This window comes from Micromonospora sp. U21 (assembly GCF_018070045.1).
GTDB lineage: Bacteria > Actinomycetota > Actinomycetes > Mycobacteriales > Micromonosporaceae > Micromonospora.
Genome location: NZ_JAGPYK010000001.1, coordinates 1 through 113,195, shown reverse-complemented (window position 1 = coordinate 113,195; position 113,195 = coordinate 1). Strand labels below are relative to the sequence as shown.

At 72.2% G+C, this 113,195-nt stretch carries 110 protein-coding genes, 1 tRNA gene and 2 pseudogenes (1 of these 113 running past the window's edge); 53 read left to right on the top strand and 60 right to left on the bottom strand.

Features of this window, described 5'->3' with window-relative positions:
- Positions 1-424: the 3' portion of a thioredoxin domain-containing protein gene (locus KBX63_RS00565; RefSeq protein ID WP_210906715.1), read on the top strand. It extends 293 nt beyond the left edge of the window; only the last 424 of its 717 coding nucleotides appear in the window; its start codon lies off the left edge, out of view; it ends in the stop codon at positions 422-424.
- Positions 421-1,497 carry a hypothetical protein gene (locus tag KBX63_RS00560; RefSeq protein ID WP_210906713.1) on the top strand — a complete coding sequence of 359 codons (1,077 nt, stop codon included), beginning with the start codon at positions 421-423 and terminating at the stop codon, positions 1,495-1,497. Before KBX63_RS00565 ends, KBX63_RS00560 begins: the two co-directional genes overlap by 4 nt.
- 10 nt (positions 1,498-1,507) lie before the next feature.
- Here the strand turns inward: KBX63_RS00560 and KBX63_RS00555 are convergent, their stop codons facing one another.
- The 4 genes from KBX63_RS00555 to KBX63_RS00540 are packed head-to-tail and all read right to left on the bottom strand — an operon-like array spanning position 1,508 to position 4,205.
- On the bottom strand, positions 1,508-2,266 hold the full coding sequence (locus KBX63_RS00555) for an energy-coupling factor ABC transporter ATP-binding protein (RefSeq protein WP_210906711.1): 759 nt from the start codon (positions 2,264-2,266) through the stop codon (positions 1,508-1,510).
- Entirely contained in the window at positions 2,263-3,033 is a 771-nt protein-coding gene (gene cbiQ / locus KBX63_RS00550) for a cobalt ECF transporter T component CbiQ (RefSeq protein WP_074317458.1), read from the bottom strand. Before cbiQ ends, KBX63_RS00555 begins: the two co-directional genes overlap by 4 nt.
- Positions 3,034-3,048: 15 nt before the next feature.
- The gene (locus tag KBX63_RS00545) at positions 3,049-3,492 is read right to left on the bottom strand and encodes a PDGLE domain-containing protein (protein WP_210906709.1); all 444 of its coding nucleotides are present in this window, start codon (positions 3,490-3,492) and stop codon (positions 3,049-3,051) included.
- Entirely contained in the window at positions 3,489-4,205 is a 717-nt protein-coding gene (locus tag KBX63_RS00540; RefSeq protein ID WP_210906707.1) for an energy-coupling factor ABC transporter permease, read from the bottom strand. Before KBX63_RS00540 ends, KBX63_RS00545 begins: the two co-directional genes overlap by 4 nt.
- 197 nt (positions 4,206-4,402) lie before the next feature.
- On the opposite strand from KBX63_RS00540, the gene bcp reads away from it, so the two are divergent.
- The 4 genes from bcp to KBX63_RS00520 all read left to right on the top strand — a co-directional run bounded on the left by bcp (position 4,403) and on the right by KBX63_RS00520 (position 6,515).
- A complete protein-coding gene (bcp, locus tag KBX63_RS00535) occupies positions 4,403-4,879 on the top strand; it encodes a thioredoxin-dependent thiol peroxidase (protein ID WP_210906705.1) in 477 nt (158 codons plus the stop codon).
- A 29-nt stretch (positions 4,880-4,908) separates the two neighbouring features.
- On the top strand, positions 4,909-5,505 hold the full coding sequence (locus KBX63_RS00530) for an HNH endonuclease (protein ID WP_210906703.1): 597 nt from the start codon (positions 4,909-4,911) through the stop codon (positions 5,503-5,505).
- Between the two features lie 303 nt (positions 5,506-5,808).
- A tRNA-Leu gene (locus KBX63_RS00525) sits at positions 5,809-5,891 on the top strand.
- Positions 5,892-5,978: 87 nt separating this feature from the next.
- Entirely contained in the window at positions 5,979-6,515 is a 537-nt protein-coding gene (locus KBX63_RS00520; RefSeq protein ID WP_210906701.1) for a GNAT family N-acetyltransferase, read from the top strand.
- A gap of 4 nt (positions 6,516-6,519) precedes the next feature.
- On the opposite strand, the gene KBX63_RS00515 is transcribed toward KBX63_RS00520, so the two are convergent.
- The 3 genes from KBX63_RS00515 to KBX63_RS36305 all read right to left on the bottom strand — a co-directional run bounded on the left by KBX63_RS00515 (position 6,520) and on the right by KBX63_RS36305 (position 9,343).
- On the bottom strand, positions 6,520-7,524 hold the full coding sequence (locus KBX63_RS00515) for an expansin EXLX1 family cellulose-binding protein (protein ID WP_210906699.1): 1,005 nt from the start codon (positions 7,522-7,524) through the stop codon (positions 6,520-6,522).
- Between the two features lie 162 nt (positions 7,525-7,686).
- Entirely contained in the window at positions 7,687-8,505 is an 819-nt protein-coding gene (locus tag KBX63_RS00510) for an MOSC domain-containing protein (protein WP_210906697.1), read from the bottom strand.
- A 4-nt stretch (positions 8,506-8,509) separates the two neighbouring features.
- Positions 8,510-9,343 (bottom strand): class I SAM-dependent methyltransferase, encoded by an 834-nt coding sequence (locus KBX63_RS36305; RefSeq protein ID WP_210906695.1) that lies wholly within the window; start codon positions 9,341-9,343, stop codon positions 8,510-8,512.
- A 136-nt stretch (positions 9,344-9,479) separates the two neighbouring features.
- Between KBX63_RS36305 and KBX63_RS00500 the strand changes: the two genes are divergently transcribed.
- Positions 9,480-10,565, top strand: coding sequence for an LCP family protein (locus tag KBX63_RS00500; protein WP_210906693.1), 1,086 nt, complete (start codon positions 9,480-9,482; stop codon positions 10,563-10,565).
- Between the two features lie 143 nt (positions 10,566-10,708).
- Here the strand turns inward: KBX63_RS00500 and KBX63_RS00495 are convergent, their stop codons facing one another.
- The 3 genes from KBX63_RS00495 to KBX63_RS00485 all read right to left on the bottom strand — a co-directional run bounded on the left by KBX63_RS00495 (position 10,709) and on the right by KBX63_RS00485 (position 16,024).
- Positions 10,709-12,166, bottom strand: coding sequence for a sugar transferase (locus tag KBX63_RS00495; RefSeq protein WP_247661480.1), 1,458 nt, complete (start codon positions 12,164-12,166; stop codon positions 10,709-10,711).
- A gap of 370 nt (positions 12,167-12,536) precedes the next feature.
- Complete coding sequence (locus KBX63_RS00490) at positions 12,537-13,487, bottom strand: glycosyltransferase (RefSeq protein WP_210906689.1); 951 nt, start codon at positions 13,485-13,487, stop codon at positions 12,537-12,539.
- Between the two features lie 539 nt (positions 13,488-14,026).
- The gene (locus KBX63_RS00485; RefSeq protein WP_210906687.1) at positions 14,027-16,024 is read right to left on the bottom strand and encodes a trypsin-like peptidase domain-containing protein; all 1,998 of its coding nucleotides are present in this window, start codon (positions 16,022-16,024) and stop codon (positions 14,027-14,029) included.
- A 193-nt stretch (positions 16,025-16,217) separates the two neighbouring features.
- Between KBX63_RS00485 and KBX63_RS00480 the strand changes: the two genes are divergently transcribed.
- From KBX63_RS00480 to hutH, 6 genes are read left to right on the top strand one after another with little or no spacing between them, the layout of a single operon-like run.
- Positions 16,218-17,069: a MurR/RpiR family transcriptional regulator gene (locus KBX63_RS00480; RefSeq protein ID WP_210906685.1), complete on the top strand. Its 852-nt coding sequence runs from the start codon at positions 16,218-16,220 to the stop codon at positions 17,067-17,069.
- 17 nt (positions 17,070-17,086) lie between these two features.
- Entirely contained in the window at positions 17,087-18,736 is a 1,650-nt protein-coding gene (hutU, locus tag KBX63_RS00475) for a urocanate hydratase (protein ID WP_247661425.1), read from the top strand.
- 11 nt (positions 18,737-18,747) lie between these two features.
- Positions 18,748-19,968: an allantoate amidohydrolase gene (locus tag KBX63_RS00470; RefSeq protein WP_210906682.1), complete on the top strand. Its 1,221-nt coding sequence runs from the start codon at positions 18,748-18,750 to the stop codon at positions 19,966-19,968.
- Entirely contained in the window at positions 19,959-21,326 is a 1,368-nt protein-coding gene (locus tag KBX63_RS00465) for a formimidoylglutamate deiminase (RefSeq protein WP_210906680.1), read from the top strand. Before KBX63_RS00470 ends, KBX63_RS00465 begins: the two co-directional genes overlap by 10 nt.
- The gene (gene hutI / locus KBX63_RS00460) at positions 21,323-22,507 is read left to right on the top strand and encodes an imidazolonepropionase (RefSeq protein ID WP_210906678.1); all 1,185 of its coding nucleotides are present in this window, start codon (positions 21,323-21,325) and stop codon (positions 22,505-22,507) included. The genes KBX63_RS00465 and hutI overlap by 4 nt, the downstream gene beginning before the upstream one ends.
- Positions 22,504-24,042: a histidine ammonia-lyase gene (gene hutH, locus KBX63_RS00455; protein WP_210906676.1), complete on the top strand. Its 1,539-nt coding sequence runs from the start codon at positions 22,504-22,506 to the stop codon at positions 24,040-24,042. The genes hutI and hutH overlap by 4 nt, the downstream gene beginning before the upstream one ends.
- 78 nt (positions 24,043-24,120) lie before the next feature.
- Here the strand turns inward: hutH and KBX63_RS00450 are convergent, their stop codons facing one another.
- The 15 genes from KBX63_RS00450 to KBX63_RS00380 form a co-directional block, all read right to left on the bottom strand.
- Positions 24,121-25,275, bottom strand: coding sequence for a polysaccharide pyruvyl transferase family protein (locus KBX63_RS00450; RefSeq protein WP_210906674.1), 1,155 nt, complete (start codon positions 25,273-25,275; stop codon positions 24,121-24,123).
- Between the two features lie 4 nt (positions 25,276-25,279).
- Positions 25,280-26,635 (bottom strand): polysaccharide biosynthesis C-terminal domain-containing protein, encoded by a 1,356-nt coding sequence (locus KBX63_RS00445; RefSeq protein WP_210906672.1) that lies wholly within the window; start codon positions 26,633-26,635, stop codon positions 25,280-25,282.
- A 37-nt stretch (positions 26,636-26,672) separates the two neighbouring features.
- On the bottom strand, positions 26,673-27,629 hold the full coding sequence (locus tag KBX63_RS00440) for a hypothetical protein (protein WP_210906670.1): 957 nt from the start codon (positions 27,627-27,629) through the stop codon (positions 26,673-26,675).
- The gene (locus tag KBX63_RS00435; RefSeq protein WP_210906668.1) at positions 27,626-29,035 is read right to left on the bottom strand and encodes a hypothetical protein; all 1,410 of its coding nucleotides are present in this window, start codon (positions 29,033-29,035) and stop codon (positions 27,626-27,628) included. Before KBX63_RS00435 ends, KBX63_RS00440 begins: the two co-directional genes overlap by 4 nt.
- 273 nt (positions 29,036-29,308) lie before the next feature.
- Complete coding sequence (locus tag KBX63_RS00430; RefSeq protein ID WP_210906666.1) at positions 29,309-30,730, bottom strand: glycosyltransferase family 39 protein; 1,422 nt, start codon at positions 30,728-30,730, stop codon at positions 29,309-29,311.
- A gap of 368 nt (positions 30,731-31,098) precedes the next feature.
- Positions 31,099-32,370: an alginate lyase family protein gene (locus tag KBX63_RS00425; RefSeq protein ID WP_210906664.1), complete on the bottom strand. Its 1,272-nt coding sequence runs from the start codon at positions 32,368-32,370 to the stop codon at positions 31,099-31,101.
- A gap of 124 nt (positions 32,371-32,494) precedes the next feature.
- Positions 32,495-33,115: an RdgB/HAM1 family non-canonical purine NTP pyrophosphatase gene (gene rdgB / locus KBX63_RS00420; protein ID WP_210906662.1), complete on the bottom strand. Its 621-nt coding sequence runs from the start codon at positions 33,113-33,115 to the stop codon at positions 32,495-32,497.
- Positions 33,112-33,837, bottom strand: coding sequence for a ribonuclease PH (gene rph / locus KBX63_RS00415; RefSeq protein WP_210906660.1), 726 nt, complete (start codon positions 33,835-33,837; stop codon positions 33,112-33,114). The genes rdgB and rph overlap by 4 nt, the downstream gene beginning before the upstream one ends.
- A 182-nt stretch (positions 33,838-34,019) precedes the next feature.
- Positions 34,020-34,763 (bottom strand): MBL fold metallo-hydrolase, encoded by a 744-nt coding sequence (locus KBX63_RS00410; protein WP_210906658.1) that lies wholly within the window; start codon positions 34,761-34,763, stop codon positions 34,020-34,022.
- Positions 34,764-34,987: 224 nt separating this feature from the next.
- The gene (locus KBX63_RS00405) at positions 34,988-35,953 is read right to left on the bottom strand and encodes a PLP-dependent cysteine synthase family protein (RefSeq protein ID WP_210906656.1); all 966 of its coding nucleotides are present in this window, start codon (positions 35,951-35,953) and stop codon (positions 34,988-34,990) included.
- An 11-nt stretch (positions 35,954-35,964) separates the two neighbouring features.
- Entirely contained in the window at positions 35,965-36,354 is a 390-nt protein-coding gene (locus KBX63_RS00400; protein ID WP_210906654.1) for a MoaD/ThiS family protein, read from the bottom strand.
- A 65-nt stretch (positions 36,355-36,419) separates the two neighbouring features.
- Positions 36,420-36,908, bottom strand: a complete 489-nt coding sequence (locus KBX63_RS00395) for a Mov34/MPN/PAD-1 family protein (protein ID WP_210906652.1) — start codon at positions 36,906-36,908, stop codon at positions 36,420-36,422.
- Between the two features lie 53 nt (positions 36,909-36,961).
- On the bottom strand, positions 36,962-37,456 hold the full coding sequence (locus KBX63_RS00390; RefSeq protein ID WP_172899170.1) for a DUF2017 domain-containing protein: 495 nt from the start codon (positions 37,454-37,456) through the stop codon (positions 36,962-36,964).
- Positions 37,457-37,517: 61 nt separating this feature from the next.
- A complete protein-coding gene (gene clpS, locus KBX63_RS00385; RefSeq protein WP_074319200.1) occupies positions 37,518-37,808 on the bottom strand; it encodes an ATP-dependent Clp protease adapter ClpS in 291 nt (96 codons plus the stop codon).
- A gap of 148 nt (positions 37,809-37,956) precedes the next feature.
- Positions 37,957-39,507, bottom strand: coding sequence for a hypothetical protein (locus KBX63_RS00380; RefSeq protein WP_210906650.1), 1,551 nt, complete (start codon positions 39,505-39,507; stop codon positions 37,957-37,959).
- Positions 39,508-39,704: 197 nt separating this feature from the next.
- Between KBX63_RS00380 and KBX63_RS00375 the strand changes: the two genes are divergently transcribed.
- Genes KBX63_RS00375 through KBX63_RS00360 form a run of 4 tightly spaced genes read left to right on the top strand, consistent with a single transcriptional unit; the run spans position 39,705 to position 45,613 of the window.
- On the top strand, positions 39,705-42,383 hold the full coding sequence (locus KBX63_RS00375) for a LuxR C-terminal-related transcriptional regulator (RefSeq protein WP_210906648.1): 2,679 nt from the start codon (positions 39,705-39,707) through the stop codon (positions 42,381-42,383).
- Between the two features lie 16 nt (positions 42,384-42,399).
- Positions 42,400-43,686, top strand: a complete 1,287-nt coding sequence (locus tag KBX63_RS00370; RefSeq protein WP_210906646.1) for a nicotinate phosphoribosyltransferase — start codon at positions 42,400-42,402, stop codon at positions 43,684-43,686.
- A gap of 51 nt (positions 43,687-43,737) precedes the next feature.
- Positions 43,738-44,319 (top strand): isochorismatase family protein, encoded by a 582-nt coding sequence (locus KBX63_RS00365; protein ID WP_210906644.1) that lies wholly within the window; start codon positions 43,738-43,740, stop codon positions 44,317-44,319.
- Between the two features lie 40 nt (positions 44,320-44,359).
- The gene (locus KBX63_RS00360; protein ID WP_210906642.1) at positions 44,360-45,613 is read left to right on the top strand and encodes an MFS transporter; all 1,254 of its coding nucleotides are present in this window, start codon (positions 44,360-44,362) and stop codon (positions 45,611-45,613) included.
- Between the two features lie 638 nt (positions 45,614-46,251).
- On the opposite strand, the gene ctaD is transcribed toward KBX63_RS00360, so the two are convergent.
- Entirely contained in the window at positions 46,252-48,012 is a 1,761-nt protein-coding gene (gene ctaD, locus KBX63_RS00355) for a cytochrome c oxidase subunit I (RefSeq protein WP_210906640.1), read from the bottom strand.
- A gap of 119 nt (positions 48,013-48,131) precedes the next feature.
- Positions 48,132-49,238 (bottom strand): FAD-dependent monooxygenase, encoded by a 1,107-nt coding sequence (locus KBX63_RS00350; RefSeq protein WP_210906638.1) that lies wholly within the window; start codon positions 49,236-49,238, stop codon positions 48,132-48,134.
- Between the two features lie 304 nt (positions 49,239-49,542).
- Between KBX63_RS00350 and KBX63_RS00345 the strand changes: the two genes are divergently transcribed.
- Positions 49,543-50,697, top strand: coding sequence for a cellulose binding domain-containing protein (locus tag KBX63_RS00345; protein ID WP_210906636.1), 1,155 nt, complete (start codon positions 49,543-49,545; stop codon positions 50,695-50,697).
- Positions 50,698-50,737: 40 nt separating this feature from the next.
- On the opposite strand, the gene KBX63_RS00340 is transcribed toward KBX63_RS00345, so the two are convergent.
- From KBX63_RS00340 to KBX63_RS00330, 3 genes are all read right to left on the bottom strand, one after another.
- A complete protein-coding gene (locus KBX63_RS00340) occupies positions 50,738-51,703 on the bottom strand; it encodes an N-acetylmuramoyl-L-alanine amidase (protein WP_210906634.1) in 966 nt (321 codons plus the stop codon).
- On the bottom strand, positions 51,703-51,855 hold the full coding sequence (locus KBX63_RS00335; protein WP_210906632.1) for a hypothetical protein: 153 nt from the start codon (positions 51,853-51,855) through the stop codon (positions 51,703-51,705). Before KBX63_RS00335 ends, KBX63_RS00340 begins: the two co-directional genes overlap by 1 nt.
- A 126-nt stretch (positions 51,856-51,981) precedes the next feature.
- On the bottom strand, positions 51,982-52,767 hold the full coding sequence (locus tag KBX63_RS00330; RefSeq protein WP_210906630.1) for an aldo/keto reductase: 786 nt from the start codon (positions 52,765-52,767) through the stop codon (positions 51,982-51,984).
- Positions 52,768-52,861: 94 nt separating this feature from the next.
- Here KBX63_RS00330 and KBX63_RS00325 point away from each other — a divergent pair.
- The 8 genes and pseudogenes from KBX63_RS00325 to KBX63_RS00290 all read left to right on the top strand — a co-directional run.
- Positions 52,862-53,167: pseudogene (locus KBX63_RS00325) on the top strand (DNA polymerase ligase N-terminal domain-containing protein); the annotation flags it as partial.
- Positions 53,142-54,581: a recombinase family protein gene (locus tag KBX63_RS00320; RefSeq protein WP_210906628.1), complete on the top strand. Its 1,440-nt coding sequence runs from the start codon at positions 53,142-53,144 to the stop codon at positions 54,579-54,581. The pseudogene KBX63_RS00325 and the gene KBX63_RS00320, both read left to right, overlap by 26 nt.
- Before the next feature lie 54 nt (positions 54,582-54,635).
- The gene (locus tag KBX63_RS00315; protein ID WP_210906626.1) at positions 54,636-54,881 is read left to right on the top strand and encodes a hypothetical protein; all 246 of its coding nucleotides are present in this window, start codon (positions 54,636-54,638) and stop codon (positions 54,879-54,881) included.
- Positions 54,882-54,978: 97 nt separating this feature from the next.
- Positions 54,979-55,386, top strand: a complete 408-nt coding sequence (locus KBX63_RS00310; RefSeq protein ID WP_210906624.1) for a hypothetical protein — start codon at positions 54,979-54,981, stop codon at positions 55,384-55,386.
- Between the two features lie 21 nt (positions 55,387-55,407).
- The gene (locus KBX63_RS00305) at positions 55,408-55,932 is read left to right on the top strand and encodes a hypothetical protein (RefSeq protein ID WP_210906622.1); all 525 of its coding nucleotides are present in this window, start codon (positions 55,408-55,410) and stop codon (positions 55,930-55,932) included.
- A 143-nt stretch (positions 55,933-56,075) separates the two neighbouring features.
- Positions 56,076-56,375, top strand: a complete 300-nt coding sequence (locus tag KBX63_RS00300; protein WP_210906620.1) for a hypothetical protein — start codon at positions 56,076-56,078, stop codon at positions 56,373-56,375.
- Positions 56,297-57,001 carry a DUF433 domain-containing protein gene (locus KBX63_RS36300; RefSeq protein ID WP_374102171.1) on the top strand — a complete coding sequence of 235 codons (705 nt, stop codon included), beginning with the start codon at positions 56,297-56,299 and terminating at the stop codon, positions 56,999-57,001. The genes KBX63_RS00300 and KBX63_RS36300 overlap by 79 nt, the downstream gene beginning before the upstream one ends.
- Positions 56,910-57,443 carry a hypothetical protein gene (locus KBX63_RS00290; protein ID WP_210906616.1) on the top strand — a complete coding sequence of 178 codons (534 nt, stop codon included), beginning with the start codon at positions 56,910-56,912 and terminating at the stop codon, positions 57,441-57,443. The genes KBX63_RS36300 and KBX63_RS00290 overlap by 92 nt, the downstream gene beginning before the upstream one ends.
- Before the next feature lie 38 nt (positions 57,444-57,481).
- On the opposite strand, the gene KBX63_RS00285 is transcribed toward KBX63_RS00290, so the two are convergent.
- The 3 genes from KBX63_RS00285 to KBX63_RS00275 all read right to left on the bottom strand — a co-directional run bounded on the left by KBX63_RS00285 (position 57,482) and on the right by KBX63_RS00275 (position 59,370).
- Positions 57,482-58,060 (bottom strand): hypothetical protein, encoded by a 579-nt coding sequence (locus tag KBX63_RS00285; RefSeq protein ID WP_210906614.1) that lies wholly within the window; start codon positions 58,058-58,060, stop codon positions 57,482-57,484.
- Between the two features lie 74 nt (positions 58,061-58,134).
- Complete coding sequence (locus KBX63_RS00280) at positions 58,135-58,620, bottom strand: helix-turn-helix domain-containing protein (RefSeq protein ID WP_210906612.1); 486 nt, start codon at positions 58,618-58,620, stop codon at positions 58,135-58,137.
- A 186-nt stretch (positions 58,621-58,806) separates the two neighbouring features.
- A complete protein-coding gene (locus KBX63_RS00275) occupies positions 58,807-59,370 on the bottom strand; it encodes a hypothetical protein (RefSeq protein WP_210906610.1) in 564 nt (187 codons plus the stop codon).
- 22 nt (positions 59,371-59,392) lie between these two features.
- On the opposite strand from KBX63_RS00275, the pseudogene KBX63_RS00270 reads away from it, so the two are divergent.
- Both KBX63_RS00270 and KBX63_RS00265 read left to right on the top strand, forming a co-directional pair.
- Positions 59,393-59,884, top strand: a pseudogene (locus KBX63_RS00270) (ATP-dependent DNA ligase); the annotation flags it as partial.
- Positions 59,885-59,898: 14 nt separating this feature from the next.
- Positions 59,899-61,089 (top strand): threonine synthase, encoded by a 1,191-nt coding sequence (locus KBX63_RS00265; protein WP_210906608.1) that lies wholly within the window; start codon positions 59,899-59,901, stop codon positions 61,087-61,089.
- Between the two features lie 52 nt (positions 61,090-61,141).
- On the opposite strand, the gene KBX63_RS00260 is transcribed toward KBX63_RS00265, so the two are convergent.
- The 4 genes from KBX63_RS00260 to KBX63_RS00245 form a co-directional block, all read right to left on the bottom strand.
- A complete protein-coding gene (locus tag KBX63_RS00260) occupies positions 61,142-62,488 on the bottom strand; it encodes a pectate lyase (RefSeq protein WP_210906606.1) in 1,347 nt (448 codons plus the stop codon).
- 312 nt (positions 62,489-62,800) lie between these two features.
- Positions 62,801-64,600, bottom strand: a complete 1,800-nt coding sequence (locus KBX63_RS00255; protein WP_210906604.1) for a glycoside hydrolase family 15 protein — start codon at positions 64,598-64,600, stop codon at positions 62,801-62,803.
- A 48-nt stretch (positions 64,601-64,648) separates the two neighbouring features.
- Entirely contained in the window at positions 64,649-65,041 is a 393-nt protein-coding gene (locus KBX63_RS00250; protein ID WP_074317339.1) for a cupin domain-containing protein, read from the bottom strand.
- Between the two features lie 327 nt (positions 65,042-65,368).
- The gene (locus KBX63_RS00245; protein WP_210906602.1) at positions 65,369-66,262 is read right to left on the bottom strand and encodes a sulfotransferase domain-containing protein; all 894 of its coding nucleotides are present in this window, start codon (positions 66,260-66,262) and stop codon (positions 65,369-65,371) included.
- 91 nt (positions 66,263-66,353) lie between these two features.
- Here KBX63_RS00245 and KBX63_RS00240 point away from each other — a divergent pair, with 91 nt between their 5' ends.
- Positions 66,354-67,454: a hypothetical protein gene (locus tag KBX63_RS00240; protein WP_210906600.1), complete on the top strand. Its 1,101-nt coding sequence runs from the start codon at positions 66,354-66,356 to the stop codon at positions 67,452-67,454.
- A gap of 7 nt (positions 67,455-67,461) precedes the next feature.
- On the opposite strand, the gene KBX63_RS00235 is transcribed toward KBX63_RS00240, so the two are convergent.
- Both KBX63_RS00235 and KBX63_RS00230 read right to left on the bottom strand, forming a co-directional pair.
- Positions 67,462-67,743 carry an adhesin gene (locus tag KBX63_RS00235; RefSeq protein ID WP_210906598.1) on the bottom strand — a complete coding sequence of 94 codons (282 nt, stop codon included), beginning with the start codon at positions 67,741-67,743 and terminating at the stop codon, positions 67,462-67,464.
- A 195-nt stretch (positions 67,744-67,938) separates the two neighbouring features.
- Positions 67,939-69,012, bottom strand: coding sequence for an NAD(P)-binding domain-containing protein (locus KBX63_RS00230; RefSeq protein ID WP_210906596.1), 1,074 nt, complete (start codon positions 69,010-69,012; stop codon positions 67,939-67,941).
- 127 nt (positions 69,013-69,139) lie between these two features.
- Between KBX63_RS00230 and dacB the strand changes: the two genes are divergently transcribed.
- A complete protein-coding gene (gene dacB / locus KBX63_RS00225) occupies positions 69,140-70,720 on the top strand; it encodes a D-alanyl-D-alanine carboxypeptidase/D-alanyl-D-alanine-endopeptidase (RefSeq protein WP_210906594.1) in 1,581 nt (526 codons plus the stop codon).
- Positions 70,721-70,756: 36 nt separating this feature from the next.
- On the opposite strand, the gene KBX63_RS00220 is transcribed toward dacB, so the two are convergent.
- From KBX63_RS00220 to KBX63_RS00205, 4 genes are all read right to left on the bottom strand, one after another.
- Positions 70,757-71,086, bottom strand: coding sequence for a hypothetical protein (locus tag KBX63_RS00220; RefSeq protein WP_210906592.1), 330 nt, complete (start codon positions 71,084-71,086; stop codon positions 70,757-70,759).
- A 114-nt stretch (positions 71,087-71,200) separates the two neighbouring features.
- Positions 71,201-71,638, bottom strand: coding sequence for a nitroreductase family deazaflavin-dependent oxidoreductase (locus KBX63_RS00215; RefSeq protein WP_210906590.1), 438 nt, complete (start codon positions 71,636-71,638; stop codon positions 71,201-71,203).
- Positions 71,639-71,727: 89 nt separating this feature from the next.
- Positions 71,728-72,693 (bottom strand): hypothetical protein, encoded by a 966-nt coding sequence (locus tag KBX63_RS00210; protein WP_210906588.1) that lies wholly within the window; start codon positions 72,691-72,693, stop codon positions 71,728-71,730.
- A gap of 199 nt (positions 72,694-72,892) precedes the next feature.
- The gene (locus KBX63_RS00205; RefSeq protein ID WP_210906586.1) at positions 72,893-73,486 is read right to left on the bottom strand and encodes a pentapeptide repeat-containing protein; all 594 of its coding nucleotides are present in this window, start codon (positions 73,484-73,486) and stop codon (positions 72,893-72,895) included.
- Between the two features lie 93 nt (positions 73,487-73,579).
- Between KBX63_RS00205 and KBX63_RS00200 the strand changes: the two genes are divergently transcribed.
- Both KBX63_RS00200 and KBX63_RS00195 read left to right on the top strand, forming a co-directional pair.
- On the top strand, positions 73,580-74,812 hold the full coding sequence (locus KBX63_RS00200) for a serine hydrolase (protein ID WP_210906584.1): 1,233 nt from the start codon (positions 73,580-73,582) through the stop codon (positions 74,810-74,812).
- A gap of 52 nt (positions 74,813-74,864) precedes the next feature.
- Positions 74,865-75,506 carry an NAD(P)-dependent oxidoreductase gene (locus KBX63_RS00195; RefSeq protein WP_210906582.1) on the top strand — a complete coding sequence of 214 codons (642 nt, stop codon included), beginning with the start codon at positions 74,865-74,867 and terminating at the stop codon, positions 75,504-75,506.
- A gap of 20 nt (positions 75,507-75,526) precedes the next feature.
- Here the strand turns inward: KBX63_RS00195 and KBX63_RS00190 are convergent, their stop codons facing one another.
- Positions 75,527-75,991 (bottom strand): PPOX class F420-dependent oxidoreductase, encoded by a 465-nt coding sequence (locus tag KBX63_RS00190; protein ID WP_210906580.1) that lies wholly within the window; start codon positions 75,989-75,991, stop codon positions 75,527-75,529.
- Between the two features lie 42 nt (positions 75,992-76,033).
- Entirely contained in the window at positions 76,034-76,669 is a 636-nt protein-coding gene (locus KBX63_RS00185) for a DUF6642 family protein (RefSeq protein WP_210906578.1), read from the bottom strand.
- A 305-nt stretch (positions 76,670-76,974) separates the two neighbouring features.
- On the opposite strand from KBX63_RS00185, the gene KBX63_RS00180 reads away from it, so the two are divergent.
- The gene (locus KBX63_RS00180; protein WP_210906576.1) at positions 76,975-77,763 is read left to right on the top strand and encodes a D-Ala-D-Ala carboxypeptidase family metallohydrolase; all 789 of its coding nucleotides are present in this window, start codon (positions 76,975-76,977) and stop codon (positions 77,761-77,763) included.
- Positions 77,764-77,861: 98 nt separating this feature from the next.
- Here the strand turns inward: KBX63_RS00180 and KBX63_RS00175 are convergent, their stop codons facing one another.
- From KBX63_RS00175 to KBX63_RS00160, 4 genes are all read right to left on the bottom strand, one after another.
- A complete protein-coding gene (locus KBX63_RS00175; RefSeq protein ID WP_210906574.1) occupies positions 77,862-78,329 on the bottom strand; it encodes a hypothetical protein in 468 nt (155 codons plus the stop codon).
- An 88-nt stretch (positions 78,330-78,417) separates the two neighbouring features.
- A complete protein-coding gene (locus tag KBX63_RS00170; protein ID WP_210906572.1) occupies positions 78,418-79,842 on the bottom strand; it encodes a DUF234 domain-containing protein in 1,425 nt (474 codons plus the stop codon).
- Between the two features lie 52 nt (positions 79,843-79,894).
- Complete coding sequence (locus KBX63_RS00165) at positions 79,895-80,623, bottom strand: response regulator (RefSeq protein WP_374102174.1); 729 nt, start codon at positions 80,621-80,623, stop codon at positions 79,895-79,897.
- Positions 80,602-81,855 carry a sensor histidine kinase gene (locus KBX63_RS00160; RefSeq protein WP_210906568.1) on the bottom strand — a complete coding sequence of 418 codons (1,254 nt, stop codon included), beginning with the start codon at positions 81,853-81,855 and terminating at the stop codon, positions 80,602-80,604. Before KBX63_RS00160 ends, KBX63_RS00165 begins: the two co-directional genes overlap by 22 nt.
- 132 nt (positions 81,856-81,987) lie before the next feature.
- Here KBX63_RS00160 and KBX63_RS00155 point away from each other — a divergent pair, with 132 nt between their 5' ends.
- The 5 genes from KBX63_RS00155 to KBX63_RS00135 all read left to right on the top strand — a co-directional run bounded on the left by KBX63_RS00155 (position 81,988) and on the right by KBX63_RS00135 (position 86,600).
- The gene (locus KBX63_RS00155) at positions 81,988-82,884 is read left to right on the top strand and encodes an ABC transporter ATP-binding protein (RefSeq protein WP_210906567.1); all 897 of its coding nucleotides are present in this window, start codon (positions 81,988-81,990) and stop codon (positions 82,882-82,884) included.
- On the top strand, positions 82,881-83,678 hold the full coding sequence (locus KBX63_RS00150) for an ABC transporter permease (RefSeq protein ID WP_210906565.1): 798 nt from the start codon (positions 82,881-82,883) through the stop codon (positions 83,676-83,678). The genes KBX63_RS00155 and KBX63_RS00150 overlap by 4 nt, the downstream gene beginning before the upstream one ends.
- 2 nt (positions 83,679-83,680) lie before the next feature.
- Positions 83,681-84,430, top strand: a complete 750-nt coding sequence (locus KBX63_RS00145) for a hypothetical protein (RefSeq protein WP_210906564.1) — start codon at positions 83,681-83,683, stop codon at positions 84,428-84,430.
- A gap of 31 nt (positions 84,431-84,461) precedes the next feature.
- The gene (locus KBX63_RS00140; protein WP_210906563.1) at positions 84,462-85,025 is read left to right on the top strand and encodes a heme-binding protein; all 564 of its coding nucleotides are present in this window, start codon (positions 84,462-84,464) and stop codon (positions 85,023-85,025) included.
- A gap of 96 nt (positions 85,026-85,121) precedes the next feature.
- Positions 85,122-86,600, top strand: a complete 1,479-nt coding sequence (locus KBX63_RS00135) for an amino acid permease (RefSeq protein ID WP_210906561.1) — start codon at positions 85,122-85,124, stop codon at positions 86,598-86,600.
- Here the strand turns inward: KBX63_RS00135 and KBX63_RS00130 are convergent.
- Genes KBX63_RS00130 through KBX63_RS00120 form a run of 3 tightly spaced genes read right to left on the bottom strand, consistent with a single transcriptional unit; the run spans position 86,504 to position 90,847 of the window.
- Entirely contained in the window at positions 86,504-87,574 is a 1,071-nt protein-coding gene (locus KBX63_RS00130) for a hypothetical protein (protein ID WP_210906559.1), read from the bottom strand. The genes KBX63_RS00135 and KBX63_RS00130 overlap by 97 nt on opposite strands.
- Positions 87,575-87,629: 55 nt before the next feature.
- Entirely contained in the window at positions 87,630-90,068 is a 2,439-nt protein-coding gene (locus KBX63_RS00125) for an FtsX-like permease family protein (RefSeq protein ID WP_210906557.1), read from the bottom strand.
- On the bottom strand, positions 90,062-90,847 hold the full coding sequence (locus KBX63_RS00120; protein ID WP_210906555.1) for an ABC transporter ATP-binding protein: 786 nt from the start codon (positions 90,845-90,847) through the stop codon (positions 90,062-90,064). Before KBX63_RS00120 ends, KBX63_RS00125 begins: the two co-directional genes overlap by 7 nt.
- A 169-nt stretch (positions 90,848-91,016) precedes the next feature.
- On the opposite strand from KBX63_RS00120, the gene KBX63_RS00115 reads away from it, so the two are divergent.
- The 3 genes from KBX63_RS00115 to KBX63_RS00105 are packed head-to-tail and all read left to right on the top strand — an operon-like array spanning position 91,017 to position 93,425.
- Positions 91,017-92,174: a sensor histidine kinase gene (locus KBX63_RS00115; protein WP_307871570.1), complete on the top strand. Its 1,158-nt coding sequence runs from the start codon at positions 91,017-91,019 to the stop codon at positions 92,172-92,174.
- Complete coding sequence (locus tag KBX63_RS00110) at positions 92,171-92,854, top strand: response regulator transcription factor (protein ID WP_210906551.1); 684 nt, start codon at positions 92,171-92,173, stop codon at positions 92,852-92,854. The genes KBX63_RS00115 and KBX63_RS00110 overlap by 4 nt, the downstream gene beginning before the upstream one ends.
- Before the next feature lie 31 nt (positions 92,855-92,885).
- Complete coding sequence (locus KBX63_RS00105) at positions 92,886-93,425, top strand: DUF1697 domain-containing protein (RefSeq protein ID WP_210906549.1); 540 nt, start codon at positions 92,886-92,888, stop codon at positions 93,423-93,425.
- A 46-nt stretch (positions 93,426-93,471) separates the two neighbouring features.
- Here the strand turns inward: KBX63_RS00105 and KBX63_RS00100 are convergent, their stop codons facing one another.
- Entirely contained in the window at positions 93,472-93,975 is a 504-nt protein-coding gene (locus KBX63_RS00100) for a hypothetical protein (RefSeq protein ID WP_247661424.1), read from the bottom strand.
- A 264-nt stretch (positions 93,976-94,239) separates the two neighbouring features.
- Here KBX63_RS00100 and KBX63_RS00095 point away from each other — a divergent pair, with 264 nt between their 5' ends.
- On the top strand, positions 94,240-95,091 hold the full coding sequence (locus KBX63_RS00095) for an aldo/keto reductase (RefSeq protein ID WP_210906547.1): 852 nt from the start codon (positions 94,240-94,242) through the stop codon (positions 95,089-95,091).
- An 81-nt stretch (positions 95,092-95,172) separates the two neighbouring features.
- A complete protein-coding gene (locus KBX63_RS00090; RefSeq protein ID WP_210906546.1) occupies positions 95,173-95,868 on the top strand; it encodes a hypothetical protein in 696 nt (231 codons plus the stop codon).
- A 78-nt stretch (positions 95,869-95,946) separates the two neighbouring features.
- Here KBX63_RS00090 and KBX63_RS00085 read toward each other — a convergent pair whose 3' ends face one another.
- Complete coding sequence (locus KBX63_RS00085; protein ID WP_210906544.1) at positions 95,947-96,477, bottom strand: nuclear transport factor 2 family protein; 531 nt, start codon at positions 96,475-96,477, stop codon at positions 95,947-95,949.
- Positions 96,478-96,607: 130 nt separating this feature from the next.
- Here KBX63_RS00085 and KBX63_RS00080 point away from each other — a divergent pair, with 130 nt between their 5' ends.
- Entirely contained in the window at positions 96,608-97,615 is a 1,008-nt protein-coding gene (locus KBX63_RS00080) for a helix-turn-helix transcriptional regulator (RefSeq protein WP_247661456.1), read from the top strand.
- On the opposite strand, the gene KBX63_RS00075 is transcribed toward KBX63_RS00080, so the two are convergent.
- Positions 97,573-98,415, bottom strand: coding sequence for a helix-turn-helix transcriptional regulator (locus KBX63_RS00075; RefSeq protein ID WP_210906540.1), 843 nt, complete (start codon positions 98,413-98,415; stop codon positions 97,573-97,575). The two genes, KBX63_RS00080 and KBX63_RS00075, sit on opposite strands and share 43 nt — an antisense overlap.
- Before the next feature lie 102 nt (positions 98,416-98,517).
- Between KBX63_RS00075 and KBX63_RS00070 the strand changes: the two genes are divergently transcribed.
- Both KBX63_RS00070 and KBX63_RS00065 read left to right on the top strand, forming a co-directional pair.
- Positions 98,518-99,270: an SDR family oxidoreductase gene (locus tag KBX63_RS00070; RefSeq protein ID WP_210906538.1), complete on the top strand. Its 753-nt coding sequence runs from the start codon at positions 98,518-98,520 to the stop codon at positions 99,268-99,270.
- An 80-nt stretch (positions 99,271-99,350) separates the two neighbouring features.
- Positions 99,351-100,337 (top strand): aldo/keto reductase, encoded by a 987-nt coding sequence (locus KBX63_RS00065; RefSeq protein WP_210906536.1) that lies wholly within the window; start codon positions 99,351-99,353, stop codon positions 100,335-100,337.
- 31 nt (positions 100,338-100,368) lie between these two features.
- Here KBX63_RS00065 and KBX63_RS00060 read toward each other — a convergent pair whose 3' ends face one another.
- The 3 genes from KBX63_RS00060 to KBX63_RS00050 form a co-directional block, all read right to left on the bottom strand.
- Positions 100,369-100,884, bottom strand: coding sequence for a GNAT family N-acetyltransferase (locus KBX63_RS00060; protein WP_210906534.1), 516 nt, complete (start codon positions 100,882-100,884; stop codon positions 100,369-100,371).
- A 3-nt stretch (positions 100,885-100,887) separates the two neighbouring features.
- Positions 100,888-101,250, bottom strand: coding sequence for a hypothetical protein (locus KBX63_RS00055; protein WP_210906532.1), 363 nt, complete (start codon positions 101,248-101,250; stop codon positions 100,888-100,890).
- A gap of 74 nt (positions 101,251-101,324) precedes the next feature.
- On the bottom strand, positions 101,325-103,181 hold the full coding sequence (locus KBX63_RS00050; protein WP_210906530.1) for a hypothetical protein: 1,857 nt from the start codon (positions 103,179-103,181) through the stop codon (positions 101,325-101,327).
- 500 nt (positions 103,182-103,681) lie between these two features.
- Here KBX63_RS00050 and KBX63_RS00045 point away from each other — a divergent pair, with 500 nt between their 5' ends.
- Genes KBX63_RS00045 through KBX63_RS00035 form a run of 3 tightly spaced genes read left to right on the top strand, consistent with a single transcriptional unit; the run spans position 103,682 to position 106,129 of the window.
- Positions 103,682-104,236: an NADPH-dependent FMN reductase gene (locus KBX63_RS00045; RefSeq protein WP_210906529.1), complete on the top strand. Its 555-nt coding sequence runs from the start codon at positions 103,682-103,684 to the stop codon at positions 104,234-104,236.
- A gap of 25 nt (positions 104,237-104,261) precedes the next feature.
- A complete protein-coding gene (locus KBX63_RS00040; protein ID WP_210906528.1) occupies positions 104,262-105,275 on the top strand; it encodes an ATP-binding cassette domain-containing protein in 1,014 nt (337 codons plus the stop codon).
- Positions 105,272-106,129 carry an ABC transporter permease gene (locus tag KBX63_RS00035; protein ID WP_210906527.1) on the top strand — a complete coding sequence of 286 codons (858 nt, stop codon included), beginning with the start codon at positions 105,272-105,274 and terminating at the stop codon, positions 106,127-106,129. The genes KBX63_RS00040 and KBX63_RS00035 overlap by 4 nt, the downstream gene beginning before the upstream one ends.
- A 69-nt stretch (positions 106,130-106,198) precedes the next feature.
- Here KBX63_RS00035 and KBX63_RS00030 read toward each other — a convergent pair whose 3' ends face one another.
- Positions 106,199-109,495: an AAA family ATPase gene (locus tag KBX63_RS00030; RefSeq protein ID WP_210906526.1), complete on the bottom strand. Its 3,297-nt coding sequence runs from the start codon at positions 109,493-109,495 to the stop codon at positions 106,199-106,201.
- Between the two features lie 203 nt (positions 109,496-109,698).
- On the opposite strand from KBX63_RS00030, the gene KBX63_RS00025 reads away from it, so the two are divergent.
- Together KBX63_RS00025 and KBX63_RS00020 are read left to right on the top strand one after the other, a co-directional pair.
- Entirely contained in the window at positions 109,699-110,151 is a 453-nt protein-coding gene (locus KBX63_RS00025; RefSeq protein WP_210906525.1) for a helix-turn-helix domain-containing protein, read from the top strand.
- A complete protein-coding gene (locus KBX63_RS00020; RefSeq protein WP_210906524.1) occupies positions 110,144-110,512 on the top strand; it encodes a DUF4180 domain-containing protein in 369 nt (122 codons plus the stop codon). Before KBX63_RS00025 ends, KBX63_RS00020 begins: the two co-directional genes overlap by 8 nt.
- Before the next feature lie 5 nt (positions 110,513-110,517).
- Here KBX63_RS00020 and KBX63_RS00015 read toward each other — a convergent pair whose 3' ends face one another.
- A complete protein-coding gene (locus KBX63_RS00015) occupies positions 110,518-111,141 on the bottom strand; it encodes a hypothetical protein (RefSeq protein ID WP_210906523.1) in 624 nt (207 codons plus the stop codon).
- 199 nt (positions 111,142-111,340) lie between these two features.
- On the opposite strand from KBX63_RS00015, the gene KBX63_RS00010 reads away from it, so the two are divergent.
- Both KBX63_RS00010 and KBX63_RS00005 read left to right on the top strand, forming a co-directional pair.
- Positions 111,341-112,432: a helix-turn-helix domain-containing protein gene (locus tag KBX63_RS00010; RefSeq protein ID WP_210906522.1), complete on the top strand. Its 1,092-nt coding sequence runs from the start codon at positions 111,341-111,343 to the stop codon at positions 112,430-112,432.
- Positions 112,429-113,040, top strand: a complete 612-nt coding sequence (locus KBX63_RS00005) for a hypothetical protein (protein WP_210906521.1) — start codon at positions 112,429-112,431, stop codon at positions 113,038-113,040. The genes KBX63_RS00010 and KBX63_RS00005 overlap by 4 nt, the downstream gene beginning before the upstream one ends.
- The last annotated feature ends 155 nt before the right edge of the window (positions 113,041-113,195 follow it).

Below are 113,195 nucleotides of genomic sequence, written 5' to 3'. Positions count from 1 at the left end.
GACGACCCTGGAGCAGTTGGTGGCCGAGAACAAGGCGAAGGTCGTCTACCACCCGGTGGCGTACCTCAACCGCTTCTCCACCACCGAGTACTCCACCCGCTCCTCGGCCGCCTCCGGCTGCGCCGCGGCCGGCGGCAAGTTCCGCGAGTACGCCAAGGCGCTCTTCGACAGGCAGCCGCCGGAAGGCAGCGCCGGGCTCACCGACGACGAGTTGATCGACATCGGCGCCGGGGTGGGGCTCGACCGGGGTTCGTTCGGTGTCTGCGTCAAGGACCGCACGTACCAGACGTGGACCGAGCACGTCACCGACGAGGCGAGCCGCAGCGACGTCACCGGCACACCGACCATCCTGGTCAACGGTCAGCCGCTCGCCGACCGCAGCCCGCAGGGCCTCACCGCGGCCGTGGCGGCGGCCGGCAAGTGATCCGTACCCTGCTGGCCCGCGCCGGCCTGGTCGCCACCGCCGCCTGCGCGGCCACCCTGCTCACCGCGGCACCCGCCGCCGCGCACGGCGCCGACGCCCCGGACGGCACCGACTACCGCACCCGGACCACCGGCGTCACCCCGGCCCGGCCCGGGCTGGAGGTACGGGTGGTCGAGGCGGGCGCCCGGCTGGAGCTGACCAACCGCACCGGCCGCCCGATCGAGGTGATCGGCTACTCCGGTGAGCCGTACCTGCGGGTCGGCCCGGACGGGGTCTTCGAGAACACCCGCTCCCCCGCCACGTACCTGAACCGCACCATCGCCGGGGACACCGCGCTGCCCGCCGAGGCCGACCCGGCGGCCGCCCCGTCCTGGCGGCGGATCGCCGACGGGACCACGGTGCGCTGGCACGACCAGCGCGCGCTGTGGCGGGAGCCGACGCCGCCGGACGCGGTACGCGCCGCGCCGGACCGCGAGCACCGCGTCCGGGACTGGACGATCCCGCTGCACGACGGCGCCGACCCGGTACAGATCCGCGGCACGCTGGACTGGCTGCCGCCACCCGACGCGTACACCTGGTGGGCGGTGACCATCGTGGGCCTGCTCGCGGTGGGCGCGCTCGGCCTGCTCGCCGCCGCCGCGCCGGCCGGCGCCCGCGCGCTGACCGCGTTGGGCGTGCTGCTGATCGCCGGCGGCGCCGTCGCCGTGCTCTACCCGGTGGGCCGGGAACTGGACGCCGGCGCCCAGGGACTGGGTGGGGTGCTGGTCGGGCTGCTGTCCGGGCAGGTCTGGTCGCTGCTCACCGGCCTCGGCGCGATCGCCGCCGGTTGCTACGCGCTGGCCCGCCGCCCGGCCGCCGACTTCGCGGTGGCGCTGGCCGGGGCCTGCCTGGCGCTCTTCGCCGGGGTGGCGAACGCCGCGGTGTTCGCCCGGTCCGTCGCGCCAGTGCCCTGGCCGGCCGAGGTCGCCCGGGTCATGGTGGCTCTGGTGCTGATCACCGGCGCCGGCGCGACCGCCGCCGGCGTCCTCCGCCTGCACGCCGCCTCCCGAACCCCCACCCCCGCCGGGACCTGACCCGCGCCGGTCAGTGGCGCGGGGCGAAGCCGTACGGGAGTTCCAGGCGGTGGCGGGCGAGGAGCGTGGAGTCGGCCAGCAGGTCCAGGGTGGGGGCATCGGCGACGATCCGGCCACCGTCCAGGATCACCGAGCGCTGACACAGCTCCGCCGCGTACGGCAGGTCGTGCGTGACCATCAGCAGCGTCACCGGCAGCTCCCGCAGAATCTCGGCCAGCTCACGCCGTGCCGCCGGGTCCAGGTTCGACGACGGCTCGTCCAGCACCAGGATCTCCGGGTGCATGGCGAGCACGGTGGCCACCGCCACCCGGCGGCGCTGACCGAAGGAAAGGTGCTGCGGCGCCCGGTCCCGGTGCTCGCTCATCCCCACCGCGGCGAGCGCCTCGTCCACCCGGGCGGCCAACTCCGCCCCGCGCAGGCCCAGGTTGGCCGGCCCGAACGCGACGTCCTCCGCCACGGTGGGCAGGAAGAGCTGGTCGTCGGGGTCCTGAAAGACGATGCCCACCCGGCGACGCACCTCGGACAGGGTGGCCCGGTCCGGCGTCACGGTCAGGCCGCCGACGCTCACGCTGCCCCCGGTCGGGGTGAGGATGCCGTTGAGGTGCAGCACCAGCGTGGTCTTACCGGCGCCATTGGGCCCGAGCAGCGCCACCCGGTCCCCGCGCGGCACCGTCAGGTCCACCCCGTGCAGGGCGACATGCCCGTCCGGGTACGCGTACCGAACGCCACGAACGTCCAGCGAGACAGCGGTCTGCACGACACCGATCATGTCAGCACGACGGCGGTGGCGGCGATGGAGGCCGCCACCACCGGCACGGTCGCCGCGACCAGCCACTGGCCGGCGGTCGCCGCGCCGTCACCCTGCCACACCTCGGGCATCCGCCCCGAGTAGCCCCTGGACAGCATCGCCAGGTAGACCCGCTCGCCGCGTTCGAAGGCCCGCAGGAACAGCGCCCCGATCCCGGCGGCGAAGCCCCGCAGCTGCCACAGGAAACGCGGATCGTCACCCCGGGAGATCCGGGCCACCCGCATCCGTCGCGCCTCGCCGACCAGCACGTCGAGGTAGCGCAGCATGAACGTGGCGATCTGGGTGAGCACCTGCGGGCAGTGCAACCGGTCCAGCCCGACGATCAGATCCCGGGTGGTGGTGGTCGCGGCGAGCAGCAGCGAGGCGAGGACGCCCAGGGTGCCCTTGGCCACGATGTTCCACGCGCCGTGCAGCCCGTCCTCGGACAGCCGCAGGCCCAGCACGTCGACCCGCTCGCCGGCACCGAGGAACGGCAGCGCGACGGCGAACAGCACGAACGGCAGCTCGATCAGCGCCCGGCTGAGCAGCCACCGCGGCCCCACCCGGGCCAGCGCCGCCACCGCCGCCACCAGCAGGGCGTACGCGCCGAAGGCCCAGAACGCGGCGCGCGGGGTGGCCACCACGGCGACCGTGAAGACCACCATCGCCACGATCTTGACCTCGGGCGGAAGCCGGTGCACCGGCGAGTCGGACTCCCGGTACAGCACGTGCCCGTGACCGGCCCCCATCCGCGTACCCCTGACTCAGCCGGCCGCGCCGGCGCGGCGCCGGGCGTCGCCGGACGTCGCCGCGTCAGCGTCGGTCGGCGACCCGCCCTCGACGGGCGTCGCCGTGTCGCTCGGGGTCGACGTGGCGCCACGGCGGCGCAGCAGCCAGAAGCCGCCAGCGCCGACCGCGAAGGTGAGCAGCACGCCGAGCACCCCGGAGAGACCGGTGGAGAGGAAGCCGTTCTCCACGCCCCGCACCCCGTAGTCGGCGAGCGGGCTGTCCCCCAGCTCGTGCTCCCGGGCCTGCTGTGCCGGGCAGCTTCCGCCGACGATGTTGTCATCGGCGTCGACGGTGCACCCCTTCAGCAACGACGAGTCCAGCCCGTCCGGGTGGGACGAGGCGTAGTTGCTCACCACCCCCGCCAGCAGCAGGGCGACCAGCAGGCCACCGGCCAGGAAGGCCCAGGAGCGGTTCTTCATCGGACACCTCCGACGGCAGGAACGGTGGGTACGGTGGCGGGCCGCAGCCCGCGCAGCGCGTAGACGAGATCGGGACGCACCTTCGCCACCGTGACCACGGTGGTGGCGGTGATCAGGCCCTCGCCGATGCCGATCAGCAGGTGGACCCCGGCCATCGTGCCGGCCAGCCCGGCCAGGTTGCCGCCCAGGTCGGTGGTGCCGCCCAGCCAGTACTGCAGGACGAAGCCCTGGGACGCGACCACCACGCTGAGCATCGCGGCGACGAACCCGGTGACCGCCAGGCCGGCGGGCGTGCGGGGCAGCACCCGCAGCAGCACCGCGATCAGCACGTACGCCGCGGCGGTGCCGAGCAGCGCCATGTTGGTGATGTTGAGGCCGAGCATCGCCACGCCCCCGTCGCCGAAGACCAGCGCCTGCACGACCAGCACCACCGACACGCAGAGCGCGCCGACCCACGGGCCGACCAGCATCGCGGCGAGCGCACCACCGAGCAGGTGCCCACTCACCCCCGCCGTGAAGATCGGAAAGTTGAGCATCTGGACGGCGAAGATGAACGCGGCCACCAGGCCGGCCATCGGGGCCAGACGGTCGTCCAGGTCGCGCCGGCCGCGCAGGACGCAGCCGGTGAGTGCGGCGAGGGCGAGCGCCGCGAAGACCGCTGCGACGGGACCATCGATGATCCCGTTCGAGATGTGCATCGCCAGGGTTTCCACGCGACCTCCCACGCGTCAGCGGACCCGTCCGGGCCGGCGGGAGTCAGCCTATTTCCCCATCACTGTTGTTGCCATACCTTGGCAACAACGCATGTTCTTGATCACCATCCCCGGACCGGGTGCCGCCGACCAGCCGCCGCGACCGCTCGGCGCGTCGTCTGCGGCGGCACCGGCCGGCCCGGCGGTATCGTCGGGCCATGACCGCGCCCGACCGCCTCTCCCCCGGTGACCCCGCACCCGAGTTCACCCTCCCCACCGACACCGGTGACCAGCTCGCCCTGGCCGACCTGCGAGGCCGCAAGGTGGTCCTCTACGCCTACCCGGCGGCGATGACCCCCGGCTGCACCAAGCAGGCCTGCGACTTCCGTGACTCGCTCGCCTCCCTCCAGACCGCCGGCTACGAGGTGGTCGGCATCTCCCCGGACAAGCCCGAGAAGCTGGCGAAGTTCCGCGACCGCGACGCGATCACCTTCCCGCTGGTGTCGGACGTGGACAAGGCGGTGCTGACCGCCTACGGCGCGTACGGCGAGAAGCAGATGTACGGAAAGACCGTGACCGGCGTGATCCGCTCGACCTTCGTCATCGACGCCGACGGCAAGATCGAACGGGCGCTCTACAACGTCAAGGCCACCGGACACGTCGCCAAGCTCCGCCGCGACCTCGGCCTGGACTGACTGTCGTACCGGGACGTCACCATGTGTGGGTGGTCCGATACAAGTACACGCCCGAGGCGTTGGCCACGGCGGCCGCCGCCGCTCGCCACATCACCGAAGTGATGCGGCTGCTCGGCATACGCGTCAGCGGCGGCTCCCATGCGCACATCAGTCGGCAACTCAAGAAGTTCGGGATTGACACCTCCCATTTCACTGGCAGCACCCACAACCGCGGCAGTTCGGCGCCGCGCGTCCCCGCGCATCAGGTGCTCATCAAACTGCCCCGGAACGCTCGGCGCACTCCTGGCACCAGGCTGAAGCGGGCGCTCCTGTTCCTTGGGTTACCGGTCGAGTGCGAGGCCTGCGGCGTGGGTACGGTCTGGCAAGGGAAATCACTAGTCCTACATGTTGATCACATCAACGGGGACTTCCTCGACAACCGTCCGCCCAACCTGCGATTGCTGTGCCCTAACTGCCACAGCCAAACGAACACCTATGCGGGCCGGAAACCGCGTGCCGACGCGGTCAACGGCCGAGCAAGCGGCAGCCAACCCGCCACCGACGCTGAGCGACCTCCGACACCACTCGCAGACGACGACATTTACACGCTGCTTCGTCAGGGAGAAAGGCGCGGTTACGGCGGTTGAGGCTGCTCGGCTTATCAAGTGCTCGCGGCGTCATGTCAGTACCCTGGTCGGGCGCTTGAGGGCCACCGGGACTATATAGATCCTCCCTCGCGCGCTCGCACCCGTGCTATGCAGCAGCGTTTCACAGACCTCGTGATCGGCTTCGCTCTTGCCCATCCCGAGTGGGGAGCGCACCGGGTTGCGCAGGGCTTGGCAGACATGACCGCGGGCGAGTGCGCCCTCGGCGGCCACGCCGTGTCGGCAATACTCCGGTCGGCCGGCCTGTGCACCCCGGCGGCCCGACACTCTAGAATCAGCAAGTTGGCGGGAGTGGCGTAACGGCAGCCGCGGTAGGTTTAGGTCCTATTGTCCTATTGGACGTGGGGGTTCGAATCCCCTCTCCCGCACAAATGAGTCGCACGTGAATCCTCGGCGTGCGCGCTGTCGGTCGAATCGATCACACCTCGGGCCGACCGGGTGCGCGAACGGTCAGGATGGGCGCCGTGAGTCTGCGCCTCGTCCTCGATCCCGACCTCACCCCGCAGCTGCGCGCCGAGATCGTCGCCCTCTGGGTGGACGTCAGCAACGCCGGCGGCGCTGTCGGCTTCGTGCCCCCGGTGACCGCGGCCGACGTCCGCGCCACCGCCGGCCCGACGTTCGCCGGCATCGCCGACGGACCGGACCGGCTGCTGGTCGGGTACGACAGCGACCGGCTGGTGGCCGTGCTGATCTTCTGCGACAACCGGTTCCCGCTCAAGGCGCACTGGTGCGTCCTGAAGCGGGTGATGGTCCACCCGGACACCCAGGGCACCGGTTACGGCTCGGCGTTGATGCGCGAGGCCGCCCGGCTGGGCCGGGAGCTGGGCTACGAGGCGCTGCACGTGACGGTGCGGGACGGGCTGGGGTTGGACGGGTTCTACCGCCGGCTGGGGTACCGGGAGATCGGTCGCCTGCCGGGCGCGCTGCGGGTGGCGCCCGGTGACGACCGGGACGAGGTCCTGATGTGGCTCGACCTGACGCCGACCGACTGAGCGGTCAGCTCGCGCACCAGCGGGCCGTGGCCCCGGCCGGCCGGGTGGCCTGCGGGTTGGCCACCGCCGTGGCCGGCGCGCTCGCCTTCGCCACCTCGGCCGGGCGGCGGGCGGGCGTCGGCGTACCCGCTGGTCGGTTGGTGGAAGGCCGGGCCGACGCGGACGGACGCGAGGTGGCGGCGACGGCGCCGCGCCCGTACATGCGGACCGCGCTGGTCTGCACCTGGCCGGGCGCCATCCGGATGCCGGCGACGGTGACCCGGTTCCCGTACACGTCGGTCACCCGGATTGTGTACGGGCCGGCACCGGCGCCGGAGGCGATCAGCCAGTAGTTGTAGTCCTGCCGGGCGGTCGACCGCCACGGGCCGCTGTCACGCTGCCGGACCTCGACGGCGCGCAGTGGGTTGCCGTGGTTGCCGACCCGGACGGCGAACCAGAACTGCGATGCGCCCTCCTTGATCCGGAAGGTGAGCGGTCCGGGTAGTGGCGGGTTGACCACCGCGCGGTAGGTGATCGGGACGAGGCCCTGGACCGGGTCGGCGATCCGGGCGAACGCCTCGCGGGACAGGTCGAGATGCCCGGGCGCGCACTCCGGGCACTGGTCCATGATCAGGACGCGGACGCTGCCGTTCGGGCCGGTCACGTCGAGGAAGCCGCCGCAGGCGGCGCCGGCGGCGTACTCCGTGGGACCGAGCGCGACGTAGAGCCGGTTGGCCGGGGCGGCCAGGTTCGAGCAGTTGCCGCCGGCGCCGTTCGAGTCGTAGAAGGTCGCCTTGCCGCTGTGCGTGGCGGTGCCGGTGGGCGGCGCGGCGAGCGCGGGGGTGGCGGCGCAGGCGGGGGCGGAGCCGGAGCGCAGCGCGAGGGTCAGCCCGAGCACCGCCGCGAGGACGGTGACGCCGGTGGCGACCAGCCAGGGGGTTGGACCGGACGAGGGAGTGGTCCGGTCGTCCGGGGCCCGGTCCAGGTCGAGGTCGATGTCGACGCCACCGGGAGCGCTTCCGTCCGTCACGCCGCGATGCTGCCCGAACCGTCGTCGGCCGGACAAGCCGGCTAAGCCAAAGCTAAGACAGTGTCGACGGACGGTGACCGGTGCGCTCCCGCAACAGACCTGCGGTCACCTCGATCCGGCCCGGCAGCCGGCGCGGTCGGCTCCGGGCGGGCCCGCGACCGGTCACGCCTCGAGGACGACCGGGGCGCCCGCGGCCAGGGGTCCACTGTCGACGGGCACCAGATGCAGCCCGAACAGGAGTTTCTGTTGGATGTTGCGGTATCGGCCGAGCGTGCGCAGCGGCTCCTTCGTGCGTGCCCCGGTCTCCTGGTCGGTCGTGGTCACCACGCAGCGGTCGCACGGCCCGGCGGCACGGAACCGCAGGTCGCCGATGCGCAGCGACCGGCCGACCCAACCGTCCTCCGCCCACGCGGGTGCCCCGTCGACCACCAGGTTGGGCCGGAACCGGGTCATCGGCACCGGCTCCTCTCCGGCCTCGGCGAGCCAGCCGTTGAGCGCGTCGAGGGAGGCGGCGTTCGCCAGCAGCAACGGGTAGGCGTCCGCGAAGCTGACCTGGTCGCCGGTGTCGTGCTCGCGATCCCCGGCGGCGAGGTGTCGGGTCGGCCGGCTCAGCCAGACCAGGCGGACCGGCCGGCCGAGCAGCGCGCCGAGCCAGACGTCGGCCGCCGGCCCGGCGGATAGCGCGGGGACTGGAATCCTCCGACTGCGGAAGGTGCGCACGGCGACCGGGTCCCCGCCGGCCGGCTCGGGCACGTCGAGGTCGGGCTGCCCGTCGGCGCGCAGTGAGAGGCCGCCCGGGTGAACCGTGGCGCGCAGGCCGACCAGCCGGGTGGTCTCCCGCTGGGTGACGCCGACCCCGTCGGCGTCCACCACCATCCAGCGCCGGTCGCCCGCCAGGCCCCACGGCTGCACGAGCGCGTCGTCGTGGTCGAGCCGGTGGCAACCCTTGACGGGGTACGTGTGGATCGAGGTCAGCCGCACCCGCTTACCATGCCACGCCGATGCCGTCGCCGGGGTACCAGTGGTTGGCGGGGCTCTCCCGGTAGGCGAGGAACCGCCGGCCGGTGCGCTCGGCGTGTTCGGCGAGCACGTTGGTGCTGGTGACGTTGTCGGTGAGCAGGATCGCGCCGGGGGCGAGCTTGGGCTCGACCGCGTCGAATTCGCGCTTCTCGTGTTCCCGGCTGTGGTCGCTGTCGTGCAGGAACAGGTTGACCGGGCGGTCCAGAGCGCCGATCGAGGCGATCGAGTCGCCGATCACCAGGTCGACCACCTCCGACCAGGGGGCGGTGCGGGCCAGGTAGCCGGCCTCGGGATTGATGTCCAGCGAGGTGACCCGACCCGGGTGGCCCTCCTGCGCGTTGCGCAGCAGTGCCGCGGCCAGGACGCAGCTGCCCAGTCCCTTGTCGACACCGGTCTCCACCACGTGCGCGGGGCGGGTGGCGCGGACCATCGCGTACCAGCCGATCCGGCGGGCGTAGCGGACCTGCCGGTCGGCCAGCCCCCGCCGGGCGGAGCCCGCGGTGGTTCGCTCGATGTGCTGCCGCAGCGACTGGTCGGACTCGACCTCGTCGAACCAGCCGCGGACCTGCTTGACGGGGCTGTCGCAGACCACGCTGACGAACCAGGCCAGGTGGTGGCGGCTGAGTTTGGTCAGGTCGTAGGTGTAGTTGTGGTGCTCCCGGGAGGTGACCAGCCAGCGGGCCGAGGTGCGCAGCACCTTGGCGTCATGCCGGGCGACGCGGGCCAGCCGCTTCGGGAAGGCGGCCACGGGCGCGAGCGGGGTGCGGGCGATGGCCCGTCGGAGCTTCGTTGCGTCCACCGGAGCTTCTTATCAGGCCGACGCGCGTTACGGCAGAGGAAGTTGCCATTGAGTTTGGTCGACAAAAGCCCGACGGCGGACGGTGCCGGCCGGACGAGGGTACTCGGGCCCGAAGCCGAGTCAGTAGCATCGCGCCATGCCACGTCACAATGAGACCGCGCAACCCGGCGAGTACTACTCGACCGGGACCGCCGGCCAGCCACAGCGGGTGGACGACGGCGAGTCGGTCGGCCCGCAGCCACCCCAACGACGCCGATGGCGGCGGATCCTGCTGATCAGCCTGCTGGTGGTGACGCTGGTTGGGGGCGGAGCGGTGATCGCCGGTGGCCTCTACCTGCGTTCCGTCGAGGGGGACATCGAGCGCGTGGACGCGTTCCAGGGCGTGCCCGAGGAGGGTCGCCCGCAGGCGTCGGTCGAGGGCGCGATGAACATCATGATCCTGGGCAGCGACTCGCGTGACCCGGAGAAGACCTCCGGCTCGCGGACCGACACGATCATCCTCGCGCACCTGCCGAAGGACCGGTCCAGCGCCCAACTGATCTCGATCCCCCGGGACACCTGGGTATCGGTGCCCCGATCCGCGGACGGCAACAACGGCGGCCGGGACGCCAAGATCAATGCCGCGTACTCCTGGGGTGGCGTGCCGCTCATGGTGCAGACGGTGGAGTCGTTCACCAATGTACGGGTCGACCACGTCGCGCTGATCGACTTCGCCGGGTTCAAGGAAATCATCGACGCGTTGGGCGGCATCGAGGTCAACTCGGAGAAGCAGTTCACCTCGATCCACGAGCCGTTCCGCAAGTTCAGCAAGGGAATGCAGCAGATGGACGGCGAGGCGGCGCTCGACTACGCACGCCAGCGCAAGCAGTTCGCCGACGGTGACTTCGCCCGGATCCGGCACCAGCAGCAGGTGATCAAGGCGATCATCGACAAGGCCTCCTCCGGTGGCCTCCTCACCAACCCCGGCAAGCTGAACTCGTTCCTCAAGGCCACCTCGAACTCGGTCTCGGTGGACAAGGAGCTGTCCCTGCTGGAGACGGCCAACCAGATGCGCGGCGTCCGGGGCAGCAACCTGACCTTCGTCACCAGCCCCACCAAGGGCACCGGCCGGATCGGTTCGGAGAGTGTCGTCCTGGCCGACGCGAACCGGGTCAAGTCGTTCTACGACGCGGTGCGCCGGGATGCGGTCCCGGACATCATCGCCGGCGCGAAGAAGCAGTAGGCCCCTCGCCCGCCAGGGCGCTGTCCCTGGTCGCCCTGGCGGGCGACCAGGGGCCGGGGATCGGCCGCGGGAGGCGGCACCACGAACAAGGGACGGGCGGTGGCCAGAAGGCCACCGCCCGTCGGCGTTCCAGGGTTCCGGGATCAGTACGCACCCCGCCGGGCCAGCACGACGCTGGCCGTCTTCCACAGGATGGCGAGGTCGTACACCAGCGACCAGTTGTCCACGTAGTGCAGGTCCAGCCGGACAGCGTCGTCCCAAGTCAGGTCGGAGCGGCCGGAGATCTGCCAGAGGCCGGTGATGCCCGGTCGCACCAGCAGCCGCCGACGGACGTCACCGCGGTAGTCGTCGTCCTCGGTGGGCAGTGGGCGCGGGCCGACCAGCGACATCTGACCGCGCAGCACGTTGATCAGCTGGGGCAGCTCGTCCAGGGAGAGTGCCCGCAGGTGCCGGCCGATCCGGGTGACCCGCGGGTCGTCCTTCATCTTGAAGAGCAGGCCGTCACTCTCGTTCCGATGCTGCAGCGCGGCCAGCCGCTCCTCGGCGTCGATGTACATGGTCCGGAACTTCCAGACCTTGAACGCCCGACCCTCATGGCCGATCCGGGTCTGCCGGAACATCACCGGCCCCGGGCCGCTGGCCTTGATGGCGATCGCGATCCCGAGCAGCACCGGGCTCAGCAGCACCAGCCCGACCAGTGCGGTGACCCGGTCGAGCACGGTCTTGGCCAGCAGCGACAGGCCGGAGATGGTGGGCTCGTCCACGTTGAGCAGGGGAAGGCCCTCGATCGGCCGGACGTGGATACGCGGACCGGTGACGTCGGTGACCTGGGGGACCACCACCAGGTTCAGGCCGGTGCCCTCCAACTGCCAGGCGAGCTTGCGCAGCTCGTACGACTCCAGGCTGGCGGGGCCGCAGACCGCGATGGTGTCCGCGCCGAGCTGCTGGACCAGCGGCACCAGGTCCCAGCCCACGTAGACCGGCACCGGGGCGTTCACCCGCTCACCCGGCCGGGGGTGGTGTGGCAGGTGGATGGCGATCGGGTGCAGCCCGGCTCCGTAGTTGCGGGTCACCACCTCGTGCAGCGCCAGCGCGTCGGAGAGCCGGCCGACCAGCAGCACCTTCTGCGACGCCCGCCCGGTGCGCCGGATCCGGCGCAGCACCACCCGAGCGGCGAAGCGAGCCACCAGGGTGTAGAGCAGCAGGCAGATGATGATGGCGGCGACCGTCGCCCGGGACAGGTCCTTCTTGAAGCCCAGCGCCAGGAACGAGACCGTGGCGGCCATCGCGAGGTTGGCCCGGGCCACCCGCTTGAGCTCCTCGGTGCCCAGCCCGAGCGCACGCTGGTCGTACGCCCCAGCGGCGACGAGCAGGAGCAGCCAACCCAGGGGGACGCCGATGTTCGCCACGAGGGTGAAGGAGCTGACGTTCCCGAGCACCCGCTGGTCCCAGAAGCCGGCGTCGGCCTCATCCAGCAGGGCGACGACCGTCCGGCTGGCGGCCAGGGCGGCGAGGGCATCGAGCAGGACCAGCCAGGCCACGTAGCGCCGGCGCCAGTTGGCCCGTGGTGCGACCGGACGCGCGAACACCGACCGGGCCATGCCGTTGGACGGGGGTGTGATCACCCCCAGGTCAGGGTCGAACCTCGGTGTCTGCTGTGACGTGACAGCCGTGAGGAACTGAGTGTGCGCGGACACGACCTTCCTTTCCCACATCGCCCCCGTCGGGAGATCGCGTCGTGCACCCTATGCGTCAGAAGGCGTCCTGCCTAGTGGCGGTTCGGTCGCACCTGCAGTGCCTGATCAAACCGTCGACTGTTGACGGTTGGCTCGCAGTTCCTGCATCAGCGCCTCATGGACCGGCTTCGGCCCGAGGCACTGGCGCGCCCTGCGGACGTGCTGGAAGAGCGGTGCCTGAATGATTGGCAGCCGATCTGTCATCCGTCGACGGTCACCACTCGAGGTGGCCGTCTCACTTTCCGATGGCCGTGACCAACCACTTGCCGAGCTCGCTGACCGCACGCACCCCAACGACGGTCAGGGCGAGACCCGGAACGCGCGGTCTGCTGTATCTCCTGATCATTCTGTGCCAGGCGGCGAGGCCGGCGAGGCGACGCCGGCTGATGCTGCCGCCGTGCCGGTGGAACACGACCACCGGGTGGTCGAGGCGCTGCAGGTGCACGCCGTTGCTGAGCGCGCGCAGCACCAGCTCGACATCCACCTTGATCGGCATCCGCTCGTCATACCCGCCGAGCTGCACAAGCAGTTGCCGATCGATGGACATGCCCGAGTGCTTGAAGGGCAGCCGCGGTCGGGTCAGCACAGACCAGAGCATCCGGCGCGGGGTCGGGTAGGAGGGAAGCCTGATGACCTTCGCTGACCCTCCGACACGCTCCTCGTAGTCCGTGTAGACCCAGCGCGCGCCGGTACGGGCGAGAAAGCCGTGGATCCGGGCCAGACCGTCCGGGCTCAGCTCGTCGTCCGAATCGAGGACGGTGACGAACCTGCCGCGCGCGACGCGGAGCGCCGCGTTGCGTGCCGCGCTGATTCCGGTGGGCTGCTGCCGGACGACGCGGATCCGCCGGTCGTCCAGCAGGCGCGCCTCGGCCAGACCCTCGCGGACGGGTACGGCGGAACCGTCGTCCACGACGACGATCTCGAAGTCGCCGAAGCTGCCGGCGAGCACGCTCTGGATGGATTTCACCAGCAGCTGCGGCCGGTCACGAACGGCGATGCACACGGAGAACGCGGGGGTCACCGGTTCCACCGCACGCATCGACGGGAGGGTGGGCGCGTCGATGTTCGGCGTCGCCGAGAGGTTCGGCGACATGACGGCCGGCATCATCGGCTCGGTCGGCGCGTCGATGTTCGACAGTCGTGGGCCGTAGCCGGACGGAGCGGGGCTGCCGGCAGGATCGCGCAAGGAAGAAATCGGGAAGGGAGGGTGGCTCGTCACGGACGGAAGCCGTTTCGCAGCCCACCTCGGCCACCAGGGCGACCTGGCTCAACAGCCGCACCAGTCGACGCAGCAGCTTGCTCCCACACGTCCATACCTTCGCCACCCCCATGAAAGTCACCATCTGCAGCGACATTTGTCGGCGACGCGTTCGTAGGACCCTTCCCCTGATCGACAACAATGAAGATCCATCGCGCAACAAGTCGGAGTATAGCGATCGCCGAACCGGCACACCACCATCTGTCAGACCACCACGTTGATGGTCACAAAGCGATACTCCTGTAGAGATTCCGCTGCTCAGGCCGCCGATCGGGAATGGATTGGACACTCCGCCAAGCCAGCGGGCCGCCGGGCCGCCTTCCGGTCGAATCTACTTTGGCCGAACGTTGGATCTTTTCGGCGACATGGTTGTTTTATCAGTGCAGTAACAGCGAAATGACCATTAACGCGGCAAGACGTGGAGTTGTCCGGGCAACATGCCGTCCAGCCGCCCGCCGAGCCGCCGGTCAACCGCGCCGACGACGAACGAGCACGAACGTCAGGACGACGAGGCCGACCAGCAACGCACCGAGTGACCCCGCGAGCAACGGGGTGACCTCCGCCGACCGCTTCTGCGGCGTGCCCTCCAGTCGCTGGCGTTCGGCGGCGTTCTGGCGGTACACCTGGGCGAGGAGGTTGGCCGGCACCGCGCCTGCCACCGCGTCGAGTCGGGTGACCGCTGTCGACGGATCCCCCGCGAAGTACGCGTCGAGCCCGCTGCGGTACAGCCGGTCGGTGTCACTGAGCTCGTTGCGGACCCCAGCGTCGGCGAGCAGGGTCGACAGCGCGGCGGACGGCACGACCACCCGGTTCGCCCGGTCCGGTCGGGCCTGGTCCTGGTCGACCATGCCGACCACCCGGCCACCCGGATCGAGCACGACCCCCCCGTGCGAGACCCGGCCCACGTCACCATTGATCCGGTAGATGGTCGCCGGCCCCCGTCGACCGGCGTCCGTGATGGCCACCGCCTTCGCGCGCGGCACGTAGGTGGCGGTGCGGGTGTCGACGTCGTCGGTGCTGAACCCCACCACCAACAGCGACGAGCCGGTCGCCAGTTCGCCCGGACCGAGTTCCGCCGCGGGAAGCTTGTCCCGGGACAGTTTCACCAGCGCTACGTTGCTCCCGTCGGCAGCCGAGGCCGCCACCACCTGACCCGGGATGGCCGGCCCCTCGGGGGCGTTGCTACGCGCCGTGTTCAGCTGCCCGAACAGCTGGACACCCGGTTCCGTACCCGAATCGACGCCGGTGAACCGGGTCTTCCCCAGGTTGGTCGTGACGTAGCCCTGCACCTGCGCGGCCGTCAGTTTCTTCTCCCGCACGAGCATCCGGGCGACGGCGTCCAGGGCGACCTGGCGGGCGCTCTCCTCGGTCGGCTTGACGCAGGAGGCGCTGGTGAGCACGTGCCCCGTCGAGGTGACCAGGAATCCGCTGCACCGGCGGTTGAAGCTGATCGGCCTCGACCGTAGGGGCTTGTTGGTGGCGCTGTCCCGTAGGTAGCCGGTGAAGACCGCCTCCAGGAATACCAGCGAGGGCGAGGCCACCGCCAGTGCGCGCTCCTGCGGACTGTACGGCGCGAACTGCGTCCACGGCCTGAACACCGGGTTCGATGGCGACGCCGTCGGGAACCCGGCGCCGTCCCCGATGGTGGGCGACGGGGCCCGCGAGGGGTCGTCGCCTCCCGACATCGTCCAGGCCGCGACGCCCCCACCGGCGCCGACGAGCACCAGGACGAGCGCGACCACGAGGACCCACGAACCGGTACGGCGCTTCGACGGCGGCGAGGGCTGAATTCGGCGTACCGGGGCGGCGAACGGATCGGGCGCCAACGTCGGCGCCGTCACGGGGGCCGGCTGCGGCACGGGAACGGGGTCTGGCTCGCGGGCGGCCCCGTCGGCCGGCTCGGCATCCTGGTCGAGACCGGGGTCCGCGGCGACCGGAGGTAGCACGACAGGATCGCCGTACAACGCCCACGGCGCGTGCGGGACACCGGACGTCGGTTGAGGCACCGCGGAAACCGGCACCCCCGAGGTCGGCGCGGGCGGGCCGGAGACCGCGTCCGGCACGCCGGAGACCGGGTGCGGGACGGCAGAGACCGGCGGCGCCGACGACGGGACCGACGAGACGGGCCGCGGCGGGACGGGCCCGGGATTCGTGGGTACGGGTTGGTATTCCTGGCCGAGCGCACGGAACAGCCGCTCCGCGCCCGGACCAGCCTCCGCCGGATAGGCCACCCACGGTTCCGCGGCGGAGAAATCGGCGTACTCGAAGGCGAGGCCGTCCGGCGCCTGGGACAAGCCGGTGGCGGTGCCCGCGAAGGCTTCCCGCCAGCCCGGAGTGTTCACGGCGGCGGCGTCCAGCACAGCGATCGTGACGAATCGGCCCTGCCCGTCGACGGCGGCCCACGCCTTTCCGGCGGGGCAGGTGCCCAGCATGTGGGTGAACCTGTAGGGGCCGACCGACTGCATGCGCACTCCTCTACTCAACCGCCGTGCGGATAGTACAGAGAAGCTGCGACCACAGCCGCCCGACGGTCGTACGATCGACAGCCGCTGGCGCTCCTTTCTGGGCGGTTCGGCAGGCCGGCGCAGCGGCTTTCCCGTCCTGAGGCACCGATCAGGGCGCTTGCCCTATGAAAGTTTTCATGCATAGAGTCACAGCGTGAATGAAGGAGTTGTCGCCGCGCCCACCGAGCGGGTGCTCGACCTGTTCCACGGCGTGCGGCTCACCCCGACCCAGCGTCGGATCGCGCACTGCCTGGTGCAGCACGCCCCCGCCGTGGCGTACCTGTCCGCGGCCGAGGTGGCCGAACTGGCCGGGGTCAGCCAGCCGTCGGTCACCCGGTTCGCCGTCGCGCTCGGCCACGACGGTTACCCGGCGCTGCGCCGTCGGTTGCGCGACCTCACCACCGCGGCGCCCGGCGGACCGGCGGACGCCGGCAACGAACTCCAGCAGGCGGTCCGCGCCGAGATGGGCAACCTGGACCGGCTCGCCGGTCAGCTCGCCGACCGGGACCGGATTGCCGAGACCGGTCGGCTGCTCGCCGCCAGCCGCCCGCTGCCGGTGCTCGGCCTGCGCGCCGCCGCGCCGCTGGCCGCGTACTTCGCCTACTTCGCCGCCAAGGTGCACCCGGACGTGCGGGTGCTCGACGACGGTGGCAGCCTGCTCGCCGACCGCCTGGAGCAGGCCGCCGAGGCTGGCGCCTCGGCGGTCCTGGCCTTCGTGCTGCCCCGCTACCCCCGGGAGACCCTGGACGCGCTGCGCGACGCGCGGTCCGCCGGGTTGACCGTGGTGGCGATCACCGACTCGCCGGTCAGCCCGGCCACCGAGCACGCCGACGTGGTGCTGCCCGCCGCGGTCGGCGCCCAGCTCGTCTTCGACCTGCACACCGCCCCGATGACCCTGGCCATGGTGCTGTTGCAGGCAATCTGCGACGCCGCGCCGGCCGACACCCAGCGCCGGCTGGAGGCGTTCGAAGCCTCCGCGGCCCGCCGACAGTTGTTCCTCGGATGACCCGGAGGAGATCAGAGATGACCCAGCCCATACGTGCCGCACGGGGCAGCGAGCTCACCGCCCGCGGTTGGCCGCAGGAGGCCGCCCTGCGGATGCTCATGAACAACCTCGACCCCGAGGTGGCCGAACGCCCCGACGACCTGGTCGTCTACGGCGGCACCGGCAAGGCGGCGCGGGACTGGCCGTCGTACCACGCGCTGGTCCGCACGCTGACCGACCTGCGCGAGGACGAGACGATGCTGGTGCAGTCCGGCCGACCGGTCGGCGTGCTGCGTACGCACGAGTGGGCGCCCCGGGTGCTGCTGGCCAACTCCAACCTGGTCGGCGACTGGGCGACCTGGCCGGAGTTCCGCCGGCTGGAGCAGCTCGGTCTGACGATGTACGGCCAGATGACGGCCGGCTCGTGGATCTACATTGGCACACAGGGCATCCTCCAGGGCACCTACGAGACGTTCGCCGCGGTCGCCGCGAAGCGGTTCGGGGACACCCTCGCGGGCACGCTGACGCTGACCGCCGGCTGCGGCGGAATGGGCGGTGCGCAGCCGCTCGCCGTCACCATGAACGGCGGTGTCTGCCTGATCGTGGACGTGGACCGGACCCGCCTCGACCGCCGGGTGCACGACCGCTACCTGGACGAGGTGGCCGACTCGCTGGACGACGCGGTGCAGCGGGTGCTCGCCGCGAAGCGGGACCGGCGGGCGCTCTCCGTCGGCGTGGTCGGCAACGCGGCGGTGGTCTTCCCCGAGCTGCTGGTGAGGGGCGTGGAGATCGACATCGTGACCGATCAGACCAGCGCGCACGACCCGCTGTCGTACCTGCCGGTGGGGGTGGAGCTGGCCGACGCCCGGGACTACGCGGCGGCGAAGCCGGCCGAGTTCACCGACCGGGCCCGCGCATCGATGGCCCGGCACGTGGCGGCGATGGTCGGCTTCCTCGACGCGGGCGCGGAGGTCTTCGACTATGGCAACTCGATCCGGGGCGAGGCGCAGCTCGCCGGCTACCAGCGCGCCTTCGACTTTCCCGGCTTCGTGCCGGCGTACATCCGGCCGCTGTTCTCCGAGGGCAAGGGCCCGTTCCGGTGGGCGGCACTCTCCGGCGACCCGAAGGACATCGCCGCCACCGACCGGGCCATCCTGGAGTTGTTCCCGGAGAACGAGTCGCTGGCCCGGTGGATCCGGCTGGCCGGCGAGCGGGTCGCGTTCCAGGGCCTACCGGCCCGGATCTGCTGGCTCGGTTACGGCGAACGGGACAAGGCGGGCGTGCGGTTCAACGAGATGGTCGCCTCCGGAGAACTCTCCGCCCCGCTCGTCATCGGCCGGGACCACCTGGACGCCGGCAGCGTGGCCAGCCCGTACCGGGAGACCGAGGCGATGGCCGACGGTTCTGACGCGATCGCCGACTGGCCGCTGCTCAACGCGCTGGTCAACACGGCCAGCGGCGCCTCCTGGGTGTCCATCCACCACGGTGGCGGGGTGGGCATCGGCCGGTCGATCCACGCCGGGCAGGTCTGCGTGGCCGACGGCACCGCGCTGGCCGGGCAGAAGATCGAACGGGTGCTCACCAACGACCCGGCGATGGGCGTGATCCGGCACGTCGACGCCGGCTACGACATCGCCCGCGAGGTCGCCGACCGCACCGACGTCCGCGTCCCGATGACCGAGCAGTGAGGAAGGGCCCCTTGTTATCGGATTTTGTTGTAGAAGGGTCCCTTCCTAACAGGTTTCGGGAGCTGTGGGACGAGATCGCGCCGGTCGGGCGGGACGCGGGCAGCGGTGGCTACCTGCGCTACGCGTTGACCGAGCCCGAGTTGGAGCTGCGGACCTGGTTCCGGTCCCAGGCTGACCGGCGCGGCCTGCCGGTCACCGAGGACGGCAACGGCAACCTGTTCGCCCACTGGGGCGACCCGGAGACCGGGGACGCGGTGCTGACCGGCAGCCACTTCGACTCGGTGCCGCACGGCGGGGCGTACGACGGGCCGCTCGGCATCGTCAGCGCGTTCCTCGCCGTGGACGAGCTGCGGGCCGCCGGCGTCGCACCGAGCCGGCCGCTGGTGCTGGCCGCGTTCGTCGAGGAGGAGGGTGCCCGCTTCGGCGTACCGTGCCTGGGGTCACGGCTGCTCAGCGGGGCGCTGCCGGCCGAACGCGCGGCCGGGCTGCGCGACGCGGCCGGGGTGAGCTTCGCCGAGGCGCTCGGCGACCAGCCGGCGGGCGCCCGCCCGGACCTGCTGGGCCGGTTCGGCGCCTTCGTGGAGCTGCACGTCGAGCAGGGCCGCGCGCTGGTCGAGGCGGACGAGCCGGTCGCGGTGGCCAGCGCGATCTGGCCGCACGGCCGGTGGCGCTTCGACGTCGTCGGCGAGGGCAACCACGCGGGTACGACCCGGATGGCGGACCGCCGCGACCCGATGCTCACCTACGCGTTCACCGTGCTGGCGGCCAACAAGGAGGCCCGGCTGCGCGGCGCGCACGCCACCGTGGGTCGGGTCGCCGTCGAGCCGAACGCCACGAACGCCATCCCGTCGAAGGTGACCGGTTGGCTGGACGCCCGGGCCGCCGACCCGGAGACCCTCGCCGGGCTTGTCGACGCGGTGCGGGGCAAGCTCGCCGAGCGGGCCCGCCGCGACGGTACGGCGGTGACGGTGACCGAGGAGTCGGTGACCCCGCTGGTCGCCTTCGACGGCGCGCTGGCCGGTCGGCTGGCCACGCTGCTCGGGGCGCCGGTGCTGCCGACGGGCGCGGGGCACGACGCCGGGGTGCTGGCCGCGCACCTGCCCACCGCGATGCTCTTCGTGCGTAACCCGACCGGGGTGTCGCACTCCCCCGCCGAGGCGGCCACCGACGCTGACTGCGCTGCCGGCGTACGGGCGCTGGCCCGGGTCCTGGAGGAGCTGACATGCCGGTGACCCCGACCCGCTGGCTCGCCGAGTACGCCTGGCTGCCCGAGTACGCCGAGCCCACGCCGGACGTGCTGATCGAGACCGACGGGAAGCGGATCACCGGTGTGACGCCGCTGACCGCCGGGAGTCGGCCGCCCGCCGGTGTCGAGGTGTTCGCCGACGCCGTGCCGCTGCCCGGGCTGACCCTGCCCGGCCTGTCCAACGTGCACTCGCACGCGTTCCACCGGGCGCTGCGTGGGCGCACCCACGGCGGCCGGGGCGACTTCTGGAGCTGGCGGGACCGGATGTACGCCGTCGCGGACCGCCTGGACCCGGACACCTACCTCGCCCTCGCCCGGGCCGTTTACGCCGAGATGGCGCTGGCCGGGATCACCTGCGTCGGCGAGTTCCACTACCTGCACCACCGGCCCGACGGCGGCGCGTACGACGACCCGAACGCGATGAGCGTGGCGCTGGTCGAGGCCGCCGCTCACGCCGGGATCCGGCTCACCCTGCTGGACGCCTGCTACCTGACCGCCGGCGTGGACGGTCGGGCCCTGGCCGGACCGCAGCGACGCTTCGGCGACGGCGACGCGGCCCGGTGGGCGCAGCGGGCGTCGGCGTTCCAGCCGACGGACGGGCACGCCCGGGTCGGCGCGGCCGTGCACTCGGTGCGGGCGGTCCCCGCCGACCAGCTCGGCACGGTGGCCGACTGGGCGCGGGACCGGCGGGCGCCGCTGCACGTGCACCTCTCCGAGCAGCCCGCCGAGAACGACGAGTGCCGGGCGGTGCACGGGCGTACGCCGACCGCGCTGCTCGCCGAGCATGGCGTGCTCGGGCCGGACACCACCGCCGTGCACGCCACCCATCCGACCAGCGGTGACCTGGCACTGCTCGGGGAGAGCCGGACCGGGGTGTGCCTCTGCCCGACCACGGAACGAGACCTCGCCGACGGGATCGGTCCGGGCCGGCAGATGGCCGACGCGGGGATCCGGCTGAGCCTGGGCAGCGACAGCCACGCGGTGATCGACCTCTTCGAGGAGGCCCGGGCGGTGGAGCTGGACGAGCGGCTGCGCACCCGGCGTCGCGGTCACTTCACCCCCGCCGAGCTGCTGATCGCCGCCACCTCGGCCGGGCACGCCGCGCTGGGCTGGGCCGACGCCGGCCGGATCGCTCGCGGCGCCCGTGCCGACCTGGTCACGGTACGGCTGGACAGTGCCCGCACCGCTGGGGTTCCGCCGGTGGGCGCGTTCTTCGCGGCCGGCGCGGCGGACGTCGCGCAGGTCGTGGTGGACGGCCGGGTGGTGGTGGCGGAGGGCCGGCACATGACCGTGGACGTGCCGGCCGAGCTGTCGGCCTCGATCGAGGCGGTGACTCGCACGTGAGCAGTCTGCTGGTGGACAACATCGGGGAGCTGGTCACCAACGGCGTCGGCGAGGGCCCGCTGGGCATCCGCCGCGACGCCGCCGTGCTCATCGAGGAGGGCCGGGTGGCCTGGGTCGGGCCGGCGGCATACGCGCCCGCCGCCGACCGGCGGGTCGACGCCGGTGGGGCCGCCGTGCTGCCCGGCTTCGTGGACAGCCACGCACACCTGGTCTTCGCCGGTGACCGGGCCGCCGAGTTCGCCGCCCGGATGGCCGGCCAGCCGTACACCGGGGGCGGCATCCGGACCACGGTCGGCGCGACCCGGGCCGCGTCCGACGACGAGCTGCGCACCACCGTGCGCCGGCTGCGCGGGGAGGCGCTGCGGCAGGGCACGACCACGATGGAGATCAAGAGCGGGTACGGGCTGACCGTCGCCGACGAGGCCCGTTCGCTGCGGATCGCCGCCGAGAACAGCGCCGAGACCACCTTCCTCGGCGCGCACGTGGTTCCGGCCGAGTACGCCGACCGCCCCGACGACTACGTCGGGCTGGTCTGCGGGCCGATGCTGGCCGCCGCCGCACCGCACGCGAAGTGGATCGACGTGTTCTGCGAGCGGGGCGCCTTCGACGTCGACCACGCCCGGGCGATCCTGGCCTGCGGGCAGGCCGCCGGGCTGGGCGTGCGGGTGCATGCCAACCAGCTCGGCCCCGGCCCCGGTGTGCTGCTCGGCGTGGAGCTGGACGCGGCCAGCGTCGACCACTGCACCCACCTCAGCGACGCCGACGTGGCCGCGCTGGCCGGCACCGCCCACACCGACGGGTCGGGGACCCGCACGGTGGCGACCCTGCTGCCCGGCGCCGAGTTCTCTACCCGCTCGCCGTACCCGGATGCCCGCCGCCTGCTCGACGCCGGCATCACCGTCGCGCTCGCCACCGACTGCAACCCCGGCTCGTCGTACACCTCGTCGATGCCGTTCTGTGTGGCGCTGGCGGTCCGCGAGATGCGGATGACCCCGGCGGAGGCGGTCCGGGCCGCGACGCTGGGCGGCGCGCGGGCGCTGCGCCGCGACGACATCGGCGTGCTCACCCCCGGCGCCTGGGCCGACCTGGTCGTGCTCGAAGCGCCGTCGTACCTGCACCTGGCCTACCGGCCCGGTGTTCCACTGATCCACCAGGTCCTGCTCAACGGAGTGCCGCAATGACGACCGTGACCATCCAGCCCACCGGGGTCTCCCCCGCCGACGTGCTCGCGGTGGCCCGCGGCACCGCCAAGGTCGTCCTCGACCCGGCCACCGTCGACGCGATGGCGACCAGCCGGGCCATCGTGGACGGCATCGAGTCGTCCGGCCGCCCCGTCTACGGGGTCTCCACCGGTTTCGGGGCGCTCGCCAACACGTTCGTCGCCCCGGAGCGCCGGGCCGAACTCCAGCACGCGCTGATCCGCTCGCACGCCGCCGGGGTGGGCGCGCCGATGCCGCGCGAGGTGGTCCGGGCGATGATGCTGCTGCGGGTCCGCTCGCTCGCGCTCGGCCACTCCGGGGTCCGCCCGCTGGTCGCCGAGGCGCTGCTCGACCTGCTCAACCATGACATCACCCCGTGGGTGCCGGAGCACGGTTCGCTGGGCGCCTCGGGTGACCTGGCGCCGCTGGCGCACTGCGCGCTGGTGCTGCTCGGCGAGGGCTGGGTGCTCGGTCCGAGCGGCGAGCGGCAGGACGCGGCCGACGTGCTGACCGGCGCCGGGCTCAAGCCGATCGAGCTGGCCGCAAAGGAGGGGCTGGCACTGATCAACGGCACCGACGGCATGCTCGGCATGCTGTTGATGGCCATCCACGACGCCGCGCACCTGTTCACCATGGCCGACGTGACGGCCGCGCTGGGCATCGAGGCGATGCTCGGTTCCGAGCGGCCGTTCCTGCCCGAGCTGCACGCCATCCGTCCGCACCCTGGGCAGGCGGCCTCGGCGGCGAACATCCACCGGCTGCTCCAGGACTCCCGGGTGATGGACTCGCACCGGGACGACCTGGCGCACGCGGTGCAGGACGCGTACTCGATGCGCTGCGCGCCGCAGGTGGCCGGGGCTGCCCGGGACACGCTGGATTTCGCGCGGACGGTGGCCGACCGCGAGCTGGTCTCGGTGGTGGACAACCCGGTGGTGCTGCCGGACGGCCGGGTCGAGTCGACCGGGAACTTCCACGGCGCTCCGCTCGGCTTCGCCGCGGACTTCCTGGCCATCGCCGCCGCCGAGGTGGGGGCGATCGCCGAGCGGCGGGTGGACCGTCTGCTGGACGTCACCCGGTCCCGGGAGCTGCCGGCGTTCCTCTCCCCCGACGCCGGGGTCAACTCCGGGCTGATGATCGCCCAGTACACGGCGGCCGGGATCGTCGCGGAGAACCGCCGGCTGGCCGCGCCCGCCTCGGTGGACTCCCTGCCCACCAGCGGCATGCAGGAGGACCACGTCTCGATGGGCTGGGCGGCGGCCAAGAAGCTGCGCACCGTGCTGGACAACCTGTCCAGCGTGCTCGCGGTCGAGCTGCTGGCCGCGGTGCGCGGCCTTCAGCTGCGCGCTCCGCTGGTGCCGTCGCCGGCCGGCCGGGCCGCGGTCGAGGCGGTACAGGCGTTCGCCGGCGAGCCCGGTCCGGACATCTTCCTCGCTCCGGCGATGGAGGCGGCCCGCCGCACGGTGTCCGACCGCGACCTGCGTACCGCCATCGAACGGGAGATCGGTCCGCTGGCCTGAGCTCCCGGGGGGTGCTGCCGCCGCCGCGGGTCAGGCGGCGGACGGCAGCACCTCGGTCGGCCCGGCCGGCCACAGCGTTCAGCCGGACATGGCCCAGGGGGCTCGGGTGAAGTTCAGCCTGGCCCGGTGGGCGAACTCCGTCAGGTCCAGCCGGGGCCGTTCGCCGGTGGCGAGGAGGTTGGCGAGGACCTTGTGGACCTCCGCCGGCTCCTCCGGCTGCGCCGGAAGCCGCCGGTTAGCCGGCTGGCCGATCTCGTCCAGAAAGTCCGCGCACTTGCGGTGGTACGGCACGAGGGCGAACGGAACGTCCGCGACATAGGAGAAGATGCCGCCGTGCATCCGCATGTGTAGGCCGATGTCGCACGTCCGCATCTCGCTCCAGACCGCCCGGACGCCGTCGTCGGCGGTGACGGTACGCACGTCGCAGCGTCCCCCCAGGGCGGCCCGGAGCCGCTCGCTGGGCCCGACGTCGCCGCGGACCGGGTGGGTGTTGAAGACGAAGATCGTCACGTCGACGGGCTCGGCGTCGACGAACGAGCGGATGCCCGAGATCAGTGCCTGCTCCCGCCGCCGCTGCTCCGGCTCGGGCAGGTCGGTGTCGGACCCGAGCAGCGTCACGCCGAGCCGAGCCCGGCCCGGCACCCTCGGCACCGGCGCGGGCGCGACGTCGCCGAGCGCCTCGGGCAGGAGGCCGGCGAGGTCACCGGCGGGAACGACCAGGCCCGGATAGCCGATGTCGCGGAGCCGGTCCACGGACGCGGTGTCGCGCACCCCGACATAGTCGACATGCCGGAACACCTCCGCGAGCCGCTGCTGAGCAGCCGACGAGACGAACGGCCCGACGGACACCCCGACCGCCGCGATGGGACGCTTGGAAACCCTCGACCAGGCGGCGAAGACCTTCTTCTCACTGAACGGCCCCATGTCGCGGAACACCGAGCCGCCGCCGAAGAGCAGCATGGTCGCGCCGCCGAGCAGGCTGGCCTTGTTGAGCAGCTTCCCGGCCCGGCGTACCGGGTCGAGCGACTCGAAGAGGGCCTGACTCATCCCGGCACGGTCCGCCGGCAGGTCCACCAGCGGTGGCGCGGCGAACGTCGGCGCCTCCGTGCCCCAGTAGCGGGCCAGGGCCCAGTCGACGATGACGCAGAACGCGTTGTCCCCCACGTTCTGCATGCCGTAATACCCCACCACCAGGGGCCGGCGGGCTGCGCCCGACCTTCGGTCCACACTCACCGTGTCATCCCTTCGTCAGACGCCGACGAATCTCGGCCCAGGACGGGAGCGGAGCTTCCGCCACCACATTGCGCTTCACGGACGACCAGAACAGGACGAGGAGGATCGCCTCCGACAGGACCGTGGCCAGGGCCGCGCCGACCACGCCGAACGGCGGGATCGCGAGGGCCAGCGTGCCAAGGAAGACGACCGAGCCCAGGCCCTGGTAGAGAACCTTCTTGCGGAGCAGCCCACCGCTGGTCAGCAGGGACGCGACACTGGCCGAGCCGAAACGGAGCGGGATCGCGAGCGCGAGCAGCGCCATCACCGGGACGGACTCGTGGTACGCGGCGCCGAAGAGCAGCGGGATGGCGTACCGGCCGCCGACGGCGACGATGACACCGATCAGCAGACCGAGCGCGATCATCCCCACCGTGCCGGCGCGGTAGGCGATGAGGACGGCCTCCCGGTCGGAGCGTGACCACCGGTGCAGCTTCGCCAGGAAGTACTGCTGGTAGACCACGCGGGGCAGCAGGTAGATCGCCGTCAGCAACGTCATCGGCACGGCGAAGACCGCAGCGGCCCGGGCACTGAGGAACTCGGCGCTGACGACGACACCCAGGTTCATGCCGAGCAGGTAGAAGAGACTGCCGAGCATGAAGGGCGCGGCACCGCCGAGCAGGTGGCGCAGCCGGGGCGGACGCCCCGGTCGCATGTCGCCTGACGGGTAGCCCTCCAACGGCCCACGTCCGCGAGCGAACGGCGCGATCACCACTGCGCTGAGCACGACCGTCACCGCAGCCACGAGGCCGTACCCGGTCGCTGCGGCCAGCGCCGAGAGACCGGCGACCACGGTGAGCACCGCGACGAGGAGCCGTCCGGCGTGCGGGACGAGTTGCAACACGGACAGCGGGCCGTAGGCACCGCGCAACTGGAGCACCGAGACCGACAACGCCATGCCGGCCTGCGCGAGGATGACCGGCGCCAGGAGGATCCGCAGGCCGCTGAGGGTCTGGTCGCCCCCGTCCAGCAGGGCCCAGGTCACCATCACCGCGATCTGGAGACCGGAACAGGCGAGCACCAGCGCGATCGACGGCCGCACCCAACGCACCGCCCGCGGTCCCTCGCGTCCGAACCGCTGCAACCAGAACTCGGCGATGCCGAAGAGCGCGACGGGGCCGGCGAGGGTCATCAGCGACAGGACGGACATGAAGGCGCCGAACTGGGCCTGGTCCAGGCTGCGGGCAAGCAGCACCTGCGTCACGAACGCGATCAGGGTGAGCCCGACCTGGCTGATCCCGAGCAGACCAAGTTGCCGCAGCCGACGGGCGAGGCCGCGCGAGCGGCCACGAGGCGCGGACCTGGTCTCGAGCAGGGTCATCGGTCGGCGGCCCGCCGCTGTAAGAGGTGGGAGGCTCTCATCGGGCCACCTCGGCCGCGACGGCCGACCGCACCTGCTCCAGCTCCAGCGCGGTGCGCCGGATCCACGCCTCTCGCACCGCGGCGATCCGGTCAGGGATGGTCGGGTCCGGCCGGACGGCCGCCCGTACCCCGTCGGCCAGCGCGGCGGACTCGTTGGCGACCAGCGTGGCGAAACCGCCGAAGAGGTTCGTGGTGGTGTTGGTACGGGACAGCACCAGTGGCCTGCCGGCGCTCAACGCCTCGCACGCGCCACTTGGCTGACAGGCGTCCCGGTCGGTCAGCACGACCACGGCGCGGGCTCCGGCGAGCGCCGCCTCGTAATCGGGGAGGTCCAGGAAGCCCAGGCCGATCAGGTTGGGCAGGGCCGCCGCGCGCTGACGCAGCGGCTCGGGCAGGCGGTGCAGGGGCGCGGTCGTGGCGAAGGTGATCTCGGCTGCCTCCTCGATCGCGTCGAAGAGCACATCCATCGGTTCGTCGGCGGCCGCGGAGGCCACCACGAAGACCCAGTCGCGCGGCGCGGCGGGCGCGATGGGCCGCAGCGGGTCGTGCACAACCAGGGTCCGCAGACCGGGAAACGCCTCACGGGCGAGGACGTCGGCTTCGCGGTTGTGGGTCAGCACGAGCCGCGCACCCCGCAGGATCCGCTCGGTGCCGGGCACCTTGCGCCACCACGACTGGAACTGCCCGTTGTGCGCGTCCACAACGTACGGCACCTTGGCCCGGTGCGGAGCCAGCGCGGACAGGTGCGGCTGGGCCTGCGCGACGACGAAGGACGGCCGCCGGGACCGGATCAGGGCCAGGTCCTCGCGGCTGTGGGCCAGGTAGTCAGAGGGGCGCAACACCTTCGACGTCGCCCGGTGCGGACGCCACACCAACTCGGCGCCGAGCGCCTCGGCGAGCACGTCGGAACGCCGTTGATAACGCTTCCAGGAAATGAACAAGGGGGGATTCATGGATGGTCACCATTTCTGACTGCACCGGATGTCAGAGCCGCGCGTGGATACACCGCGACAACCAGGATGTGCGAGAACAGGAACAGCCACATGAAGTACGAATAGGAGGTCGGCTTCTGGGTCACCGCGAAGACGGCCGCGGTGAAATAGAGCACGACGAGCGCCCACTGCCCCTCGAAGGTGAGCAGTTCACCGGTCGTACGCCACAGGACGGTGCAGATCACCGCCATGCACGCCAGGCCGAGCACGCCCCACACCACGAACACGCGGATCGGATCGCTGTGGGTGTTCCACGGCTCGTAGCCCAGCCCGAAAAGCCAGACGTCCAGCGGCGCGTCCCGCCACGCCTGGGAGAGCTCGACCCAGATCTCGCCCCGGCCGCGCATGAAGTCCTTGGAGTCGGGGTTGAGCGAGCCGATCTGGGTGACCAGGAACCGGGCCCGGGCCCACAGGAACGGACCCCATCGAATCAGCAGGACAACCAGCCCCACGACCAGCAGCAGCACGGCCGGGGCGGTGAGCCGCAGGGGCAGCCGGCGAATCCACCGCAGCAGCGCGGGAAGGCGTCGCAGCTCCATGGCCGCGACGAGGATCCCCACGCAGAGAATGGTCAGCCGGTGCGTGGTGACCACCGTGGTGCCGACCATGAGCGCGAGGAGACCGAAGCGGAACACCGGCTTGAGTCGCAACCGGTCGCCGGCGACGTACAGGATGAAGACCGCGAAGATCAGCAGTCGGCCGAGTGAGGCCGGGTGGAAGTAACCACCCGAGGCGCGACCGATGTTGCCGCCGGGCAGCTTGAAGAAGAAGGTGTAGTCCACGACGCCGGCGACCTGGAGCCAGGCGATCACGGAGTGCGCCACGGCACCGAGCAGCACCAGTTGCAGCACCCAGCGGATCCGGTCCATGGTGAACCACTCCGGCTTGGCGTACATGACCGCGATCAGGGTGATCGGCGCGAAGCCGACGGCCAGCTGCGCCGCCTGGGTCAGGGTTCCCCTGGCCGGCGGGACGTAGGGGCCGAAGATGTCCCGCAGGCCGGTCACCGCGAACTGGTCGATGAACGCTTCCCGGGCGGGAACTGCGAGCAGACTGACCACCGAGAGCAGGCCCAGGGTCAGTAACGCGACCAGCGCGGGGGTCACCTTCCCCGGGAGCCTGCGGGTCATCGCGACGACGAGGACAAAGGCGGCGACCATGAGCACGGCACCCGCCGTGCTCGCCACGAAGCCCAGGTCGACGGTGTCGTGCGCGGTCTTCTCGCCGGGAATGTCGAACAGGGGCTTCAGGCCGATGAGGGCCAGCGCGGTGGCGACCAGGAACCACGTCGGCAACTCCAGGCGGCGTCGCCGTTCGGGGATACGGGTCGGGTCCGGCTCGGCGCGCAGCGACGCCGGGCCGCTCATCCGGACGCGGCCAGCGGTCGCGGCGCGGACCGCGCATGCCCGAGGTAGCTGTCCACGTCCCGATCCTCCCCGCAGCTTCTGTCCGGGGGCACTATACGCGACCTCGGATCGCACCCGGGACAGGCTGATGCGGGGCGGACCGCGCCAGCAATCGCCCCGGTCAGCGGGTTTCCGGCACCTCGGACGCCGGGGCGGCCGTCGCTCAGGTCACCACTTCCGCGGCACCCCGCTCCAGCCCCGTCACCGGCTTCTTCGGCGGCGCTCCGCTTCTGGTCAGGCAGCCGGGGCGGAGCGCCACAACGACAGCGTGACACCGGTGAGCTTGACCACACGGACCGGTTCGAGTGCGCCGAGGGGTTTTTCCAGCGACGGGTGCACGCCGGAACGTTGATCATCAGCAGTCGACGTGCTGATCAGCCACAACCGCTCCGCGGAGCTGACGCATTTCGCCCCGCCCTTGCAGTGCCGTGGGAAGGCTGGAGCGCCGCCGGGCCAGGCCGTGAAGACGGTCGGCAGACTCCGCCTACCGGCCCGGCCCAGGTAGTAGTCCACGCCATCCCGCAGCCGGGTTGGATACTTTGCGTGGAAGGCGATCGCATCGTTGGCGGCGGCCTCCGCCGTGATCACCGCGACCGCTCCCCGCAGATCGGGTTCGCCCGAGGCGACGATCTCCCGGTTCGACGCGTGTGCCGGAAGTCCAAGGGCGACGCAGAGCAGGACCAGCATCGCCGGCAGCATTTGCTGCCTCCACCTCGGTGCCGCGGTGTTCCGCTGCGTTCCCGCTTGGCGGGCCACCGTCGCGACGGCCAACAGGCACCACGCCGGTACGGTGAACAACACGTAGCGGTGGATGAGCAGCGCCGCCACCGGCGAGATGAGAAGCAGTACGAAGAACGGCCCGATCGCCCAGGTGCCGAGCAGGCTCCCACGGCGTCCCAGCGTGCAGGCACCAAGGACGGCCAGCCCGACGATCATGGCGCCGACGGGGATGCTGCCCGTAACCCGTGCCATCTCGTTGATGGTGCTGTCCCAGGTGGCCTCCGGGATCCACCCCACCTGGCCGGCCTGGTCGATCCCGACCCAGGCGACGGGAAGGACGGGGAGGACGCCCGTGGCCGCCGCCGCGAACCAGCGCACGGTCACCTTGGTTTCACGAAGGCTCACCACGTACACGAGATGTGCGAGCAACAGCAGCAGTGCGACCAGGTGCATCAATCCGGCCACGGTGACGACGCCGGCATAGGCGAGCCACCGCAGCCACGACGGCCGCTCCGCCGCGCGCAGGAGCAGCAGGGTCCCGAGCACGGTGGCGGCGGCGGCGAGCGCGTAGGGTCGCGCCTCCTGGGCGTACCGCGAGATGGTCGGCACGACGGCGACGAGCAGACCGGCGAACAGGCCGGTCGCCGGGTCGAACAGCTTCCTGCCAATGGCTGCGGTCAGCGCGGCGGCGAGAGCGATCGCGAGCAGGGACGGCATCCGGATGGACACCTCGGAGTCGCCGAACACCGCGATCCAGCCGTGCATGAACAGGTAGTAGGGGGCAATGACGGCGTCCGTGCCCTCCACCAGGTCCTGCAGCCCCCGTAGCGACTTCGTCGACGCCACCCAGGTTGCGATCTCGTCGCGCCAGAGCTGGCGACGGTCGAGACCGTAGAGCGCGACGAGGACTGCGGCGAGGGCGGGTACAGCCGGCACGGACCAGCGCGTCAACCGACCCGCGGAACTCTCCGGCGCGGGGTCTTCCGAGGGCTCCGTTAACTTGCCCGCGGGCCCGCCGAGCGGCCTGTCCGCGGAGGCCAGTTCGACCATGTGTCCTGTTCCTTCGAATCGCACGGCACGCGAGGCCGGAAGGGCAGCCGCGGTCCGAGAGTTGCTCGTGTTTCGGTAGCGTAGACGCCGCTGGCGGGACCCATGGTCCGGTGTCCGGCGTCGGCCCGGCCGCGATCTCCCGGAGGATCCGCGGACAGCGGATCGAGGGCAGCAAGACGAGGGCGCCCCAGCGCGCTGGCGATGAGCACAGGCATCGACGCACGCCTGCGCGGGAGACGGGCGGTGTCAGGCTGTCAGCGGGGATTTCCCGCGTGTGTCAACGTTTCCGCCGCGTAGAAGAAGTTGGCGCCGGCCGGGCGGTCGGCCAGGAGGAGTTCCCTGGTCCTGGGCAGGCTGAACCCCATTCTTGTCGAATAGTGGTTGTAGGCGACCTCGGGTAACGGATCCAACCCGGTCTGGAGGCGGCCACCGCACAACCACGGCGGTACCGGCTCGCCGAGCTCGTACCTGGAGTGCAGCTCGACCGCCCGGGTGAGCCGCTGCCGCGCCTCGGCGTAGAGATCCAGGCCCTGGATCCATGCGGTCTCCGCGACGTGCGCAGCCGCCGCGAGGCCCCAGCCGGTGTGGAGGAAATCGCGACAGGTCTCCTGAGCGAGCCCGTCCACGAACCTGGTCTGCCCGCCCCAGTACTCGATGATCTGCGATCTGCTGAACGAGTCGCCGGCAGGCGCTTTGGGGACCGGGCCGTCGGTCGTCAGATAGACGTACGCCCGCAGCCGCTTCCGCCACATATCGACCGCCTTCGTGAAGACGGCACGGTCGTCGAGGAAGACCGCGATGCTGACCGCCGCGTCCAGCATGATCAGCTCCCAGTTGCCCGCCCGGTAGCGGTTGATTCCACCCATCACCAGCGGCAGGTAGATGTCACGGAACATGCGCTCCGCACGGGCGAGCCGATCTGGCCGCCACGCCGGGTACGTGTGCTTGATCAGCTCCGCCGCCCGCACGAACGAGGCACCCGACCATCCTGCCTGCAAGGGGGCGTTGGTGTTGGTCTGCCGCTTCAGCACACCCGACCAGGCGTCAATGATCTCGATGGACTTCTCGGCGTAGCGACGATCGCGGGTGAAGAACCACAGCAAGGCGTGTGCGTAAGCGGCAACGGCGTCCTCGGTCTGTTGGGTGCATCCCGTGTCGGGCCTTGAGTAGAAGCCACAGTCGACGCTGGCGATCGGCCTCGCCTGCCAGGACAACTGCCCGTACCGGGTACGTTGCAGGGTGAGCCACGCCGAATGCCAGGGCTCCTCGCCTGCTCTGACCTTGCCGAGCGCGAAGTCGAGCTGATCGCTCTGCACCAGCACCCCGGGGTGGACGAAGCCGCTCTCGCTGTTGCGGGAAGGGCTCAGATACGGCACGGGGGCGAGGGACTGCGCTGACCACAGGCCCGCGGATTCACCCTCCGAGCGTGTCGTCTTGGACGAGGCGACCAGGAAGCCGGCGGTGACCACAAGCGCCACCGCACCGGCCAGCGCCGCGATACCGGCGCGGATACCCGCCCATGCCATCCCGTCTCCCCAAACAGTCCAGCGAACAGGGCGTGCGGAAAAACTCTTCCAAGAGTGGCACGCCCTGGTCCTCCGATCCGCCCTGCCGCTTCGGCTGTTGCCCCGTCGGCGGACGGCGTACGCGTCAGACGGCGGTGGGCGGCAGCACTTTCGCGATCAGCTTGGCCAACTCACGCAGCGCCTTGCCGCGATGGCTGATCGCGTCCTTCTCGGTCGGGGTCAGCTCGGCGTTGGTCCGGTCCTGACCGTCGCCCAGGAAGATCGGGTCGTAGCCGAACCCACCGTCGCCGCGCGGAGCACGCAGCACCTGCCCCGACTGCCGGCCGTCGACCAGGTGCTCCTTGCCTTCGGGCAGCACCAGCGCCACCGTGCAGACGAACGAGGCGGCCCGCTGCTCGTCGGGCACGTCGGCGATCTGGTCCAGCACCAGCTGGAGGTTGGCCCGGTCGTCGCCGTGCTGCCCGGACCAGCGGGCGCTGAACACCCCCGGCATCCCGTTGAGGGCGTCCACCGCGAGCCCGGAGTCGTCGGCGATGGTCGGTAAGCCGGTACGCCGGCAGCCCTCCCGGGCCTTGATCAACGCGTTCTCGCCGAAGGTCAGGCCGGTCTCCGGCAGTTCCGGGTACTGCTCGACGTCGTCCAGCCCCAGCAGGGCGATCCGGTGCGCGCCGAGCGCGCCGTCCAGGATCCGCTGGAGTTCGACCAGCTTCTTACGGTTGCGGGTCGCGAGCAGGGCCTTGTTCATGAGAGAGCCTTCCGCTGGGCTTCGGCCAGCTCCGCGCAGCCCGCGACGGCCAGGTCGAGCAGGGTGTCGAGCTGGTCCCGGGCGAACACGCCCGCCTCACCGGTGCCCTGCACCTCGACGAAGTCGCCCGCACCCGTGCAGACCACGTTCATGTCCACCTCGGCGGCCACGTCCTCCTCGTAGCAGAGGTCGAGCCGCGCCTCGCCGGCGATGATCCCCACGCTGACCGCGGCCACCGAACGGTGCATCACGTTCTCCGGCTTCCCGGCCAACGCCTTACGGCCGGCCAGCCAGTCCACCGCGTCGTGCAGCGCCACGTACGCGCCGGTGATCGCGGCGGTCCGGGTGCCACCGTCGGCCTGGAGCACGTCGCAGTCGAGCACCACCGAGTTCTCGCCGAGCGCCTTCAGGTCGATGCAGGCGCGCAGGCTGCGGCCGATCAGCCGGGAGATCTCGTGGGTCCGGCCACCGACCCGACCCTTGACGCTCTCCCGGTCGGAGCGGGTGTTGGTGGCCCGGGGCAGCATCGCGTACTCGGCGGTCACCCAGCCGAGCCCGGAGCCCTTGCGCCAGCGGGGCACCCCCTCGGTGACGCTTGCCGTGCAGAGCACCCGGGTGCCGCCGAACTCGACGAGCACCGAGCCCTCCGGATGGGTGCTCCAGCCTCGGGTCAGGGTCACCGGTCGAAGTTGATCGGGCCCTCGCCCGTCAGGTCGCGCCATGCCTGCACCCTATGCGGTGCGGTGCCGCACCTGCCCTGGGGTGCCCCGACCGGATTCCGCGTCGTGCATCCCCGAGGAATCCGCCGACCGCTGCCGGCATCCGAACTGCTCGGCCCGGGCCCGCCCGGCCGCCGCGCCACCTCGGGCAGCGCGCTGGCCGCATCGACCAACCACCGGGTGGGTCAGACGTCGTAGCTGGCGCCGGCCCGAACCACCTCGAGCGGCCCGGTGTACGCGGCGGCGGCCGACTCCAGCGTGTGCGCCTCGCTGCCCCAGGCGGCCACCAGGTGGGTGAGCAGCAACCGGCCCACCACGGCCTTGGTCGCCGTCTCACCGGCCTCCCGGCCGGTGAGGTGCAGGTCCGGTGGATTGTCCGCGCCGTCGAGGTAGCTGGCCTCACAGAGGAAGACGTCGGCGTTCTGGGCCAGCCGCAGCAGCGCGTCGCAGGGCGCGGTGTCCGAGGAGTAGCAGAGGGACCGGCCACCGTGCTCCAGCCGCACGCCGTACGTCTCGACGGGGTGGTTGACCCGGTCGACGGTGACCGTGAACGGGCCGATCGGGAAGGTGCCCGGTTGGAGGGCGTAGAACTGGTAGACGTCCTCGACGGTGCCGTCTTCGCCGTAGGCGGCGCTGAGCCGGTCCGGTGCGCCGGAGGGCGCGTACACCGGCAGCGCCGGGTAGGGGCCGTCCGGGGCGTACCGGCGGACCACCACGTACGACACGGCGTCGAGGATGTGGTCACAGTGCAGGTGGGTCAGGAGGATCGCGTCCGGGGCGTGCAGCCCCGCGTACCGCTGGAGGCTGGACAGCGAACCCGAGCCGAAGTCGACCAGGAGCCGGAAGCCGTCGGCCTCGACGAGGTACGCCGAACACGGCGACTCGGGGCCGGGAAAGCTGCCGGCGCAACCCAGGACAGTCAGTCGCATCGAGTCGTCTCGCTGTCACTGTCAGTAGCATCCGTGCCGGCCGTCGTCCCAGCCATGATCTCTACCGACGCGTACGCCACGCTGCGCAGCCTACGCTGGGGTACGCGGCAGCAAGAATCATCCGATGGAACTTGTCACGAACGTGACACCTGCTCACGGCGCGGCGGGCAGCGTACGGGCCGTCGACGTGCGCATCGACGGCCCGTACGTGAAGACCCTGTCGGTCAGGCCCAGAGCTGCCCCTCCAGGGCGTCCTCGGCGTCGGCCAGCGTGCCGCCGTACGCGCCGGTGGACAGGTACTTCCAGCCGCCGTCGCACACCACGAACGCCACGTCGGCGCGGCGGCCGTCGCGGACCGCCTCGTGCGCCACCGCGAGGGCGGCGTGCAGGATGGCGCCGGTGGAGAGGCCGGCGAAGATGCCCTCCACGTCGACGAGCTGCCGGGTGCGCAGCACCGCGTCCCGCGTGCCGACCGAGAAGCGCCGGGAGAGCACCGAGGCGTCGTACAGCTCCGGCACGTACCCCTCGTCGATGTTGCGCAGGCCGTAGACCACCTCGCCGTAGCGCGGCTCGGCGGCCACCACCTGGATGCCGTCGGCCTTCTCCCGCAGGTAGCGCCCAGTGCCCATCAGGGTGCCGGTGGTGCCGAGCCCGGCCACGAAGTGCGTGATGGTGGGCAGGTCGTGCAGCAGCTCCGGACCGGTCGTCTCGTAGTGCGCCCGGGCGTTGGCCTCGTTGCCGTACTGGTAGAGCATCACCCAGTCGGGGTGCTCGGCGGCGATCTGCTTGGCGGTGGCGACGGCCTGATTGGAACCACCCGCCGCCGGCGAGAAGATGATCTCGGCACCGTACATCCGGAGCAGCTGGATCCGCTCGGTGGAGACGTTCTCGGGCATCACGCAGACCAGCCGGTAGCCGCGCAGCTTGGCCACCATGGCCAGCGAGATGCCGGTGTTGCCGCTGGTCGGCTCCAGGATGGTGTCACCCGTCCGGAGCCGGCCGGCCTCCTCCGCCGCGCGGACCATGAACAGGGCCGCCCGGTCCTTGATGCTGCCGGTCGGGTTCCGGTCCTCCAGCTTGGCCCAGAGCCGCACCGGCGGGGCGCCCTCGGGCACCGTCGGGGAGAGCCGGGGCAGGCCGACCAGCGGCGTGCCCCCGCAGGCGTCGAGCAGGCTGTCGTACCGCGCCATGGCGACCGCCCTCAGCGGGCGGCGACGGCGCCGCGACGGCTGTCGCGGGCTACCGCCGTCGCGCTCTGCTGGCGGACCGCCGCGGCACTGTGCTGGCTGATCGCCGCTGCCGCCGCGAAGCCGAACGCGCCGCCGGCCACGGCGGGCAGGATGGTGATGCTGTCGCCGTCGGAGAGCTTGGCGTCCAGCGCGCCGAGGAAGCGGACGTCCTCGTCGTTGACGTAGACGTTGACGAAACGGTGCAGCGCGCCGGCCTCGGTGACCAGCCGGCCCCGCAGCCCGGCGTGCCGGGAGTCCAGGTCGGCGAGCAGGTCGGTCAGGGTGTCGCCGGAACCTTCGACGACCTTGGCGCCGCCGGTGTAGCTGCGCAGGATGGTGGGGATGCGAACCTCGATGGCCATGATGTCGTGCTCCTCATTCGGGTGTGCCAGGGTGACGGGACGGAACGGGTGGGGACGCTGACGGATCAGCGGCCGGAACACTCGTAGTCGACCGTCGCCGGGCTCTGCCCGAACATGTAGGACTGGACGGCGTGCGGGTCGACCCCGGCCTCCACCACCTGGACCGGCTCCTCGGTGACCACGCCGTCGACGATCCGGAACGACCGGATCTCCTCCGAGTCGGGCTCACGGGTCGAGACGAGCAGGTAGTGCGCGCCCGGCTCGCCGGCGAAGGAGACGTCGGTCCGCGAGGGGTACGCCTCGGTGGCGGTGTGCGAGTGGTAGATGACCACGGGCTCCTCGTCCCGGTCGTCCATCTCCCGCCAGATCCGCAGGTGCTCCATCGAGTCGAACTCGTAGAACGTCATCGACCGGGCGGCGTTGTCCATCGGGATGTGCCGGGTCGGGGTGTCGCTGCCGAGGGGACCGGCGACCACGCCGCACGCCTCGTCCGGGTGGTCCCGGCGCGCGTGGGCGACGATCGCGTCGATGATCGACCGGTCGATGCTCAGCACGTGCACCAGCCTAACGCCTGCCGGGTACCGGCCTGAAGTGGTGCCGGTCACGCCTAATCGATCAAGGCGTTGAGCAGCGACTCCTGTAGATATCCGAGGTACGCGTAGACCGACAGCTGGAACACCCGGCTGGAGGCCGGGTCCTCGGCGACCGCGTCGTCCAGCTCCTCGCCCAGGTCAGTGCCGTCCTTGATCTCCAGCCGGACGCCCATCGCCAACCGGGCGTCGTTCAGCGCCCGCAGCCACGCCTCGGCCGCCTCGGCGTCCAGCCGCACCTCACCGCCCGCCTCGTCGGGCAGAGCGGCCAGGATGGCCCCCGCCTGATCGATCTTCGCGGTCTTCAGGTCGCCCTCGGTGTAGCGGCGGAACTCGGCGGAGCCGGCCGCGTCCTCGGGGTAGACCGCCGGGAAGAGCCGGCCGACGACCGGGTCGGTGTGGTCGAAGCCGTCGGTGAGCAGACCGACCACCTCGGAGGCGACCTTGCGCAGCACCCGCACCTCGTCGACGGCGAAGGTGGCGACGTAGCGGCCGGCCTGGCGACGGAACATGCTCACGAGGCCCACCCTGTTCCCGACTGCGGGGCTCGCAGAACCGGCTCACTCCTCGCGCTCACGAGCGGTCCACCGTCGCCCACAGCCCGTACGCGTGCAGCTGCGACGCGTCGTGCTCCATCCGTTCCCGGGCGCCGGTGGAGACCACGGCGCGACCCTTGTGGTGCACGTCCAGCATGAGCTGCTCGGCCCTCTCCCGGCTGTAACCGAAGAGCTTCTGAAAAACCCAGGTCACGTACGTCATCAGGTTGACCGGGTCGTCCCACACGATCGTCACCCATTGCCGCTCGGACGCCGGCACCTCGTGAGTGTCCGGCGTCTCGACCGGTGCAACCTGCGGAGCCGCCATGCCCCCCATCGTGCCACCGGTTTCCCGGAACCGAGGAACCGGAACGCCGGCCCGGCGAGGATCACCCAACCCGGCCTCCCCGGCCTCGCCCCCGAGGCCGGTGGACGCGAGGTGTCGCACGGGGCCGGAGCAGGTCGCAGCCACGCCGTCAGGCGAGCAGGATGCCGTGATCGACTGCATCGGAGAGCACCGCGCCCAGCGAGAGGCGGATCACCTCGAACCGTCGGGAGATCTCCCGGGACAGCCCCAGCTCGACCTCCCGCAGCGCCCGCTGGGACCACGCCCGGGCGGCGTTGTGGTCATCATTGCCGGGTGTACGCCACTGCTGCCAGCATCCGCCGGACAGCGCCACCGCGACCGGCGGGAGCACCTCGCCGCGGAACGTCCTCGGGTAGCCGTCGAGCGCGTCGATCGCCTCCGGACCGGTCAGCGAGGCCACCCCGGCCGTGCTGGTGATCAGCAGCACCCGGTCCAGGTCGCGGCCGGGCCGGTGATCGGTCAGCCCGTACTGCACGGCGGTGGCGATCCGGCGGCGCACGCCCTCGGCCGGTGGCGCGCCGAGCACCCGGGCCGCGGCGTCCGTCACGATGCCCCGCACAGCGTGGTCGCACTGCGCGGTGGCCAGCAGCGACAACGCCGCCATCTCCCGGTCCAGCAACTCCGGCAGGCCGGCGCAGCCGACCCCGAAGACGATCTCCTGCACCACCCGCAGGTGGGCGTTCGCCAACTCCAGCGCGAGGTGCTGGCGGATCCGCTGGGCACAGGAGCGGGTCTGCCGGTCGAGCTGCTCGGACCAGTCCCCCGGGTCGGACACCACGGACACCCGGCCGTGCTGGCCCGGTAGTACCGGCGGATCTGCGCTGGCCCGCTGCAACCCCTCGTGCGCCGCCCAACCCACCAGTGCCCGGCGCAGGTCGGCAGCGGACTCGGCGTCGTCGACCGGGAACCACCGTGCGCCGGCCAGCGAGGGCACGGCGGCCAGCAGCGCCGCACGGTGCGCCGCCACGGTCACCGCGACCGGGTCAACCTTGCCCGGCACGCCGTGTGCCGGCGGGACGGACGCCCCCGCGTCCTCCGTCGTCGCCGCGCCGTCGGCCAGCGGGGCCCAGCCCGCCGCGCCGGGGGTGACCGCGAAGACGACCTTCACCGGGGCCGGGGCCACCTCGGCGAGCAGGTTCAGCTCCGCGGCGGTGAACGCCTGATCGGCGGCGATCACGAAGAGCAGCGCGCCGGCCCGGCCGACCGCGTCGAGCAGCACCCGGCCGCCGGCGACGCCGAGCGTGCCGGTGTCCGGGGTGTCGACCAGGGTGAAGTGCCGCAGCAGGGGCTCTGGCACGCTCAGCTCGACCCGCCGGGGCGGGCGGGCCAGCGCCGGGCCGGCGGCGTCCCGGTCCGCGCCGTAGGAGTGCGGTTGACGGTAGCCCGGCACGTACGCCGCCCGGGTGGGCGCCTTGGCGTGTCGCACCACCAGCCAGCTGCCCGCCGGCACGGTGAGCATGACCGGGTCGAGCCCGAGCAGGGTGGCGAGCACCCCGCGACGCTCGGCACCGGCGGGGCCGACGGCGACCACGCCGAGCGGCTCCTCCGGACCGGGGCCGGTGACCCCGATCCGGGTGGGTAGCGGGCCGCAGCGCGGCAGGTTGGCTGGGCCGGCCATGTCGCCCGGCGAGTCGACCGAGGGGAGAGGGCCCTGCTTCATCGGGTGGCCTCCCGTTGCGGGCGACCGGGCGTCCGGTCGCGTGGAAATTCCGGTGACGGTACCCGGATGCCGGAAGACTACGGGCGGGCCGGTGACCGGGCGGAACACTTCGAATACTCACCGGTAATCGCGAGATTACTCAACTTCGGTGCGTGACGGTGCGGGCGCGGACAGGTTTCGATGGATATGCTGCCCGGATGAGTCGATGGCAGTTCGTCGGCCGCACCGGTGAGCTCAACCGCCTGCTGGCGGCAGTGACCGGGGAGGCCGGCCGAGGGCTCTTCTTCAGCGGCAGCGCGGGCATCGGCAAGAGCCGGCTGCTGCGCGAGGGCGTGAGCGCGCTGCCCACCGACCGGTACGCCATCTGGTCCATCGCGGCCAGCGCCACCACAGCGGCGCTGCCGTTCGGCGGGCTGGTGCAGGTCCTCCCCGCCGAGCAGCCGCAGGGCCTCTCTCCCGCCGGCATCCTGCGCTGGGCGCTGGGCGTGCTGCAACAGCAGGCCGCCGGCCGGCGGATCGTGCTCGCCATCGACGACGCGCACCTGCTCGACCCGCCGTCCGCGGCGCTCGTGCACCTCGTTGCCCGCGCGGAGAACGCCACCGTGCTCGGCACCCTGCGCGACGGCGAGCAGATCCCGCTGCCGATCCGCGCACTCTGGACCGACGACCTGGTCGAGCACGTCGAGCTGACCCCGATGCCACCGGCGGAGACCGCCGGGCTGCTGGCGGCGATCCTGGGCGGCCCGGTCGACGCCGGCTCCGCCGACCGGCTCGGCCGGCTGTCCGCCGGCAACCCGCTGCTGCTGCGTGAGCTGGTGCACGCCGCCAACGGCAGCGCGGAGCTCAAGCGCACCTACGGCATCTGGAAGTGGACCGGGCGGCTGGAGCTGGCGCCCAACCTGACCGACCTGATCGACACCCGGGTCGGGCAGCTCACCGACGGCGTCCGCGCGGTCGTCGAGCTGGTCGCCTTCGGCGAGCCCCTGGGCCTGCACCTGCTCAACCAGGCCGCCGACCCGACCGACGTGGAGACCGCCGAGGAACGTGGGCTGATCAGCGTGGTGCAGCACGACCGGCGGACCAACGTCCGGCTGGCCCACCCGCTCTACGGCGAGGTGATGCGCCGCCGCTGCCCGGTCAGTCGCACCCGGCGCCTCCAGGCAAGCCTCGCGGAGCTGCTCGAGCGGGTCGGCAAGCGCCGCCGCGACGACCTGTTGCGGGTGGCGGTGTGGCGGCTCGACTCGGGCACCGCGCAGGACCCGGCCCTGCTGGTGGACGCCGCGGTGCAGGCGTTCACCCGCTACGACGTGCCGCTGGCGACCCGGCTGGCCCGCGCCGCGCTGAACGCCGACGGCGGCTCGGACGCGGCGGAGCTGCTGGCCACCATCCTGATGTTCGCCGACCGACCGGACGAGGCGATCGAGGTCCTGGACGCGGTGAGCCCCGACCCCGACGACGAGCGGCGACTCTGCCGGTGGCTGACCGTACGCGGGATGGTCAGCTACTGGGGGCTGAGCCAGGAGTCCACGGTCGAGGAGATCGCGTCCCGTGTCGAACAGCTCGGCGATTCCGCCGACCGGGCCCGGGTGCACGCCTTCGAGGCGATCATGCGACTGCACCGCCTGGACACGACCACCGCCGTGCGGCTCAGCCAGCGGGTGCTGGACCGACCGGCGGCCAGCGTCGCCGCGCGCGAGCTGGCGCGCAGCACCATCGCGTACGTCCAGGCCGCGCAGGGCCAGCTGACCCGCAGCGGTACGGCCATCGCGCAGGTCCACTCCGCGGCGGCCAGCTGGCGTACCGACATGCCGTACCTGCAGCTGGCCCTGGAGTTGGCCCGGGGCACCCGGCTCATGCTCACCGGTGACCTGGTCGGCATCGACGCGATCGTGGCCGACGAGTTCGCCGACCTGGCCGGTGCGGGAGACTTCCGGCTCGGCACCGGATACCTGGCCATCCTCCAGGCGTACGCGGCCCGACTGCGCGGGCAGAGCGACGCGGCGATGCGGACGTCGCTGGGCGCCTGCGCGGTGCTGGCCACCAGCCGGGTCTACGCCGGTCTGGCACAGGCCGAGCGGGCGCAGGCGGCGGCACTGCGCGGCGACGCGGCGCAGGCCATCGAGGCGATGGCCGAGGCGGACCGCACCCACGCACCCGGCATGGCGGTGCTCTACCCGTGGCTGGAGCAGGCCCGCGGCGCGGTGCTCGCCGCGTCGGGCGACCTGCCGGGCGCGATCAAACAGCTCAACGACCTGGTGGACCGTCTGCGCGCGGACGGCTTCGCCGGGCACGAAGTGCACGTCCTGCACGACCTGGCCCGGCTGGATCAGGCCGGCGCGCCGGTCGGGCCCACCTGCTCCGACGGCGGCCGGCGCACCGTCGCGCAGCGCCTCGCCGAGCTCTCCGAGCAGGTCGACGGCGTGCTCCCGCCACTGCTGGCCCGGCACGCCCGGGCCGCGGTGACCGACTCCGCCACGGATCTGCTCGCGGTCGCCGACGACTACGTTGCGCTGGAGCTGCACGTGTACGCCGCCGAGGCCACCGCCCAGGCCCTGCACCGGCTCCGCCTGCAGCACTCGGCGGCGGCCGGCGACGCCCGGGAGCGCCTTGCCGGGCTGCTCGGCCGCTGCGACCTGATCCGCACGCCGGCGCTGCACGCCGGGGCGCCGGTGCTGACCGAGCGGGAGTGGCAGGTGGCTCGGCTCGCCGCGCACGGTGCGACCAGCCGGGCGATCGCCGAGCGGCTCTACCTCTCCGCACGAACGGTGGAGAACCATCTCCAGCGGATCTACACCAAGCTCGGCGTGACCGGCAGGGCCGAGCTGTGGGCGGCGCTCCGATCCATCCCGGGCCACGAGGGCGGCGACGCGAGCTGAACCTTAGGCTGGGGCGGTGAGCACCCTCCGCCCCGCGCTGCTGACCGACCACTACGAGCTGACCATGGTCAGCGCGGCCCTCAAGGACGGCACCGCCGACCGCCGCTGCGTCTTCGAGGTGTTCAGCCGCCGGCTGCCGACCGGGCGCCGGTACGGCGTGGTCGCCGGCACAACCCGGCTGATCGAGCTGATCCGCGACTTCCGGTTCGACCCGGCGGAGATCGACTTCCTGCGCCGGACCGGGGTGGTCGACGAGGCGGCAGCGGCCTGGCTCGCGGACTACCGCTTCACCGGCGACATCGACGGGTACGCCGAGGGTGAGTTGTTCTTCCCCAGTTCGCCGATCCTCACCGTCTCCGGCGGATTCGCCGAGTGCGTGGTGCTGGAGACGCTCGCGCTCTCGGTGCTCAACCATGACAGCGCGGTGGCGGCCGCGGCGGCCCGGATGGTGACCGCGGCACGCGGCCGGGCGCTCATCGAGATGGGATCGCGGCGGGCGCACGAGGAGGCCGCGGTGGCCGCCGCGCGCGCCGCGTACCTGGCCGGTTTCCGGTTCACCTCCAACCTCGCCGCCGGCGCGCGCTACGGCATCCCCACGGCGGGCACGGCGGCGCACGCGTTCACGCTGCTGCACGACGACGAGCGGGCCGCGTTCGCTTCGCAGGTGGCCACGCTGGGCAAGGACACGACGCTCCTGGTCGACACGTACGACATCAGCCAGGGCATCCGCAACGCGATCGCGGTGGCCGGGCCGGGGCTGCGGGCGGTGCGAATCGACTCGGGCGACCTGGCGGTGATCGCCCAGCAGTCCCGGGAACTGCTGGATTCACTGGGCGCCACCGAGACCAAGATCATTGTCTCCGGCGACCTGGACGAGCACTCGATCGCTTCGCTGGCCGCCGAGCCGGTGGACATGTACGGCGCCGGCACAGCCGTGGTCACCGGCTCCGGAGCGCCCACCGCCGGGCTGGTCTACAAGCTCGTCGAGGTCGAGGGACGGCCGGTGGTGAAGCGCTCCGAGCACAAGGCGACCATCGGCGGCCGGAAGGTGGCGGTCCGCCGGCACAAGCCCACCGGGACCGCCACCGAGGAGGTCATCTGCCCGCAGGGCGTCCCGGACCGGCAGTCCAACGACCGGTTGCTCCAGCGCTCGTTCGTGGTCGACGGCGAACCGGTGGCGCTGCCCACCCTTGACGAGTCGCGAGAGCACCTGCGGGAGGGCCTGATCTCCATCCCCTGGGAGGGGCTGAAGCTCTCCGCCGGCGACCCGGCCGTGCCGGTCACCGTCGTACCCGCCGACTGAGACCACCCGGGGCCCGCCACAGGGCCCTGGCCGTGACGAGAGGAGCGCCCGGTGCGCAACGCGCTGATCATCGTGGACGTGCAGAACGACTTCTGCGAGGGCGGCTCGCTGGCCGTCGGGGGCGGGGCGGGGGTGGCCGCCGGCATCTCCCGGCTGCTCGCAGCCGAGCCGGACCGGTGGGCGCACGTGGTCGCGACCAAGGACTACCACATCGACCCGGGCGCGCACTTCGGCGATCCGCCGGACTTCGTGGAGTCCTGGCCCCGGCACTGCGTGGTCGGCACCAGCGGCTCGGAGTTCCACCCCGACCTGGACACCGAGCGGGTCGAGGCGATCTTCCACAAGGGCGAGCACGCGGCGGCGTACTCCGGGTTCGAGGGGCACGCCGACGACGGCGAGTGCCTGGCCGACTGGCTGCGCCGGCACGACGTGGACCGGGTCGACCTGGTCGGCATCGCCACCGACCACTGCGTCCGGGCGACCGCGGTGGACGCCGCCCGGGAGGGTTTCGCCACCACCGTGCTGCTCGAGCTGACGGCGGCGGTCGCTCCGGACACCACCGACGTGGCGCTGCGGGCGATGGACGGCGAGGGCGTGACCCTGCACGGTCAGCCTGTGATCAGGACCGCATGATGCGGTAATTGATTGGTCATCGGCCCGCCACCGGTCGAGGATGTCGCCGGAGGTACGGACCCACGTGAACATGAAGCCTTACCGGGAAGCGCTCGCTCTGCCCGGCCTGCGGTCGCTGCTGCTGGTAGCCGTCCTCGCCCGGATTCCGCTCACCGCGACCGGGGTGACGCTGACCTTCCACGTGGTGCTCGACCTCGATCGGGGCTACGGGGCGGCCGGCCTGGTCGGCGCAGCCATCACGGTGGGCGCGGCGATCGGCGGCCCGCTGCTCGGCCGGCTGGTGGACCGGCGTGGCCTGCGCCCGGTCCTGGTGCTCACCGGGATCGCCGAGGCGGTGTTCTGGGCCACCGCGCCCTCGCTGCCGTACCCGCTGCTCCTGCCGGCCGCCTTCGTCGCCGGCTCGCTCGCCCTGCCGATCTTCTCGGTGGTCCGGCAGTCCATCGCCGCGCTGGTCCCGGAGGACCGGCGCCGCCCGGCGTACGCGCTGGACTCGATGTCGGTGGAACTGTCCTTCATGATCGGCCCGGCACTGGCGGTGGCCCTGGTCACCGCGATCTCCGCGCGGACCACCCTCTACCTGGTCGGCGCCGGCATCGTTGCCGCCGGGATCGCCCTGTGGCTGCTCAATCCGCCGATCCGCAGCGCCGCGGAGCCCACCGGCCCGCGGCGCAAGGTGCCGCGCCGGGAGTGGCTGACCCCCCGGCTGCTCGCCGTGCTCGCCGTCAGCGCCGCCGCGACCCTCGTGCTCGGAGGGACCGACGTGGCGGTGGTCGCCGTGCTGCGGGAGAGCGGTGAGGTCGGTTGGACCGGCGCGGTGCTGGCCGCCTGGGCGGTCGCCTCGCTGCTCGGTGGCTTCGCCTACGGTGCCGTGCACCGCTCGCTCTCCCCGCTGGCGCTGACCGCGGCGCTCGGCCTCTTCACCATCCCGGTCGGGCTGGGCGGCTCGCACTGGTGGCTACTCTGTCTGGCGCTGATCCCGGCCGGGGCGCTCTGCGCGCCGACCATCGCCGCCTCCTCCGACGCGGTCAGCCGGCTGGCCCCGGCCGAGGTGCGCGGTGAGGCGATGGGCCTGCACGGATCCGCGGTCACCGTCGGCATCGCGGTCGGCGCGCCGCTCGCCGGTGCGGTGATCGACGCCAGCGCCCCGCTCTGGGGCTTCGTGGTGACCGGTGCGCTGGGCGCGCTGGTGACCCTGGTGGTGCTCCCGATCGAGCTGCGTCGCCGCCGCAACGCGGACGCGACCGCCCTGCCACCGCCCGTCGAGGCCGACCTCACCCCCACCGCCGCCCGCTGAGGCTGGCACGTCACCGCCTGGGCGGGAACGTGCCTCCCGACCTGGTCGGAAGGAGCCCTCGACGTGGCCGAGAGGAGCCCCCGGCCTGATCGGGGAGAGCCCGGCCTGGGCGAAAAGAGCCCAATGCCTGCGCCGGGAAGGGCCTCCCGGCCCAGGCGGGCACGAGCCTTCGCGACCTGCGCACGCTGCGACGGTGCGGGCCGCGCCCAGCCACCGTCGGGCCGAGTCTGTTCGTGCTCGCGTGCGCCGAGACGACGGCGATCGTCATGCCGTCGATGCCACTGCCCGGCCGGCATGTGCCGGAAAAGGGGTTATACCTGTGAGTCATAAATATGCCTCACAGGTATAAGGCTGATCAGGGAACAGGTGTCCCGGCGGACCGGTCAGGCGCCGGGCCGGGCGGTACAGGCCGGGCCGGGCGGTACAGGCCGGGCCGGGCGGTACAGGCCGGGCCGGGACGGGCGGTGACAGGCCGGGACGGGCGGTGACAGGCCGGGACGGGGGGTGGGGCCCACCGTGGCGAGCCGAGCCGGACGATTGGCGGGCGGAGCCGGGCGGTAACGGGCCGGGCATGGCGACGGGCGCCGCTCCCGGTGGTCCCGGTGGCGGCGCCCGTCGTACAGCTGCGGAGCTGGTTGTCAGTTCCGGTCGACGTCGCTGGCGGTGTCCTCGCGGTAGCTGGCCCCGCCGTCCGACTCGCTGGTGAGCGGCTTGGAGCCACCCTCCGGCGGGCCGGCCAGGCTCTGGCCGCCGGCGGCCAGCTCCGGGAACTTCGCGTCGAACGCCGGCCGCTCGGAGCGGATCCGGGGCATCCGGTCGAAGTTGCGCAGCGGCGGCGGGCTGCTCGTCGCCCACTCCAACGAGTTGCCGTGACCCCAGGGGTCGTTCACCTCGACCACCGGGCCGGTCCTGTACGACTTCCAGCAGTTGTAGATGAACGGCAGCGTCGAGATACCGGTGATGAACGCGCCGATCGTGGAGATCATGTTCAGCGTGGTGAAGCCGTCGCCGGGCAGGTAGTCGGCGTACCGGCGCGGCATGCCCTCGTTGCCCAGCCAGTGCTGCACCAGGAACGTGGTGTGGAAGCCGATCATGGTGAGCCAGAAATGCGCCTTGCCCAGGCGCTCGTCGAGCATCCGGCCGAACATCTTCGGGAACCAGAAGTAGATGCCACCGAAGACGGCGAACACGATGGTGCCGAAGAGCACGTAGTGGAAGTGCGCCACCACGAAGTACGAGTCCGACACGTGGAAGTCGATCGGCGGGCTGGCCAGCAGCACACCGGTGAGACCACCGAAGAGGAAGGTGACCAGGAAGCCGACCGCCCACAGCATGGGCGTCTCGAAGCTGATCTGGCCCCGCCACATGGTGCCGATCCAGTTGAAGAACTTCATACCGGTCGGCACCGCGATCAGGTAGCTCAGGAAGCTGAAGAACGGCAGCAGCACCTGACCCGTGGCGAACATGTGGTGCGCCCAGACGCTCATCGAGAGCGCGGCGATCGCGATGGTCGCGGCGACCAGACCCTTGTAGCCGAAGATCGGCTTGCGGGAGAAGACCGGAATGATCTCCGAGATGATGCCGAAGAACGGCAGCGCGATGATGTACACCTCGGGGTGCCCGAAGAACCAGAACAGGTGCTGCCAGAGCATCGGCCCACCGGTGGCCGGGTCGTACACGTGGGCCCCGATGATGCGGTCCGCGGCGAGCGCGAAGAGGGCGGCGGCCAGCAGCGGGAAGACCAGGATCACCAGCAGGCTGGTGACCAGGATGTTCCACGTGAAGATCGGCATCCGGAACATGGTCATGCCGGGCGCGCGCAGGGTCAGGATCGTGGTGATCATGTTCACCGCGCCGAGGATGGTGCCCAGGCCGGAGACGGCCAGGCCCACCACCCACAGGTTCCCGCCGACGCCCGGCGAGTGCTCCGCGGTGCTCAACGGGGCGTAGGCGGTCCAGCCGAACTCGGCGGCGCCGCCGGGGGTCATGAAGCCGGCGATCGCGATCGACCCGCCGAAGAAGAACAGCCAGTAGGCGAAGCTGTTCAGCCGCGGGAAGGAGACGTCGGGTGCGCCGATCTGCATCGGCACGATGTAGTTCGCGAAGGCGAACACGATCGGCGTCGCGAAGAACAGCAGCATGATCGTGCCGTGCATGGTGAAGAGCTGGTTGTACTGCTCGGGCGACAGGAACTGCAGCCCGGGTCGGGCCAGCTCAGCCCGCATGATCAGGGCCATCAGGCCACCGATCATGAAGAACACGAACGCGGTGACCATGTACATGATCCCGATCTGCTTCGCGTCCGTGGTACGCAGCAGCCGCGCGATGGCCGACCCCTTGACCGGCTCCCGGACCGGCCAGGGCCGGGTCACGACCGGCTTGGGTGCGACGGTGGTCACGAGTGGCCTCCGGTTCTCGGTTGTCCCGCTCGGCACACGCTGGTTATCTGCGGGCCGTCATCCGCAAGGAGGATAGTCCCCGGCAGGTCGCAGCGCCGCGTGGGGTGGCGGGACACGATCTACAGCGGGCCGACCAGCAACCGGTAGTGCTCCCCGAAGATCCGGCCACCGCGCCCGCGCAGCAGCGGGTCGCGCAGCGCCGGCGGCACGTCCCGGGTCCGGTTGCGGTCCCGGGTCCGGTCCCGCACCCATCGGGTACGCGGACGGCGTCGGCTCTCGTACGCCACCAGCGCCGCCTCCACGCTGCCGGCGGCGCGCAGCGACTCGGCCAGCACCACGGCGTCCTCCAGCGCCATCGCCGCACCCTGGGACAGCGTCGGCGCGGTGGCGTGCGCGGCGTCGCCGACCAGCAGCACCCGTCCGCGGTGCCAGCGGCCCAGCTCCACCTCGTCGGTGATCCCGACGTGCACCCGGTCGAGCGCCGCCAGCACCTCGGGCACCGGGCCGCGGTAGTCGGCGAAGAGTTCGCGCAGGCGGGCCAGGGGGTCGATGGGCGGCTCGGTGCCGGCCTCGTCGGCGTAGCAGTGCAGCCGACCGGCGCCGATCGGCACCATCAGCATTCCGCAGCGCTGGCCGAGCAGGGCGGTCCACTCGGTGACCGGAGGGCCGTCGCGGAGCACGGTCCGGTAGACCACCTGACCGACCGGGCGGGGCGGCCCGCCGAGGGAGGCCAGGGCGCGGACCGAGGATCGCGGACCGTCGGCACCGATGACCAGGTCGTACTCGGTGCTGGTGCCGTCGGTGAAGGTGACCCCGACACGGCCCGGGAGCAGGTCCAGGGTGCGGACCTCGGCGCCGTGGCGGACGGCGCCGCCGGCTCCGCTGAGCAGCACCCGGTGCAGATCGGCCCGGGGCAGCGCCCGGCATTCGCCGACGCCGGCCCAGAGGGTGTCGAGGTCGACCTCGCAGAGCGGCGCGCCCGCGGCGTCGAAGAAGCGCTGCCGGTGGATCACCTGCCCGAGCGGGCGGACCGGGTCGTGCAGGCCCAGCCGGTGCAGCGCACGGGCGGCGTTGCCCGGCAGGTAGAGGCCGGTCTCGGTGGACTCCCCCGGTGGCAGCTTGTCCGTGACGTCCGGCCGGAAGCCCGCCAGGCGCAGCGCCCGGGCCACGGCCAGGCCGGCAATGCCCGCGCCGACGACGAGGATGCGCAGGGGGGAGCCACCCATGGTGGTGTACGCCTCCGGAGGGGATACGGCACGCGTTGGAGGCAACACGCTACTCGGCGCTATCGGCGCACACCAGGGCCCGATCGGCCCGCCCGGAGACGATCGTTGGGCGGCCCGCACCGGTTAGCTGGACGTCCGCCGACGGCCGTCCGGCGCGGGCGTGGCAATCCTCACATTTCACCAGTTTGACGCGTACGGTTGCGCACGAGTTTCAGACATGTAAATGTGTCATTGAGCGTGGGAGCGCTCCCGTACTCGCCCCGACCCGTCCGGCGCCCGGCACGCGCCGCAGTCAAGGAGCGTCATGAAACGTCCACTTCGGGCATTGGTCGCCGCCGGCCTGCTGCTCGGCGGCTCGATCGTCGCCGTGGCACTCGGCGGCAACGCCTCCGCCGACACCCAGATCTGCGAGCAGTACGGCTCGACCGTCATCCAGAGCCGGTACGTGGTGCAGAACAACCGCTGGGGCACCAGCGCCGCGCAGTGCATCAACGTCACCGGCACCGGCTTCGAGATCACGACCCAGAACGGCAGCAACCCCACCAACGGCGCGCCGACGGCGTACCCCTCGGTGTTCTTCGGTTGCCACTACACCAACTGCTCCCCCGGCACGAACCTGCCGATCCAGGTGAGCCAGATCAGCAGCGCCACCAGCAGCATCAACTACCGGTACGTCAGCGGCGCCACCTACAACGCGTCGTACGACATCTGGCTGGACCCGACGCCCAGGCGGGACGGGGTGAACCAGATGGAGATCATGATCTGGCTCAACCGGCAGGGCTCGATCCAGCCCATCGGTTCACCGGTCGGCACGGCCACCCTGGCCGGCCGGACGTGGGAGGTCTGGCGGGGCAGCAACGGGTCCAACAACGTCGTCTCGTACGTCGCGCCGTCACCGATCACCAGCCTGAACTTCAGCGTGCTGGACTTCATCGCCGACGTCCGCAACCGGGGCGCGATCACCAACTCCTGGTACCTGACCAGCATCCAGGCCGGCTTCGAGCCCTGGCAGGGCGGTGCGGGCCTGGCGGTGACCTCCTTCTCCGCCGCGGTCAACGGCGGCGGAACGCCGCCCACCACGCCGCCCCCGGCGACTCCGCCACCGACCACGCCGCCGCCCACCACGCCACCGCCGGGCGGCGCCGGGTGCGCGGTGAAGTACACGCCGAACTCGTGGAACAACGGCTTCACCGCCGACGTGCAGATCACCAACACCGGGTCCAGCCCGGTCAACGGTTGGACGCTGACCTACAACCTGCCCAGCGGGCAGCAGGTCACCAGCTCGTGGAACGCCACCGTGAGCCAGAGCGGGTCAACGGTTACCGCGCGGAACCTGAACTGGAACGGCACGCTCGCGCCGGGCGGCACGGCCAGCTTCGGCTATCAGGGGACGCTGAGCGGCGCGTACTCGTCGCCGACCAGCTTCTCGCTCAACGGGGCCACCTGCTCCCGCACCTGAGCACGACGTCCGGTGGGCGACCCGTCGCTGACAGCCCTCGTCAGACCCGGGTGAGCCGGACGGCGTCGGCGATGACCAGGCCGGTGGCGCTGCTCCACCGGCTCACGCCCACCCGGTTGGCGTCCCCGGCCGGCAGCGTGAACGTGCCGAGAACCCGCCACTGCCCGCCGGTGATCCGTTGGTCGACGCGGACCGTCTGGTTGCCGGTGGTGGTCGCGACGATGTATGGCGCGGCGCTGTTGTAGCCGGAGTTCGCCGGCCACCAGGCCTCGACGCGGTAACTGGCGGTGGCCGGGACGGCGAACCGATACCACGCGACGTCGCTGGCCGCGACGGGGTCCGCGTACCGGTAGTCGGCGCCGTGCCGCTGCCCGGAGTACGACGACACGCCCCAGTTGGCGCTGGCGGTGAACCGGCCGGCGGTCGTGTTGTCCACGGTGGAGGACCAGGCGGTGCCGCCTCCGGTCATCTTCGCCGCCACGTCGGCCCGCATCACGTTCAGGTCGATGAAGGACGGGTCGATCTTGCCGGTGGTGCTGGTCTCCCGGTGCCCCCGGGCGTAGCTGCTGTTCCTGCCCAGCCGGGTGAGCACGGCGGCGGTGGCGGCGATCGACGCGTTGTACTGCGCGGCGGTCATCTCCTGGTTGACGCCGTTGTAGTCGATCTCCCACCCGATCATCAGCGTGTTGCCGTCCCCCGACGGGATCGGCCCGCTGCCGCCGCTGACCCCGGCGTGGTTGCACCGGCCCGCCGAGATGACGTGGAACACCCCGTTGTAGTCGACCAGCGCCTGGCAGAGCGGGCCGGCCAGGTCCGGCCGGCCGTTGATGCAGATGCCGAGCGCCGGGTGCGGGTTGCTGGCGCTGGAGGTCGAGGCCGTGTGGTGCCAGAGCACCCCGATCGGGTCGAAGGAGCCGGGGCGCATCCGGTTGAGCCAGTCCCCCTCGACGACGACCTGGACCCCGGCGGCGCGCAGCACGTCCACGAGCCAGGGGATGGTGGCCATCAGGAGTCCCCGAGCAGGTCGGCCAGGCACTCGGCCTTCGGCGCGGCGCTCGCCGCGGTCGGCCGGACGACGGTGGTCAGCGCGGCGGCCACCAGGGCGGGGATGGCGAGCATCCCTCGGCGGCGCAGACGGATGGATGGTGACCGGGCCATGGCGATCCTCCAGCGACGGCGGGTTCGAACGCATCGACGAACGTGATGACGGGCACGTTATACCGTCATGAGCGTCGATGTCGATACCCTTCATCGCCGAGCCGCGTATTGAAGGAATTCGCCGTGTCAGGCGTTGCCGAGCGCGTCGATCTCGCGCATCTCCTCCGCGGTCAGCGAGAAGTGGAAGACGTCGAAGTTGGCGCTGATGCGCTCCGGGGTCACCGACTTCGGGATCACCACGATCTCGTGGTCGATGTGCCAGCGCAGCACCACCTGCGCCGGCGAGACGCCGTGCGTGCCGGCGATCCCGGTGAGCACCGGATTGCTCAGGTCGGTGGTCTTGAAGGGGCTGTACCCCTCCAGCACCACGCCCCGGTCCCGGTGCTCGGCGTGCCGCTGCCGGTCGTACAGCATCGGGCCCCACCGGATCTGGTTGACCGTGGGATTCTCCTCGGTCGACTGGATCAGCTCGTCGATCTGCGCCGTGCTGTAGTTGCTGACCCCCACCGCCCGGGTCAGGTTCTCGTCGCGGGCGGCCAGCAGCTCCCGCCACATCGGGATGCTGTCGGTGGCGGACGGTGGCCAGTGGATCAACCAGAGATCCACCTGGTCGACGCCGAGCGCCTCCAGACTGGCCTCCAGCGTCTCCCGCTCCCGGCCCACCCGGTCCGGCGGCACCTTGGTGGTGATGAAGACGTCCTCGCGGCGCAGTCCGCTCTCCTTCACCGCCCGGCCGACCTCCCGCTCGTTGCCGTACAGGGTGGCGGTGTCGAGGTGCCGGTAGCCGGTGTCGAGCGCGGCCAGCACCGCGTCGTAACCGGCCTGGCCGGTGGCCTTCCAGGTGCCGAAACCGAGCAGGGGCATCCGCACATCGCCGGGGAGCAGGACGGTGGGCTGATCCGTGTTGTCCATATGGACCGTTCTACCCCGCCCCGCACCCGGCCGCTGAGCGAACCGGACACTCGGGTGTCCAGCGCGACGGTCCGGTTTGCCGGAGAATGCGGGTGTGACGGACCGGCTGGAGGAGTACCGGCGTCGGCGGGACGCGGCCCGCACACCCGAGCCGGTGCCGGCCCGGAGCCCGACGGCGGCCGGCCCCGGCGACGGCGTCGCCCGCTTCGTCATCCAGCAGCACCACGCCCGCAGCCTGCACTGGGACCTGCGCCTGGAGCACGAGGGGGTGCTGGCGTCCTGGGCGGTGCCGCGCGGCCTGCCCCGCGACCCCGGCCGCAACCACCTCGCGGTGCACACCGAGGACCACCCGATGGGGCGTACGCTACCGCCTTATGAAGCTGGCGGCAATCTACGAACGCATCAGTGACGACCGCGAGGGGCGAGAGCTCGGCGTCGATCGGCAGGACAAGGACTGCCAGGGACTGGCCCGGCGGGAGGGGCTGACCGTCTTCGACGTCTACCGCGACAACGACATCAGTGCCAGCACCAACTCCCGCAAGCCCCGGCCGGAGTACGACCGGCTGGTCGCCGACGCCAAGGCCGGCAAGTTCTCGGTCATCGTGGCCTACACGAGCGGGCGACTCACCCGGCGGCCGCGGGAGAGCGAAGACCTGATCGACCTCGCCACCGGCTACGGCATCAGCTACCGCTACGTCCGCTCGCCCAACTTCGACCTCAACACCGCGCAGGGGCGCGAGATCGCGCGCACCATGGCCGCCCGGGACGCGGGCGAGGCTGAGGAGATCGCCGAGCGGGTCGCCGCCGAGGTCCGCGACCGCGCCGAGCGGGGCGAGTACCACGGTGGACCGCGAAGCTACGGGCTGGCCCCGAACGGCCGGGACCTGGTCGAGGACGAGGCGGAGGAGATCAAGCGCTGGTATTCGCACATCCTCGCCGGCGGGTCCCTGGCCGGGTTGCAAGCCGACCTGAACCGTCGAGGCGTACCGAGCGCAACTGGGAAGGCGTGGCGGGCCCCGGTGATCCGGAAGATCCTGCTCAAGCCGCGGAACGCCGGCCTGCGGATCCTCGACGGGATCGAGTACGCGGCGCCCAACCCGGCGATCGTCTCGGAGGCCACCTGGCGCGCCGTGAAGCAGCTCCTCGAGGAGCCCGGCCGACTCGCCAACCACGCCGGGACCGCGCGCCGGCACGTCGGCACAGGCCTGTTCATCTGTGAGCGCTGCGACCCGCACACCGTGAACGCCAGCTACGCCCGGAGCGGGGGGAACCTGCTGTACCGGTGCCTGAACTGCTTCCGATCCTGGCGGGCGGACCCGATCCACCGCTGGCTCGATGACACCGTGGAGGCCCTCCTGTCCCGAGAGGACGCCCGCCAGCGGCTGCTGCCCGAGCCGACCAAGGGCGTCGACCTTCAGGAGCTGTGGGCGGAGGCCGCCGCCATCCAGAACAACCTGGGAGAACTGGCCACGGAGTTCGTACTGGCGCGCGGCGCGGTCAAGGCGGCGCTCAAGACGGGGATGGACCGCGGCCAGGCCCGGCTCGACGAAATCCAGGCTGTGATCACTGCCGCCGGCCGGGTCGACGCCACCGCCGCGCTGCTCGCGGCCAGTGATCCCGTTGCGGCCTACCGGGCCATCACGGACGTGAGTCTGCGCCAGGCCGTGCTGCGGTCGCTGATGGTTGTCCGCCTCGGTGAGCCGATCCGCGGCCGGGCCGCGTGGGACGCCACCAAGTTCATGGGCGCCTCGCAGTGGGTGAACGACACCCGGACGTGGGCCGACATCTGGGCTGAGGCGGGCCCTTCGGCGTAGTGGATCTTCCTCTGCTAGGCTGGTTAGGACGTCGAGATAGGTGCTCTGGTCCCCATGCCCAGAGGCTCGGTCGACGCTTCCTTCCGGTCCAAGCGAGCTGCGTACGCCTCGCGCAAGCGCCACCACGGCGCGGACCACCCCACCACCCAGGCCGCTTCGCAGGAAATGCGTGAGGCCGCGCTGGCCCGGCACATCTCGCGTCTGGTCGACGCTGCCCCGCCGCTGACCGACGAGCAGCGCGCCCGCCTCGCCGGGCTACTGAAGTCTGCCGGCGGCGGCCAGGTCGGTGAGGCGGCATGAGCCACAAGAACGGCCGCCCCGACGGGAACGGGACGGCCCTCACGACGGCCGGCGAAGCTGTCCCCCGCAGCGTAGCAACGCATGACGGGTGCAGCCGGTGACCGAGACGGCATACGAGCGGATCACCGATGCCCTGCGCGCCCACGGCTGCAAGGTGGTGGAGCAGTCCGGCCAGCGGGCCAGCGCCAACTGCCCCGCCCACGAAGACCGCAACCCGAGCCTGTCCGTCACCGGCACGCCCGACCGGGCGCTGGTCAAGTGCCAGGCCGGCTGCGACACCGACGCCATGCTGTCCGCCCTGGACATGTCCGCCGCCGACCTGTTCGACACCCCGAAGACCAGCAGCGGCGGGCGGGACGACTGGACGCCGTGCGGACACGGCATCGCCGCCGAGTACCGATACGTCGACGAGGCCGGCGAGCTGCTCTTCATGGTGGTGCGCTGCCCGGAGAAGGACTTCGTGCAGTGGCGGCCCGACCCGACCGCGAAGAGCGGCCGCCGGTAGAAGCTCGGCGACACCCGCCGGGTGCTCTATCGGCTGCCCCGGGTACTCGATGCAGCCGCCGCCGGGGCGACCGTCTACGTCGTCGAGGGTGAGAAAGTGCCCGGCACCCCCGAGGCGGCGTCGGCCCTGTCCGCCATCGACACCGTCACCGGCGAGCAGCTCGCCCAGCACTCCACCACCAGCACCAGCTACGTCGACCTCGACGGCGGCCCGTCCGTCACCGTTGACGTGCGGCCGTCCGGCCGCGTCCTGCTCATCTTCTCCGCGCAGATCGGCTGGTCTGTCCTCGCCCCCGGGGCCGTCTCCGGTGACGCCGGTATCGACATCAGCGGAGCGAACACCCTGCCGCCGAGTGGTGACCGGCGTATCCGCGCCCACATCGAGGCCGGCGGCGCGCCCAGCAACGTCGGCATTTTCGGCGTCGGCTCACAGAAGATGCTCACGGGCCTGAACCCCGGCGCGACGACGTTCACGATGCGGTATCGCAGTAACTTCGGCCAGCAGGTCGACTTCGACAACCGGGTCATCACGGCGGTGCTGCTCTAATGCCGGGGCAGCCGCGGCCGGGTGGTCCACCCGGGCCGGTCGGACCGTCGGGGCCGCGGCCGCGGTAGGACGGGAAAGGGGGGAGGCATCCGACGGGCCGGGTGTCTCCCCTCCGCTCGTCTCGGCCCGGCACGCTGCCGGGCATGAGTGCGAAGAAGATCGATCCGATTGACCCGGACAGCCCGGGTGGCCGTGCCGCGGCTGAGGCTCTGTCGCAGGCCCTCGCCGAGATCACGGTGGCGGTATGGCGGCGCCGCGCGGCACGAGACGAGCCGGACAGCATCCCTGCCGAGCGAGTGACGGCAGAGCACATCCGTCCGTCGCACGCAACACCCCTGACGGTGGTGCGCCGAGCGGACTGGATATGCAATGCTCGGGACGACGAAATGGCGTTCGGAAAGGGGGCGAAATGGACGACATCCGTTTTACGGAAGGAATTCTGAATTTGGCCCAAGCCGCACGCCATCTCCGGGTGCCACGGCAGACGTTCCACCGGTGGGCACGCGGATACCCGCGAGGCGGCCCGCTGCTGCACGTCGTTGACGAGCGGGCGGCACTGCCGGTCACGTTCATCGCGCTGGCGGAAGCACACGTCCTGGAGGCGCTGCGGACCGCCGGCGTCGTTCCGCAGAAGATCCGGCCGGCGCTCAACGAGCTCCAGCGCGAGTTCGGCCGGGAGTACGTGCTGGTGGCGCCGGAGCTGGCCACCGACGGCATTGACGTGCTCTGGGACTTCAGCAAGAGCCGCGCCGGCGAGGGCCTGATCGTCGGCGGCACCAACCAGCATGTGATCAAGGAGATCGTCGCCGATCACATGGAGTACATCGCGTTCGACCGCAACAACCTCCCCGAGCAGCTGACGCTGACCAACTGGCAGCCCTCCAAGGTGATCGTGAACATGCGGCGGTCCTTCGGGCAGCCGATCTTCGCGGGCACGGGCGCCCGGGTGGCCGACGTCGCCGGCATGATGAAGGCGGGTGAAAGCGCTGAGACAGTCGCGGACGAGTTCGGCCTCGACATCCACGACGTCCGCACCGCCGCGCGCATCCTCCTGGGCCGCGCCGCCTGAGTTCTACATCGACGAGAACATGCATGGCCGGACTCTGCGCCGGTTCATCGCTGATCTCGGCTACCGCGTGCACAGCCCAGCGTCGGTGTTCGGGCGGGACCGCCTGGAGCAGGGCGTGAGGGATGAGGACTGGCTGCCGGTGATCGGCAGTCGCGGCTGGGTGGTGTTCGGCCGCGATCAGAACATCCTCCGGCGGGAGGTCGAGCTGCGGGCACTGCTCGACGCCAAGGTCCACATGTTCCTGTTTCCGGGGGACGTGCTGCGGCAGGAGATCATCGACTTGGTGCAGGCGAACCTCGGCGCAATCTGCGCGCTGGCGTCAGCGCGTCAGCCCAACGTCTACTGGTTGCGGCGCGACCGGGTGGTCAACTACGAGCAGCGCCGTGCCGAGCTCGCCCGCCGGCGCCCTGCAGCAGTCGGGCGACGACCGCCGGCGGGCTAGATCGCCGACGGGCACTCCGGCGCCCCCCGCGCGTGGGTTCAGCCCTGCTCGACTGTCGAGTTGTCCGGCCGGCATCGACTCGACAGTGGAAGTGGCGTGCACCGAGACCACTGCGACGTCAACATGCGCACGTCGATGTCCGCCCACGTGCCGTCCCGGGCGACCCGCACCACTGCGATGTAGAGCGGGACCGGCCAGTCTGGGTGTTCCCAGACCAGCCGGTCCCCGCGCTTGACCTTCACCCGTTGCCGTTCCGGTCGCGTAGCCACGCCTCCAGCTCGTCGACGAGCTGCCCGCCGTCGACCTCGCCGGGCGGGGGTGACGCCGGCGGCGTCGGCGACGTCGAGCAGGTCGTCACCGGCGGCCTGGCCGCCGTCCTCAAGGAACGCGTCGAGCAGCGACATGTCCCCGTCCTCGGCGGCGTCGACCAGGCGGCGCAGCTGCTCGTACTGGTCGCGCTGGTCGTCGGTCGTGTCGTCAGCGCGACCCACCCGGTAACCGGCCTCCCACACCTCGGAGACCCGGCCGCTGGTCGGCAGACCCCGGCGGTTGGCCCGGACCGCGGGGCGCACGTTGCGCCGCGGTGCTGGCCGCCACCACCGATCCGCCCGGCTCACCGCACACCACCAGCGAGCGCCTCGCTGCGGCACGGACCGCAGTTCCCCGCCGGGCATCCCCGATGCCGGGGGCACTAGCCGCTGCGGCTGGCGACCGGCAGAGCCGCGCCCCGCCGCTCCGGCCAGCCGCCCGGGGTGTTCTTGCTCTTCGGAATCCAGCGACGCCAGTCCCGCGCGCCAGCGCGCTTCAACTTCCCATGATCTTCAACTTCGGGTGACACCCAAGGCGTGTCACCCCCGGGCAGCTGATCTGCCGCCCCGGCCGGCGAATCTGTCACCCCCGCAGCCGGCGATGTCACCGCCTGCCCGGTCACCAGCCGGTAGACCCGGGTCGCGACGTGCGCGACCCTCGCGACCACCAGACGGCCCATCTGGACCAGCTTGGCGAGGCACCGTTGCACAGTCCGGGCCGAGCAGCCCACGTAGTCGGCGATCGTGGCGACCGACGGCCACGCGTCACCGTCGCTGTTGGCGTGGGCGGCGATGGCGATGAGGACCAGGCGCTCAGTCTTGGGCAGGTCGTGGGAGGCCAGCATCGCCTCCTTCACGGCGCGGCTCACCGCGCACCGCCCTGGTTGGCGAGGGCATGGGCGATCCGCTCGACAGCGGCGAACCGGCGGGCGGCGGCGCGGCCCGGCGGCCCTCCAGCGAGGCCAGCGGCAGCCGCGCGAACGTACGCTCGGCCTCGCCGTACAGGGCGACCATGCGGAGCAGAGCGCGGAGCAGGTGCTCCCGCCGTGCCCGGCTCACCGCCGGCCACCCTTCGCCACGTCGATCAGCGTGGCCAGGCGGTACCGCAGCACCCGCGCCTGCCCGATCGACATGACCACCCGCCCGGCGGTCGGCCCGTCGACGGCGGTGAGGCTCACCATCGGCGCGGCGGCCGGGTGCAGCGACTGGACCAGGGCCACGGCGACGATGACGGCCTCGGGCCGGTTGGTGTCGGTCTCCAGCGCCCGGGAGCGGCGCTCGCCGCGGCGCTCGCAGTCGTCACGGTCGCACCAGCGCGGGTGTTCCGGGTGGGCGGGTGGTGCGGCGTCCGGGGCGACGTCGGCAGGGTCGGCGAGGCCGCCGGTGGGGAAGATGTGCACGTGCCCGCAGGTGCGGGTGACGTCGGGGTCGATCGGCTCCGGGTAGGTGCTCAGGTCGGCGGCCCGGAGGGCGGTGACGGCCTGGCCGGCGTGTTCGGTGCAGGCGTAGGCGATGGCGTCGAGGCTGCTGCCGCTGCCGTCGTTGGCGGGGGTGTAGACCGGCATCCGGACGGTGGCCGGCTGCTCGCAGGTGGGCAGGGTGAACGGTAGTGTTCCCATGGGTCGCCTCCTGGGGCGATCAAAGCTGCGCTGGGACGGGGTCCGGGCGATGGCGTACGTCTCCGGCGGGCGGCTGCGGCTGCTCTCGGAGACCGACGAGGAGATCACCGGCGGTTACCCGTGGCTGCGCGCGCTGGCCGAGGCGCTGGCACCGACCGAGGCGGTGCTGGACGGTGTGCTGGTCCGCATCGACGGTGCCGGCCGGGTTCGCCCGGCGCGCCCGTCCAGCGGTGGCCGGGTCCCGACGGGTGCCCAGTACCTGCTCGTCGACCTGCTCTGGCTCGAGGGCGTGAGCAGCGTGGACGTGCCGTACGCGCAACGCCGCGAGCTGCTGGACGGGCTGGCGCTGACCGGTACGCACTGGCAGACTCCGCCGTGGTTCCCCGGCGTCGGCGACGAGGCGCTGCGCACCGGGCGGGAGCAGGGCCTGCCCGGCGTGGTCGCCAAGCGGCTGGACTCTGTCTACGAGCCGGGCAGGCGCAGCCGGCGCTGGCTCAGCATCGATGCGGTCTGAGGGCGAGGAGCGACGTGTACCTGACCCACCTGGACTGCCCGCGCTGCGGCCGGGAGCACGCCGCCGACCAGTTGCACAACCTCTGCGAGTGCGGCTCCCCGCTGCTGGCCCGCTACGACCTGCCGGCGGTGGCCAAGGCGGTCACTCCGGAGCACTTTCCGCTGCGCCCGGCCGACCTGTGGCGCTACCGGGAGCTGCTGCCGGTCGCCGACCCCCGACACGTCACTACGCTCGGCGAGGGCTGGACGCCACTGCTGCGCGTCCCGACGTACGGCGCCGAGATCGGCATCGAGGACCTGATGGTCAAGGACGAGGGGTTGATCCCGACCGGCTCGTTCAAGGCGCGCGGCGCCGCGGTCGGCGTGAGCCGGGCCCGCGAGCTGGGTGTCCAGCGGATCGCGATGCCCACCAACGGCAATGCCGGATCGGCCTGGGCGACGTACGCGGCACGGGCCGGGATGGGAGCCACCATCGTCATGCCGTTGGCGGCGCCGGGCATCTGCCGGCGTGAGTGCGTCGCAGCCGGCGCCGACCTGCGCCTGATCGACGGGCTGATCGGCGACGCGGGCCGGCGGGTGGCCGAGCTGGTCGCGGAGTCCGCCGGGGCGATCTTCGACGCCGGCACGCTGCGCGAGCCCTACCGGCTCGAGGGCAAGAAGACGATGGGGTACGAAATTGTCGAGCAGCTCGGCTGGCAGCCGCCCGATGTGATCATCTACCCGACGGGTGGCGGTGTCGGGCTGATCGGCATCCACAAGGCGCTGCACGAGCTGCGCGAGCTGGGCTGGATCGGCGACAAGCTGCCCCGGCTGGTGGCGGTGCAGTCGACCGGCTGCGCGCCGATCGTGCGGGCCTTCGCCGCCGGCGAGGAGCGGGCCCGGCCGTGGGCCGACGCCCAGACCGTGGCCTTCGGCATCACCGTGCCGGCGCCGCTGGGCGACGAGTTGATCCTGGCCGCGCTGCGGGCCTCCGCCGGCACCGCCGTCGCCGTCGACGACGCGGACATCCTGGCCGATCTGCGGGACTTCGCCGGCCGGGAGGGGCTGCTGCTCTGCCCGGAGGGTGCCGCCTGCCTGACCGCGGCGCGGCAGTTGCGCGCCGGCGGTTGGATCCGGGCCGGTGAGCGGGTGGTGGTGCTCAACACCGGCGCCGGGCTGAAGTATCCGGAAACCGTGGACGTCTCCGGCGTACCCGTGCTGAGCTGAGCCGGCGGGCGCCCTGCGGACCGTGCGGTCCGCGGGGCGCCGTCGTGCCGGCCTACTGGTAGGTGATGTCGGACGGTGCGTAGAGGCAGTTGATGCCGTCGGCGCCCTCCCCGATCTCGACCGGCTCACTGCCCTTCGGCACGCCGCGGTACTTGACGCAGATCGAGGTGTCCCGGTCGGGGTCGCCGACGATGGTGATCCGGCTGAACCGGGCGGTGTCGCCCCAGTTCGTGTTGATGCCGGCGATCGCGTCGGTGTCCCGGACGACCACGTTGTCGATCACCACGTGCCGCTGGTACGAGGTGGAGCAGTTGCCGCAGGCACGGTAGAGCTTGCCGGCGTTCTCCACCCGGAAGTTCTTGATGTGGACGGTGCCGGAGCCGTTGTGCTGGAAGACCTTGTCGCTGGCCGAGCGGGCGCCGCCGCCGTCGACCGTGTATGTGGTGCCGCCGCGGAAGGTGGCGGCGTCCTCGCCCACGTCCTCCCACCAGACGTTGATCAGGGTGCAGTTGCCCTCGCAGTGCACGCCGTCACCGGCCGGCGCTCCGATGATCACGTTGCGCAGGGTCGCCCCGGCGGCTAGCTCGAACATCGGGTCCTGGCTCTCGCTCTGCCCGCCGTCGCCGATGCCGTAGTAGCGCTTGAGCCCGCCGTCGAAGGTGCCGGAGACCGGGATCGTCGCATCCACCTTCTGGCTGCTGGTGGGCGTCGGCCAGCCCGCCGGCGGCGGATTGGTCGGGCCGGGCGTGGTGGGTGGCGGCGTGGTCGGGGTGCCGCTACCGGAGGAGTCGACGGCGACGTCGTCGAAGCCGCCGCTGGCGTACGCGGTGACCAGGCCGATCCGGCCGGCGCCGACCAGGCTGTTGCTGCCGGCGGCGATCTGGGTGCCGTTGACGAAGCCGCGGATGGTGCTGCCACTGGTCTCGATGCGCAGGGTGTACCAGCTGCCGGTGCCGATGCCCAGCGACGCGGAGCCGATCGCGGTGATGCTGCTGCCGTTGACGGCCTGGAGTTCGGCCCGGCCGGAGCCGAGCAGGGCCAGCCGGTACATCTTGGTGCTGCTGCTGGACCGGGCTGCCAGCCCGACCAGGGCGCTGGACGAGCCGAAGCTGACCGGCCTGACCCGGGCCTGCACCGTGTAGTTGGTCCAGCTCGTCTGGCCGGCGAACTGCCGGGCCAGAGAGCTGCCGGCGTTGGACTGGTTGAGCACGCCCGAGCCGTCGACGGTCCAGGTACCGCCGGACTTGGACCAGCCGGAGGTGTTGCCGTCGTTGAAGTCGTCGGTGAAGACGGTGGCCGCGAAAGCCGAGGTCATGCCGGCCGCGAGGGCCGCCACGGTCGCGCCGGCGCCCACCGCGAGCAGCAGTGGTCGTCGGCCGGGGAGTCGTCTCTTGTGCACAGTTGTCCTCCTTGACGCGTGTGGTGGCGATCCCACGACCGTCCGTACGAGGACGTGCCGGCACGGCGCGCTGCCATGACCTGGGATCGATGCGCCCCCGTCGGATGCCCGGTGTCCGGAGCGGGGTGAAGCGGGGTCAAAGCCCTGGGGAAAGGGCTTTCCCGTCTCTTCGAGGCTAGGACTGCGTACGCATCACCGTCAATGCCTGGCGCTTGCAGGTCTGTTGCAGGATTCACCACAAGGAAGGTGCCCTTATTAACGCCTCCGGTAGAGGAAGGGGCCCTTCTTAACAGCCGACCGGCGGGCGACCGGTCAGAAGCTGTACGGGTCGGTCAGCCGCCAGGCCGCGTTGATCAGGCCGATGTGCGACAGCGCCTGCGGGGTGTTGCCGAGCTGCACCCCGGTGCTCAGGTCGATCTGCTCGCTGAACAGGCCCACGTCGTTGGCCTGCCCGATCACCCGTTCGAACAGCTCCTCGGCGCGGCGTCGCTCGCCCGCCAGCGCCAGGCACTCCACCAACCAGAACGAGCAGAGCACGAAACCCGCCGGGTCGGTCGACCAGCGCCGGACCAGCCCGTCGTCGGTGCCCAACTCCCGCTCCACCACCTCCATGGTGGAGCGCATCCGCGGATCGGTGGCCGGCAGGAAGTGCACCACAGGCAGGAAGAGCGCCGAGGCGTCCAGCTCGGCCGAGCCGAACACGCCGGTGAACGCGCCCATCCGCTCGTTCCAGCCCTGCCGCAGCACCTCACCGCGGATCTCGTCGCGGATCCTGGCCCAGCGGTCCGGTTCGGCCCGCTCGCCGAGCCGGTCGGCGAGCCGCACCGCCCGGTCCATCGTCAGCCAGCAGAGCACCTTGGAGGAGAGGTAGTGCCTCTCCGGGCCGCGGGCCTCCCACATGCCCTGGTCGGGCAGGTGCCAGGTGCTCGCCACCTGTTCGGTCAGCCCGAGCACCATCTCGCGCAGCTCCCCGTCGAACGTCCCGCCCAGGTAGTCGCGCATCCGCCAGACCGCCGACATCACCTCCCCCGGCACGTCGAGCTGCCGCTGCTGCCAGGCGTCGTTGCCGATCCGGACCGGCCCGCTGCCGGCGTAGCCGCGCAGCTGCGCGCAGCCGTGCTCGGTGAGGTCGCGCTCCCCCTCCAACCCGAACAGCACCGGCACCGGCTCGTCGCCGATGCGGCCGATCGATCGGGACACCCAGGCGAACAGCCGCGACGCCTCGTGCGGGCAGGCCGCCACCCAGAGCGCGCGCATGGTCATCGAGAAGTCGCGCAGCCAGGAGAAGCGGTAGTCGTAGTTGCGGTCGCCGCCGATCCGCTCCGGCAGGGACGTGGTCAGCGCGGCGGTGATCGCGCCACTGCGGGCGTACGTGAGACCGGTCAGCACGGTCGCGCTGTGCCGGACCAGCGCGGGGTACCGGCCCGGGTACTGGTGCGGCTCCCGGTACGCCTCCCACGCCCGTACCGTCTCGGCGAGCGCGGCCACCGGGTCCAGCCGGACCGGCGAGGCGCCGTACGTCGCGCCGTACGCCACGTCCACCCCGATCACCTGGCCCGCGGAGACCTCGAACTCGTGGGTCACCCGGTCCCGGCCGGCCCGCAGCGGCAGCTCCGCGGAGCGCAGCAACAGTGTCACCGGGCCCGCCGCGGCCACCACCCCGCCGTCGGGCTGCTCGTGCAGGTACGGGGTGAGCAGGCCGTACTCCGGGCGGGGTGCGAAGTCCAGCGCCATCCGGACCCGACCCGACAGCCCCTCGACCACCCGGATCAGCACGGCGGGTGAGTTGATGCCGAGTTCGTGCGCGCGGGCGCCGAACTCGGCGGCGAGGGCGTCGGTGACCGCCACGCTGCCCTGCGGGGTGTGATGCACCGTGCGCAACACCAGCGTGTCCGGCTGGTACGAGCGCTCCACCCGGAACCCCGGCCCGCCCACGCCAACCGGCGCCAACCGGAAGTGTCCGGCGCGCGGGTCGAGCAGCCGCCCGAACACGGAGGCGCCGTCGAATCGGTGCGGACACCACCAGTCGATCGAACCGTCCTTGCCGACCAGCGCACCGGAGCGGGAGTCGGACAGGAATCCGTAGTCGGAGATCGCCGGCTGCTGCTCCACCCGTCGCGGGTACCCGGATCGGCCCGGATCAGACCGCCGTCGGCAGCGTCACGCCGTGGGCGGCTCGTCCTCGCCGGCCTCCTCGGCCGCGTCGGCCTCCTCCTTGGTCCGGTGTACGGCCTGGTCGGCGTGCTCCGGCGGCCCGTAGACGGTGTAGAGCACCAACGGGTTGGGGCCGGTGTTGACGAAGTTGTGCCTGGTGCCGGCCGGCACCACGACGAGGTCGCCGGAGACGACCTCCCGCTTCTCTCCGGCGACCCGGGCCTCGCCGGTGCCGCTGACGAAGGTCAGGATCTGGTCGATGCCCTCGTGGACCTCCTCGCCGATCTCCCCGCCCGGCGGGATGGTCATGATGACCAACTGGGTGTGCTGACCCGTCCACAGCACCCGCCGGAAGTCCGGGCTCTTCTCAGCGACGGTCGCGATCGTGAAATGCTCCATGCCGGGCTCATACCCCGTTCGGCGGCGCGTCACGCCGGGACTCGCAGATGGTGGAATTCCCCACGGTTGGCAGGTTTGGATTGACGCCGGCCGGGGATCGACATGCCTGACCGGTGCGAGCGGCCGGTCGAGCCAGGTCCCCGCCGGCGTACCGCCGAACGGCTGCGGTGGTGGGAGACGGCCAGAGCGCGGCGACGTTCCGACCACGGTCGAAGCGGCGCCGTGCGCTCGTCTGCGGACCCCGCCGCGGTGTCACGCGGGCCGCTCAGTGTTAACAAGGTCCCCCTGTACAACCGGAGGCGTTAAGAAGGTGCCCTTCCTTCGGGGTCAGGCTTCGTGGTGCAGCCAGGCGAGCAGGTCGGGTGGCGCTAGCGCCGCCGTTCGCGCCCGGTAGCGGGCCAGCGCGGCGGCGTCCAACAGGTCCCGTCCCTGCCCCGAGCCGCCATGTCGAAAGAAGGCCCGGCGGTCGCGCAGCACACCGAGCGTGTCCGGTGCGAGCCGGTCGGCGCGCTCCCGCATCCGACCGAAGGTCGCCGCGTCCACCAGGTCGGGCCAGCGCTCGGGAGACACCGCGAGACCCCACCGGTCGGCGAGCCGGCGCATCTGGCCGCCCAGGTCGGCCCGCAGGTCGTCATAGTGCACCAGCTCGACGTTCGGCTCGTGCCGGCGGGCCCAGGCGTCACTCAGGTGCAGGAGCACCCCGGGCAGCGAATCCAGCTCGGCGCGTGGGTCCACCTCCCGGTCGACCCAGCTCGACAGCCACTGCCCCACCGGCCTGCGTGCTCGCGGTGGTCCCACCGGGGCGGGCTGGCCGGTCAGCTCGCTGAGCCGCGTCCGGTCCAGATTGCCGGCCTGGTGGTACAGGGAGACCGCCATGTCCAGCGGGTGCCGGGCCACCACCACGTAGTGCACCCGGGGGTCGAGCGGCACGCCGTCCAGTGGCGTGTGCGTCTTGACGAACCGCCGGTGCGGCTGCGCGGCCAGCCGGCGGTACACCGCGTCCTGTGGCTCGACCAGCCAGTCCAGCCACGGTGACAGCTCGGTCAGCGGCGCCGGCAGCTCCGGCGTACGCAGCACGAGCAGCGCACAGATCATCTGCATCCAGGTGGTGCCGCTCTTGGATCGGGTGCTGATCACGATGTCGCCGTCCCGGAACGGGAAGCCGGCCCAGCGGGCGCTGTCCTCGTCGTCGGACCGGTAGCGGCGAGCTGGCGCGAGCATCGGGCGAGCGTAGTCGCCGAGCCGACAGCCGGGCAGCCGAATTCCGGCTCGACAGCCTGTGACATATGCGCATACCTGGCTAGATTGAAGTATGGAGCCCGCCCACGGGAGCCCGGCGGCGGAACCGGTCTACCGTCCCATCCTCGCCAGTCGGCGCGGCGAGCTGGACGCCTTGAGTCACCTCGATCCGGCGGCCGCCCCGATGCTCGCCCCGATCCTGGAGGTCGGCGCGGTCGATCGCGCGACGATCGACGTCCTGCGCCGACTGCCGGTCGGGATGCTGCCAGCCGTCGACGTCAGCACTCTGCCCGCTGCCCCCGACGCGGAGCTGGCCCGCTGGGGCGTACCGCTGGTGCCGGTGATCGGGCTCGCGGAGAGCGACCGCCGGCTGGTCGCGCACGGCGCGGCAGCTCGGGCGTACGCCAGGCGGGCGCTGGTCCGGCTGCGGGCCGGTCAGGACCGGGCCGGGCCGGACGAGAGCACCGCCGCCGTCGAGCGGATCTGGCGGTTCACCGGCCTGGCGCCGGAGGAGTGCGACCTGCTGGTGGACGCGGGGGACGTGTGCTGCCCGGCGGACGTGCGGCTGGCCGAGCCGCGGGTACGCCGGCTGCTGGACTGGGCCCGTCGGCACGCCTGGCGGTCGGTGACGGTGGCGGCCGGCGGTATGCCGCCGACGCTGTCCCGGCTGCCCACCGACGAGCCGGTCCGGCTGGACCGCTGGGACTGGCAGCTCTGGCGGCGACTGGCCGACGCCGGGGTCGGCTACGGCGACTACGGCGTCGGCCCGGCCGTACCCGGCACCGGCGACCCGGGCGACCGGTTGCCCACGGTGCGATACACGGCCGACGGCGGCTGGTGGGTCTACCGCTGGTCGCGGCGGGGCGGACGGGGCGACGACCGGTTCGCTGACCTGTGCCGCACGTTGGTCTCGGCACCGCACTGGCCGCGCACCGGCGCGGCCTTCTCCTGGGGTGACCACGAGCTGCTGCGCCGGGCCCGAAGGGGCGCCGGCGCCGGCTCGGCCGCCAACTGGGCGGCCTGGAGCACGTCGCACCACCTGGCGCACGTGCTGACCGCGCTGCTGCATCCGGGCAGCGACGCCGCCCCGGGGTGGCACTCCCAGCCGGAGCCGCCGCAGCGGGGGCGGTCGCTGCGGCAGTCGCGCGGCGGTGAGACCCGCCGGGCCGGCTGAGCCCCTGCTACGCCTTTTCGGTGAAGCCGAACTGGATGATGCCCTCGTCGTCGACGGTGGCATCCACCGAGGCGTCACCGAGCAGTTCGACGGCGTCCTCGTCGAGGAAGATCCGGGCGCCCTGGTTGTCGACCACGTGGTCGCCCTGCACCGGTTCGGGCACCAGTTCCACGGTGAGCGACCCGGCCTCGGCGTCGGCGGCGATACGCACCCCGCCGTCCTCGGCGACGTCCTGCTGGTTGGCGAGGTCACGGATGACGAGCACGGCATTGTCGGTCATGGTGAGCATTGGCGGAACTCCTCGTGGATTCTCGGCTCGCGGTCGGTTACCGCACAGACCGGACAAACGGTCCGCGTACGAGCACACGTGGGAGGCGACAGGAGGGGCGAACGGTCGTCGCCGTCGCATCACGTCGGGGCAGCTGACGGGCCCCGTCCTCGCCTACGGTGCCCGCTGCCGGGCGATCCGTCAAATAGAGCCGGATCAGTCGAGAGCGTGGGCCGGGGCGAGCAACGCACGGATCTCGTTGACCGCCGCGCGGCCGGCACGGTTCGCTCCGATGGTGCTCGCCGACGGGCCGTACCCGACCAGGTGAATCCGCTCGTCGGCGACCACCCGGGTGCCGTCCATCGTGATACCGCCGCCCGGCCCGCGCAGCCCCAGCGGGGCGAGGTGGTCGAGCGCGGCGCGGAAGCCGGTGCACCAGAGAATCACGTCCGCCGGCACGAACCGCCCGTCCGCCCAGGCCACCCCGTCGGGCGTGATCCGGTCGAAGACGGGTAGCCGGTCGAGGACGCCGCGCTCGCGCAGCCGTCGTATCTCCGGGGTGACCGGCAACCCGGTCACGCCCACCACGCTGCCGGGCGGACGCCCGGCGCGTACCGCCGCGTCCACCCGGGCCACCGCGGCCCGACCCAGCTCGGCGCCGAACTCCTCGTCGCGGAAGTGGGGTGGCCGGCGGGTCACCCAGGTGGTCGCGGCCGCGACGGTGGAGACCTCGGCGAGCAGTTGCACCGCGGAGGTGCCGCCGCCGACCACCACCACCCGGCGGCCGGCGAACTCGTCCGGGCCCTGGTAGTCGGCGGTGTGCAGCTGCCGGCCGCGGAAGGAGGACCGACCCGGGTAGTGCGGCCAGAACGGCCGGGTCCAGGTGCCGGTCGCGTTGATGAGGGCCCGCGCGGTCCACTGGTCGCCGTCGGTGTGCACGTCCAGCCGACCGTCCGGACGGGACCGCACCGCGCGGACCCGCACCGGCCGCCGTACGGGCAGCTCGAAGGCTCGCTCGTACCCCGCGAAGTACGCGCTGACCTGCTCGGCCGCCGGGCGCTGCGGGTCGCCGGGCGGGAAGGCCCACCCGGGTAGGTCGTGAATGCCGTGCACCCGCTCCAGCAGCAGGGTCGGCCACCGGTGCTGCCAGGCTCCGCCGGGGCCGTCGTCACCGTCGAGGATGACGAAGCCGGCGCCCGGGGCGAAGCCGGTACGACGTAGGTGGTAGCCGGCGCTCAGGCCGGCCTGGCCGGCCCCGATCACCACGACGTCGACGGAGTGGGTGTCCACGGGGGGTACAACGCCGAACGTCCCGCCGCTCTGCCCGCCCTGGCCGTCGCACCGATCACAGCTTGAACGGCAATATCCTTCGGTCCCAGCTCTTCTCCGGCGGAAATCTTCGTGGCAGCATCAGCGCATGCATCGCCGTCTCTTTCCCCGGGTCCTCGCGCTGGTCGCGCTGGTCGCCACCGCGGCCACCGCCGGCGCGCCCGCCACCGCCGAGTCGCCCACCCCCGCGACGACCCGCCTACGCGCGGCCATCGACACGGTCCTCGCCGACTCACGGCTGACCGGCGCGCAGGCGTCGGTGGTCGTGGTCGACACCAGCACGGGACAGACCCTCTACGACCGCAACGGGGACCGGCGGCTGATCCCGGCCTCCAACACCAAGCTGCTGACCTCCACCGCCGCTCTGGAGCTGCTCGGCGCGGGGCACCGCTTCGGCACCGACGTACGCACGACCGGCAAGCGTCGCGGCGGGTTGCTCTCCGGCAATCTGTACCTGCGCGGCGGCGGCGACCCGACCATGCTCGCGGCCGACTACGACGCGCTCGCCGCGCAGGTCGCGGCCGACGGTGTCCGGGTGGTGACCGGCAACCTGATCGCCGACGACACCCGTTACGACCGCACCCGGCTCGGCCCCGACTGGACCTGGGACGACGAGCCCTACTACTACGCGGCCCAGGTCTCCGCGCTGACCGTCGCGCCGGACACCGACTACGACGCCGGCACCGTGATCGTGCACGCCGCCCCGGCCGACCGGGCCGGCGCCCCGCCGGTGGTCAACACCACCCCGCCCACCGGGTACGTCCGGATCGACAACCGCGCCGAGACGGTCGCCACGGGTGAGACCTCGATCTCGATCGAACGCGAGCACGGCGGCAACACCATCGTGGTGAGCGGGCAGATCGCGGTCGGCGACGAGCCGGCCAGCGACTGGGTGAGCGTCTGGGAGCCCACCGGCTACGCCGCCGACGTGTTCCGGGCGGCGCTGCACCGGCACGGCGTGCGGGTGCTCGGTCGGACCGTGCTCGGGCAGCCCACCCCGGAGGCCGCCCACCCGGTGGCCCGGCACGACTCGATGAGCCTGGGTGAGTTGATGACGCCGTTCCTCAAGCTCTCCAACAACGGGCACGCCGAGGTGTTGACCAAGGAGATCGGCCGGGTGCTCTCCGGCTCGGGCACCTGGTCGGCCGGGCTGACCGCGATCAGCGAGTACGTCGCCGACACCGGGATGGACACCGGCACGCTGCGCCAGCGCGACGGTTCCGGGCTGTCCCGGCGCAACCTGGTCCCGGCGACGGAGTTCGTCGACCTGCTGGCCGCCGTCCGGGCCGAACCCTGGTTCGCCACCTGGTACGCGGCGCTGCCGATCGCCGGGCAACCCGACCGGTTCGTCGGCGGCACGCTTCGCAGCCGGATGGCCGGCACCCCGGCGGCGGGCAACGTGCACGCGAAGACCGGCAGCCTGACCGGGGTCTCCGGGCTGTCCGGCTATGTGACCAGCGCCGACGGCCGGCTGCTGGCGTTCTCCATCCTGCTGAACAACTACCTCACCGCGTCCGTCAAGGCGCTCGAGGACCAGATCGCCGTGGCGTTGGCCGGCTACCGCGAGGACGGCGCGGCCACGGCACGGGTGGCACCGCCGGCGGTGCCGGAGACGCCACGGACCCCGGAGGGCGTGGAGTGCTCCTGGGTCAAGCCGATCACCTGCTGACCGGCGGCCGGGGGTGTCACCGCGCCCCCGGCCGGGTCAGGCCGGGCGGTCCGGTGAGGGAACCACCGCGGTCGGGTCACCCCGCTCGATGAGCGCGGCGATCTCGGTGGCCCGCAGCCCGCGCAGCGCCAGCACCCGGGTGCCCCAGCGGTGCAGCCGGCACGGGTGCGGGCTGGCGTCGTTACGGCAGACCATGCCGCCGGACCACCGGCGGGGGGCGTGCACCACCACCGCCCGCACCGCGAACTGGGTGTCCTCGCCCGTCACGTACGGCGGCAGGGGGATGTCGCGGAGCACCTCCCCCGGGGCTTCACCGGCACGGGACGAAGCGGCCGGACGGACGCGGTGGGCGGTACTGCTGCTCATCTGCGGTGCCTCCACACTGGATGGTCAGACGGGGACAGCAGAAAGTTACGTCGCCATCGACGGTGCGCGACGGACAAACTGTCCCGGCGCCCAGCGGTGCACGCGGACGCCAGGTCAGATCCGTTCCAGCACCACCACCGGGATCTCCCGGTCGGTCCTGGCCTGGTAGTCGTCGTACGCCGGCCAGATGGCGGCCATCGTGGACCACATCCGCGGCTTCTCCTCGGGCCTGGCGACGCGCGCCCGCGCGGGGAACGTCTCCGGGCCGACCTGCACCTCGACCTGCGGCTCGGCCAGCAGGTTGAGGACCCAGGCCGGGTGTTTCGGGGCGCCGCCCTGCGAGCCGACCACCAGGTGGTCGTCGCCGTCCCGGCCGTAGATCAGGGCGGTGCGGCGTCGCTTGCCGCTGTGCCGGCCCCGGGTGGTCAGCAGGAGCGTGTAGACCCCGGGCCGCCACTCGTGCCCCTCGGCGCCGCCGGTCTCGACGTACCGCTGGATGTGCTCGGCGACCCAGCCCTCGGGGCTGTCCACCACCTGCTCGCTGGACGTCATCGGCACTCCTCACGGGTCGGCGGCTCTCGCGCCCAGGCTACTGCCGCCACCGGTGGCGGACGGCCCGAACACGTGGCGACGGCCGCCGGTCAGCGCACCGCCACGGCCTGGAGGCCGACGTTGCCGCAGCGCTCGGTGAAGACCTTCTCGACGGTCCAGGTCAGCACCAGTCGGGCACCCTTCGGCAGCTTGAACCGGATGGTGAACTGGGCACTCTGGCCGGTGTACGGGTCCTCCAGCCGCGCGGTGCTGACCGGTCCACCGGCGGACAGCCGGGCCTCCAGCCGGCCGCGTGCCATCCAGGTACCGGCGTAGAGCTGGACGACGCGGGGCTCGCCGCTGCCGGCGACGGTGAGGCTGAACCCGCTGCCGGGGCCGCAGGTGTAGACGCCGTTCGGGCTGCCGCTCACCGAGCGCTCCGATGTGCCGTCCCGCCAGCTGACGACCTCCTGGTTGCCGTCCCAGCCGACCCGGGTGCCGGTGCCACCCCCGTCGATGATCTCTCCGGAGCCGGCGCGCTTGCGGACCGTCGAGTTGCTGCCGTGCAGCCCCCAGTGCATCCAGTCCCGGGTGCCCACGGCGGTGAGGTCGACCTCGGCGGGCACCTCCGCCCGGCTCACCGACAGCACCGCCGCCGTTGGGGACGGCGGCGGCGGGGCCGGCGCGCTGACCGACGGCGTCGGGTCGGGCGAGGGCGGACGCTGCCGAGGACGCAGATTGGGCGTCGCCGGCCCGGCCTCGCTGGTACGTCGCTCCGCGCCCGGGAAGCCGGTGGGGCGGGCTGCCCCGGCGGGCACGCCGCCCGGGAGGCCCGCCTGATCGTCGGCGGACTCCGGGCCGGACCGGTTGCCGAGGTACGAGGCGAGCGCCACCAGGCAGACGAGCGCGGCGAGCCCTTCCACCGCCCAGCGCCGCCGCTTCCGGGCGCGGGTGAGTCGGCGCAGCGTGCTGCGGGTATGCCCGGCGATGCGGGAGCGTGGTCGGTGCTTCGTTGGTCCGTCGGGCGGCTCGTCCCCGGCCCGCGAATCCGCCCGCGTGCGGTCTTCGTCCGCCACCGACCCCTCCACCTCCACCGCCCGGCCGCCATCGAGCGTCGCGGATCGCACCGTCCACTGTGGGCCGTTTTGCGCTCGCATCCGGCGTGGACGACACGCTAGATCTGGACGGGCCGGTGTGTCCAGTCCGGAACCGGACGGTATCGGACAGCCAGGTCCCGCCGGACGGGGACGTCGGTCGATCGGGAGCGCCCTCGCGTCAGCCGATCCGGAAGCCGAGCGCCTGCGCGATGACCACGGTCTGCTCGGCGTCGACGATGGCGCCGGCCCGCTCGACGACCGTCGGGTCGAGCGCGGTCAGGTCACTGCCGCGCAGGTCGGCGTCGCCGAGCCGGGAGCTGTGCAGCTGCGCGCCGGAGAGGTCGACGCCGGTCACCGTGGCGCCGGTCAGGTTGGCGCCGGTCAGGTCGACCTCGCGCATCCGCACGTCGGTCAGCCGGACGCCGCGCAGGTCCGCGCCGGGCAGCGCGACGAAGGACCAGTCGCCGCCGGCCACCGTCAACGGGCGCAGGTCGCACTGGGTGAAGGTGCTGCCGACCAGCTTGCAGCCGGTGAACTCGACCTCGAAGAAGTTGCACCGCTTGAAGACGCAACGGGTGAAGGCGGAGTCGACGTGCCGGGAGGCGTTGAACAGGACGTTGCCGAACGTGCAGCCGGTGAAGACCGCGCCGCGGCTCACCGCCTCGGTCAGGTCCACGTGGAAGAACTCGCAGCCCACGAAGTGCCGGTCGGTCAGCTCCTCGCCGTACCAGTCCTCGTGGCGGAAGGTCGCGTCCTCGGTCAGCTCCGGCATCCGGCCAGGCTAGTGCCGGCCACCGACAGCCGGCCGGGCCGGTCGGCGGCGGCCCCTTCCGGTACCGGCGTACCGGCTAGTAGGTTCGGCGGCGTGAGTGTGGCGCGGAGCAGGGACCCGGATCAGATCGGCTTCGACCCGGCGCGGCTGGCCCGGATCGACGAGCACTTCGGCCGGTACGTCGACGACGGCCGGCTGGCAGGCTGGCAGGTGGTGGTCACCCGCCGCGGCGAGGTGGCGCACTCCTCGACGTACGGCCTGCGGGACCGGGAGTCGGGCGCTCCGGTCGAGGCCGACACGCTCTGGCGGATCTACTCGATGACCAAGCCGGTCACCTCGGTCGCGGCGATGATGCTGTGGGAGGAGGGCCGCTTCGAGCTGACCGACGAGATCAGCCGCTGGCTGCCGGAGTTCGCCGACCTGCGGGTCTACTCGAAGGGATCGGCGCTCAAGCCGTACACCGTGCCGGCGATCGAGCCGATCCGGGTCTGGCATTTGCTCACCCACACCGCCGGCCTGACGTACGGCTTCATGCAGACCTCCGTGGTCGACGGGCTCTACCGGGCGGCCGGTTACGACCTGTACCCGCCGGTGGACGTCGACCTGGCCGGCGCCTGCGCGGCCTTCGGCGAGCTGCCGCTGCTGTTCCAGCCCGGCACCGCCTGGGGTTACTCGGTCGCCACCGACGTGCTCGGCCGGCTGGTCGAGGTGGTCTCCGGGCAGAGCCTCGACGCGTTCTTCGCCGACCGGATCTTCGGCCCGCTGGGCATGACCGACACCCGATGGTGGGTCGAGGGCGACGAGGCCGAGCGGCTGGCCGCGCTCTACGTGCCGGACCCGCGCAGCGGCCGGGCGGTCCGCTACGACGGTCTCGGCTCGCTCGCCCACAGCAAGCCAGCCCTGATCTCCGGCGGTGGCGGCCTGATCTCCAGCGCCGCCGACTACCACCGCTTCACCCAGCTGCTGCTGCGCGGCGGCGAGCTGGACGGGGTACGCCTGCTCGGGCCGCGCACGGTGCGTTTCATGACCCGCAACCATCTGCCCGAGGGCCAGGACCTGGGCACCCTGTCCACCGGCGGCTTCGCCGAGACCACCCTCGACGGGATCGGCTTCGGCCTCGGCTTCGCGGTGGTCGACGACCCGATTCCCAGCCGGGTGCCGAGCAGTGTCGGCGAGTACTACTGGGGCGGGGTGGCCAGCACCGCGTTCTGGGTGGACCCGGCCGAGGAGATCACCGCACTGCTCTTCACCCAGCTGATGCCGTCGAGCACGTACCCGCTGCGCTCCCAGCTGCGCCAGCTCGTCTACGCCGCCCTGGTCGACTGACGGGATCGTCGTTCCACCGACGGGCGGCTGGCCCAGTCCCTAGCCTGGGCTGGTGAGCACCATCGTCGTGTTTGGCGCGGGCGGCACCGCCGGGTCGCGGATCACCGCCGAGGCGGTCGACCGGGGGCACCGGGTGATCGCCGCCGTCCGCCGCCCGGAGGCCACCTCGTACCTGCCGGCCGGGGTGCGGACGGTCACCGGCGACGCGACCAGCGAGCGGAGCGTCCGGGAGCTGGCGCCGGACGCGGACGCGCTGATCGTGGCGATCGGCGGCGGCGGGCGCGAGCTGTGGCGCAACGCGGCGGAGAACCTGGTGACCACGCTGCGCCCGATGCCGGCCGCGCCGCGGATCATCCACCTGGGCGGCGGGTCGACCCTGCTCACCCCACGTGGCACCCGCATCCTGGACGAGCCGGACTTCCCGGCGCAGTACCGGGACTCGTCGCTGGGCCAGGCTGACGCCCTGGACTACTACCGCACCGCCGCCGACGGGGTGAGCTGGACGTACGTCTCGCCGCCCCCGCTGGAGTTCCACCCCGGCGAGCGCACCGGGCACTACCGCACCGGCACCGACCAGCCGGTCACCGACGACCAGGGCCGGTCGGTGCTGACGTACGAGGACCTGGCGGTGGCGATCGTCGACGAGATCGAGCAGCCGCGGCACCAGAACGCCCGCTTCACCGCCGCGTACTGACTCCGGCGGGTCGGCCGCGGTCAGTCGGCGAGCCGGGCGGGGAAGCCGCCGGTGGCGATCGGGCCCCAGGCGTCGATGGTGACCCGGATCAGCGACTTGCCCTGGCGCATCATCGCCGCCCGGTAGTCGTCCCAGTCCGGGTGTTCGCCGGAGATGCTGCGGAAGTACTCGACCAACGGCTCCAGCGCCTCGGGCAGGTCCAGCACCTCGGCGGTGCCGTCGAGCTGTACCCAGGGCCCGTCCCAGTCGTCGGAGAGCACGCAGGCCGAGACCCGGGGGTCGCGGCGGATGTTGGTCACCTTGGCCCGCTCCGGGTAGGTGGAGACGACCAGCCGGCCCTGGCCGTCCACGCCGGCGGAGACCGGGGAGGACTGCGGGCGACCGTCTGCCCGGGTGGTCATCAGCACGACGCGGTGTCGCGGCCGGAGGAAGTCGAGCAGGGTGTCCCGGTCGACCCGGGTGTTCTTCGCGATGCTGCGCGCCATCATCCGTTCCTACCAGGGCGACCGCGACGCGGCGGCGGCGGGTCAGTCCGGCCGGGCCGCGCGGTGCACCGCCTGGGCCGGCACCCGGGGTCGACCGGCGGGGCGCCAGGCCCGGCCGTTGGCGTAGATCACCCGGAACCCGAGGTACGAGGCGAGCGGCGCCCAGTGCGCCGAGCCCATCCGCAGCTCGGCCGCATTGTGCCGCTGACCATTGGCCAGCACGTCGAGCAGGACGGTTTCGAAAGCTGCCGATTCGACCCAGTCGACTTCCCGGGTGAAACCGCAGATCAGCGCGGCTCCGGTGACTTCCAGGAACTCGCGCAGCACCGCGTCCGACGCGCGCAGCACGGAGCAACTGCCGAAATAGAGCCGGCGCCCCTCGCAGCGGCCGGCCATCAACTCGGCCACCTCGTTCAACTCCACGGACTGCCAGTCGGTGAGGCAGAGACGGCTCGGCTCGCCGTGCATGGCGAAGAAGCCGACCCGGTGGTCGGCGTACTGCTTGAGCAGCCAGCGGTCCAGGAAGTAGAAGAGCTCGTCGCGGGTGGCCGCGTCCTTGTGGATGAAGCGGATCTTGCCGAGCCGTTCCAGCAACTCGAGGGTGGGCAGCACGGAACCCCGCTCGTTGAGGTCTCGGTGCCACTGGCCCTCGACACAGAAGACGCCACCGCGTGCCACCCGCACCTCCGCCAGTCCGCCGCCCGAGGCTGACGTTACCGGCCGCCACTGACCGAGGAACATCACCCTCGGTGTGACTGATTGCGACGTTCGGTGCGGTTGCCCGTCGGCGGGGTGATCGGGGGTGAATGGCTGTTTCACAAATCATCCGAATTCCCGGGCGATACCCAGGGAAGGCCAATCGTGAGGACAATTCTCGTTAATTGCCGCCAACCGCACTGATCAGTGCGAGGGTGGAAATCACGGGACGTCCCGGTCGATGTCCCGGAGGCCACCCCATTCGCTCTCCTATCGGGAGGACTTCTGTGCGCGTAAACACCTTGAAGCGAGCTGCCGTCGCATTCGCTCTGGCGCTGCCCGGGGCCGCGATCGCCTCAGTGGTCGCCGCGCCCGCGGCGCACGCGGACGGCTGCTACACCTGGGATCGCACCCTGTCCCAGGGGCGCTCGGGAAGCGACGTCCGACAGTTGCAAATCCGGGTGGCCGGTTGGGCCGGGTACCGCGACATCGTCGAGATCGACGGGATCTACGGGCCGAAGACCGCCGCCGCGGTCAAGCGGTTCCAGCAGGCGTACGGGCTGCGTGCCGACGGGATCGCCGGCCCGCAGACCTTCGCCAAGCTGTACCAGCTCCAGGACGACGACTGCACGCCCGCGCACTTCAGCTACAGCGAGCTGGACGACGGGTGCGGCCGGGGCGGGTGGAGCGGCGGCCCGCTGTCGGCGAGCCAGACCAAGCAGAACGCGCTGCGCACCATGTGGAAGCTGGAGGCGCTGCGCAAGGGCCTCGGCGACAAGCCGCTCTACGTCTCGAGCGGCTTCCGCAGCCGGGCCTGCAACAACCAGGTCGGTGGCGCGTCGGACAGCCAGCACCTGTACGGCAACGCGGCCGACGTCACCTCGCGGACGTCGTCGCTGTGCCAGGTCGCCCGCAGCGCGCGAAACAACGGCTTCAGTGGTCTCTACGGGCCGGGCTACCCGGACCACGACGACCACGTGCACGTCGACTCGCGGCGGGAGAACAACAGCGACAGCAGCTCGAACACGACGAGCTGGTCCGCGCCGGACTGCGGGATCGGGGCCGGCAACGACTGAGGCTCGGACAGCACGACGCCGGCCCGGCGCGGGTGGGGAACCTCCGCGTCGGGCCGGCGTCGTGTCGCCCCGGGACGGGCTGGCGGGGGGTGGCGCGCTCAGCTCGCCCGGGGCCAGCGCGGCGCGGTGACGGGGGGAGTCACCGGCCGGCCGGGAGCGGTGGGCCGTACCCCGGGTGGGACGACCCGCGCGGCCGGGTGTCGCACCGTCAGCCCGTTGGTGCGCGCGGTCTGGGCCGAGTAGCCGGCGGGACGGGCGGAGGACGGCCCGGTCGCGGTGAACGGGAAGGGCACGTGCACGAAGGGGTTGCCGTGCCGGATCAACGCCTCGATCTGTCGCTCGTTGAGCCCGTGTGTCTCGAGTACCCGCCGCCCCCAGCGGTGCAGACGGCAGGGGTAGGAGGCACCGTCGTTGCGGCACAGCGGCCCGGTGGGCCACTCCTCAGCGGTGTGCACGACCACCGCCCGGACCGCGAGCCGGACGTCCTCGGGTGTCAGCGGTGCCGGCACCGGCACCTCACCCAGTACCTGATCGATGGGATCCGTCGACTGCTCACCAACACGCACGGCAGGCCTCCCGCAGCTCGGCAGCGATACGGCGGACCAGCCGCACCGACATCCTCGGGCAGTGGTACGGCCGACACCGGACGAAAGTTCAAAATCCGTACGCGGTAAGCAGATCCTCCGGGGACAACACGGGTATCCCCTCGACGGCGGCGCCGCTACGCGACACGGCCAGGGCCGGCACCGTCTCGTCGGCGCCGGGCAACCGGGACCGGTGCAGGAGCAGTCGGCCAAGGTCGTGCGCGTCGAAGGGCCGCTTCTCCTGCCATTTGATGGAGCCGACGAAGCGGATACGACTGGCCACGGGCCCACGATCGGCGCCGACCACGTCGATCTCCGGGTCGTTGGTCCTGGTCCAGTAGCCACCGATCACCGCCGCCTCCGCCGGCAGAAGGTCGCCGGGTAGCCGGCGCAGCGCCTCCCGGACGACCGGCTCGATCACCCGCCCCCGCCAGGATGCCCACGACGTGACGATCCGGTTGAAGGTCAGGTCACCCCGGCCTCGCTCGATCTCGGAGAGATGAGGCCCCAGGAACGACAGCCAGAAGCGCAGGTACGGATCGGCCACCGCGTACCGGGTCTCCCGGGACGGCTTCGTCGACAAAGGAACGCTGACCTCCACCGTGCGCTTCTGGGTCAGCAGGCGCAGCGCCCGAGTCAGCGATGCCTGTGGAAGATCTCCGGCCGCCCGGGAGATCAGCGAGAAGGTTCGCTCGCCGGATCCGATGGCCCGCAGCACCAGTCCCGCCTGCGACTGGGGCGGGAACTCGGCCGCCAGCGCGCGCTCGCCGCTGACCAGCAGGGCTGAGGTCGGATCCCGTACCGCGCCGGTCAGATACTCGTTAACCGGTGCGCCACGCGGCCACTCGTCGAGGATCAACGGGAGACCGCCCGACACCAGGTAGGCGTCGAACGCGTCGGCGGCGGGAAGGTCGAGCATGTCGCGGACGTCGGCCGGGCTCAGCGGCGGGATGACCATCTCCGTGGCTCGTTGGTGAAACGGCCGGCCGTAGTCGTTCAACGCCTCCATCATCGCCAGGTCCGATCCGACGCAGACCAGCAGGACCGGCCGCCGGGACAGCTCGCGATCGAACACCTTCTGCAGCGTTCCCTCGAAGCCCGGGTCGCTCGCGATGAGGTACGGCATCTCGTCCAGGACGACGACGCTGGGCCGGTCGGTCGGCAGCGCGGCGGCCAACAGGGTGAGGGCCGCGTCCCAGGTCCGTGGTTGCTGCTCGCGCAGCATCTGGGCGCCCGGCAGCGTCGAGGTGGCCGCAGCCTCCACGAACAGCGCGAGATCGGCGGCGACGGTCGGCTGCGCCGAGGCGGTGAAGAAGAGGTGCGGCACGTCTGCCAGCTCGACGAACTCCTCCACCAGTCGGGACTTGCCCACGCGTCGGCGACCGCGCATCAGGAGGGCGCGACCCGGCCGACCAGCCCGACCACCGCGTTCCACCCGGGAGAGCATGCCGTTCAGCAGAGAAAGCTCATGATCTCGCCCCACAAAGCCGTCCATGCCGTCACCCCTGATACTTCCAACGCTGGAACACTCAACAATGAGTGTAACGTCAGACCAGGCCGGCGTCGTGCACCAGCAGGGCCACCTGGACCCGGTTGTTGAGGTCGAGCCGGGTCAGCAGCCGGGAGACGTACGCCTTCACCGTCGCCACGCTCATGAACAACTCCCCCGCGATCTCCGCGTTGGTGCAGCCCCGGCCCAGCGCGACCGCCACCTGCCGCTCCCGCTCGCTGAGCCCGGTGAGCAGCCGCAGTGCCCGCTCCCGGCGCGGGTCGGGGCCGGCCGGCCCCGGGGCGGCGGCGGTCACGTGGGCGATCAGCGTCCGGGTCACCGTCGGGGAGAGCGTCGCCTCGCCGGCCGCCACCCGGCGCACCGCGCGGACGATGTCCACCGGTGGGGTGTCCTTGAGCAGGAATCCGGCCGCTCCGGCGCGCAGCGCCCGCAGCACCTGCTCGTCGGCGTCGAAGGTGGTCAGCACCAGCACCTCCGGCGGGTGCGGCTGGGCGCGCAGCGTCTCGGTGGCGGTCAGCCCGTCCACCCGCGGCATCCGGATGTCCATCAGCACCACGTCCGGGGCGTACGCGGCGACCGCGGCCGGCACCTCGCCGCCGTCGGCCGCCTCACCGACGACGATCAGGTCCGGCAGGCCGCCGAGGATCATCGAGAGCCCGGCCCGGACCAGGGCGTCGTCGTCCACGATCAGCACCCGGACCGGGGTGACACCCGCACCGGCCCCGGTCTCGCCGGGGATCCCGGTCACGCCGGCCACGGCAGCCAGGCGGCCAACCGGAAGTCGCCCGCGTCGTCCCGGCCGTACGCCAACCGCCCGCCGGCGAGGGTGACCCGCTCGGTGATGCCGACCAGGCCGGTGCCGGCGCCCGGTAGCTCACCCCCGGTCGGGGTGCCCACCGGCCACCGGTTGCTGATCGCCACGGTCAATCCGGTGCCGGGCCCGCCGGCGAGTTCCACGGTGACGGCTGCGCCGGCGGCGTGCTTGCGGGCGTTGGTCAGCCCCTCCTGCACGATCCGGTACGCGGCCCGCCCCAGCGCCGCCGGCACGTCCCCCGCTGCGACGACGCTGTCGGTGACGTTCACCCGTACCCCGGCCGCCCGTGACTCGGCGATCAGGGCGGGCAGGTCGGCGAGGGTGGGCTGCGGGGGCTCCGGGGCGTCGCCGTCGCCCTCCGCCCGGAGCACACCGATCACCTCGCGCAGGTCCTGGAGAGCGGCATGTGCGCTGCCCCGGATCACCCCGGCCGCCCGGGCCACCTCGTCCGCGGGCGCGTCCGGGCGGAACTCCAGCGCGCCCGCGTGCAGGCTGAGCAGCGAGATCCGGTGGGCCAGCACGTCGTGCATCTCCCGGGCGATCCGGGTGCGCTCGAGGTGGCGGGCCTGGGCGACCCGCAGCTGCTGCTCCGCCTCGGCCCGCTCGGCCCGATCACGCAGCGACACGATCAACTGCCGCCGGGCCCGTACGAACATCCCCCAGGCCAGCACGGCGAAGCTGATCACCACGCCCCACGTCGCGGTGGCCCAGTACGGCATGCCCGGGTCCGGGCGCAGCCAACTGAAGACCATGTTGGTCACCAGACCGACGCCGGTCATCGCCACCGCGACGGCGGTGCGCCGGTGCACCACCACGGTGAAGTAGAGGATCACCAACGGGATGGCCGAGGCCATCGAGAACAGCGTCAGCGGTGTCGTGGCCACCAACAGCCCGAGCGGCCACCGCCGGCGCAGCCAGAGCAGCCCGCAGCAGGCCAGCCCGAGCAGCGCGTCCGCGCCGATCATCCAGTCGTGCGGCAGCGGGGGCGTGACGGCCGGGTCGGGCGACAGGGCATCCGCGGTGACGAACAGCACCCAGAGCAGGGAGAACAGGAAGGCCAGGGTGTCGACCGCCCAGTCCCGGGTGGTGCGGCGAGGCCGCCGGGTCGCCGCGTCCGGGTTGGCCGCGTCGGCCAGCGCCCCGGGCAGCAGCCAGGGGTGTTCCGGCACGGCGAGGCTGGTCACGACGCCATGCTAGGCAGCCGATCGCCGCCGCGACCAGCTACCAAAGTCGAGACCCTCGCGTCGACCAAGGTCGGTGCGGCGCCGACCGGTGGCCGCAGCGGATGGCCGGGCGGCGCGGGCACGCTCGACGACATGATCACCGTGCAGAACCTCACCAAACGATACGGGCCACACCCGGCGGTGGACGACGTGTCGTTCCAGTGCGAGCCGGGCACCGTCACCGGCTTCCTCGGCCCGAACGGCGCCGGCAAGTCCACCACCATGCGGATGATCTGCGGGCTCACCGCGCCGACCGCCGGCCGCGCCACCGTATCGGGGCACGCGTACCGGGAGCTGCCCAACCCTGGGCGGGAGGTCGGGGTGCTGCTGGACGCCTCCGCCCAGCACGCCGGGCGCACGGGCCGCGAGGCGCTGACACTGTCCGCGTACACCATGGGGTTGGACCGGCGGGAGGTCGCCGCGAAGCTCGACCTGGTCGGGCTGAACGCGGTGGCCGCCAAGCGGCGGGTACGGGCGTACTCGTTGGGCATGCGCCAGCGGCTCGGCCTGGCACAGGCGCTGCTGGGCGACCCCCGGGTGCTGATCCTCGACGAGCCGGCGAACGGCCTGGACCCGGAAGGGATCTTCTGGATGCGCGGCCTGCTGCGCGACTTCGCCGACCGGGGCGGCACCGTGCTGCTCTCCTCCCACCTGCTGCGCGAGGTGGAGGCGGTCGCGGACCGGCTGGTGGTGATCGGGGGCGGCCGGATCGTGGCCCAGGGCAACAAGGACGAGCTGCTCGCCGGCGGCGGCACGCTGGTCCGGGCCCGCGACGGCGCGGCGCTGCGCCGGGCGCTGGACGCGGCCGGCCTGACCGCCGCCGACAGCCCCGACGGCCTGCTGGTGCAGGCCGACGCCGAGGCGGTCGGCCAGGCCGCGGCCGATGCCGGCGTCGCGCTCGCCGAGCTGCGCCCCGCCGACGGCGGTGGCCTGGAACAGCTCTTCCTCACCCTGACCGCTGGCGAATCCACCAAGGAGGCCGTCCGATGACCACCACCACCGCGCCCGCCGCCGGCGCCGTCGCACCCCGGCAACACGCGCCGGTACGCCGCCCATCGCTGCTCCGACTCACCGCCGTGGAGCTGCGCAAGCTCGTCGACACCCGGGCCGGCCGCTGGCTGCTGATCACCATCGGCCTGATCACCGCCGTGATCGTCACCCTGCAATTGATCTACGCCAGGGACGCCGAGCAGACCTTCGTCAACTTCTTCACCCCGTCGCTGCTGCCGATCGGGGTGCTGCTGCCGGTGCTCGGCATCCTGTCGATCACCAGCGAGTGGTCACAGCGGACCGCCCTCACCACGTACGCCCTGGTGCCCCGCCGGGAGCGGGTCGTGGTCGCGAAGCTGATCGCCGTGGTGCTCACCTCGCTCGCCTCGGTGCTGGCCAGCCTGGCCGTCGCCGCCGCCGGGACGCTGGTGGCGTCCGCCACCGGCGGCGCGGGCACCTGGCAGATCGACGCGTCGCTGATCCTGAACGCGGTGATCCTCCAGGTCACGGGCGTGCTGATGGGTGCCGCCTTCGGTCTGCTGCTGCTCAACCCGCCGCTGGCGATCGTCGGCTACCTGCTGCTGCCCACCCTCTGGGGGGTGCTCGGCGAGGTGGTCCGGCCGCTGCGCGGCCCGTCCGAATGGCTGGACACCAGCAAGACCATGGAACCGCTGTTCAGCAGCGACGCCGTCACCGGCGAGCAGTGGGGGCGGATGGCGGTGTCCCTGCTGGTCTGGATGGTCCTGCCGCTGGCCGCCGGCCTGGTCCGGACGCTGCGCCGCGAGGTGTCCTGAGCATGGCCGGCGACGGCTACGGCCCGCGTACCGCCGTCACCGGCGGGCCGGTCGAGCTGGTCGTGCTCTGGGCCGGCTGCCCGCTGCTCGGTGCGGGCGCCGGCGGCCTGCTGGCACTGGTGGCGGGTTGGGTCGCCGGGCTGCCCTGGGCGCCCGTGCAGTGGCTGTTCAACCTGCTGGACCGGCTGCCCGAGCACCAGGCGATCGCCGGCACGGCAGCGGTGGGCGCGCTGGCCGGTCTGGTCCTCGCCGGGGTCGGCACCGCCGAACGGTTGGCTGTCACCGTCGACGCGGCGCAGGTCCGGCTGCGCCGCGCCGGCGAGGACCGGCACGTCACGCGGGCCGAGACCCGGGTGGTCTTCGTCGACAGCGGAGACCTGGTGCTGCTCGACGCCGACGGCGCGGAGCTGGTCCGGGAGTCGACGGACCTGCCGGGCACCCGGCTGGCGGCGGCGTTCCGCACGCACGGCTGGGGGTGGGCGGACGGCGACCCGAACCGGTCGGCGTACCGGCTCTGGGTGCCTGACCTGCCCGGGCTGCCCGCCGGGGCGGACGCCCTGCTGCGGGCCCGCGAGCGGGCGATCCAGCGGGACCGGCGCGACGACGCCCGGGAGCTGCGCCGGGAGCTGGGCCGGATCGGGGTGGTGCTGCGCGACGACGGCAAGCGGCAGTACTGGCGGCTGACCGGGCGGGCGGTCACCCCCGGGGCGCAGGAGCCGACTTCGGCCGAGCGGGGGCCGGACGGGCGGTAGCGTCTGTCCCAGGAGATCCTGGGAGCGCGCGATGACCGAGCAGCAGCCGTACCGGGTGGTGTCCCGACACCCCGGCTTCGAGCTGCGCCGGTACCCGGCCCACCTGGTGGCCGAGATGCAGATCCAGGCGTCGTTCACCCGAGCCCCGATGGAGGCGTTCCGGCCGCTGGCCGCCTACATCGGGGGCGCCAACCGGGCCCGGCACCCGATCGGGATGACCGCGCCGGTGATGCAGGAGGCCACCGGCACGGAGAAGATCGCGATGACCGCGCCGGTGGTCCAGGAGGAGGGCGAGCAGCCGGACGCGTACCTGGTCCAGTTCGTCATGCCGGCCAGCTTCACCGCCGCCACCCTGCCCGAGCCGGTGGACCCCCGGGTGCGGATCCGGGAGGTCCCGGCGCAGCTCGCGGCGGCGATGCGCTTCTCCGGGCGGTGGACGGAGAAGGCGTTCAGCCAGCGGGCCACCATGCTCGGCCGGTCGGTCACCGCGGCCGGGCTGCAACCGACCGGCGCCATCCGGTACGCCCGGTTCGACCCGCCGTGGAAGCCGTGGTTCCTGCGCCGCAACGAGGTCGTGCTGCCGGTCGTGGAGTGAGGCGGCCAGGAAAGCAATTGATTGACCTTCGCCGCTGTCGGGGGTAACAGTGACGGCACGCGCCGCGCGCGGGGCGCGGCGGAAAGGAGGACGACGATGACCTCCACGGGTGCCAGTCCCGGCGGCAGCGGGGTGTTCCGCCGCAAGCCGGTCGAGGACATCGCGGACGAGAGCACCGAAGGGCTGTCCCGCTCGCTCGGGCTGTGGCAGCTCACCGCCATCGGGGTGGGCGGGATCATCGGCGCCGGCATCTTCGCGCTGGCGGGCGCGGTGGCCAACGAGACCGCCGGCCCGGCGGTGCTGGTGTCGTTCCTGATCGCCGGCCTGGCCAGCGCCGCCGCCGCGCTGTCCTACGCCGAGTTCGCCGGCATGATCCCCAAGGCCGGGTCGGCCTACACCTACGGGTACGCCGTGCTCGGCGAGGCGGTCGGCTGGTTCATCGGCTGGGACCTGTTGCTGGAGTACACCGCGATCGTCGCGGTGGTGGCGATCGGGATCTCCGGCTACTTCGGCTTCCTCATCGGCGAGCTGGGCGCGGAGTTGCCGGCCTGGATGCTCGGCGCCCCGGGCACCGGGGACGGGCACGTGGTCGACCTCTTCGCGGTGGTGCTCTGCCTGTTCATCGCGTTCCTGCTCAATCAGGGCATCAAGACGGCCGCCCGGTTCGAGACGTTCGTGGTCGGGCTGAAGGTGGCCGTCGTGCTGTTGGTGATCGTGGTCGGCTTCTTCCACATCCGGACGGCCAACTACTCGCCGTTCTTCCCGTTCGGGTTGAGCGGGGCGTTCACCGGCGCGGCGACCGTCTTCTTCGCCGTCTTCGGCTACGACGCGATGAGCACCGCCGCCGAGGAGTCCCGGGACGCCCGCCGGCACATGCCGAAGGCGATCATCTGGTCGCTGGTCATCTCGATGGTGCTGTACGTGCTGGCGACCCTGGTGCTGACCGGGATGCAGAACTACCGGAACATCGACGCGGAGAGCGGCTTCTCCTCGGCGTTCGAGTCGGTCGGCCTGTCCGGACTGGCCAGCGTGATCGCGGTCGGCGCCATCATCGGCATCCTGACCGTCATGTTCACCTTCATGCTGGGCGTGACCCGGGTCTGGTTCTCGATGAGCCGCGACGGGCTGCTGCCGGCGTGGTTCGGCAAGCTGCATCCGGTCCGCCGGGTGCCCACCCGGGTCACCTGGATCGTCGGGGGCGCCTCCGCGCTGATCGCCGGCTTCCTGCCGATCCGGGAGGCGGCGGAGCTGACCAACATCGGCATCCTGCTCGCCTTCGTGGTGGTCTGCATCGCGGTGATCGTGCTGCGCTACCGCCGCCCGGACGCGCCGCGCACGTTCCGGCTGCCGGGTATGCCGGTGGTGCCGGCGATCGGCGCGCTCTTCTCGGTCTGGCTGATCACCTACCTGGCACCGGAGACCTGGCTGCGCTTCGCCGTCTGGTTCGTGATCGGCGTGCTCATCTACGCCTTCTACGGTTACCGGCGCTCCGCGCTCGCCGGCCGCCGACCGGCGGGCCCGTCCGGCCCCTCCGGAGCGACCGGCCCGGGCGGGGACGACGGGTCAGGACGGTAGCCGAGCGCGGGCGGCCACGCCAGCAGCAACCCCATCCCGAGCCCGGCGAGCAACCCGATCAGCGATACCAGCACGTCGGAGTCGGCCGCGTTGATCGGGCTGTTGCCGGCCAGCGCCGTGAACATCGCGCCGATCGGCAGCAGCACGATCATGACGATGGCCACCACCAGCACCAACACCGTCGGCCCCACCAGCGCGGCGAGGGCGGCCACCGCGTGACGCCGCCACGCCGGCCGCCCACCCGGCCAGTCCCACGCCAACAGGGTGACCCCGGTGAGCAGCACCGCCCCGAGGGCCAGCTCCGGCAGGGCCCGCGGGCCGGGCGGGATCGTCCGGATCAGTCCGACGCCGGACACGGCCGCCACGCCGAGCCCGGCCGCCAGCACGCAACGGGCCCGGGTGCGGGACGGGGCCGCCGCCAGGGCGGCGCCGATGGTCAGGGCGACCAGCAGCACGCCGGTGGCGAAGGCCGCCGGGTTCAGCTCCGGCTCCCGGTCGGTCGGTGACTCGATGCCGGTGGCCACCATCGTCAGCACCCCGGCCACGCAGGCCGCGCCGGTCAGCGCCCACCGGTCCGTACCGGCCGGGGGTGCGCCGCGCTCCCGCCACCACAGGGCAGCCACCAGCACGCCGAGCGTCGCGCACCCGCCGGCGGTGAGCAGCACGGTCCACCCGGTACCGGTCGGGTCGGCCCGGTCGATCGCCACGTCGGCGGCGGTCCAGAGACCGCCGAGCAGCACCGCCGGTCCGGTCCACCGCAGGCGACCGCGGCCGGCCAGCACCAGCCCGAGCACCACCGCGACGATCGCCGCGAACCGCAGGTCCCGTGCCCAGTAGGCGTTGTTGCCCGGCAGCCGTTCGGACCAGGGGCCGACCGGCTCGGTGAGCGGTTGCAGCACCGTCATGCCGATCGCCCAGAGCAGCACGGCGGCGGCGGCGGAGAGGAGCAGCCCGACCGGGCGCGCGGATCGCATCCGCGGAGGGTAGCGGCCCGGCGCCCACCTCGACGCCCCCCGGCCCGGGACGGGGTCACCCGGCGGCGGTGCCGACCGGCGACCGGCCGGGACGGTGGCGCAGCAACCGCCACGTCGGCACCACGCTCGCCACCACCGCGAGCAGCAGGCAGAGGCCCACGACGCCGCTGACCACCGTCCACGGCACGACGAGGTCGACCGGCGCGCCGACCTGCTCGGCGAGGCCGGCGCGGATGCTCAGCAGACCGGCGAACGCCACGCTCCCGCCGAGCGCCGCGCCGATCAGCACCACCAGGGCGGACTCGGCCGTGACCAGCCAGAGGACCTGCCGCCGGGTCGCGCCGGCCAGCCGGATCAGCCGCAGGTCGGCGGCCCGTCCGGCGGCAGCCAGCAGCAGCGTGTTGACCACCGCGATGGCCCCGTAGCCGGCCGACACCACGATCAGCAGCAGCGTGCACAGCCAGACCAGGCGGTCCTCGGCGCGGTCCGCCTCCGCCCCCCAGGCGGTGACGTCGACGACCCGCGCCCCGACCGGCGGATCGATCCGGTCCCGGACGTACACCGCGGAGGTCAACGCCGAGGGATCGTGCGCCCGGACCGCGGCCCGGGGCAGGAGCAGGTCGCCGGGGATCGAGCCGTCGGTGACGACGGCGACGACGCGCAGCGATACCCGCTCCCCGTCGGCGAAGACCACCGGGTACGGCTGCGACGGCAATCCGGCCGTTGGCACCGCCGAGGCGGTGAGCACCACCGTGTCGTCGCCGACCAGGTCGTCCAGCGAGCCGGCGACGACGGTGAGCACCCGGTTCGCCGCGGCGAAGGCCACCGGGTCGACGCCGAGCGCGGTCAGTGGCCGGATCGCCGCCGCCGGGGCGGATTCGGGAACGAACACCGTGGTCGGCAGGAGTGCCGTGCCGGGTGTCGCCGCGACGGCCCGGTCCGACAGGCCGGGCGCCCCGTCGGGTGCGACGACCCAGCCGGCGTTCACCCGGTCCGCCCGTCCCACCGCGTACGCCGCGGTGGAGGTTTGCACCATCCCGGCCACCAGCACCGCGAAGGCGACCGTGAGCAGCACCGGCGCGGCGATCGACGCGGTTCGCCGGGTCGCGGTCAGCGCCCCGGACCGGACCAGCAGCCCGATCGCTCCGCCGCGCCGACGCACCGGGGAACGCAGCAGCCGCACCACCGGCCCGACGACCGCCGGGGCGAGCACGGTGGCGCCGGCGACCAGGGCCATCACCGCGTAGAGGGCGAACGTGGCGCCGTCCCGGGCGTCGTCGGAGGTCGCGGTGGCGAGGCCGAGGGCCGCCCCGGCCGCCACGAGGAGCGTCCCGGTGACGGCGCGCAGCCGCCCGATCGGGCGCTGCTCCACCACCGCCTCGCGCAACGCCTCCAGCGGCCGGACCCGCGCCGCCCGCCGCGACGCCGACCAGACGGCCAGCAGCGCGATCACCGGCCCGGCGGCGAGCGCGACGACGAGCGGCCAGAGGGCGTACCGGACCCGGAAGGTCGCCGGCTCGAACCCGACGTCGACCAGCAGCCGGCCCAACGCCGGGGCGAGCGCCGCGCCGACCAGCAGGCCGACGAGCCCTGCGGCGAAGCCGACGGCGAGCGCCTCCGCGTACACCATGCGGCGCACCTGGCGGGGGGTGGCGCCGACGGCGCGCAGCAGACCCAGCTCACGCCGACGCTGCGCGACGGTGAACGCGAAGGTGGAGGCGACCACGAAGACCGTGACGAACCCGGCGAGGGCGGCCGTGGCGGTCAGCACCTGCATCCCGATCCAGCGTGTGCGCGCATCGCCCCGGGGCTCCAACGCGCCCCGTCCGTCGCCGGTGTGCACCCTTCCGTCGCCGCCGACGACGCCGCGCGCCGCTGCGGCCACCCGCTCCGGATCGGCGCCCGGGTCGAGCACCAGACCGATGGCCCGGACACCCGGCGCGAGCGCGGCGGCGACCTCGTCGGCGACGTGGACGCCCGGCGCGTCCACCAGACCGGTGACCGTGTACGGCTCCGGGCCCGCCGCCGTCAGCACGGTGACCGGCGCGCCGGGACGCAGCCCGAGCACGCGGTCGACGACCGCCTCACCCGCACGACGGGGTGGCTCGCCGGCCGTCAGGCGCAGTCCACCCAGCCGGGCGCTGGCCCACCCGTGCCCCTGGTGGGCGTCCTCCCGTTGGCCGTCGGCGGCCCGTGGTCGGCCGTCGACGAGCGGCTGGGCGTAGAAGGCGCGGTCCGGCACCGCCGCATCGACGCCGGGCAGGCCGGCCAACCGCTCGACGAGTTCCGCCGCCCTAATGGCCGACCAGGGCCGGGTCGGCGCGAACGAGTCGGCCGCACCCGCCTCGGGGCTCTGCACCACGACTGTCGCCTGCGCCAGCCGGTCCGGCACCTGTGGTCGCCCAGAAACCAGCAGCAGGGTGGCCGCCGTGACCAGCGCGACCCCGATGGCGACGGCCACGAACGCGCCGGCGGATCGCCGCACGCTCAGCACGACGACTCCCCCGCCACGTGCGCCGGCGGGCGGGACCCGCCCGCCGGATCCGTCGCCTGCTCGGCGATCCGCGCGGCGATGGCCGCGGGGGTGATCCCGTCGGTGAACTCGTCCGCCAGGCGGCCGTCGGCGAGCAGGAGGACCCGATCGGCGTACGCGGCGGCGGTGGGATCGTGGGTCACCATCACGACCGTCTGGCCGTGGTCGTCGACGAGCGCCCGCAGCAGCCGCAGCACCTGCCGGGACGCGGCGCTGTCCAGCGCGCCGGTCGGCTCGTCGGCGAAGACCACCGCCGGCCGGGTAATCAACGCCCGGGCCAGGGCGACCCGCTGCTGCTCGCCGCCGGACAGTTCACTCGGCCGGTGCCGAGCCCGGTCGGCCAGCCCGACGGCGGCCAGCGCGGCGGCGACGTCGGAGGCCGGTGGGCGGCGGCCGGCGAGGCGCAGCGGCAGCTCGACATTCTGCGCCGCGGTCAGCGTGGACACCAGGTTGAACGCCTGGAAGACGAAACCGATCCGGTCGCGCCGCAGGCGGGTCAGCTCGTCCTCGCCCAGATCGTCGAGGCGGTTGCCGTCGATCGTGACGGTCCCCCCGGCCGGGCGGTCCAGCCCCGCCGCGCAGTGCAGCAGCGTCGACTTCCCGGAGCCCGACGGGCCCATCACGGCCGTGAACGTGCCGCCCGCGAAGCTGGTCGTCACACCGTCGAGCGCCGTCACCCGGCGGGTTCCGGTGCCGTACACCGCGCGCAGCCCTGTCAGGGTCACCGTGTCTGTGGTCATGACCGCCACGGTGCCGGTCGCAGGGCCTGCCGCGCGTCGTACCGGCGCGGTCACTTTCCGGCCCTGCTCCGGGCGGAGCCGTGACTCGGAAGGGGACCGGGCGTCGTTCCCGAGGATGACGGCCCACGGGTGGACGCGCAGGCCCCGGCCAGCCGATACCGTCTGTCAGGTGACCGCTCTCCTGCTGACCCGGCGGCTGCGGCCGCTGGATCTGTACATCGTGGACGTCGTGCTGGCCCTGGTGGTCGGCGCGATGCTCTGCGCGTACGCGGCGCTGGAGTCGCCGCTGCACGGAGGCGTACGCGAACCGGCCTGGGTGTCCGTGCTGGTTGGGCTGGCCATCGGGCTGCCGTTGGCGGTTCGCCGACGGTGGCCGGTCGCGGTGGCCGTCGTGATCAGTTGCGTCACCACCGCCACGCTGGTCACCGGGGTGATCCCCAACTTCGCCGCCGCCGCGCCGGCGGTCGCCATCGGGCTGTCCTTCTACACGGTGGCCGTGTCGATTCCCGTGCGGCGGTCGGTGCTCTGCGCCGGCGGTTGTCTCGCCGTGGTCAGCGTCGGGCTGGCGATGACCGCCGGTGACCTCTGGTCGCGGACCGGCGCGGTCGGCTACGCCGCCGTCATGATCGCGCCGGCCTGGGTGCTCGGCTGGTCGATCCGGGAGCGACGCGCTCTCGCCGCCCGGCAGGGCGAGCACCTGATCCGCCAGGCCGCCACCGAGGAGCGGCTGCGGGTGGCCCGGGAGCTGCACGACGTGGTGGCGCACACGTTGAGTCTCATCGTGGTGAAGGCGGCCGTCGCCAACCACGTCGCCGAGGCGGACCCGCGCGAGGCCGGCGCCGCGCTGCGGGTGATCGAGGAGACCGGCCGGACCGCGCTGACCGACATCCGCCGGGTGCTCGGCGTGCTGCGCGAGGAAGCCCCGTACGCGCCGGCGCCCGGGTTGGACGAGCTGCGCGGCCTCGCCGAGCGGGCGACCATCGGCGGCGTCGACGTCCGGCTCGACATCCGGCGCGAGGCACCGGACGGCGCGGTGCCGGAGTCGGTGGGCCTCACCGTGTACCGGATCGTGCAGGAGGCGGTGACCAACGTGGTGAAGCACGCGGCACCCGCCGCCTGCCGGGCGACGGTGACCGTCACCTCCGGTGAGGTACGGGTGGAGGTGATCGACGACGGCCAGCGCCCGGTCGAGGTGATCGGGGAGGGTCACGGCCTCGTCGGCATGCGCGAGCGGGTGGCGGTGCACGGTGGGGACTTCCGCGCCGGGCCACGCGCCGGCGGGGGTTTCGCGGTGGCGGCGCGCCTGCCGTACCGGGTCACCGCGTGATCCGGGTCCTGATCGCCGACGACCAGGCGCTGCTGCGCGGCAGCTTCCGGCTGCTGGTCGACCTGGCCCCCGACTGCACCACGGTCGGTGAGGCGGGCACCGGCGTGGAAGCCGTCGCGCTGACCGCCGAGCATCGGCCGGACGTGGTGCTGATGGACGTACGCATGCCGGAGATGGACGGCATCGAGGCGACCCGACGGATCTGCGCCGACCCGGCGACGGCGGCCACCCGGGTGCTCATCCTGACCACCTTCGACCTCGACGAGTACGTCTACGGCGCGATCCGGGCCGGGGCCAGCGGCTTCCTGCTCAAGGACACCCCACCGGCGGAGCTGCTGACCGGTATCCGGGTGGTGGCCGCCGGTGAGGGGCTGCTCGCGCCGACGGTGACCCGCCGGCTGATCGACGAGTTCGCCCGACGCCCGGAGCCGGCCCGGCCGCTGCCGCGCCGGCTGGACGGGGTGACCGAACGGGAACGGGAGGTGCTCGCGCTGATCGCCCGGGGCCTGTCCAACGCCGAACTGGCCGCGCACCTCAACCTCAGCCCGGCCACCGTGAAGACACACGTCGGGCGGCTGCTGACCAAGCTGGCGGTGCGCGACCGCGCGCAACTCGTCATCGTCGCCTACGAGACGGGCCTGGTGGGTCCCGGCGGTCTGGGGCCGGCCGGCCTACGCTGACCAGGTCGGCCCGGCAACGGAGGAGGACCGCATGACCCGGTACGTCGCCCTGCTGCGCGGGGTCAACGTCGGCTCCACCCGGCTCGCGATGGCCGACCTGCGCCGGCTCGTCACCGACCTCGGGCACGACGACGCCAAGACGTACCTGCAGAGCGGCAACGTGGTGTTCGGCAGCAGCGTGCGCGACGCCGGGCGGCTGTCCGCCGGGATCGAGCGGGCGCTCGCCGACGAGCTGGGGCTGACCGTGCCGGTGCTGGTGCGCAGCGCCCGGGAGCTGGCGGCGGTGGCCGGCGGCAACCCGTACGCCGAGCGCGAGGACGACCCGACGAGGCTGCTGGTGGCCTTCCTCGCCACCGCCCCGAAGCGGTCCACCGTGGACGCGCTGACCGTGCCCGGCGGCGAGAACGTGGCGTTCACGGTGACCGGCCGGGAGGTCTACCTGCACTACCCCGACGGTGGCTACGGGCGGTCGACGTTCACCAACGCGTACCTGGAGAAGAAGCTGGCCGTGGCGGCCACGACCCGGAACTGGAAGTCGGTGCGCGCTCTCGCCGAGCTGGCCGCCGGCTGACCCGGCGGGGGTCGCGCCGGTCCGGCGCGTCCCCCACCCGGGCCGGTCAAAAGTGGTACGTCGTCTCGTACTCGGGCACCAGCACCCGGCTGCGCGGCGAGATCCGGCGCACCGCGGCGATCAGGTCGTCCAGCCGGAGGCGGTCGGCCGGCGCGACAGGTGGCGGGTTCTCCAGCCGCGTCTCGAAGTTGTCCCAGTGCACCGGCACCACGACCTTCGGGTGGTCCAGGCCGGCCAGCAGCCGGGGCAGGTAGTCGCCGGTGGTGGTGGCGCTCTGCATGGCCACCATGGCCACGTCCGGCGCCAGACCGGTGAGGTTGCGCTCGGCGACGTCACTGGCCCCGGTGAAGTACACCGACGGGCCGCCGTCGACCCGCAGCAGGTAGCCCAGCGTGTCGCCCTCCGGCAGGTCCGCGATGGTCGCCGGCTGCGCGGGTTGGTTCACCCGCACCCCGGGAAAGGCCAGGGAGTACGAGGGGTTGCGGCTGTGCAGCGAGCCGACCACCTCGACGGTGTGGTCGCCGAAGTCCAGCACCTCCCCACCCTTCACGGGGCTGAGCTGCGTCGACGGCCGCCGAGGTGCTGGCCGGCGCCGAGCCCGCGCCGCCCACGCCGGGCACCCCGTCGGTGCCCGCGGCACGCCCCTGGCCGGTGCTCTTCGACACGACCGGGTGAGCGGGCCGCGCGCCACGTTGTGCTCGTCACCCTGGGAACGGCGGTGAATCCACCTCCCGCTCGGGTAGGGATAACAGGTGGCACCGGTGGACGTGATTCCGCGCCCGGGTGCCTCGGACGAAGACGCGAAGGAGCCGCAGTGGCCAACACGATTCCCGACATCAGCCTGAACGACGGCACGACCATTCCGCAGCTCGGCTTCGGGGTGTTCCAGATCGAGCCGAAGGACACCGTCGCGGCGGTGACCACGGCGCTGGAGGTGGGCTACCGGCACATCGACACCGCGGAGATGTACGGCAACGAGGCCGAAGTGGGCGAGGCCGTACGCGTGTCCGGCCTGGACCGGGACGCGGTCTACGTGACCAGCAAGCTGAACAACGCCTTCCACCGCCCGGACGACGCCCGCAAGGCGTTCGACTCGACGCTGTCGGCGCTGAAGATGGACTACATCGACCTGTTCCTGATCCACTGGCCGCTGCCGACCCTGTACGACGGCGACTTCGTCTCCACCTGGAAGGTGCTGGAGGAGTTCCAGCGCGACGGCCGGGCCCGCTCGATCGGCGTGTCGAACTTCCAGGTGTCGCACCTGCAGCGGCTGGCCGCCGAGGCGGACGTGGTGCCGGCGGTCAACCAGATCGAGGCGCACCCGTACTTCGGCAACGAGGAGGTCCGCGCCTACGACCGCGAGCACAACATCCTCACCGAGGCGTGGTCGCCGATCGCGCAGGGCAAGGTGCTGGGCGACCCGACGGTGATCGACATCGCCGAGCAGCTCGGCCGGACTCCGGCGCAGGTGGTGCTCCGCTGGCACGTGCAGCGCGGCGACATCATCTTCCCGAAGTCGACGACCCCGAAGCGGATCGAGGAGAACACCCGGATCTTCGACTTCGAGCTGGACGACACGGCGATGGAGCGGATCACCGGGTTGGACAAGGGCGAGGCCGGGCGGCAGGGCCCGAACCCGGACACCTTCGCCTACGTGCCGGCGTAACGCGACGGCCGGCGGCGGCGCACTGAGAAGAGGGGGCCCGGTCGGGCCCCCTCTTCGCGTGTGAAAGGACCGCCCCCGGCGATGTCGCTCCGCCGTACCACCCTGGCTCTGCTGTCGTTGTTCCTGCTCGTGCCGGCGGCCTGCGCGCCGAGCCAGGCCGCCGAGGCTCCCCGCTGGTCCGCGCCCGCGGTGTCGGCCTCGCCGACCCCGCCGAAGCCACGTCCGGAGCCAACCTCCACCGCCGAGGTCCGCGGCCGCGTCACCGGGGCCATGTTGAACCTGGACGCGGATTTCCACCCGGAGACCGCCCAGTACACCGACGAGAACACCGAGGCGTGGAAGCTGATCTCCCTGTGCAGGGCGAGCCTGCCGTCGGACATCAAACGCACCGCGTACCGGGAGCGGCTCTGGGACGGCGAGAGCGTGTGGGTTCGGCAGTACGTGGTCGGCTACCTGAAGGTGCCCGGCCGCAAGCTCGCCGACGAGCTGCGGTCCGTCCTGTCGACGTGCAAGGAGTACGAGGTGCCCGACGACGGGCGCACGTCGACGATCGTGCGGCCGTCGCCCCCGCCGGTGCCGAACGGCCCTGACGTGATCACCTTCTGCGAGCGGCTGAAGGGGAAGGCGACCCGGCACCAGTGCACGCTGATCCTGGTGCGCGGAAACTTCGTCATGGAGGTCGACGCCTCGGCGAGCAACGGTGACCTGGCGGCCGGCACCGCGCTGATCGCGAAGATCGCGCCGCTGGCGGTGGCCGCCTTCGAGAAGGCCGTCTGAACGCTGCCGCGGGGCGGGCGCCGCTGCTGCCGCGCCCGCCCCTCCCCCCGGCTGGCGACCCCTTGCCAGCCTCCGTGGTCAGATCCGGCCCACGGAATCCTGGTTCTGCAGCACCAGCCACCGGCCGTGCTGGTAGGTGTAGCTGACCCCGATCAGCAGCGGCACCCTGGTGCCGGTGGCCGGCACCGCGTAGACGGAGTCGAACAGCACGAACCCCGTCCGGCAGCCCACCACGGTCTGCTTGGCCACACTGAACGACTGGGTCCAGGAGTCGTCGGCGAAGAACCCGCGCAGCCAGTCCACGGTGGCCCGTTTGCCGTCGAGCACCTCCCCGTCGGAAGCGAAGACCGAGGTGACGTCGGGGTGCAGCAGCGCGGCGAAGCCGTCCAGGTCGCGCCGGGCGGTGGTCTCCACGTACGCCCGGACGGCGCGGTCGAAGGCCCGCTCGCAGCCCCGGGCGGCAGCGTCGCCGGTTGTCGTGTCGGCCGGGCCGCGGGTCGCGGCCGACACCGCGACGGGCGCCGCGGCCAGCAGGCCGGCCGTGAGCCCGAGCAGGGCGATCGTGCGGCCGAGCCGGCCGGCGGGGCGGGCGAAGGCAGGTGGGCGCATCGGGTTCTCCTTCGGACGAGTGGCTGTGCCGTCGCAGCCAACCCGGCCCGCCGCGCCGCCGGCCAGTGATTCGAACCAGCTCGAATGCGGACGCCACATCGATGCCACCGCTTGTACGATCCGCGCTGTGATGGTCGCGCATCTGGACGGCCCGAGCCTCGCCCGGCTCCGGTTGGCGATCTCGCCGGCCTCGGAGGTGACGTCCTGGCTGCGGGCCGCGCTCTCGCGGTTCGGGCATCCGGTGCACGGCGATCCCGGTCCGGCCGCCCGCGCCGCGCTGCGGCACCCCGACGTGGCCCTGGTCGCGGAGCTGGTGACCCCGCCCGGCCGGCTCGGCTACACACCGGACCTGCTCACGCCGAAGCCACCCCTGGGCCCGCTCGACACGGTCTTCGACCAGCAGTTGGCGGCCATGGCGGCGATCCCGGCCGACGAGGTGGCGACGCAGGTGAACGAGCGGTTCCCGACGGGCGGGATGCCGGTGCGGGTCCGCGCGGCGGTCGAGGACGGCACCCTCGCCCGGCGGGTCACCGACGGGCTGCGACACTTCTGGCAGGCCGCGCTCGTCGAGCAGTGGCCGGCGGTGCGGGCCACGCTGGAGGCCGAACTGGCGGTGCGGGCCACCGCGATGGCCACCGCCGGGGTGGGCAGCATGCTGAACAGCCTGCACCCGAAGGTCGGCTGGACCGGCAGGTCGTTGACCATCGACAGCTCGTACCGGATCACCACGGCGCTGACCGGCGCGGAGTTGGTGCTCGCACCGTCGGCCCTGGCCTGGCCGCAGCTGTCGACCCAGCTCTGCGACGAGGGCAACGCGGTGCTGGTCTACCCGATCGGCGCCGGCCCGGCGGACCAACGCCGGGCGGGCCGGCTCGGTGACCTGCTCGGTGCGAGCCGGGCGGCGATCCTGGCGGACCTGGACGTGCCCCGGTCCACCGGGCAGCTCAGCGACCGACACCGGCTGGCCCCGGCCACCGTCTCGTATCACCTGGGGGTGCTGCTGCGCTCCGGCCTGGTGGTGCGTACCCGGGAGCGGCACAGCGTGCTCTACCGGCGGTCCGACCACGGGGACGGGCTGGTCGGCTGCCGGGCAGGTCAGGGCGCGACGCGCTCGGCGAGCCGGCGGAACACCACGTGAGTGGGTGAGCCGGGCTCCGGGACGTAGACGATCATCCGCTGGTCGGTCTCCGGCACGTGCAGCACCCGGCACTCGAACTCCAACGACCCCAACTCGGGGTGCGGCACCCGCTTGACGATGGGGCGGCGTTCCTCGACGTCGTGCTCCGCCCAGAGCCGCGCGAACCGGGGCGAGGTGCCGAGCAGCTCGGTGACCAGCTCGCGGATCGCCGGGTCGGCCGGGTAACGGCCGTAGGCGGCCCGCAGGTCCGCCACGGTGCTGCGCACGAAGCAGATGGTCTCGGCGTCGGTCCAGTGGCTGTCGGTCACCGGGCGCCGGAAGGTCCAGCGGATCATGTTGCGGTCCGCGTCCGGCACGGCCGACAGGTCGCCCATGAAGTACGTGGCCAGCCGGTTCCAGGCCAGCACCTGGTACGCGGCGTCGACGAGGTACGCCGGGGTCTCGGTCATCGCGTCGATCAGGTGCCGCAGCCCGGGTGCCACCTCCCGGCTCGGCCCGCCGGCCGGCAGCGGATTCTCCCCGGCGATCCGGAACAGGTACTCGCGCTCGTCCCGACTGAGCAGCAGCGCCCGGGCCATCGCGGCGAGCACCTGCCGCGACGGGTGCGGCCCGCGGCCCTGCTCCAGGCGGATGTAGTAGTCGATCGACATCCCGGCGAGCTGGGCCACCTCCTGCCGGCGCAGTCCGGGGGTGCGCCGGCGTTCGCCCTCGGGAAGCCCGACCTCGGCGGGGCGCAGCCGGGCGCGGCGGGCGCGCAGGAACGCCGCCAGTTCGTCACGGCGCAGGCCGCTGCTCGTCATGCCTCCAGCATGCCCCCGCCGGAGCCGGCGAGGGTGGTACCACCGATCCCAGCCTCGGCCGGTCTCTCCCCTGTCGCCGCTGACGGGGACAGGCTCGACGGCATGACGAACACGATCGCCCTGATCACCGGGGCCAACAAGGGAATCGGGCTGGCGACAGCCGAACAGCTCGGCGCGCGGGGCATGACGGTGCTGGTGGGCGCCCGGGACGCCGAGCGGGGCCGGGCAGCGCAGGAGAAGCTGCGCGCCGGCGGCGCGGACGCCCGGTTCGTGCCGCTGGACGTCACCGACGCCGAGTCGGTGGCGGCCGCCGCGAAGCTGGTCGAGCAGGAGTACGGCCGGCTGGACGTGCTGGTCAACAACGCCGGCATCGCGCTCGGCGACGGCCTGCTGGCGCTGCCCAGCGACACCACCACGGCGACGCTGCGCCAGGTGTACGAGACGAACGTGTTCGGGCCGGTGGCGGTGACCAACGCGCTGCTGCCGCTGCTGCGCCGGGCACCGGCGGCCCGGATCGTCAACGTCTCCAGCGAGGTCGGCTCGATCGCGGTGATGACCGACCCGGCGAGCGCGCTGTTCGCGTTGACCTCGGTGCCGTACCCGTCGTCGAAGTCGGCGCTGAACATGCTCACCGCGATGTACGCCAAGGAACTGCGGGACACCCCGATCAAGGTGAACGCCGCGAACCCGGGCTACTGCGCCACCGACCTCAACGGCAACAGCGGCTTCCGCACCCCGGATCAGGGCGCCGAGGTGAGCGTGCACCTGGCGACGCTGCCCGCGGACGGGCCGAGCGGGCTGCTCTGGGGCTTCCAGATGGACGCCGGCGGCGGGTACGGGGTGCTGCCCTGGTGAACGCTTGACCTGGAGTGCGCTCCAGCCGGCAGGGTGGCACGCGGGCGCCCACCGGTAGGGCGCACGAGAGGAGAACCACCATGCGGTACCGCACGATCGGCACCGACCCGGCGACCCGGCGCGAGGTCAGCGTGCTCAGCCTCGGCGCGATGCTGTTCGGCAGCGCCACCGACGAGGCCACCTCGTACGCGATCCTCGACCGGTACGTCGAGGCCGGCGGCACCTTCATCGACACGTCGGACAACTACGCGTTCTGGGTGGACGGCGGTCAGGGCGGGCAGAGCGAGGAGCTGCTCGGCCGGTGGCGGCGCAGCCGGGGCGTCGGCGCCGAGATCGTCATCGCCACCAAGCTGGGCGCCCGCCCGCTGGCACCGGGGACCAGCTACCTGGACAACGCCGAGGGCCTGTCCGCCAAGGTGATCCGCGAGTCCGCCGAGCGCAGCCGGGAGCGGCTCGGCGTGGATCGGCTGGACCTGCTCTACGCGCACATCGAGGACCGCACGGTGCCGCTGGCGGAGACCGTGGAGGGCTTCGCCGAGCTGGTCGCTGAGGGGACGGTGGGCCTGCTGGGGGCGAGCAACCACCGGGCCTGGCGGGTCGAGCGGGCCCGGTCGCTGGCCGCCGCGGCCGGCCTGCCGGGGTACGAGGTGCTCCAGTACCACCGCAGCTACCTGCCGAACCGGACTGACCTGGCCAGCGCGCTGGACCCGGATGGCGAGCCGGGCGGCGTCAGCGGCGACCTGCTCAGTTACCTGCGTGCCGAGCCGGAGCTGACCCTGGTGGCGTACTCGCCGCTGCTCAAGGGGGCGTTCACCCGGGCGGACAAGCCGCTCAGTGCGGCGTACGACCTGCCGAGCGCGCCGCGCCGGTTGGCCGCGCTGCGCGAGGTGGCCGGTGAGACCGGTGCGACGGTCAACCAGGTGGTGCTGGCCTGGTTGCTGGGCGGCGACCTGCCGTCGATCCCGCTGGTGGGCGCCTCCTCGGTCGCTCAGCTCGACGAGAGCCTGTCGGCGGTGGACCTGGAGTTGACCGCCGAGCAGCGGCACCGGCTCGACACCACCTGGTGACCGCGCCTTCGCGGTGACCGCCCCGCCGGCGTCAGCCCGCCGCCGGTGGGGCGGTCAGGTCGAGCTGCCAGTCGTTCGCGCGCATCATGTGCCCCGGCGGGTACTCGAAGCCCGTCTCGCCGAGCAGGGTGAAGCCGGCCTTGCGGCAGACCGCGTTCGAGGCGGGGTTGTCGACCGAGGGGTAGGCGTGCGCGTAGCGGCGGGTCCGCCGGGCGCGGGCCACGTCGACGACCGCGAGCACCGCGGCGGTGGCCAGCCCCTGCCTCCGGTACGCGGGCAGCACCGCCCAGCCCATCTCGTACACCGGCTGCTCGCGCCACTCCCGGGCCCAGTAGCCGACGCTGCCCGCCCGCGCGCCGTCGGGCAGCACCAGGGTGAACATGCAGCCCTGGCCGCCCTCGGCGAAGTGCACGTAGCGGTCGTGCCGGGCGAGCACCTGCTCGTCGGTCTCCGGGCCGCCGGTGTGCTTGCGCGTGTCCGGTGAGTTGAGCTGCCGCAGCAGGTCGAGGTCGTCCTCGTGCCACGGCTCGATGCGTACCTGCGCCATTCCTCAGCTGTGTCGCAGCCGAGCAACCCGCAGGGTCGCTTGGGCAAGTCGGTCGGCCCGGTCGACAAAACCCGCGCGCCGCCGATCCTTCGGCTCAGCGATGGGGACCGGCGCTTCGACAGAGCCCCCGGCATCGCGGTCGCCGGAAGGTGTGACCGACAGGTTCGCCTCGTCGATCAACGCGCGGGCGCGATCCTCGACCTGCCGACGCTGCTGAGGCGATTCCTGGGCCTCCGCCCGGAGGGTCGACATGGTCAGTGACCAGGCCCTGTTGAGGCGCTGAGGATCGTCGAAGAGGCTCGTCTCCAACGGCGGCCCCGGGTCTACGTAACTGCTGGACGGCAGCACCCAGACGGCGTCGTCCACGAGATACCGATCCTCGGACTGCCCGTCGGGTTCTGGTGTGTTGGGTGTCGCCACAGGTCCTCCAGTTTCTCTCATCATCGCCATGCGAAGTCACCAGCGCCAAGGTCCTCGCGCCTTATCAGGTCATTGAAGTGCACGAGCTTGAGCGCGAACCGGTAGCTGACATAGGTCAAGTTCAACGCCGAGACGATACAGAGCGTGATCCACCGCCAGTCAGTGATTCCAACGAAGGTCAGCGGGTCGGCGATGCTCCCCCCAGCGATCGGTGCCGGTGCGCTCGGTGGCGGGGAGCCGAGATACAGCACAACCGCGATCACCGAAACCACCCCGCTGACGACGAGTGACAGACGCGCAAGCAGTGAACCACCGACCAGCGCGTCCTTGTCCGAGGAGAGACCGAACCACGAGGCGGCCACTGCCGGCAACGCGAGCATCAAGGCCGGCAGACCTCCCACCTGGGCGTCCTGCGGACTGTTCACGAGGTTACCGGCAACCGCGAGCAGGAGGGTGGTGGCCAGGGCGGTGATCGCCGCGCGCCCTCGGGCGCCGGGCGGGGTCTCTTTGAAGGTCGTGATCAGCTGCAGGTCTCGCAGTTTCGGCGCGGCCCGGGAATATCCACGCATGTAGACGTGCACAAAGTTCTGCCCGCGCTTGCGGCGAACTCGAAAATGGTGGTCGGTAACCCGGTCGTCGTCGGTCGCCCTTCTCGTCTGGTCGAGCTCGTGCGCGCAGAGGTGCCTCTTGTCGTCGGGCGTCTTATCGGGCCGGTCCTCGTCGGCGAGGATCCCGACAGGCACCCTGCCGCGCCACTGGCGAGTCAACAGGACCCGGCAGTGCCGGCACTGCAGGTACTGCTTGATGACGTACTTGTTCGCCGGAGCGTTGACCCGGAGGTGGTAGCTCTCGGCGGTGAGCGCCAGCTCCACCGGTATCGCCACCTTGTCGGGCTTGAGACCGAGCCCGAGCCGGAGCAGCCCTCGCCAACTCGTGGTCAGGGAGGCCGGCACGAAGGTCCGCTCGTACTTGATCAGGAATCGTCCGCTGGATGCGTCTGCCGTGGAGACAACCGCGACGATCGGGTACGACCAACTCAGGGCCGCAACGTATTTGCGGACGCGTTCTCGACTGTCGTCGTCGGGAAATTTGATTTCCTCGAGAATCACGTCCAACCGCCCGTGTACCTGTCCGATGCGCAATGGCCCACGAGTTGCCACGATCTGCAGCATGGCCAGCTCGGCCGCGCGCACGGGCTCGTCCAGCGTTTTCGGCGGGGAAGGCGCATCCTTGGCAGCGAAGATCTCCATCAGGATGAGCCGAAGCCCCGCCGCGGCCAGCTTGGTGGTCTCCTCGTAGGAGAGCGTCGGCAATGAACTGCCACCGGCCGCCTGGAGCTGGAAGTTGTCCACCAGTTCGCCCTTGATCGGCTGCAGGATTGGGATGTAGAGCGCCCTTCCACCGTCCTCGGCGTCGGGCAGGGCGAACGAGATCGACACCTGCTGCCTCACCGCCCGCTCGTCGAGGTCGACGGTCTCCGCCAGCCGAGAGCGGGAGCGAGCGGGGTCGACGATGAGCTCCACGAACATCGTGATCGCCTTGCGGTCCTGCTCCCTGAGGCGCTCGGCCGCCGACGCCTGTAGGCGCTGCAGCCACGGGACGTCGGGTTGTCCCGGACGCTGCGTCACGGTCTTCTCCTCGCCCAGACGCTGCCGCAACCTTGAGAAGATCACCGCACCGAGGATGAGCGCCGCCGTCAGGCAGAGGGTTCGTGCGAGGCCCTCCAGCAGGTTGCCGTTGCGGACGAACCACTCGCCGTACTCATCGAGGCGGTGCCGGAGCCAACCTGTGCTGCCTGCTGCGGTGACGAGAACGGAGGCCGCCCCAGCGTAGGCAACGTTCATCATCATCTTTCGTACGGAGTGCGGCTCATCCATGACCATCACGCTCCCCGCTTTGCGACAGCGATGAGTACCCGAGGGGGTACACGCTGCTACAGCACCGCGAGTCATGTCGAAGTCCCGACCAAATAGGACAGCTCACAATGATTAGGAGGGATCCGTATGACGAAAAACACTCTGACCTGCCGTTGTGGTACGGGCGCTGAATGCCGACAGATCCACACCGGCAATACTTGTTATCACAACGTGATGCGGCCTCAGCGGAACGGCCACTTCTGTCTGCCCGTGCCGACAGAGACCCACAAATATCGGGCCACGTTACTCAATGGAATGGCCGCAACACTGCTTCGGGCCGAGGGAGTGCACTGCTCAGAGGGCTGATACAGCCGGACGGCCGGCATTGGTCGTCGACCTTGGTTGGGCCATGAGGGTGAGCGTTCGCGACAAGGAGTCACCCCGCTAGATCTGATCTAGCGGGCCGCCGGCCGCCTCCTCGCGCCTCATGGGTGAGACCAGGAGGCCGGGAGGGGGAAACGATGACGCAGCTCAGGATCGCCGTGATCATCGGCAGCACCCGGGAGGGGCGGGCCGGAGACCGGGTCGCCCGCTGGTTCGTCGACCAGGCCGAGCGGCACGACGACCTCGCGGTGACGGTCGTTGACCTCACCGAGTACGACTTCCCAACCAGCTACCCGGCCGAGCCGACCGCGTCCATCCGGGCGTTCGTCCGCGAGGTGGGCCGGGCGGACGCGTTCGTCGTGGTCACCCCGGAGTACAACCACAGCTTCCCGGCACCCTTGAAACAGGCGATCGACTACGCGTACGACGAGTGGCAGGCCAAACCGGTCGGCTTCGTGTCGTACGGCTGCCGGTCCACCGGCCTGCACGCGGTCGACCAGCTGCGCACCATCTTCACGGCGCTGCACGCGATGACCGTGCGCGACGTCGTCGGCATCGACCTGCTCGCCGGTGAGCCGGCGCCGCACTGCACCGACGAGCTACGCCGGGACGCCCGCGTCCTGCTCGACCAGCTCCGCTGGTGGGGGCTGGCGTTGCGCGACGGCCGCGCCGCCCGGCCCTACGCCTCCTGAACACGTCCGACGAAAGGTAAGGATCATGAGTAGACGCACCACCGGCCTGGCCATCGAGGCCGAGGGGCTCACCCGCTCGTTCGGGGACACCCGGGCGCTGGCCGGCATCGACCTCCAGGTGCCCGCCGGCACCGTCTACGGCCTGCTCGGCCCGAACGGGGCGGGTAAGACCACCGCCGTCCGGGTGCTCGCCACGCTGCTGCGGCCCGACGGAGGCACGGCGCGGGTCTTCGGCCACAACGTGGTCACCGAGGCCGACGCGGTCCGCAGCCGGGTCAGCCTCACCGGCCAGTACGCCTCGGTCGACGAGGACCTGACCGGCACGGAGAACCTGGTGCTCCTGGCCCGCCTGCTCGGCCTGAAAAAGCCGGCCGCCCGCGAGCGCGCCGCGGCCCTGCTCGCCGCGTTCGGTCTGACCGACGCGAGCGACCGCCAGGTGAAGAAGTACTCCGGCGGGATGCGGCGGCGCATCGACATCGCCGCCAGCATCCTCAACACCCCGGACCTGCTCTTCCTCGACGAGCCGACCACCGGCCTGGACCCGCGCAGCCGCAACCAGGTGTGGGAGATCATCCGGGCCGTGGTGGCACACGGCACGACGGTGCTGCTGACCACCCAGTACCTGGACGAGGCCGACCAGCTCGCCGGGCGGATCGCGGTCGTCGACCACGGCCGGGTGATCGCGGAGGGCACCCCGGGCGAGCTGAAGTCGTCAGTCGGCTCCGGCACCGTCCACCTGCGACTGCGCGACCCCGGGCAGCGGCCCGAGGCGGAGAAGGTGCTCCAGGCGGCACTCGGCGTACCGGTGCAGCTCGAAGCCGACCCGGTCGCGTTGCTCGCCCGCGTCGGCGAGGCCGGCAGTGACCTCGACGCCAGCGCGCAGGCCGCCCGCGCGCTCGGCGACCTGGCCCGCGCCGGCATCGTCGTCGACGACTTCTCCCTCGGCCAGCCGAGCCTCGACGAGGTCTTCCTGGCCCTGACCGACCACCCCGCCGTGCCCGCCGACGAGCGGGACGACCAGCTGGAGGCAGCCCGATGAGCAACGCCACCACCACCACGACCGACCGGGCGCCGTCCGTCTACGTCCCGTCCGCCGAGGCGCTGGCGACCGTGCTCGCGCCCGGTGCCCGACCGCCCCGGCCCAGCGCGCTGGGTGCGTCGCTGACGTTCGGCTGGCGGGCCATGCTGAAGATCAAGCACGTGCCGGAGCAGCTCTTCGACGTGACGGCATTCCCGATCATCATGGTGCTGATGTTCACGTACCTGTTCGGTGGCGCCCTCGCCGACAGCCCGCGCGACTACCTGCAGTTCTTCCTGCCCGGCATCATGGTGACCAGCGTCGTGATGATCACCATGTACACCGGCCTCGGCCTCAACACCGACATCGAGAAGGGCGTCTTCGACCGCTTCCGGACGCTGCCGGTCTGGCGGCCGGCCGCCCTGGTCGGCATGATCTTCGGCGACGTGCTGCGCTACATCCTCGCCGCCCTGGTGATCCTCGGCGTCGGGCTGGCGCTCGGGTTCCGGCCCGACGGCGGGGTGGGCGGCGTCGCCGCCGGGATCGGGCTGCTGGTGGTCTTCTCGTTCGCGTTCTCCTGGGTGTGGACGTTCTTCGGGCTGGTCCTGCGCAGCGAGAAGTCGGTGATGGGCGTCAGCATGATGGTGTTGTTCCCGCTGACGTTCCTGAGCAACGTCTTCGTCGAGCCGAGCACCATGCCCGGCTGGCTCCAGGCGTTCGTGAACGTCAACCCGGTGACGCAGCTGGTGGCCGCGGTCCGCGCGGCGATGTCCGGCTCGTCGGACCCGTCCAGCACGATGTGGTTGCTGGCGTGGAGCGTCGGGTTCGTGGTCGTGTTCGGCACGCTCACGATGTACCGCTACAACCGCCGCTGATCCTGCCGCACCCGGACGGGCGTCGCCATTTGATGTGGCGGCGCCCGTCCGTCGTTTGCACGCTGGTCTTCAGAGCCGCCAGGGCAGCGGCTCGGGCGGCAGGTACCGGCAGGTGCTGCCGGTCGAGACCGATTCGCGCAGGTGGCCGGCGAGCGGCGGGTGCCGCTCGTCGAGCTTGCGCAGCGTGTCCCGAATCCGCGCGGTCACCGTCTTGCGGGCCCGCTCGGCCTCGTCGCCCAGCCGGCGGCTCCGGCCGGCCAGCCCGGCCGCGGCGCGCAACTCGTCGAGCAGCGCACCGCGTTCAACGTCCAGCGCGGCCACCTTCCGGTCGTCGCCGCGCGCGGCGGCCCGGTCGATCTCCTCGTCGAGGCGCGCCAGGTGCCGCCGGTACCGGGCCTTCGCCTCGTCGTCGAGGACCGGGTCGCCGCCCATCCGGCGGGCGGCGACCAGCTCCGGCCCGGCGGCCGGGTCGAGCAGCTCCACCGCCGGGACGTCGCTGCCCGGCCGGCTCAGCAGCAGGTGCAGGTCGTGCAGCCCCTTGGCGTCGGGCAGGTGCACGACCGTGCCGGCATAGGCGAGCTGCCAGACCAGCCCGTCGCGGCGGAACTCGTACCCCTCGACCGGCGCTCCGGCCGGCGGGACCTGGCGCAGGCCGACGGCCTGGCCCGACCCGACGGCGTGACGCGGGTCGACGACCTGGCCTGGCGCGGCGGTCTGGCCTGGCTCGGCGGCGGCGGTGGGTGCCGGGCTCGCGAGCCGGTTGAGCACCTGGGCCATGCCGAGGGCGGTGGCGTCGCGGGCGGTCGCGGCGCGCAGCGCGGCCGCCGTCGCGGCGTCGCCCGGCTGGCCACGGCCGGCGAGGGCGTTCACCAGCCCGGCGCGGGCGATGAGTGACCAGGGCCTGGAGCCCATCCTGTCGGCGGCGTCGCGGGCCGCCTCGAAGCCCGCGATGGCGTCGTCCCAGTGCCCCTGCGCGGCGTCAACCACGGCCAGCCAGTGATCGACCGGACCGCTGATGTCGCAGCCGAAGAGCCCGACCGTCCACTCTCCACGGTGTGGGGCGAGTGCGGCCCGCGCGTCGGCGCAGCGCTGCGGGTCGCGGGCTGCGGCGGCGGCCTGCGCGCGCAGCCGCAGCCAGAGCGGCGACACCGGACGCGGGTACCTGATGTCGGCGGCCTCGATGCCGGCGGTCAGCCGGACCGCCGTCTCGTCGTCACCGCGCTCCGCCGCGGTGATCGCCCGCAGCAGCTCCCGGTAGGGGTAGTCGGTCGGGGCCAACCCGTCCAGCAGTGCGTCGATCTCGTCGAACCGGCCCTGTAGCAGCAGCCGGGACCAGCGCAGGTGATGGCCCATGAACGCGAACTCGGCGTGACCCGGGTCGGAGAGGTCGGTGAGAATGGCGAACCGCTCGTCGGCCTCGGCGAAGTCACCCCGGAACGCCGCGATGATTCCACTGTCGACGGCCGCCGCCATCCGGTGTCGGGCCAGGTCGTCCTGGCCGCCGCCGGTGACGAAGGTGGTGAACTCCTCGACGAAACGGGGGTCCCCCAGCTCCAGCAGCGCCACCCAGCGCAGCGAGGTGGCCCACAGCTCGGTCTCCCGGTCGCCGGTGCGGCGGGCCACGTCCCGGATCTCCGAGGTGAGCGCCGCCCGGGCCGCTGCGGTGCCCAACCCCCAGGTGGTGTCATGGCGGGCCCACAGGCTGAAGGTGAGCGTCTCGTCGTCCCGGCCCCGGCGGGCGATCGTCTCGGTGGCGGTGATCAGGTCGGCGATCAACGTGCCGACCGACGCGGTGCCGTCCGGCTCGCCGATGAGCCGCCGGTACGCCTCCCGCACCAGCTCCGCCGCCTGCACCGACCGCCGGGTCTCGACCTGGCGGGAGCGGTGGACGGTGAGCGCGACGCGGGCCAGCAGCACCGGGTCGTCGAGCGTACGGGCCAGCGTCGCCGCCTCGGCGAGGAGCTGCCCCGCCTCGTCCCGGCCAGCGTGGTGGTAGCGCACCTCACCGAACTCGACGAGGATCCGCACCCGCTGCGCCGGGTCTTCGACGACCTCCAGCGCCCGGTGAAAGTGCACCCCCGCCTCGTCGGTGGAGAGCCGGGCGAACGCGTCCCGCCCAGCGGCGACCAGCAGCTCGGTGACCCTGGCCCGGTCGAGCGCGGGCCCGGCCAGGTAGGCGTGGCGGGCCAGGTCGGCCGGGATCAGCAGGTCGCTGAGCTCCGCCGGGGGGTCGACCGCCCGGACGACCGCCGCGTGCCGAGCCCGCCGGTCCTCGTCGCTGAGCCCGTCGTAGAGCGTCTCCCGGACCAGGTCATGGGCGAAGGCGAACCGGCCGCCGCCGCGGCTGACGACCAGCCGGGCGGTCACCGCCCGGTCGAGCAGCCGGTCGACCTGCGCCGCCGGGGCAGCCGCGCTGGCCGCCAGGACCCGACGATGGAACTCGCGGCCCAGCACGGCGGCGACGGTGAGCGCCTCGACCACCGGCGCGGGTAACTGGGCCAAACGGCGCCGCACCGCCTCCCGTACGCCGGGTGCGATCGTGCCGCCCGCACCGTCGGCGCGCCACAGCCGGGCGGTCTGCTCGATGAAGAACGGGTTGCCACCGGTGCGCCGGTGCACCTCGTCGACCAGGTCGGACTCGGGCTCCCGCCCGGCGGTACGCGCCATGAGCGCGGCCACCTCGTCCCGGGACAGGCCGGTGAGGGTAACCGTGGTCGCCTTGGTGACCAGCGGCATCAACAGGGGGCGCAACGGATGCTCGCCCGACTCGACCTCCGCGTCGCGGTAGGTGCCGATCAGCAGCAGCCGTTCGAACCAGGTGTGCTGAGCGGCGAACGCCAGCAGCCGCAGCGACGCCGGGTCGGCCCAGTGCAGGTCGTCGAGGACGACCACGACCGGTCGGTGCTGGGAGACCGCGACCAGGGCGGCGGTCACCGCGTCGTACAGGGCGAACGTCTCGCGATCGGCGACGTCGCCGCCCGTTTCGACGCCGGCCCAGCTGACGGCGCGACCGGCCTGCTCGCTGCTGGTGTCGACCTCGCCGAGCAGGGCCGCGAGCGCCGGCTCCGCGGTCGGACGCGCCACCGACCAGTCGTCGGCGGAGCGCTGCAGGCCGCGCAGGACCTGCACCCACGGCCAGTAGCCGGGGGCGCTGTCGGAGTCCCAGCAGGCGGCGCCGAGCACGAGTGCCCCACGCTGCCGGGCCTCCCGAGCCGCCGCCGTGACCAACGTCGTCTTGCCGATGCCCGGCTCGCCGGTGACCAGGACGAGGCCGCCGTGGCTGGTGGCGGCCCGGTCCAGCTCAGCGCGCAGCAGACCCGCGGGATGATCCCGCCCGATGATGGCGTCGCCGAGCCGCGCGTCCATGGTTTCCAGACGGTACTGGAACCGTCTGACACCGGGGGATCGTTGGCGCTGCGCGCCTGGCCGGCAGCTCAGGTCTGAAAGACGTCGCAGGCAGCGCCGGGAGTGTGTCGCGGGCCCTTTGGAGCTGACGTCGTGAACGACTCACCCCTGGTGACCTACCACATTGCTCCCTAACCTTCCCTGTTTGGTTAGGATAGGGAGCGATGAAGGAAGACATGTACTCGGTCGAGCAGGTCGCCGACCGGCTCGGGCTGCACGTGCGCACCGTGCGCGGCTACATCCGCTCGGGCCGGCTGAGGGCGGTGCGGATCGGCAAGCAGTACCGGATCGCCGCCGGTGACCTCGACGCCCTCACCGGGCAGACCCGAGCCGCCGCGACCACCACCGCGGCGGCGGAGGTGTCGAGCATCGTGCAGATCGACGGCGTCGACCGGGCCGCCGCCGACCGGCTCGGCACGCTCGTGCTCGCCAGCGCCAACACCGGCCACGACCCGGCCAACCCACTACGGGTGCAGACCGTGCACGACGAGGAGCGGCACCGCATGAAGATCATCATCCTCGGCGACCCCGCCGCCACCGCCGAGCTGCTGCACCTGCTCGACGCCGTACTCAACGCCGACAACGGCCTGTTCGACCGGGAGGTCCACGATGCCTGACGAGGTCCAGGAACGCGCCGGGGTGCAGGTGCTGGTTTGCGACCCGGCCGGCCCGCCGGTCGCCACCGAACAGGACGCGCTGGACCTCATCGGCGCGGCGTTCCTCGGCGCCCAGGTGGTGGCAGTGCCGGCCAACCGGCTCGACGAACGCTTCTTCTCGCTGGGCACCCGCTTCGCCGGCGACGTGATGCAGAAGTTCGTCAACTACCGGATGCGACTGGCCGTGGTCGGCGACATCTCGGCGCACCTGGCGGAGAGCTCGGCGCTGCGCGCCCTGGTGCACGAGTCGAACCGGGCCGGGCACATCTGGTTCGTCCCCGACCTCGACGCCCTCGACGCCCGCCTCCGCGCCATGTCGTAGCCGCCTCAACGGTCGTAGAAGACCGCCATCTCCACCGCGTCCGGCTCAACGCCATCGGCCTGGGCCTGCTCGGCGGCCCAGCGCAGGTACGCGAGCCACTCCTCGGACAGCCAGCCGGATGCACGGCCGACGCCGGCCTCGGCGGGGAGGCTGCTGGCCACGACGCGGTCGAGGATCAGCGGCTGCACACCGCCCACCCCTCGCCGGTAGCCGACGAAGTAGAGGACCTTCGTGAACAGTCCCGGCCCCAGCCACGGGAGGCGAGCGTGGTTGGGGTCGCGGAAGCGGCGGTACGCCGTAAGCAACGCGTCCTCGTCGGGTGCTGGTGCGGACACCTCCTCCAGCGCGTACGCCAGATGTTTGCCATCCGGGTCGGCGCCGAGCGACCTGCCGGCGCGCCACGGCCCGTACCCGATGGCTCCGTAGCCCCAGATCAGCACCGCGGTCAGCAGTTGGCGGGGGCTGGTGCAGCCGGCCCGGTACGCGTCGGCCACCGCGAAGACGTCGCGCCGCCAGAGGTCGCCGCTCGGTGGAAGGTTTTCTGGCCAGGCATCCGGCGGCAGCCCCGCCCGCCACCGGTCCACGTTCACGGTCATCGGGGCCTGCTCCCCCGGCAACGACTTCTGCATGGGTACCTCCCTCAGGTCGCGGAGCACCCCGCCGCACGTGGGGATCTCCGCCGCCCGCACGTTATGGCCGGGCTCGCTCACCCGGCTGCCCGAGGACGCCATATCGGGGTATCGAGGGGGCGTAAACCGACATCCAAATCTCTAATGTCGATTCGCTACGGTCGAGACGTAGAGCACGGGTGCGTGCGATTATCGCACCATGACCGAAACCGGCGACTGGACGACGGTCGGCGAGCAGGTACGCCAGACCCGGCTGGGGGCTGGACTCTCTCAGGCCGAACTAGGTGCTCAACTCGGCCTCGATCGCACGATGATCGCCAAGATTGAGTCCGGCGTTCGGCGTGTGGACGCGTTGGAACTCATCCGGCTCGCGGCCGCACTCGACGTACCCATCGATCACCTGCTCGAGCGACGACCAGCGGTGATCTCGCGCCGCTCGGAACTCATTGCCGAGGACAACGACACAGACGTGGCGAGGCGTTCTCAACGACTGGAGATCAGACTCGCCTCCTGGCTCAGGGACGTCCGCCAACTACTTGACGCCGGCACCCTTACCCTCATCAGCCCGGTCCGGTACGAAGGGAGTGTCACTTCCGATGATGACGCCCGTACCGCTGCTCGATGGCTGCGTGACAGGCAGGGTGTTGGCACGGAGCCGATTGACACCCTCATGGAGTTCTGTGAACGCAGCGGCCAGTACGTCCTCGTCAGTGACCTTCCGGGGGAAGGCGCATCGATGGTGGACGGGGACCTGGCGGTGTCAGTCGTCAGCGTGGAGGGAGATCCTGGCCGGCGTCGAGCTACCGCCGCCCACGAGCTGGGCCACCTGGTTTTGGGCGACGAATACTCCAGCGATCTGGCGGTACACGTGTCCCGCACCGATCGGGAAAGTCTGATCAACGCTTTCGCCGCCGAACTGCTCCTTCCGGTCGCCGCGTTCGGCGGTGTCAGCAGCCGTCCAGCCTCTCGCGAAGAGATGATCCAGCTCACCGCGCGCTATCGCACATCGTGGTCCCTGACAGTGCGTCAGGCGGAACGTGCAGGGTGGCTCGACGCGTCGACGGCGCGCTGGAGCCGAACCACCCCGACCCGGGCGGAGATCATGGACGCGGTTGGCTGGGCCCCGCAGCCAGATCTCGACGCCATTCGCGTACCGCCGGGTTATTCGCACGCCGTCATGGAGGCGTGGCGCCGGTACCTCGTATCGGACGCCCGCGCGGTCGAACTCCTGCATGGACAGATCGGGCTGGATGACCTGCCCGCGCGCGATGAAACAGACCTAGCACTGTGAGCAACGCAGCTCTGGATTGCGAGCCGCTGCTCGTCTTCGACACGACCGTGCTGCACCATTTCGCCCTCGCCGACCGGCTCGACGTGCTGGCGGACCTGATCGTTGGAAGGCGCGCGGCTACCACCGCCGTCGTGCTCGATGAGCTTCGCACCAGTGCTCGGCGGGAGCCGGCACTCACCGCGGCGCTGAAGCTTGCCTGGATCGACGTCATCGCACTCGACACGATCACCGAGATCCGGTGCTTCTCGGATTGGGTCCGTCGTATCGGCGCCGACAGACGAGACGTTGGCGAGGCGAGCGTCTTCGCTGCGGCCGAGATACATGGCGGCACGGCGGTCACCGATGACCGCATCGCCACCAAGGTGGGCCGCGCCTACGGGCTGGAGGTGCATGGGACAATCTGGCTTCTCGCAGATCGCTGCCGATCCGGCAGGCTCACCGAAGTCAACGCCGGTGCCATCATCGACGCACTGCGCGAGACACAGCACCGACTGCCGTGCACCGGGGCGGAGTTTCCCTCATACGCACGAAAGGCGGGGCTGCTCCAGATCGGCCGTCCCCCCTACATTCCGGGTCCGACGCGGCCACCGACCATTCACCAGGTCTAGTACGGCAGCCGCCGTTTGGGATCATGGCTGGAGTTCGAGGTTGAGGCGCCGGGTGTAGTGGGCTTGTCGGGCTCGGGCTTGATGGCGGCGGCGCCAGTCTGACCAGCGCAGGCGGTGGGTGAGGTCGCGGATCGGCTTGAGGACGAGGGTGTTGA

Coding starts and splice junctions, on each gene's coding strand:
- KBX63_RS00135 (WP_210906561.1), top strand. CDS start 85,122: ATGACCTCCACGGGTGCCAGTCCCGGCGGCAGCGGGGTGTTCCGCCGC.
- KBX63_RS00390 (WP_172899170.1), bottom strand. CDS start 37,456: ATGTTCCGTCGCCAGGCCGGCCGCTACGTCGCCACCTTCGCCGTCGAC.
- KBX63_RS00050 (WP_210906530.1), bottom strand. CDS start 103,181: ATGGATGAGCCGCACTCCGTACGAAAGATGATGATGAACGTTGCCTAC.
- KBX63_RS00400 (WP_210906654.1), bottom strand. CDS start 36,354: ATGGCCATCGAGGTTCGCATCCCCACCATCCTGCGCAGCTACACCGGC.
- dacB (WP_210906594.1), top strand. CDS start 69,140: ATGCATCGCCGTCTCTTTCCCCGGGTCCTCGCGCTGGTCGCGCTGGTC.
- KBX63_RS00045 (WP_210906529.1), top strand. CDS start 103,682: ATGACGCAGCTCAGGATCGCCGTGATCATCGGCAGCACCCGGGAGGGG.
- KBX63_RS00250 (WP_074317339.1), bottom strand. CDS start 65,041: ATGGAGCATTTCACGATCGCGACCGTCGCTGAGAAGAGCCCGGACTTC.
- KBX63_RS00120 (WP_210906555.1), bottom strand. CDS start 90,847: ATGACCACAGACACGGTGACCCTGACAGGGCTGCGCGCGGTGTACGGC.
- KBX63_RS00445 (WP_210906672.1), bottom strand. CDS start 26,635: ATGACCCTGCTCGAGACCAGGTCCGCGCCTCGTGGCCGCTCGCGCGGC.
- KBX63_RS00065 (WP_210906536.1), top strand. CDS start 99,351: ATGCGGTACCGCACGATCGGCACCGACCCGGCGACCCGGCGCGAGGTC.
- KBX63_RS00360 (WP_210906642.1), top strand. CDS start 44,360: ATGTCGCCGGAGGTACGGACCCACGTGAACATGAAGCCTTACCGGGAA.
- KBX63_RS00495 (WP_247661480.1), bottom strand. CDS start 12,166: ATGGCCCGGTCGGTGTTCGCGCGTCCGGTCGCACCACGGGCCAACTGG.
- KBX63_RS00220 (WP_210906592.1), bottom strand. CDS start 71,086: ATGAGCAGCAGTACCGCCCACCGCGTCCGTCCGGCCGCTTCGTCCCGT.
- KBX63_RS00425 (WP_210906664.1), bottom strand. CDS start 32,370: ATGGCATGGGCGGGTATCCGCGCCGGTATCGCGGCGCTGGCCGGTGCG.
- KBX63_RS00150 (WP_210906565.1), top strand. CDS start 82,881: ATGACCACCACCACCGCGCCCGCCGCCGGCGCCGTCGCACCCCGGCAA.
- cbiQ (WP_074317458.1), bottom strand. CDS start 3,033: ATGGGGGCCGGTCACGGGCACGTGCTGTACCGGGAGTCCGACTCGCCG.
- KBX63_RS00410 (WP_210906658.1), bottom strand. CDS start 34,763: ATGCGACTGACTGTCCTGGGTTGCGCCGGCAGCTTTCCCGGCCCCGAG.
- KBX63_RS00140 (WP_210906563.1), top strand. CDS start 84,462: ATGACCGAGCAGCAGCCGTACCGGGTGGTGTCCCGACACCCCGGCTTC.
- KBX63_RS00080 (WP_247661456.1), top strand. CDS start 96,608: ATGGTCGCGCATCTGGACGGCCCGAGCCTCGCCCGGCTCCGGTTGGCG.
- KBX63_RS00335 (WP_210906632.1), bottom strand. CDS start 51,855: ATGGCCCGGTCACCATCCATCCGTCTGCGCCGCCGAGGGATGCTCGCC.
- KBX63_RS00090 (WP_210906546.1), top strand. CDS start 95,173: ATGTCGCTCCGCCGTACCACCCTGGCTCTGCTGTCGTTGTTCCTGCTC.
- KBX63_RS00485 (WP_210906687.1), bottom strand. CDS start 16,024: ATGCAGTCGGTCGGCCCCTACAGGTTCACCCACATGCTGGGCACCTGC.
- KBX63_RS00235 (WP_210906598.1), bottom strand. CDS start 67,743: ATGCTCACCATGACCGACAATGCCGTGCTCGTCATCCGTGACCTCGCC.
- KBX63_RS00345 (WP_210906636.1), top strand. CDS start 49,543: ATGAAACGTCCACTTCGGGCATTGGTCGCCGCCGGCCTGCTGCTCGGC.
- KBX63_RS00500 (WP_210906693.1), top strand. CDS start 9,480: ATGCCACGTCACAATGAGACCGCGCAACCCGGCGAGTACTACTCGACC.
- KBX63_RS00520 (WP_210906701.1), top strand. CDS start 5,979: ATGGGCGCCGTGAGTCTGCGCCTCGTCCTCGATCCCGACCTCACCCCG.
- KBX63_RS00545 (WP_210906709.1), bottom strand. CDS start 3,492: ATGAAGAACCGCTCCTGGGCCTTCCTGGCCGGTGGCCTGCTGGTCGCC.
- KBX63_RS00245 (WP_210906602.1), bottom strand. CDS start 66,262: ATGCTCGCGCCAGCTCGCCGCTACCGGTCCGACGACGAGGACAGCGCC.
- KBX63_RS00015 (WP_210906523.1), bottom strand. CDS start 111,141: ATGCAGAAGTCGTTGCCGGGGGAGCAGGCCCCGATGACCGTGAACGTG.
- KBX63_RS00275 (WP_210906610.1), bottom strand. CDS start 59,370: ATGGGAACACTACCGTTCACCCTGCCCACCTGCGAGCAGCCGGCCACC.
- bcp (WP_210906705.1), top strand. CDS start 4,403: ATGACCGCGCCCGACCGCCTCTCCCCCGGTGACCCCGCACCCGAGTTC.
- KBX63_RS00170 (WP_210906572.1), bottom strand. CDS start 79,842: ATGGACGGCTTTGTGGGGCGAGATCATGAGCTTTCTCTGCTGAACGGC.
- KBX63_RS00130 (WP_210906559.1), bottom strand. CDS start 87,574: ATGCGATCCGCGCGCCCGGTCGGGCTGCTCCTCTCCGCCGCCGCCGCC.
- KBX63_RS00075 (WP_210906540.1), bottom strand. CDS start 98,415: ATGACGAGCAGCGGCCTGCGCCGTGACGAACTGGCGGCGTTCCTGCGC.
- KBX63_RS00340 (WP_210906634.1), bottom strand. CDS start 51,703: ATGGCCACCATCCCCTGGCTCGTGGACGTGCTGCGCGCCGCCGGGGTC.
- KBX63_RS00435 (WP_210906668.1), bottom strand. CDS start 29,035: ATGAGCGGCCCGGCGTCGCTGCGCGCCGAGCCGGACCCGACCCGTATC.
- KBX63_RS00105 (WP_210906549.1), top strand. CDS start 92,886: ATGACCCGGTACGTCGCCCTGCTGCGCGGGGTCAACGTCGGCTCCACC.
- hutH (WP_210906676.1), top strand. CDS start 22,504: ATGACGACCGTGACCATCCAGCCCACCGGGGTCTCCCCCGCCGACGTG.
- KBX63_RS00555 (WP_210906711.1), bottom strand. CDS start 2,266: ATGATCGGTGTCGTGCAGACCGCTGTCTCGCTGGACGTTCGTGGCGTT.
- KBX63_RS00380 (WP_210906650.1), bottom strand. CDS start 39,507: ATGAAGCAGGGCCCTCTCCCCTCGGTCGACTCGCCGGGCGACATGGCC.
- KBX63_RS00020 (WP_210906524.1), top strand. CDS start 110,144: ATGCCTGACGAGGTCCAGGAACGCGCCGGGGTGCAGGTGCTGGTTTGC.
- KBX63_RS00010 (WP_210906522.1), top strand. CDS start 111,341: ATGACCGAAACCGGCGACTGGACGACGGTCGGCGAGCAGGTACGCCAG.
- KBX63_RS00085 (WP_210906544.1), bottom strand. CDS start 96,477: ATGCGCCCACCTGCCTTCGCCCGCCCCGCCGGCCGGCTCGGCCGCACG.
- KBX63_RS00300 (WP_210906620.1), top strand. CDS start 56,076: ATGAGTGCGAAGAAGATCGATCCGATTGACCCGGACAGCCCGGGTGGC.
- KBX63_RS00440 (WP_210906670.1), bottom strand. CDS start 27,629: ATGAATCCCCCCTTGTTCATTTCCTGGAAGCGTTATCAACGGCGTTCC.
- KBX63_RS36300 (WP_374102171.1), top strand. CDS start 56,297: ATGCAATGCTCGGGACGACGAAATGGCGTTCGGAAAGGGGGCGAAATG.
- KBX63_RS00315 (WP_210906626.1), top strand. CDS start 54,636: ATGCCCAGAGGCTCGGTCGACGCTTCCTTCCGGTCCAAGCGAGCTGCG.
- KBX63_RS00030 (WP_210906526.1), bottom strand. CDS start 109,495: ATGGACGCGCGGCTCGGCGACGCCATCATCGGGCGGGATCATCCCGCG.
- KBX63_RS00060 (WP_210906534.1), bottom strand. CDS start 100,884: ATGGCGCAGGTACGCATCGAGCCGTGGCACGAGGACGACCTCGACCTG.
- hutU (WP_247661425.1), top strand. CDS start 17,087: ATGACCCAGCCCATACGTGCCGCACGGGGCAGCGAGCTCACCGCCCGC.
- KBX63_RS00320 (WP_210906628.1), top strand. CDS start 53,142: ATGAAGCTGGCGGCAATCTACGAACGCATCAGTGACGACCGCGAGGGG.
- KBX63_RS00350 (WP_210906638.1), bottom strand. CDS start 49,238: ATGGGTGGCTCCCCCCTGCGCATCCTCGTCGTCGGCGCGGGCATTGCC.
- KBX63_RS00465 (WP_210906680.1), top strand. CDS start 19,959: ATGCCGGTGACCCCGACCCGCTGGCTCGCCGAGTACGCCTGGCTGCCC.
- KBX63_RS00330 (WP_210906630.1), bottom strand. CDS start 52,767: ATGGACAACACGGATCAGCCCACCGTCCTGCTCCCCGGCGATGTGCGG.
- KBX63_RS00405 (WP_210906656.1), bottom strand. CDS start 35,953: ATGGCGCGGTACGACAGCCTGCTCGACGCCTGCGGGGGCACGCCGCTG.
- KBX63_RS00025 (WP_210906525.1), top strand. CDS start 109,699: ATGAAGGAAGACATGTACTCGGTCGAGCAGGTCGCCGACCGGCTCGGG.
- KBX63_RS00145 (WP_210906564.1), top strand. CDS start 83,681: ATGGCCGGCGACGGCTACGGCCCGCGTACCGCCGTCACCGGCGGGCCG.
- rdgB (WP_210906662.1), bottom strand. CDS start 33,115: ATGAACAAGGCCCTGCTCGCGACCCGCAACCGTAAGAAGCTGGTCGAA.
- KBX63_RS00205 (WP_210906586.1), bottom strand. CDS start 73,486: ATGCCGGAGCTGACCGAGGACGCGACCTTCCGCCACGAGGACTGGTAC.
- KBX63_RS00190 (WP_210906580.1), bottom strand. CDS start 75,991: ATGGCGCGCAGCATCGCGAAGAACACCCGGGTCGACCGGGACACCCTG.
- KBX63_RS00155 (WP_210906567.1), top strand. CDS start 81,988: ATGATCACCGTGCAGAACCTCACCAAACGATACGGGCCACACCCGGCG.
- clpS (WP_074319200.1), bottom strand. CDS start 37,808: ATGGCGGCTCCGCAGGTTGCACCGGTCGAGACGCCGGACACTCACGAG.
- KBX63_RS00035 (WP_210906527.1), top strand. CDS start 105,272: ATGAGCAACGCCACCACCACCACGACCGACCGGGCGCCGTCCGTCTAC.
- KBX63_RS00240 (WP_210906600.1), top strand. CDS start 66,354: ATGGAGCCCGCCCACGGGAGCCCGGCGGCGGAACCGGTCTACCGTCCC.
- rph (WP_210906660.1), bottom strand. CDS start 33,837: ATGGCGCGACCTGACGGGCGAGGGCCCGATCAACTTCGACCGGTGACC.
- KBX63_RS00070 (WP_210906538.1), top strand. CDS start 98,518: ATGACGAACACGATCGCCCTGATCACCGGGGCCAACAAGGGAATCGGG.
- KBX63_RS00040 (WP_210906528.1), top strand. CDS start 104,262: ATGAGTAGACGCACCACCGGCCTGGCCATCGAGGCCGAGGGGCTCACC.
- KBX63_RS00375 (WP_210906648.1), top strand. CDS start 39,705: ATGAGTCGATGGCAGTTCGTCGGCCGCACCGGTGAGCTCAACCGCCTG.
- KBX63_RS00215 (WP_210906590.1), bottom strand. CDS start 71,638: ATGACGTCCAGCGAGCAGGTGGTGGACAGCCCCGAGGGCTGGGTCGCC.